Origin of the sequence: Paenibacillus sp. GM2FR (genome assembly GCF_002803325.1) — a bacterium.
GTDB lineage: Bacteria > Bacillota > Bacilli > Paenibacillales > Paenibacillaceae > Paenibacillus_AQ > Paenibacillus_AQ lautus.
The window spans coordinates 288,358-403,700 of record NZ_MKZM01000009.1; the positions used below are offsets into that span (position 1 = coordinate 288,358).

A 115,343-nucleotide genomic window follows, 5' to 3' on the forward strand; every position below is an offset into this window, starting at 1 on the left:
AGTCCCCGGATATTATTGGTCTTGTCGAAGTACAGGATAACAACGGGGAGCAGAACAACGGAACTACCGCGGCTGACCAAAGCTACCAGGCTTTGATAAACGCCATCAAGGCAGCGGGAGGACCCGCGTACAGCTTTACCGACATCGATCCGGTGAATAATAATGACGGGGGAGCGCCTGGAGCGAACATTCGGGTCGGGTTCCTCTACAACGCGGAACGTGTCCAGTTATCGGACAGCGTTCAGGGCAAGAAAGGATCCCCGACGGAATCCGTTGCGTATGATGCGGCGAAGGATCAGTTAACCCTGAATCCGGGACGGATCGATCCGCTGAATGCGGCATTCAACGCGTCGCGTAAGCCTCTGGCCGCGCAGTTCGAATTCCAAGGGGAAAAAGTGATCGTCATTGCGAATCATTTTAACTCGAAATCCGGAGACCAAGGACCTTTCGGCAATACCCAGCCGCCGGTTCTCTCCAGCGAAACGCAGCGCCATCAGATTGCAGCCGTCGTGAACGGATTCGTGAAAAGCGTTGTGTCTGCTAACCCAGATGCGAACGTCGTCGTGCTGGGGGATTTGAATGATTTCCAATTTACCGAAACGGCGAACATTTTGAAAGGCAACGAATTAGATAATCTGATCGAGAAGCTTCCGCCTGCGGAACGATATACGTACACATATGACGGAAACTCGCAGGTGCTGGATCATATTCTGGTCAGTAAGAACCTGACCCGCTCTACGCAAGCCGATGTCGTGCATCTGAACGCCGATTTCCCGGCCTCCAAGGGCCGCGTATCGGATCATGATCCGGTTGTCGCGCAGATCGACCTGAAAGGAGAAGCCGTGAACGGCTTCCCGCTTACGATTTTGCATACCAATGATACGCATGCCAATCTGGACACCGTAAGCTCGCCGGATAACATTGCGCGCCGGGTTACGGCAATCAAGGAAGCCAAAGCGAATGCGGTCAACCCTCTGCTCGTGGATGCAGGGGACGTATTCTCAGGCACGCTGTATTTCAATCAATATTTGGGACTTGCCGATCTGGAGTTCATGAATTTGGTTCAATATGATGCCATGACCTTCGGTAACCATGAGTTCGATAAAGGATCCGAGGTGCTGAACGATTTCATCGAGCATGCGGAATTCCCGTTTGTTTCCTCGAACGTGAATTTTTCGGCCGATGCTTTATTGACCCAGAAATTCAAGAATGAAGCGACCCGGGATGCCAAGGATGCAACCATCTACCCGGCCATCATCATGGAGGTAGACGGGGAGCAGGTTGGCCTCATTGGACTTACAACCGAAGACACGGCCAACATCGCTTCGCCTGGAGACGTAACTTTTGAGAATGCGGTGCAAAAGGCAAAAGACACCGTAGCGATGCTGCAGAAGGAAGGCATCAACAAAATTGTCGTGCTGTCGCATCTCGGATATGACGTGGATGTCAACCTTGCGAAGGAAGTCGAGGGCATCGACATCATCGTGGGCGGTCACAGTCATACCAAGCTGGATCAGGCGGTCGTGGACCGTTCGGACAGCGAACCGAAGCTGATCGTGCAGACAGGTGAAAAAGGTCAATTCTTAGGTCAGCTTGAGGTCGTATTTGACGACGAGGGTGTTCTGCAGGAATGGAACAGCAGCCTCATTTCCGTTGACGAGAAAGATAGCGCCGGCCAATACGTGATACAGCCGGACCAAGAGGCGCTGCAAATTCTGAATACCAAATATAAGCCGGGTGTGGAGCAGTTAAAACAAACGGAGGTTGGCACGACCGAAGTGAAGCTGAACGGCGTCCGCGCCGATGTCCGTACAAAGGAAACGAATCTCGGCAATCTGATTGCCGATGGCATGCTGGATGCGGCGCAAGCCGCCGGCACGAATGCGGTCATCGCCCTGCAGAACGGCGGCGGCATCCGCGAATCCATTGAAGCAGGCAAAATCACGATGGGTGACGTCATGACGGTGCTTCCGTTTAACAATGATCTGGTCACGATCACGTTAACGGGCGCCGAGATTAAGGAAGCCATGGAGAACGGGGTTTCCAAGACGCCTGCTGCGGATGGCCGCTTCCCGCATATCGCGGGTATGAAGTTCTTCTATGATTCGACCAAGCCGGTTGGGTCACGCGTCCTGCGTATCGAGGTGAAAGGCAAGAACGGATACGAACCGATCGACATGAATAAATCGTATGAGGTAGCGACGAACGCATTTACCGCTAAGGGCGGCGACTTCTATGCATCGCTCGAGAAGGCCTACCTGGAAGGGCGAGTGAACTTGCTCTATAAGCCTGACTATGAAGTATTCTCGAACTACGTAAAAAAAGTAGGCACCATCACAGCCAAGACCTCCGCCGTCGAAGGACGGATTACGGACTTAAAAGGAGCGCCGCTTCCGGGAGGACCTAATCCAGGAGGGCCGGGAGAGCCTGGACCGGGGAACCCTGGGAACCCGGGCACGCCTGGTACTCCAGGTCCGACGACACCTCCCGTGAATCCATCGAATCCTGGCACGACACCGCCAGCCGAACCAGGCAAGGTAAAGGTTCCTGTTAAGGTGGAGAACGGTGCGGCGGCAGGCAGCGTGAACGGAGCCGCCATGAAGGAAGCCCTGAAACAGCCTGTTGGCGGAAAAGTTACCGTAGAGGTAACCAGCACGCAGCCAATCTCTTCTTCATCTATTACCATCGAGAATGAAGCGCTGCGGGCATGGATTGACCAGACAAACGCGCAGGTGCTGGTGGTAGCAACGCCTTACGGAAGCTATGAGCTTCCGAAGACGGAGATCGATCTTCAGGCGCTGGCGGCCCAAGCCGGCTCGGACATTAGCGGCCTTCAGTTGGTCATTCAGCTTGCAGTCGATGCGGATGCCCTGAAGTCAGCGGCGTCCAAAGGATATCATGCGCTGCAGGCCGTGAATTACAACGTAACCGTGAAGTCCGGCGATGGCAAGACCATCATGCTGGACGCATTCCAATCGTATGTAAAGCGGTCCCTGAATGTCGACAAATCGCATGCTTTGACGGATATCGCGGTTGTTCGGGTGGACGGAAACGGCATATACACGCCGATTCCATTTAAGGTGAACGGCCAACGTATCGATATCTATAGCCGAACCAACAGCACATACCTGGTGTTGCAGAACCCGGCAACGTTCCAGGACATCGCGTCGCATTGGTCGAAGGGTGAGGTTGAATCGCTTGCGGCCAAAATGATCGTAACCGGGCGCACGGAGCAGACCTTTGTTCCGAACGCTCCAGTCACTCGGGCCGAGTTCGCAGCGCTTGTCGTCCGGGCATTGGGACTTTCTGCAGACGCTGCGTCAGGCAGCTTCCAGGACGTGGCTTCATCCGACTGGTACGCGGGAGCGATCCAGGCAGCCGTCGATGCCGATATCATTACCGGCTACACGGACGGCACGTTTAAGCCGAATCGGACGATCACGCGTGAAGAGATGGCCGTGATGGCCTACAACGCGCTGGAGTATGCCGGATACACCCCCGTCGACGCAGCAAAAGCCCATTTTGCCGATGCGTCCTCGATCGGTGCTTGGTCTCAGGTGGCGGTGTATGAATTGGCGGGTCTTGATATTCTGAACGGGGATCCGAAGCAGCGTTTCAATCCTAAATCAAATGCCACCCGCGGCGAAAGCGCCGCTGTGCTCCATCGTTTGATGCAGGATTTGACGTATGTAAAATAAACAGGTTCTATAGCGGTTGGATGCATTTTGGGTTAGCCTCTTGGTTATAAACGAGAAGGGGGCGTCCAACAGCAAATCTGCTGAAGAACACTCCATTGATCAACAAAGTGGAAAATAGAATTGGCGGTGCTAAGGATGCGATCCTTGCACCGCCATTTCTTGTTTTTTGTTTCGTTGCACCGCTTCCTTCGTAAATGGGGAGGAACGATTCGTACACGGAGCGTCTCCTAACAGAAAGAGGGAGCACGCCAGATCGGAGAGCTTTTGGGACAACTTCTTCTGTATGCCGAAAAACTTAAAAACAAAATGTGACCGATCCGCGTCCATAACTGTGTTAAGGGTAAAAGGAGGTCTAAAGGCGATGCAGATCGATTCGCTCCGGCCGGGCGGAGATATTACGGAAACCTATGAATTATATGGCGATATGCTTTTTAAAATAGCGATGGTGTACCTTGGGAACAAACAGGATGTCGAAGAAGCCATTCAGGAGACGTTCATTAAATTGATATATAAAGCGCCCGACTTCAGGGACCTGGAGCATAAGAAAGCTTGGCTCATCCGGGTGATTACGAACCACTGCAAGAACATGCAAGGGAGCCTGTGGCGCAAGCGGGTAACCAAGATGGAGCATATGAACGATTATTTTGTCGAACCGTTGGAACGGACGCTGATGGATAACGTCATGAGTTTGCCGTTCAAGTATAAGTCGGTCATCCATCTGTTTTATTACGAGGATTATTCCGTTAAGGAAATCGCCGGGATTTTGCAGATTAACGAGTCTGCGGTCAAGATGCGTCTTCAGCGCGGCAGGAAGCTGCTGCGCATGGACTTGGAAGGAGAGGACGATTGATGAATCGGAATGACTACAAATCATTGATAGATCGAATAGAACCTGACAAGGGATTGGAGGAGCGGATTATGAAAGGAATGAAACAAAATCAGCGTCAAACGACAAGAATGAGCCGAATGGGGGTCGCCGGCGTCACCGCGGCCATTATGCTGGGCCTGGTGGTAGTGACTTCGCTGGTATTGAATCTTGAAAACGAGCCAGCGGTCAGCGATATCCCGGTGGTTCAACAAGGGACTGGGGCGAATACCCCGCCAACCGCGAAGGTTGGCCACGATCCGGTAACCATTCCGAAAATCGAGCTTCCGGGCGAGAGCAACGTCAAAGCCGACATGATCGGTTTGGTTGTATACCAGGGCAATATCTACACCCAAACCGGTACGCAAATCACGCCGGAAATCGCCAAGCAGCTGCGGGGCGACAAGCTCGGACGGTCGAAGTCGGGGATTACGGAATGGAGTTCCTCCGATGACTACACGGAGCTTGCTTCGACGATCGGCGAAATGGATATTTTCACGGTTAAGGGATATGACGCCGATTTTAGAATCATGTCCTACATGGAGCATGACGGGGAAGTTTATGCCGAATTGTATGAGCATTTGAACGGGATTACGGTGTCCAAGGGCGAGGATATCATCGGCAAGCTGAATTTAATGGGGAACATGACGTCGGTTAAATGGCAGGATTTTGACAGCTGGAACATGGGCGAGAACAAGCTGCGCGAGCTTTCCGCCGATGCGGAGGTGCAAGCCTTCGTTGAAGCTGTATATGAAGCGAAGCCGATAGCGGCCGAGCCTCTGTTTGAGCAAGGGATCTACGAGACCGGCTCGGGCGAGCAGAAGTTTCTGTATATCCAGCTGCAGGACGGGACAGAGGTACAATTAAGATTGTTTAAGGGCGGCCAATATGTGCGGTATGCCAACGCGCCGGTATTCTTCCAATTGGAAGCCGAGGCGTTTACTACGCTGTGGGAATTGATGGAGGAGTAGAGCGTCTACCTTTTAACACAACGAAAAAGATAATGCAAAAGACTAGAGGCTATCCCTAATCGGATGGCCTCTTTTCGTTGCTGTAGGATCGATAACGGCGATCCCTTTTTTCGTTATCGTATTGGTGGTTCATTGCTATTCGCCTGTCGTTGATGATGGGCGGTTCGCTTTCACGAATGCGCTCGGCGTCATGCCGAAATACCGGGTAAAAGCCCGAGAGAACGTAAATAAATCCGAATAGCCCAGGGATAAAGCAGTCTGCGTGATGCTGGTTCCCTCGGCGGATAACAGGCGGGTCGCTTTCTCCATGATCAACTGCTGCATGTAGCGGGACGGAGAGATGCCGTATCGGCGGGTAAACGCGCGGGTGAAGTGACTGCGATGCACGCCGGCCCAGGCGGCAAGCTCCTCCACGGACAGGTTCTCCGTGCAATGAAGCCCCATATATCCGGGGACGGACTCGAGCCAGTCCGAAGCAGCCGAAGCAGCGGGAAGGTGCTGGTCCCGGTTGGGATCGATGCTGTGGATCAACTGGAATCCCAGCGACATCAGCTGGAGGCTATGGTCCTGCTGGGGCTGCCGGAGCAATCGCTGAATGTCCTTGATGACAGCCAAGGCATCGTCCCTGAAGGCATTTCGTCGATAGGGCCGTTCCGGACATAAATCGACATGGTTCAAAATGGACGGCATCAACTCGCCCATATAGGCCGTCCAGGTGATCATGGTAGACGGCTCGTCGCAGTCCTTGACATACGTATAGACCGAGCCGGGGAAGAGGCAGAAGAGGTCGCCTTCCGAGAGGGAGACGCTGCTGCCGTCCCATCCGAACCGCACCTTGCCGCTGGCAACGAAATGTATACTGTAAAATTCGACGGACCGGGGACCGACTTTTTCGGTGAAAAAGGGGTGGGACCCGGATTTAAATATCCATAATCCCAGTTGTGTCTCAAAGTGAGCCGGGTTGTTAAAGTATTCTTCTCGGGATGGCCGCTGATTCACTGTTAAACTCATGTGTCCTCCTTCCGCCTATAGCGGTCAATTCTTTTGTTACTGCTATGATGCAACATATTGTATAACGATTGCAAGGATGGAGCATTCCGTATTCGTCCGTCAAAAGGTACGATGATGAGGAACAAGTCGAGCATAGTAGAGGTGAATGAAGATATGAAACAACCGAATTTTATCGTGATTTATTGCGATGACTTAGGCTATGGAGATCTTGGATGCTACGGTTCGGACACCGTGAAAACCCCGCATCTGGACGGGTTGGCTGATGAAGGCATTCGTTTTACGAATTGGTATTCGAATTCCCCAGTCTGCTCCCCATCACGAGCCTCTTTATTGACAGGCAAGTACCCGGCCCGAGCGGGTGTCGGCGAGATTCTCGGGGCGAAGCGGGGCTCGCATGGACTGCCTGCAGCCGAGGTGACGTTGGCTAAGGCGCTCAAGCCTGCCGGGTATAGGACGGCGCTGTATGGGAAATGGCATCTGGGCCTGTCCGAGGAAACGAGCCCGAATGCGCATGGGTTTGACGAATTTTTCGGATTCAAGGCAGGCTGCGTCGATTTTTACTCGCATATTTTTTATTGGGGTCAAGCCCATGGCGTCAACCCCCTGCATGATCTGTGGGAGAACGAAACGGAGGTTTGGGAGAACGGCCGGTACATGACCGAGCTGATCACGGAACGATCGGTTGATTTCATTCAGCGGTCGCGGGAGCAGGAGGCTCCGTTCTTCTTGTTTGCGTCGTACAATGCGCCGCACTATCCGATGCATGCCCCGCAGGAATACATGGACCGGTTTGCGCATTTGCCTTGGGATCGGCAGGTCATGGCCGCCATGATTGCCGCGGTGGACGACGGCGTCGGGGAGATCGTGAAGGCGCTGAAGGAAGCCGGCTGTTACGAGGATACGGTCATTTTCTTCTCCAGCGATAACGGACCGTCCTCCGAGAGCCGAAACTGGCTGGACGGAACGGAGGACGTGTATTACGGGGGAAGCGCGGGGATCTTCCGGGGGCATAAAGCAAGCCTGTTCGAAGGCGGAATCCGCGAGCCTGCCATATTGAGCTGGCCGAACGGATGGGAAGGCGGGCAAGTGCGCGATGAGGTGACGGCCATGATGGACATCGCACTGACCTTTTTGGATCTGGCCGGCGTCGATCCGGCGGCAGGACCGCTTCAAGGCGTTACGCTGGACGGAAGCAGCCTGAAGGAGATGCTGCTAATGCGCAAGCCGTCGCCGCATAAGCAATTGTTCTGGGAGTATCAAGGCCAGCTGGCTGTCCGGGAAGGGGATTGGAAGCTGGTGCTGAACGGGAAACTCGATTTTGACCGCGTAGTTCCGGACCAGGTTCACCTGTCCGATCTGTCCAAGGATCCCGGGGAGCGTTCCAACCTGGCGGACCGTTACCCCGAGATCGTGGAGCGGCTTGGCCGGGATGTGCGCGCGTGGTATGAGGAAGTGCAAAGTCACGGATCCTGAGCGTGAATAGAGCATACCATCTAACCCTCAGCGATAAATGCAAAAAAGCCCCGGCAACCGGGGCTTTTTATTATGCTTTTGTGATTGTTATGAGCTGTTAAAGGGCAGCCGGAACTCTTAAAAAGGATTCAGCACATGGTAGAACACGTTCGGCGAAGCCATGCGGTAATAATGGCTGCACCAGCCGACACCCTTGTGATTGTCGCGGTTGGTCGTGCTGAATACCAGCCGTTCCTGCTCCAGCTCCTCGATCCGTGCCGTCCGACCCTCCACGTATTCCAGAATGCGGAACGATGCAGTGTCCAGTCGGGTGATGACGCCGCCATAGCGGATGTCGATGACCTCCCAGCCAAAGGGCTTGAACATCCGGTGCCACTGCGTGCGGTGGGCAATGCGCAGCTCTTGCACGGCTTTGGAGATGGCAGGGAGCACGTTCTTGGCCATATGCCTTAAGGTATCGGCGTCCTTGGCATCATAAGCTTGCTTCAGCAGAATGCCGATTTCGCTCTTGCGTTTGAGGACGGCGCTGAGCTTCTCCGGCATCTCGAACAGATAGTCCAGCTCGGCGCCGCTATCGCGCTTCGCGCGCAGGTTTTGCTCCAGCTCGGCATAGTGGTTCGAGAGGTCCAGGCCTTCGATCTGTTTGTCGAACATCCCGAGGAGCACGTCCTGATACAGCAAAAATTTCGACGGGTTGCTCTGCTTGGCGTTGCTCGGCTCCTGGCCGGGAATCTCGTCCAGATCCTTCAGCAGGAGGAACGCCTCCATGTCGATGCCCGTACAGAATTTCACCCGTTTCGCCAACTGAGCCGGGGAAGGCTCCTGTTCCGAGTAGGCATGCTCAGCATAAAGCTGCAGACCGAGCAGCGCCGCGAACGGATTTCCTTCGTTGCCGTCGTCGCCCCACATCGTGGCGTATACCTCGCGGATTCCTTCCTGCTTGCACACTTGAAGCGCAACATTCGAAGCGTTCAGGGACAACCCGTAGTTGACGCCGAAGGTGTTAAAGATCCAGACGGCTCCGGCAAACACGAGGTTGCAGCCCAGCGGACGGTGATTGGCGATCAGCTTCTCATAGTCCTCCGGCTCCATGTGGGTATAGTCCCAGTACACCATGTCCACATCCTTCGGGATGCGGCGGGCCATATCCTCCGGAATCGAGGTGTCTTTGTCGTAATACGCCGCATCGCCGCCTCCGCCGGCAGCGAGCTTCAGGAACATGTCGCTCCACATCATCGGCTTCAGGCCGCGCTTGCGGACGGCAGCGAGGACTTTGTCCAGATGGGCGATCATAATGTCGAAACGGCTCACATAACCGTTGTGATCCAAATATTTGCCTCGTCCGAGCTCCTCCGCTTCGTCCATCCCGATATGAATCTTGTTGCTGCGGAACGGAGCGCTGGCGGCCTCGATCATCCGTTCAATCAGGGAATCGGTCTGCTCGCTGCCGACGAGCAGGGCCCCCTTCGTATCGCGGTAATGCTTGATGGGCTCCCACTTCAGAAACTCCTCCAGGTGCGCCAAGGTTTGGATGCTTGGGAAAGCCTCGATGCCGAATTGATCGGCATAATCGTCCATCTCTTTCAGCTCCGCCTGCGTGTAGCGACCGCGCATATAACCGAAATACGGCTCGCCTTCGATCTGGTAGGTGTCCTCCATGTACAGCATCACGCTGTTCATGCCCATCAGGGCCATTTTATTCAGCATGAGCTTGAAGCTGTCCACGGTCAGCACGGCGTTGCGGGACAGGTCGAACATCGGGCCGATTTGGTCAAATTGCTGGCGTTCATGAAGGTGGAACGAATCGTTTTGGCGGCTATGTTGAACCAGCAAGCCGAGTCCCCGGAAAAATTGATGTTTTCGTCCGAAACGAATATAGGCGTGGTCCCGGTCCCTGCCGACCTCCAGATCGCCATCGGACAAGGCTACCTTAACGGGGATGCCGTTATCCCCAAGCTCGACGCCAAGCTCATCCAGCAGCAGCTCAATGCCTGGCATGACATCCGTAACAGCGCCCTCGAAACGAAATTTCATATGAAATCCCCCTGCATCCATGATTTTACGAACATTAAACATTATATCATTATAATGTTTAATGTTATGGGAATCGCCGCTGGAAATCAATCCTTAGTTTGGCGAAGGCGGAGGTATTCAATGTCGGCAAGCCTCAAAAGTAACGCAGGTTCGCTGTGCGAGCGATTCTTTTACGTATGCATAAAAAAGAACTTAAATTAGGATTGACACTGCCGATAACCCGGTGTATTTTATATACAAATCGTTTTTGCAAAAACGTTTTGCATCATGAGAACATCGGTCATTGTGTCATTCGGTGATTCTTTCTTCAACGAGATAGCGCCGTAATCGGCTAAGATTTGACAGCGTTTACATATGTGATTTGAACTCCGCATCAATAGTTTACAGCTCTGCATTTTTAGTCTAATCAAATGTTCCCCTATAATTTTGGATAAGGATGATCAGGATGGCAGCAACCATAAAAGACGTCGCCCGGGAGGCTGGCGTAGCGGTTTGTACCGTTTCGTTCGCGGTCAATGGCTCCGCGCATGTGGCGGAGGCGACCAAGAAGCGGATATTCGATGCAATCGAGAAGCTGAACTACAGACCGAACCAGTCCGCGCGCGGATTGGTTACGAAGAAAACGAACAACATCGGCTTGGTGGTCGAGGATACGGTGGATGGTTTGGAGAATACCATTCTCCTTGACGTCGTCAAGGGGCTTGGGGAGGCAACGGGAGACAACAATTACGATTTGCTGCTGTCTTTTCAGAAGCCGAGTACGAATAAATTGGCGGATCACCTGCTGGACGTTTACCGCAAGCAATCGGCGGATGGGTTGATCCTGATGGGCGCGGCCATTAACCAGCCGTATGGGGAGCTGATCAAGAACCGGTTTCCTTTCGTCCTGCTCGGGAGGCCGACGATGCCCGGCGTGTGTCACAGCGTCAATGCGGATAATGAGCAAGGCGCCTATGAAGCCGTTAAATATCTGATCGGCAAAGGTCATCGCCGGATTGCGCTCATCACCCCATGTTCGCTGGAAGTGGATGCCTCGCTGGACCGGTATAACGGCTACCGCCAGGCCATGGAGGAATTAGGCGACGGGTTCGACGAGCGGTTGGTGGAGATCGGTTCCTTCGAAGAAGACAGCGGTTATACGGAAACGGAGAAGCTGCTGAACCGAGTCGATCGTCCTACCGCCATTATCGCCGGACGCGACGTCATAGCGTCCCGCGTCGTCGAGAAGGCTCAGGAGCTGGGTTACAAGGTGCCGGAGGACCTGGCGGTGATCGGATTCGATAACACGGCCGTTTCCCAGTTGGCCCGGCCATCCATTACATCGATTGAGCTGCCGATGCGGCAGATGGGCCTGGAAGCAGCGAAGCTGTTAATGCAGCTGATTGACGGCGAAATTCGTTTTGACGATATTCAGACGATCGTTTTGCCGTGTACCGTCATTGAAAGAGAATCGACCTGAAAACGGATATTTTCGTTGGACGATTCTTTTTTTTGAAGGGTGCAAAAACGTTTTTGCACCCTGTTAACCTTGAAGGGAGTGATGCGGGTCCAATTCAGACATCTAAGACTTCACATAAATGTAAGCGAATTCATTAAACGCTTAGGGGAGTGAACGTCATGATCCATATTAGAAGAATCGTAAGCCTCATTTTGATTTCCTCACTAATCATCATCATCGCAGCGGGCTGTACCAGCAGCGGCCCCAATACCGCTAACCCGTCGCCATCCGAACAGCCTACCCCAACGGATACCAAAACACCAGCCGAACCAGCCGGAGAAGATACGGAGAAACCTAAAAGCGGCACGATCCAAATATCCTTGCGCGGTGCCTCAGCCGAGGTTTGGGGCAAGGTAGCCGACGCTTACATGGCTAAGCATCCGGACGTGAAGGTCGTCGTGGATATCAAGCCGGCCGAGGGCTACCGCGAATGGCTGCAGGCTCAGTTTGCCGCCGGAGAGCCGGAGGCCGATTTTGTGAACACGAATGAAAACAGCGACCTGAACGAAGACCAGAAATTCGTGGACTTCAAGCCTTGGCTGGAGACGGAGAACCCTTACACCGGGGAGATCTGGAAGGAAAGCTTCAACCTGGACGGCATGGGCGTCAATCTGGATGACCCTAACCTGCAAACTTTGCAAGCGCTTAACTTTGAATCGGTTCAAATCCTCTGGATGTACAACAAAGAGATGTTCGAGAAAGCGGGGATTACCGATACCCCTAAAACGTTCGATGAGCTCATCGCGACCTACGACAAACTGAAGGCGGCGGGTTATATCCCGTTCACGATCGGCGGCAACGCGCTCTCCCTGTGGAGCGGTCAGGCGGGCTGGCTCATGCGCATTTATCCGGACCAGTACTTCCGCGATTACGTGGAGCTGATCAAATCAAAGCCGGAAGATTATACGTACATGCCAAACATCGACGATAACTGGAAGTTCGACCTGAGCGACCCGTACAACGATTCCCGTTCCAAAGTATCGACGAACGAGCTGCGGATGTACCAAGCGATCAAAAACAAAGTCGGCCCGTATAAAGTCGAGGGCAATCCGGCCTGGCGCGAAGTCATGACGAATCTGAAAACCTTGTTCACATATGCGCCGGACGGTTTTATGGGCATGTCCGAGGAGCAGGCCTACAAGCTCTTCCTGACAGGCAAGGCCGCAACCATGGTCGCGCTTCCGTCCTCCTATTGGCAGCTTCCGAAGGATTTTGCCGATGCCGAAAAAACGGGAGAGAGCGGCGGCGTGAAATCCTTCGACTTCGGATTCTTTAACATGCCTTCCATGGAAGGGGAGCTGGTCCAGGCTCCGGCAAGAACGATTCACATCTATACCGGCTTCTACGGCTTCGTGAAGAAGAACGCGGAGCAGACCGCCCTGAACGTGGATTTCATGATGTATTTGACCAGCCCGGAAGGATATAAGGTGTACCTGGAAGCCGTCCAGAATTCCAAGGACGCCTCCTTGAACGGGGCACCGCTGCTTAATGACATCGAGCTGCCGGAGGAAATGAAGAAGACGTTCGAATCGTTTGACGCGATCGGGAATACGGAAGGGCTGAACAGCCCGGGCAACGTGCTGGCCCGCGGTCTCCATGACTATCAGCCGTCCGTGCAGAGCTACATCGGCCTAATTTCCAAATACTTCAACGATGAAATCGACGTGGATCAGCTGCTGAAGCAGTACCAGGCGGATATTGACGCCAAATTCGAAGCCATGCTCAAGGAACGCAAAAAAGAACTCTCCGATATCGAGAATCCGGAGCGTCAGCCGCCTGTCAGACAGTAGCATTAGGAGGCTGTAAAAGGCTGTAAAAGGCTGTAAAAGGCTGTAAAAGGCTGTAAAAGGCTGTAAGGCGCAGGACTTCGCCTTCATCGGTGGAGTCCTGCGGGTTCACTTGGCATGGAAGGGAGTGTGAACACGAAGGTGATGAGAACAATATATTCCTGCCTGCTGGCTTCGCTGCTGCTATTTCTATTTGCCCAGCCGATCCATGCCTCTGAGCCGATCTGGACGATGGAGCAGGGTCTTACGATCAAAGCCTTGTCCATATCGGAAGACGGCGAGCTGGTGGCAGTCGGTACGCAGAATGCGAGTGCCATTCTTCTTCAGCGTGACGGCACCCAGCGATTCGAATTCATGGCAAACAACGTCGTGACCGGTGTCGCCCTTCTGAATGACGGCCGCATGCTCGTCTCTTCCGATGACCGGCATCTCTATATGCTGAGCGCTGACGGCAAGGAGCTGTGGAAGCGGGATTTCAAGAAAATGATCAAGAATCTGTCGGCAACGCCCGACGGCAAGCTGACTATCGTGACGCTGCATAACGAAAGTTTGGTGCATGTGCTGGATGAACAAGGACAGACTCTGGGTGAAATTCCGATCGGCATCGCGGTGAAGAGCGCCGCGGTATCCCCGAACGGGCAATGGCTGGCAGCCGGGGCCGCGAACCAGTACGCCTATTTGTTCAATCCTGCCGGCGAGCTGCAATTCCAGACGCCGCTGGAGGGCGACATTCTTCATGCTTCCGTTGCGGATAACGGAACGATGGTGGTCGGAACGTCCAGCAATAAAGCGGTCCTCTATTCGGCGGAGGGCAGCAGGCTTGGCGAATTGTTGACCAAGGATAAAGTGACCTCCGTTCATGTCACCCATGACGGGGAGTTTATCGCGGTAGCGGATTACTCGGGCAATTATTACGTGGCCAATCAAGGCGGCGAATTGTTATGGAGCACGAAGGAGGCCGGGGCCGGCCAGCAAATCCGGTTCAGCAAAGACGGCACGCGGCTCTTCGCAGGCTCGGACAAAGGAGCCGTCTTCCAATATGAAGTCGGCGCCGTACTGGAGCAAGGCAAGCAGGCGGCGATGGTTAAAACCGTGGTGCAGGTGGCGGCCGTGATCGTATTCGTTCTGTTGACGGCACTGTTATTTTTCTGGTTATGGCGCAAAAAGCCTTACATTCTTCACCGGTTGTGGAAGAGCAAACTGGCGTATGCCATGCTGCTTCCCAGCTTTACGCTCCTTATCATATTCCTGTATATCCCGGCGTTCTCCGGCTTGATTCATTCCTTGTACGACTGGAATCCCGGGGCAAGAAGCGAGTTTATCGGGCTGGACAATTTCAGGCGCATGGCGAATGATCCGTACGTCACCAAAGGCGTGGGCAATCTGCTCATCCTCATCGTCACCGGATTGTTCAAGGCCCTTATTCCGCCGCTGATCGTGGCGGAGCTGATCTATCATCTGAGAAGCAAAAGGTCCCAGTATGTATTCCGCACGTTTTTCGTTATTTCCATGGTCATTCCATCCGTCGGCATGCTGCTGGTCTGGCAGGACATGTACGATCCGAACATCGGCCTGGTGAACCAGCTGCTGCGCATGATCGGACTCGGCTCGCTAAGCCACCCTTGGCTGGGAGACCCGAATACGGCGCTGTGGGCCATCATTATGATGGGCTTCCCGTTTGTCGGCATCCTGCAGCTGCTGGTGATGTACTCGGGGCTGATCGCTATTCCGGAAGAAGTGATCGAAGCGGCGAGAATCGACGGCGCCAAACCTTTTCGCATTATCCGGGCGATTCACCTGCCGCTGCTGGCAGGGCAATTCAAGCTGCTGATCGTGCTCGCGCTGATCGGCATCATTCAGGACTTCGGCTCCATCCTGATCGTGACCGGCGGGGGGCCTGCCGACTCGACCTATGTGCCGGCGCTGCAGATGTATTTTGCCGCAACGAAATTCAATGACCTGGGATATGCGTCGGCGCTTGGCGTCAGCATGTTCGCCATCATTATGGTGATTACGGTCATCAATATGAAATTCATCAAAACCAATACGGATTAGGAGGGGAACGGCATGAATGCAAAGGCAAGACTCGTTCGGCAGTCGGCGCTCTATGTGCTGCTTATCGTTTTTGTTGCGTTGACCCTCGCCCCCATCGCCTTCACCCTGATTTCGTCCTTCAAAAATAACGCGCAGATTCTGGGAGGCATCTGGACGATGCCGATCCCGGCGCAGACCGTGAATTATGCGGAAGCCTTCGCAGCGATCTGGCGGTATACCTTGAATACGGTGCTCTATGCGGCGGTGGGCGGCACGCTTGTCGTGGCCCTGTCCGCCGTTGCAGGCTATACCTTTGCCAAGAAAGACTTTCTCGGCAAGGAGGTGCTGTTCATGCTGATGCTGGCCATCATGATGATACCGGGCGTCATGACGCTGATCCCTTCTTACGTGCTGTATGCGAATCTGGGGCTGGTGAATACGCCGTGGGTCATCATTATCAGCGCGGCCGCGGGTGGCCAGATTTTCGGCACATTTCTGTGCAGGAGCTTCATGGCGGGCATTTCCAACGAGCTGTTTGATGCCGCCAAAATCGACGGTGCGGGAGAGTTCGTGGTGTTCACGAGAATGGTGCTGCCTCTGTCCGTTCCCGTTCTCATGACCTTGATGATCATGCAGTCGGTCGGGATCTATAACGATTACATCTGGCCGCTTTTGACCATTAAATCGAACAGCATCCAGATGATTGGCGTCGGGCTTACGCAATTCACGAACCAGTTCGGCATCTCCAACATGGGCGTGGAATTCGCGGCGTACATCATATCGGCGATTCCGCTGGTGCTGCTGTTCAGCTTCGGGATGAAGTATTACATCCAGGGCGTTACGCAAGGGGCTTTAAAAATATAAAACGACGGACCAAATGGAGAGAGATGGATGAATATACACAGACAAGCGGAGAAGATACCCAGCTGGATCTGGCATCGGGAACGTGAGGGCCGGCGGCATGTCGTACTGGAAAAATCCTTTGTTCTGCATGCCGCGGTGGAGCAGCTTGAGATGAGAATCGCCTGTACGGGAGAAGCCGAGATCAGGCTGAACGATGCCGTGATCGGCCATTTCCCGGAGCATGCCAGGCATACGTCCGCATTTTATGCGGTAGAGGGGCTCCCCGGTGGTTTGGAGCCTGGAGCCTATACGCTCCGAATCGAGCTCCGAAATACGGAGCCGATGCCGATGCATCCCATCAATATGCATCTGTTTGACCGTTCGGTGGGATGTATCGCCTACTTGAGCGGAAGCGAAGGCTTATGGCTGGCAACGGATGATACCTGGGAGACCGGGGACGGCCCGGCGGAGGTGGTATGCGTTTGGGGCGAGGAGCCTTTTGGAGACCTGGATCATGCCCCTCCTTGGTTTATTGCCGGAGGATACGGCGATATCGTGGTCGAGCCTGTTCAAGGCATAAGAGTCATTTCCGCAGCCGGAGTGGACGCGGTCAGCGGCATAGATGGTGTAATTCAGATGAAAGGAACGGCCGGAGGGCGAATCGTCCTGGACGAAGTGGAGTCCCGGAATGAACGGCATATTTTTTATCATCTTCTGAAGCAGGGGGAATGGAAGGAACGCAGGACTCAGCAGAAAGAACTGGATTTGAGCCGGATGCCGGAGCTGCTGCTGGAATTGCCCCATGAGCTCAATGTGCGGATGCAGGTGAGCAACCACGGCGATTCCGAGATCGGTTTGCTGTGGAATGGCGCTGAATCCTTGCAGGAGCTGCGGCATTATGACGGATGCATGACCGAGTGGTTGGCGATTCCGCCGGGGAGCCTGTCGGCAACGAATCCCCAGGGCATGCGGTACGTGCAAATTTACGTAAGCGGGGACGATGGAAGGGCATTTCATATCGAGCTCCGATTGGAGGCCGCCGGTGCTGAGCTTAACCAGGCGGGACAATTGCAGACGGATCACGACCTTCTGCAGCGAATCTATGACGTGTCGGTGCATACCAGCCGGGTCTGCCATCAAATCGGATTGTGGGACGGCATCAAGCGGGACCGCCTCAATTGGGCTTACGATATTTATCTGGCCGCCAAAACCGAATACTCGCTCTGGGACGATTATTCGGTATTGAAGCGGTCGCTCCGGGAGCTGGGGCGGACCCCTTACGGCTATTGGATGAACAATCTCCCTTCCTATACGCTGTGGTGGCTCAGCAGCATATGGGATTACTTCTTCGAGACGGGAGACCGCGATTTCGTATGGGAAATCCGGGAGGATCTGCAGCGGCATATCGCTTGGGTGAAGGCGAATGCGGAACCGTCCAGCGGGATTTTTATGCCGGATGCCAGAGAGGAACATTCCTTCATCGAATGGTCGCCCATGGGGACGTCTGAATCGTGGGCGTGCCTGAACGCGATTTACGGCATGACCAAGAGTCAAATGAAACAGCTGGCGGATTACATGCCGGAGCTCGGGCTCCATTGGGATGAACCGCAGGCAGAGCTTAAGGAGGAGCAGTTCATTGGACCATCGTACGCGCTGCTCACCTCGGTCATCGGCATTAAGAGCGGGTATGTGGAAGAAGATAGCGCACGCAGATTTCTCCTCGACTATCGGCTGAGGGACCCGCTCACGCCATTGTCCGCCTACTGGCTGGCGGAATGCTACTCGGAGTACGGCATGCACGAACGGGCGTGGGATGTTATCGCTACGGTCTGGGGAACGATGCTGGATGCAGGGGCAACCACCTTCTGGGAGGGGATCAGGCTGACGCCGAGCAGCGATATCCACCATGCCCTGACCACGTATACCGCGTACGATTCCTACCGGATGAGCCTGTGCCACAGCTGGTCGAGCACGCCGGTGGTCTGGATTGCCAGGTATGTCCTTGGGATTCGCGCACTTGAACCCGGTTATGCCCGCATCGCTTTCGAGCCTCATGCCATCGAGGGGCTAACGGCTGCACGGGGCGTGATTCCAAGTCCCAAGGGCTTGATTAAGGTGGAATGGAAGCTGGAGGATGGGCGCATGATCAAATCAGCTCGCATTGGAGAAGCCGAGCTGGCAAGGAGGGCATGATGAAAGAACACTGGCAGGCGAGCTGGATATGGGGGGATTTACCGCCCGATTCGGCCAACGTATATCTGGAAGCGAGAAGGAGCTTTGACTTGCAGGAAGCGCCGATGGCGGGCCGATTGTACGTGTCGGCCAACCAAGAGTACTTGCTCTATGTCAATGGAGCCGTGGTCGGAAGGGGCCCAACACCTGCCGATCAGCAGTGGAAATATTACGACGAGATCGATGTGACCCCGCTGTTGTCGGTGGGTAGGAATGTGCTGGCCATCGTCGCCTACAATTTCGGTTCGACCGATATCGTGACAGGCCAGATGCAAGGGCCGGGGGGCTTGATTGCCGAGCTTGATATCGAGCGCGGAAACGGAGTGTTCTGCGTGGCCGCCACGGATGCGGAATGGAAGGTCCGGCGATCGCCAAGATGGATGGCCCAGGTGTCGCGTCAGCATCAATGGAACGGATTCCGCGAAATTTATCTCGCTGATCAGGAGGACGGATGGGAGGAATCCGCTTATGACGATTCCTCCTGGAGCGGGGCGGTGGTTATCGCCAAAGCATTGGATCCGGATTCGCCATGGCCGCGACTGCTTCCGCGGGAGATTCCTCCGCTGCACAGGGAGTGGGTCAGTCCGGCAGCGATCGTGCGAACTGACGCCAATTTCGGCGTCAGCCTGGGGGAGACCGGCATGCTTCGGAATCGTGGGGGCAGCTCGGAAGCGTTCGGTTCGCTGGAGCATACCTCTCCGGGTCATGAAGCGTTTGGCTTGCAAGAGGACTCGGCGGAAACAGAAAGAGATCCAGGTCGGTTAGCGGCAGGTACAACGAGCTGGACGCTTGATGCCAGTATGCCCGGCTCGCTGCCGGGTGTTGTATATGACTTTGCCAGCGAAATCGTGGGGTATCCCGAGCTGGAGCTGGACGCACCCGAGGGCGGCGTGATCCAGCTGTCGTACGGCGAATCGCTGGAGCTGCAATTGTACGATACCTTCATCCTGCGCAAAGGGCGAAATCGGCTGAAGCCCTTTGGCCGCCGGGCTTTCCGTTTCCTTCAGGTTACGGCACAGGCGACGCCGGCCGCGCTGACGATATCGCGCTTCGGCGTCGAATCCGTCCATTATCCGTTTGACGAATCCGGCTTTTTCCGCTGCAGCGATGATCGTCTGAACCGGATCTGGGAGGTCGGGGCATATACGACGCTGGTGAACAGCCAGGACCATCTGGAGGATTGTCCGCTGCGCGAGAAGGCGCTGTGGGTAGCCGATGCCGTGGTGATGGGCAAAGTCATCTACCACGCGTTCGGAGATGATCGGCTGCTGCGCAAATGTCTCCTGCAAGGGGCGCGGATTCAGAATGACGACGGCTCCATACCCGGTACCGGGCCGGAACGAAACTCGTTCCTGCTGCCCGATTTCTGCGCGCATTGGTTGTTCGGCGTGCATGCCCACTGGCTGTATACGAAGGACCGCGATTTCCTGGAAGAAATCTGGCCGGCCATTACACGGTTGATGGCGTGGTTCGCGCTGCAGGAGGATCGGGATGGCCTGTTTGCCGGCGCCGACCGGCCTGGCTGGTGGTGCTTTATCGACTGGGCCGATTACATCGACCGGCGCGACCGGGTGACGGCCGTCTCCTGCTTCTATCACAAGGCGCTCGGGTTGGCGGCGGAGCTGGCGCAAGCGATTGGGCGCGGCGAGATGGCAGGGCAGTGGAAAGACCAGGCGGTCCGGCTTCGCGCTGCCATAAGGGAGCAGATGCAGCCCCCTGGCGAGATCGTATTTGCGGATTGCATCGGACCGGACGGATTATCGAAGCAGATCACGGCTCAGACCAACTTTGCGGCGATATGGTCCGGCCTGATGGACCCGGCGGAAGAGGATCGCTTCCTCGACGAATGGTACGACGGCGGAAAGCTGCCGCCGTTAAAAGGCGCATTTTTCTATCATGTGGTTCTGGAGACGCTGATGAGCAAAGGGCGCGTAGAACGTGCTTTGGAGATCATTAGAAGCTATTGGGGTGGCATGCTGGACCGGGGAGCAACGACCTGGTGGGAGACGTTTGATCCTTCAACGCCGGCCTGTACCGTGCCGAGCGCTTATCAAGGCAATACGCCGACCTATTTGATTGATCATATTCCCGTGAGCTTTAGCCACGGCTGGGGCGCATCGCCGAGTTATATATTGACGCAATCCGTGTTGGGCCTTGATTTAAGCAGACTCGGCGATGGGGAGGTGTATCTTGACCCGCATGCCGGTGATCTCGATTGGGCGGAAGGCGCTGTGCCGACGCGCTTTGGAATGATGGAAGCAAGCTGGAAGAGGGAAGAGGGAGAGAAGGGAGGAGGAAACCTGAAATACGAGCTGACGATTCCGAAGGGGATTACCGTGAAAGCAATCGACGGGACGGAGCTTGTGCTGAAAATCAGAGATTAAGGCATCCGGCTTGGTGCTGAGCGAATATTCGGTTTGGAAAGGGGGTGAATGGCGTCGAACTGCGGCAAACGTATCATCAGAATCCATTTTGAGGAGGAACAAGCTTGATGAAGTTGAAGAGGCTTAAGACGCTGCTGGTGTATTCCGTCCTGCTGGCCCTCACCCTGCAAGCGTATCCCGCCGGGATCGTGTTTGCGGGCACGTATGATCCGGATTTAAAGGCATCTCCCCATGTGCTGAACGTGACGGGTTACACGCCTTCGATTGTCATTGACGATTTTAACGAGCCCGATGCGGTAAACCAGCCGGGAAAATGGACCAGCGGAGCCGGGGCGGAGAAAGTCACCTACGCCGACCGTTATGCCAACGGCCCGAATTCTCCATATGAGGGGAGCCATGTGCTCGAGGTATGGTCGGATGAAGTCAAAGCCTATGAATGGAGAACGGTATCCAGGGCTTTTGATCAGCCGCTCGACTTGTCGGGCGTGAACTATCTGACGTTTGCGGCCAATTGCTACGGGTGGCAGACGGAGGACTACCTGATCAAGGTTACCCTGTTCAGCGGCGAAGATTCCTATGAGAGCATTGCCCAAATCAATCCGAACAGCTGGAGCAAAGTTGCGGTGTCCGTCAAGGACTGGGCCCAGCGGGACCACGTCACCAAGATCGAATTCGCGTTCATGCTCAACTTCGATCACGGCGGACTGAAGCCGGGCGATCCGGGATACGAATTCTGGGGCGGCAATTACCAGATCGATTATCTCAGCGGATCGAACGCCATCGGCATGGATTTTAACGCGGACGGGGAAACGGAAGGGTTTACCGCCCAGGGTGCAGATGTGGACGCAGCCGGCGGAGAGCTCCGATTGACACTGACGGGTGCTGATCCCGTACTGCAATCTCCGGTGATCATCCAGGATATCGATCATTACAATACATTAAGCGTCAAATGGAGGAACGAGTCGCCATTCAGCAAAGTGAAAGTCGAATGGATTACGGAGGAAAGCCCCGATTGGGATGAAACGAAGTCGGAGGTGTTCGACATCGAAGCGGATAACAGCCAGTCCGTTGAACAGGAATTTAATCTGTCGCTGCATCCGGAGTGGAGCGGCAGCCTGAAGCAGTTCCGGTTGACGTTCCTGAGCGGCAGAGGGGCAAGCACGGGAGAAATCGGCATCGATCAGATCCGGTTCAAACAGCTGGCGCCGATCGAGGTTTTTCCCGGTGAGCTTACGAAACATGAGATCGCGGCTTCCCGAGATCGGATCGTGATCGAGGGAGCATTAAAGCCAGGGGAAGCGGAGAATTTTGAAGGCGGAGTACTTCAGTTATTTGAGCTGCAGCCTTATGAATCGGAAAGGGATCTGGCGAACAGAGAACCGATTGCCGAGCAAGGGATTCAAGATCAATTTATGTTTGAGCCGGATCTGGGAGGAGAAGAGGGACGCAACCGGCTGCAGTCCAAATTCGCGGTCGCGGCCAGGCTTCCGGACGGATCGTTGGAGCTCGTGGACCACGCCAAATACGTAAGCAATCCCGAGATACTTGCGCCGAATACGTATCCGTTCCCAGTGGCGAAGAGCAAGAAGGGGCTGCAGGTGCAGATGGTCGGCGATGCGGAGGACCTCGGCATCAGCCATGCCGCGTTGAACGTGGATTACAATAATGCCCTGTACATGAACGGGAGCGTCAATCCGGCCAATACGTTCGAATATTCTTACGAAGGGGAGACCTTCTATTTCAAGAAGGATTGGATCGAGGAGCGGGATAATTCCATCAAGAGTTTGTCCGATAACGGAGTGACGGTATCCCTGATCCTCCTCATGTATAAGGGGGGAATGGACGATACCACGCCTAACCGGTATTTGCTCCATCCGGATGCCACGGAAGGCATCGTCTATGCATTTAACACGACGGATGAGCTAGGGACGAAGTATTATAAAGCTATCACCGCTTTCCTGGCGGAGCGCTACTCCCGCGAGGACGAGAAATACGGCAGAGCCGTCAATTACATCGTTGGCAACGAGGTGGACGCCGGGGAGACCTGGTACAATATGGGCAACGATAAAACGGTCAGGGAATTCGTTCAGGACTATGCCCGGACCGTAAGAATAACGAATACCGTCGTAAAAAGCTTTTACAGCAACGCCAGAGTGTATATTTCGCTGACGCATAACTGGGATCAGCAGCTGCCGTCCACGCAGATCGGCTCGTTCGACGGCCGATCGATCATCGATACGCTTCAGGCGGAGATCGACGCAGAGGGAGATATTCCATGGCATATCGCTTATCATCCTTATCCGGAAAATCTGTTCGATCCGAGAGCTTGGGTTGCGCCGCAGTCCCTCGAGCAGTTTGATACGCCGAAAATCACGTTTAAAAACCTGCACGTCCTCGTTGATTACATGAAGCAGCCGAAGTTCATATACGGCGATGAGGCGCGCCGGATTATCCTGTCGGAGCAGGGCTTCCACAGCGGCGACAATTCGCCGGAAGGCCAGCAGCTGCAGGCGGCAGCCTATGCGTATGCTTATTACATTACGGACTTCCTGGACGGCATCGACTCCTTCATTCTGCACCGGCATGTGGACCATGCCGAAGAGTACGGCTTGAATCTCGGATTGTGGACGCATGATCCGGATACGAGCAGGGGCGCCAGCATCCCTGCGGAGCACAAGCTGGTGTATGATGTCTTTAAGTATATCGATACGGAACGTTCGCTGGAGGTGACGGAATTCGCGAAGCCGATCATTGGCATCGCCGACTGGCAGGATATCGCGCCATCCTTCGATGCCGGCATGCTTGCTCGGCGGGAGATACCGGATACGGCGCCAGCGGCTGTCCTTTCGCCGGAGCAGCTGGAGGGCGCGGAAATGCTGTTTGATTTTGAGAACGGCGATGAGGGCTGGACCCATGCAGAGTATGTATCCGGCGTCGAAACCGATGCTTCCATCATCTGGAGCGGCAGTCAAACGCTCAAGGCCACGGTGATGACCAGAGAGCAGCTGGGCGACAGCAAAGGCATCGCCAAGCGGTTCGACGAGCCGCTGAATGCCGAGGGCAAACCCTACCTGTTCTTTGGCATCAATCCTTCGAGCGGACCTGCGGCCGAATCCTATACCGTTCGGGTAAAGGTGTACAGCGATCAGCATGTGCTGGAAGCAGAGGGGAATGTTCCGCCGAAACAGTGGAGCAACCTGGCGGTTAACCTTGGGGATTGGGCCTTTAAGGACCGGATCACCAAAATTAAAATCGGGCTTGTGCCGGCAAGCCGGGTGCATTGGCAAGGAGGATATTTCCATGTGGACGGCATCGGTTTGGCCGACGGCATGGAGGCGGAAGAGCTTACCGCCGCTTTGACGCCGGAGCAGCCGGATGGCAACGACGGCTGGTACCGAAGCCCGGTAACCGTGAAGCTCGGGGCAGCGAATGGCTTGCCGGACGGCTACGGCATTCAGTTTCGCGTGAATGACGGAGAATGGCAGACGTACGGTTCCGAAATGATCATGGATACGGACGGGATTCATGGGCTGGACTATCGGACGATGAGTCCAGCCGGGGAACCGGGTTCCATCAAGTCGTTGACCTTGAAGATCGATCAAACCGCGCCCGTGGCGACCGTAATGGCGGACCCGGTCAAGTTGTGGCCGCCTAACCAGAGGCTGGTCCAGGTCACGGCTTCCGTCGACGCCAGCGATTCGGGCTCGGATATCGGTTCCGTCGTGCTGTCCTCCATTACAAGTAATGAGGAGCTGCAAGCGGAGGATATTCAGGGTGCGGAGCTGGGCACGATGGATACCTCATTCAGCTTGCGCGCGGCAAGATCGGGTGCAGGCTCCGGCAGGATCTACACGATCACGTATACGGTCACGGATCAAGCCGGCAATGAAACCGCAGCCGTGACCCAGGTGAACGTGCCGCATGATCAATCGAATCCATGATGGATGGATTCTAACGCCTGATAGACAGTCTGGAAGGGGAGAAGCAGCGTGCTTACGATACAAAAACCGCTTGTGCATGGTCTGGAGAATCCATTGGGGCTGGATGTGTCTTCTCCCCGTTTTTCCTGGCTGCTGGAGAGCGATCAGCGCGGAGAGGCGTGCGCGGCTTACAGGGTGAGGGTGTCCCTTTCCGCGGAGGGGCTCTCTAAGAGGGACGAAGATTTGGTGTGGGACAGCGGCAGGCGGAGTGGCCAAAGCCTGAGTCTTCTATATGACGGTCCGCCGCTGCAGAGCAATACGCGTTACTGGTGGCGGGTTACGGTCTGGGACCGTCAGGGAAAGGAAAGCGAAAGCGCACTGGCATATTGGGATACGGGCTTGTTTCCCGGCGATTGGAGTGCTGAATGGATATGGCGGTCCGAGGAGATGAAGCCTAATGATTTTGCTTATTTCCGCAAATCCCTTGATCTCCGGGGAGCCGTTGCGCGGGCCAAAATCTTCGTATCCGCCCACCATGTATTCCAATTATTCGTCAATGGACAACGGGTTGGAGGCTATGGTTCTCCCGCCCCGACGGGGGTGCCTCGCCGCAAATATTATTTGGCATATGATGTGGCCCCCCTCTTGTCGAGCGGTGCCAATTGCATCGGCGTTGCGGCTCATTATTTGGGCGGAAGCGGCCAGAACTATGTGAACGGCGTCCCGGGCATGCTGCTCCAGCTGCACGTAGAGCATGAGGACGGGACGGAGCAGCTGGTTGTATCGGATCTGACATGGCAGGCCTTAAGGCAGATTCCGCATCGCACCGGGACTTCATACCAGCAGAACCGCCGTTTATCGGCCATAGAGGACTATGACGCGGCTCTTCTGGAACCGAACTGGCTGCAGCCCGATGTTGGAGATGAACACTGTACTTCGGTCGTTCTTGCTCATCCATCCGTACAGCAATGGTCACTCCATTGGCAGCAGCTCCCCGAGGCGGAAGAGCTGGAGTCTATCATTCCATCCGTGGCAGCGGAGCCGTTGGTCGTTAACGGGAAAGAGGGGCTCATTCAGGTATTCGACGCTGGCAAAATCATATCGGGCTGGCCGCAATTGGCCTTGCCCGGTATAGCAGGCGTCACAATACGGCTCCGGTATGCCGAAACGCTCGATGGCAGCGGGCGGGTTGTTCATCAAGTATGCAACGAGACTTCGCATCATTATTACGACCTGTATACGATGCATGGGCGCGGAGGAATCGAGTATTGGCAGCCCGATTTCAGCTTTAAAGCCTTTCGTTATGTGGAGGTTACCGGCTATCCGCAACCGATTGAGGAAAGCCAACTGCGAATTTGCTCAGCGGGTACAGTTATGGCGCGGACGGGGCATTTTCGGTGTTCGTCCGACTTCTTGAACAAGCTGTACGACGTTTGCCTGCAGACGCAGCGCAACAATGTGCTGGGCCAGGTGGTCGACTGCCCGCATCGGGAACAGGCCCAGTATCTCGCGGATACCGATCTGCAAGCGGAGACGCTCCTCTATAACTTCGATGCCTATCCGGTACTGGATAAGACGCTGCAGGATTTTGCAGACGGTCAATTGGAAGACGGCTCCTTCCCTTTTGTGTTCCCTTCGAACTACGAGCATCCTGATTTTTTTATTCAAATTCCGGAATGGGACCTGCATTATGCGACCTTGCTGTGGAAGCTATATCAGTTTAGCGGGGATACGGAGCTGCTCTCTCGCTATTATGAGCCGCTCCGGGCCATGATCGATGGCTATCTATCGTTGATATCGCCGGCTACAGGCCTGATTCCGGTCGGCCGCGGATGGCATATTAGCGATTGGCCTTATCCGACGGTTGAGCATGAAGGCGAACATCTGACCGTGCAGCAGATCAAGGCATGGCAGGCACTGCGCATCCTGTCGGAAGCCGCTGCCTTGCTGAATCGAGCAGAAGACAGTGCGGCGTACGCAGTCCATGCGCAGAAGCTGCAAGTCAGCATCCTGAATGAGCTGTACGATGGTTCCGGCAAGCTGCTGCATGACAGCTCGGGATCGACTGCAACCCATCAAGGGGTTAATGCGTTGGCATTATATGCGGGGCTGCTGCCGACAAAAGACCGGGAGGCTGCATTGCAGGCCGTGGCAGGCAAGCCGTGGGAGAGCAAGACGGTCTTGTCGCTCCCGCTGCTCCGTCTTTTGTTCGAGGAAGGACTGCAGGATCAGGCCTACCATTTGCTGAGTAAAACGGATTATCCGGGGTGGGGCTACATGATTGCACAAGGAGCCGAGACCATGTGGGAAGGCTGGGATGATATCGAGTCCCATTGCCATGCATGGAACGGTTATCCCGCCCGCTTGCTTCAGGAGTATGTCTGCGGGATTCAGAGCGGAGCTCCCGGATTCGCGACGGCACGAATTCGCCCCTTTTTCGCGCCGGATCTGGACTTCGCCGAGGCTTCCGTTTCCACCGTAAGAGGCAATATCGCCGTACGCTGGGAGCGGGTCGGCGGGACCGGTATTCGGATGCGGCTTGAGCTGCCCTGCACAATGAGCGCTACCGCTGCATTGGCATCACCGAGTTCCCGCCCCATAACCGGTCTCCTGATCGATGGTGTTGAGATATGGGGAGGAGCAGCTTCAAGCTGCATGCCGGACGGCATCGTCCGCTGTGGACTGGACCATAGCATGCTTGAACTTGAGCTGCTGTCCGGACGTTATGAGTTAACGGTTCGCTATTAGTAGGCAGCGTTGTGCTTGCGGCCGACCAGCTTCAGCAATTCCAGGCCCTATTTACAGGCAACGGCCATACCATACATGTAAACCTTAGTAGGGGAATCCGTCATCTGGACGACGGATTCCCTTTATTTGTTAGAGCTAGATGCTGCTGGAGAAAACCCGCCTGAGCCGCAAAATTCATGATGAAAACAGGTCAAAATGTGGTTGACGAGAAGGAGCCTCAATACTACAATAAATGATGCAAACGTTTCCAATGTAATCGCTTTCATCTAAAATGTTTCATTCTATATTTCGAACATATTCTCTAACTCTTGTCAGTAATTGTCGTACTTTACTTGATGGAAGCTCAAACCTGTTTATGCAAGCGTTTGCGCAGTGATTGGCATCAACATCGTATCAGCTGTACCTAATCCAAGAACAGAAGGAGGTTATTTGTTTCATGAGAATGACGGTTTCAAGCAAACGAATGTGGTCCATCATCATGATTGTTTCGCTGATTTTCTCCATGCTCGGCATTCCGCCATCAACGGCCGATGCCAATAGCGCGCCAAGCCAGGTTACGCTGGTGGGGACTCTGCAATCCGAATTAGGCCATAGCGGGGATTGGGATCCGGCTGCCGCAGCGACAACCATGAACGATATGGGGAACGGAGAATACAGGTTCACCGGCAGCTTGCCCGCGGGATCGTACGAATACAAGATCGCGATCGACGGCAAGTGGGACGAGAATTACGGCTCCGCCCATTATTCCAATCCCAGCGGAGCAAACAAGGATGGCAACATCCTCATAACGCTCGCTCAAGATTCCCAGGTTACCTTTTATTACAATCATGGGACGCACCGGATCGCGGATTCTACATACTACGCTCCGATCGAGGCGGATAAGCTTCCCCGAGTGATCGGCAGCTTCCAATCGGGCATCGGCGAAGCAGCTGACTGGTCGCCTGCGGATGCGAGATTAATCATGCAGGATTCCGATTATGACAACGTATACACGGTGACAGCCGATGTGTACGAAGGGGATCATGAGTACCAAATCGCTTTGGGGAGCGATGCGGCAAGTCCGGTTCACCCCGCTAATCGGGAGGCGCTTCAGCTGCCGCAGGACGTGAAGGTTACGTTCAGCTACGATGCGGCCAATCACGGCGTTGCCGCTCATTTCGCGGTACCCGCTGATCCGGGAACGCCGGTGCCGGCTAACCATCTGCGCGTCCATTACGACCGGGCAGACGCGAATTACGGGAGCGTCGGACTGTGGATATTCGATGACGTCGCATCTCCGTCCGCCAATTGGCCGGCAGGCGCAACGCCATTCCCTGGCGGGCAGCAGGACGCCTACGGGGCCTTCGTCGACATTCCGCTCAAGGACGGCGCGCAAAAAGTCGGCATCGTCGTTGTCGATCGCATCAGCGGCAATAAAGACGGCGGCGACAAGAAATTCACCTTAGCCTCGCCGGACATGAACGAAGTATGGCTCAAGGAAGGCTCCGATACGGTATACAGCTTTGAGCCTGTTGACCTGCCGGCGGATACCGTGCGCATCCACTATCAACGGCAGGATCAGAACTATGATCCGTACGGTTTATGGTTATGGGGAGACGATGTCGCTGCGCCTTCGAAAGACTGGCCGACGGGGGCTACCATGTTCCCTTCAGGCCAAACCGACCGATATGGCGCTTATGTGGACATTCCAATGAAGCCGGGAGCCCAGAAGATGAACTTCCTCGTGCTGGATCCGGCCAAAGGAGACGCCGGCAAAGACGGGGGCGACAAGGGCTTCTCTCTGGTGGATCGATACCAGCATCTATTCATTCAAGAAGGAGACAACACCGTCTACACATCCCCATATGGGGATGTGCCTACCGGGTTGGTCTCGGCTGAAGTATTGGCTCCAGGAAAGCTCCAGCTCGGATTTACGATGACCGATGGTTTGGAAGCGGATACGCTGAAGAATGAGCTGCAGATCAAGGATAAGGACGGCCATCCGGTTGCCATTCAAAACGTGAAGATTACCGGAAACACGACCATCGAAGTGTCGGCATCATTTCAGCTGGATCAGATACCGCTAAGCGTAACTTACGCCGGAAAAACCGTATCCGCCTCCACCGGCTGGAGAATGCTGGATGAGATGTACGCTTACGACGGCGATGACCTCGGGGCGACTTATCAGGCTGGAGGAGCCGAGCTAAAGTTGTGGGCACCGACGGCGACCGAAGTCACCGCAAAGGTGTACAGCAAGGATGATGCCACGCAGTTTATCGGCAATGCCGCTCTCCAAAAGGGTGATAAAGGGGTATGGTCGGTTCGGTTGAAGCCGGGAGACCTCGGCATCCAAGATTTTAGAGGATATTTTTATCAATACGAAGTGACCAATAACGGCGTGACGAAAACCGTCCTGGATCCTTATGCCAAATCCATGGCGCAATTCAGAGTGAACACAAAGGGCGAAGTTGGACCGGACGGCGATACCGTCGGCAAAGCCGCGATCGTCGATTTGAGTCAAACGGATCCCGCCGGCTTGGATTTTGCGGACATTCCGGGCTACGAGCAGCGGGAAGACGCCATCATCTGGGAGATTCACGTCCGGGATTTCACGTCGGATCCGACGATTGAGAATGACCTGCATAACGCGACTTGGGGATCCTACGATGCGTTCAAAGAGAAGCTCGAATACATCAAGTCCCTGGGCGTCACCCATGTTCAGCTGCTGCCCGTGATGGCTTGGTATTACGGCGACGAAGCGGCCATGAAGAACAGGGAGCTGGATTATTCGGCCAAAGACAATGAGTACAACTGGGGGTATGACCCGCACAGCTATTTCTCCCCTGACGGTGCTTACTCCGAGGATCCAACGAATCCCGAGCTTCGCATCAAAGAATTGAAGGCGATGATCAACGCCATTCACGAGGCCGAAATGGGCGTCGTATTGGACGTGGTCTATACCCATATGGCCAAGGCAGATTTCTTGAATGATATCGTACCGAACTATTATGCTTTCCAGGATGCCAACGGCAATTTCATCGGCGGCTTCGGCAACAATCTGGCGACCAATCACAAGATGGCCGAGAAGCTGATGGTGGACTCCGTGAAATACTGGTTTGACGAATACAAAATCGACGGCATGCGCTGGGACATGATGGGCGACGCCACGTATGAAGCCGTGCAGAATGCCTATGATGCCGCGGCAGCGATCAACCCGAAAGCGCTGTTTATCGGCGAGGGCTGGGTCACGTTCGGCGGTCATCTGTCGGATCCCTCCCTGGCAGGCAAGGGCGCGGACCAGAATTGGATGGATAAAACGAACGACGTCGGCGTTTTCTCCGACGAGTTCCGCAACGAGCTGAAATCCGGCTTCGGCAATGAAGGCGAGCCACGATTCATTACGGGCGGCGCCCGCGACATCCAAACCATTTTCAACAATATCAAGGCGCAGCCGGGCAACACGAAGGAAGACGATCCGGGTGACATGGTTCAATACATTGAAGCCCATGACAATCTGCCGCTGTACGACATCATTGCGCAGTCCATCAAGAAGGACCCGTCGATCGCAGCGAATGATCTGGAGATTCACAAGCGCGTTCGCCTGGGCAACCTGCTCACCTTGACCTCGCAAGGAACGGCGTTCCTCCATGCAGGACAGGAGTACGGGCGGACCAAGCAATGGCTGGGCCCAGGGGTTCCCGAGCAGAAATACCATGAATTAGAGGACGAGGCAGGAAACCGTTTCGGTTATTTCATCCATGATTCCTACGATTCCTCCGACGCCATCAACATGTTCGATTGGGAGAAAGCGACGGATGAAGCCAAGTATCCGGAGAATAACAAGACGCGGGAATATACGGCCGGACTGATCGAGTTAAGAAAATCGTCCGACGCTTTCCGTCTCGGCGATCAGTCGATGGTGAATTCGAATGTGACGCTGCTGCAGGTTCCCGAAGTAAAGGCGCAGGATCTGGTCATTGCTTATAAGAATAAAGCGACGGACGGAACCGGCCATTATTATGTGTTCGTTAATGCGGATAACCAGTCGAGAACGTTGACGCTAAACGAAGATCTGAGCTCCGGCACGGTGGTGGTCGATAACGATGAAGCCGGCACGACCGGCGTCAAAGCGAAGTCCGGCTTCACGTTAACCTCCGGCTCGATCACGCTAGAGCCTCTGACGGCCGTTGTGATTAAAACGAACGCCGCGGCAGCCGTACTCCGCGATATATCGGTGGATCAAGATAGTTACTCATTGCAGACCGGTAAGACGCATCAGACCGCGGTATATGCTGAGTACGAGGACGGCAGCAAACGAGCCGTAACGAAACAAGCAACCTATGCATCCAGCAACCCGCAGGTGGCTTCGGTAACGGCCGCAGGCGTGGTGAAGGGAGTCTCGGAAGGAACGGCGGTCATAACCGTTTCCTATCGGGGGTTCCAGAAAGAGATTACCGTAACCGTCACAGCCGATGTAGTGGACAATAAACGGTATGTGCAGCTTAACTACATTCGGCCGGATCAGGATTATGCGGATTGGAATTTGTGGGTTTGGAATACGGGGGCAACGAACGGTGAGATTAGGTTTGAAAAGATAGAGAATGGCGCGGCTACCGTACAGATTGAGGTGGCACCCGAAACAACAGGCGTCGGTTTCGTTCTGCGCAAAGGAACGAATTGGGATACGGCCAAGCAGGATATCCCGGATGACCGGATCATTCCGCTTCAGCCAGGCGAGGCCTTCACGAAAGTGAATGTGACCAGCATGGTGCATGAGCTGGAGATTTTGCCGAGCATTACGGGGCCGACGCTTGAAGACGGTAACATTACGTTCCATTATCGGGACGATCAATTGTTCCGGGACGGCCGGATGGATAGCATCTCTGACGTGAAAGTGAAGATTAACGGGAAGCCGGAAACGATGGTCTACGTTCCTGACAAGGAATGGTTCAGTTATACGCTTAAGGGCGTTGCTCCCGGAACGTACGAATACACGTTCATCGTCAATCATAACGGAACCGCGAAGGAAGTCACCGATCCGAAAAACACGGTGAACGGAAAGTCGCAGGTGGTTTACCGCGATCCGACCGTGACCATCGGGGCGAAGGTAACCCCTGGTTCCTTCTCTTATGATGAAAATGCGGTGCTAAAATTGAATGTAACCTCTTCGGAGCCCGTTGCTTACAAGGAAGCGTTCGTCGACCTGACGGAGCTGGGAGGTCCGGCCCAAGCGAAGGTTGATACAGAGCTGCTGGAGCACAGCATTGCCGTAAAGGATACGGTCACGGCCGGCAGCAAGAAAGTAGGAATCACGCTAGTCGACCAATATGGCAATAGGCATACCGGCGAAGCCGCGGTAACGGTGAAGCCAAGAATCACAGGCGGCAAACTCGATTTCGATTGGGACGAGGCGCGCATTTATTTTGTGCTGACCGACCGTTTCATGGATGGGGATGCTTCCAACAATGCGAATGTTGACAAGGATCACCCGGAAGCCTACCATGGCGGGGATTTCAGAGGATTGATCGATAAACTCAATTACATCGAGGATCTGGGCGTAAATACGCTGTGGATCACGCCGATTGTGGATAACATCGATTTCAATCAAGGCGCAGGCTTCGGCGGCAAGCAATATGCGTATCACGGCTATTGGGCCAAAGATTATACGAAGATCGATGAGCATCTGGGCGATCTGGATACCTTTAAGGAGCTGATCGATAAGGCGCATGACCGGGGCATCAAAATTATGGTGGACGTCGTAGTCAACCATACGGGATATGGCCTGAAGCCGGGAGACAGTGCGCCCGGTATCACGCAGGAAGATAAGGACCGGTTTAAAGATATGCTTCGTACAGACGGTCTGTCTGCCGATACCGATCCGATCAAAGGCGAATTAGCGGGGCTGCCTGATTTCATAACGGAGAATCCGGCTGTTCGCCAGCAGATCATCGATTGGCAAGCAAGCTGGCTGGAGCGTGCCAAAACCGACCGCGGAGACACGATCGACTACTTCCGCGTAGATACGGTGAAGCACGTGGATGAAACGACATGGAAGGCGTTCAAAAATGCGCTGACCCATCTCGATCCGAGCTTCAAAATGATTGGCGAATATTTCGGAGCTACGGTTGACAGCGATGGCGGAACGCTTCAGAGCGGCCAGATGGACAGCTTGCTGGACTTCGGCTTCAAAGGAAAGGCCAAGGAATTCGTGAACGGCAGCGTGGAATCGGTTGAGGCCTACCTGGCTGACCGCGAATCGAAGCTGGATAACACCCGAATGATGGGGCAATTCCTAAGCAGTCATGACGAGGATGGCTTCCTGTCCCACTACGTGGATGGCGACAAGGCAAAGCTGATGGCGGCCGCAGCGCTGCAAATTACATCCAAAGGCCAGCCGGTCATCTATTATGGCGAAGAGCTTGGGCGCTCCGGCAAGAATGCCGGGGATATGGGCAAAGGCGAATTTAGCGAGAACCGCGGCGATATGCCGTGGGACCAGCTGGAGGCCGAGAAGAAGCTGCTCACGCATTATCAGAAGCTCTTGAACATTCGAGCGGCAAACTCGAAAGTGTTTTCAAAAGGAACGCGCACATCCATTGCGGCTTCGAATGCGGATGGTTATCTCGCATTCGACAAGCAGTATAACGGAGAACATATCGTTACCGCGATTCACGTGAAGAACGAACCGAAACAAGTCGTCCTGTCTGTGCCGTTTAAGGCGGGCAGCAAGGCGAAGGACTTGTACGGCGGCAGCGTGTATAACGTAACGGCCGATCAGAAAGTGACGCTAACGCTCCCTGCCATGTCGGATGGCGGTACCGTCATTCTGGCTGCAGTGCCAGCTGATGGCGGCGGCAACGGCAGCAACCCCGGCAGTGGAAACGGAAGCGGAGGAGCAGGCGGCAATCCGCCTATCGATCCGGGAACGAAGCCAAATCAGGGTCAGCGGATCGTTAACGAAGAATCACTGCGCGGCGGGCAGGAGAAAGTGACGATTCAGCTCGGTGCCGAGGATATCGAGGTTCTCCTGCCGCTGACGGCAGGGGACATCCTGGGGACGAAGCCGCTGGAGTTGAAGCAGGACGGCGTGATGGTACAGCTTCCGTCCGCGCTGCTCAAAGCGCTGCGCCAGCTCGTACCGGCCGAGCAGGCTAAGGATGCGGTCATCTCGTTTAAGCTGAAGGAGGTTGGTTCGCAGACAGCTGCCTCTCTCGTAGCCAAAGCAGCTGCTGCCGAGAAGGCTAAGCTGAAGCGGGGCAGCAAGATGTACGAATTAGATCTTAACGTCCATACGAAAGACGGCAAGGCATATAAGCTGGAGCATTTCGTAGCACCCGCAACGATTGCTTTTCCTGTCGACAGCGCCATTCACGGCGAGCTGGCCGGCATCTACCACCTTTCGGAATCGGGACCATTGAAATATGCCGGCGGCAAGCCGGTAAACGGGCAGCTGACGGCTGAAGTCAGTCAATTCAGCTACTATGCCGTGCTGGAATATGACAAATCGTTTGCCGACCTTGCCGGCCATTGGGCGGAGCAAGCGGTAAAAGAGCTGGCAGCCCAGCATATTGTGAATGGCACCGGCGATACGAAATTCAGTCCGCAACAGCCGCTGACACGCGCGGAGTTCGCCGCGATGCTCGTTCGTGCCCTGGGCCTTGAAAGCACGCAAGGCACGGCCTTCACGGATGTGGACGGCGAAACATGGTATGCTTCGGCGGTTGCGGCGGCTTACCAGCACGGGCTGGTGAACGGCAGAGGCAAGGACACGTTCGCACCGAACGCGGCCATCACCCGCGAGGAGCTGGCTGTGATGCTTTATCGTGCTTACCAGACCAAGGGAGACGCTTCTTCTTTGGAGGAAGCACCGGAACTGAAAGATAAGCGGCAAATTTCTTCATGGGCACTCCAAGAGGTGAATGAAGCCTTGGCTCTTGGCTTGATGAAGGGGCATGCCAACGGCACGTTTACGCCTCAAACCAAGACCACCCGTGCGGAAAGCGCGCAAGCCATGCTGAATCTGTTGGACCGACTGCAGTAATTCCGACATTCCGCCGATTCGTGCAACGCTGGAATGGGGTTAGAGAGCCGGTTCGGGCCGGAATGACATGGGATCGAGTCGCAATAGAGCAATCTCTCGGAAACGCAAGGAGCCTGGACATGGATACATGACCAGGCTCCTTTTTCGTACATGAATGTAAATGATACATAGCGGGGGGCCTATTGAACTTTGGCGTAGTTCACGTTTCACTAGCTAGATGACGGCTGAGGGGGATTGGAGCCGGATGATCTCCTTCATGAGCTTTTTCAGCATGACGGATGCTTTGACCTTAATCGGCAGGCTGTCCGAGACATGAAGCTGGTAAGCGCCTTGCATAATGGCATCCTTGAGCTCGGCAGCGGATTCGCAAGGCATATGCAGCTCATTATAGACGCTTCCGAATTGGAGGCATTGATGCGTATCGCTTCCCGCCGTAACAGGTTTGCCGAGATCGGCAGCGAAACGTTGAACCTGATCTTGATTGGCTTCGCTGCCGTATTGGTACATATCCTTGGCATTGAGATCAAAAGCGTCCAGGCGGCTCAACTGGCTGCGCGTGAGATGGTGGAGCGGCGTGCTCTCCCGGAATGGATGGGCTCCGATCTTGAGCAGCGGGAAGGCTTCGGCCAATTCCATCAGATCATCGAAAGGGATAAAGGCGCCCTTCTCCGTATACCCGTCCAGGCGATGGCGGGTTTCCAGAATGAACTCCTTCCGGCCGATCAGCAGAATGTGGCCGGTTTCCCGGATGTCCACTTCCATCCCCGGAAAGATCTTCAATCCGCCTGCATCGTAGTATTCGCCATTATAGGGAAACATGCTGTCAAGCTGGCGGTACACCTCGTCAAAATGGCGCGTGTTAAAATGCTCGGTCAAAGCGAGCGCATCAAGTCCGTTGTCCAACGCTTCCCGGATCATCTCCTCATAATAATGTTTAGAGAAATCGGACGCTTTGGACAATTTGGCATGGGTATGGAGATCAATTTTCATATTCGAACACTCCTTGTCAAAGTCAGTAGTTTAGCCGAACCAGAACAACAATGCGGTATACGCTGCCGTTCCGGTCAGGAACACCACATCCCTCGCCGACAGGGTCAGGTGGGACAGCTTCAGCTTCTTGGCAGCCGGATTCTTCATGCCGTAGGAGAACCCGCGGGTCTCCAGCGCTTCTACCGTCGTGCGGGAACGTTTGGCGGTGGCCAGCATCAAAGGAAAAAAGGATAGCATCAGCAGCTTCATGTAATAAGCCGCGAGCCGCCAGTAGAGAAAACCGGGATGTTCCGGCGCTTTTCCCCGAAGCCGGTAAGAAAGCAGCACATGGCGAAATTCTTCGAACAATACGGGGAGAATCCGATAGCCGTACGACAAGCTGAACGAGAAGGCGGCAGGCATGCCGAGCGCAAGCAGGCCGTCGCTGATTTTCTCGGGATCCATGCCGGAGAACACCGTAATGCTTGCAAGCGATACAACCGAGAGCTTCAAGGTGAGTTTCAGCAGCGGAAGCGCCGAGCTGACGTCCCCGCCGAAAAAGAGGGACACCACAAACAGCCAGCCGACCTGGCCGATCAGGCCCAGGCATAGTACGACGATAATAAACGGCGTAACCCGGGACAGAATGGTGGTGACCACCATCATGAGAAACAATCCGGCCAGCACGGTCATGCTGGAAATAAACCAGGGCGCTATGGCAAAGAACAGGTACCAGATCAGCATGCATCGGGGATCGAGCCGGGAAAGGGCGGCATGGCCGCTCCCGTAGGCGGTATTCATCAACTCGAGCTGAATCCGTTCAATTGAAATCTTGTTAAACCAGTTGCGGACTACCTGCATGACGGTGAATCTCCTTTCCGCGCAGAATGCCGTACATATGCCGGGCAAAATCGTCCGGCGAGCTGGTCGCGGGCACGACGCCCAGCCTTATAGATAAATCCATCATCTGGGTCGGTGCGAGCCCCGCCCGGGAAATAAGCTCCGAATCGGCGAAAATCTCGGAGACGGTGCCGTCGCCGGCCACAACGCCTTGATTTAAGACGATCACTCTGGTTGCCCATTCGTGAACCAGCTGCATATCATGGGTGGCGATGACAACGGTACGGACATGGTCCTCCAGTTCCTGCAGCGTAACCAGTAGCTCCTCGCGAGTGGACATGTCCAGATTGGCCGTCGGCTCATCCAGCAGAATCAGCCGGGGCATCATAGCGGCCCCTATGGCCAGGGATACGCGGCGCTGCTGACCGCCGCTGAGGAGGCGGGCATCCCGTTCCTGGAGAGGCTGAAGCCGGAAATGGGTCAGCATGCGCTGAACCCTTTCCTCAGCTTCCGGGTGACGGCGGCTCTTCAAGCCGTACGCGACTTCTTGATATACATTGTCTTCAATGAACATATCCTCGGGATTCTGGAAGACGTAAGCCACGCGAGCGGATATTTGCTCCATCGATATATCCTTTGTTTTCCGGCCCATGATTGAGACAGAGCCGCCGGAAGGCTTGGCGATGCAGGCAATCAGCTTCAGAAGCGACGATTTGCCCGCGCCGTTGTTGCCGACAAGCGCGATGCGTTCGCCTTCATGCAGGCAAAGATCAATGCCTCGAAGAACCTCGTGCTCCGTTTTATGAATCGTTCGGTAGCGAAGTACGGCATGGTGGAACTCCACCAGTGCACTATGCTTTCCTTTCCGTTCTGATTCATCGCCCTGCAGGATGCGGCGCTGGTCGGAATCCGGGTTTTTCACGGTGGTGTCAGCGGGGGAAGCATCGTCTGCTCTAGCGTCGGTTGGTGGATGATCAAGCAGCGCTGGGCTATCCGCGAGGCTGTGCAGAAGCTCTCCAAAATAGACTTCTGCTTCCTCGGCGGTAATAGGGTAAGGCTGCTTCAGCTGATATCCGGACAATCCCATAGAATGAGAGCCGGAGCCGACCGTTATCGAGTGTCCATCCTGCGGATGGCCGGGGGCCAAACCGCCATTCAGCAGAATCGCAGACAGCTGTACCGCTGCTTTGGTCACCTGGGGCGGCTGGATGCCAAGCCGCTCCAGATCATCAAGGCTGTTCAGCGCTTCGATGACCGGGCGCTGCCACAGCACCTTCCCCTGCTCCATCAGGCACACTTCCTCGCAGTAGCCGGCAATAAACTCCGCATGATGCTCAATCACGATAATGGTCTTTCCATGGACCTGATTCAATTGGCGCAGCACATCATACACTTGCCTGGCGTGCTGGGGATCGAGCTGGGATACCGGCTCATCCACCACGAGAATGTCCGGTTCCAGCGAGAGGGCGCCCGCCAAAGCGAGCAGATGCTTTTGCCCCCCGCTCAGCTCCCATATATAGCGGTCCTTCAGATGGGTTAATCCGCACATATCGAGTGCCCTGGCGCCCATGGCCCGGTAGTCCGGGAGCCCGTAATTGAGCGGAGCGAAATGGGCTTCATCCATGACGGTGGGGCGGACAAGCTGGTTATCAAAATCCTGATAGACATACCCCACCATGCGCGATAGCTCAGAGACCGTCCGATTCTCGGCGGAAACCCCGCAGATTTCGACGGTACCCGTGAAATCGCCTGAATAATAGTGGGGAATCAATCCGTTGAACAGCTTGCAGAGCGTGGATTTGCCGCAGCCGTTTCCTCCGATGATCGCTGTAAAGCTTCCGCGGCGAATGTGCAGGGAAGCTTCCTTCAGCACAGGCTGCTCCGAACCGGGATAGGCAAAGGTGACGTCTGCGATTCGGATGGCCGGGTGGTCATGAACGAACGGTTTAGGCATAAGGCGGATTCTCCGGCATTTTCTCTTCCTGAAGGCCGCGGTTTCTTCTGGCCCGCATGAAAGCCAGTACTGCAACGGCCACGATGGCGGCTGCAGCAATGCTGATCCAGATCGCGCCGATGCCGAACCGGTCTGCAAATCCGCTGTCCCACTCCCGGAGGTTCCAGTCCGTTTCCGAAAGGGATTCCGCCCCGAAGGCAATCAGTGCCAAAACGATTCCAGCCAGGATCAGCTTGGGCGAGACGATGCCGGCGGCTTCGTATTGGGTAAGCTTCTGGCGGGGTTTGATGCCGAGCAGCGGCTCGATTTTTCCATACAACCTTGGAACCAGATATAATGTAGGCAGAAGAGCGAACAGGATGCCGGAGAACAGCACATCGTTCAGGAAACCGATGCCTTCGACAAGGACCACGCTTTGTGCAAGCCCGGGCACGGCTTCGAATTCCTCGACGCCGATCCAAACCTTGCCAATATCCACCAGAGAGCTGCACAGCTGGTGGATGATGACGCCCGACATGGCGGCGATGCCGACCTGAGCGCGGCTGAGGGGATTTTTGACCAAGCGGCCGGCGACGTACATGGCGAAGGAGAAGGTAAGAAACTTCTCCAGCTCTCCGAGACCGCCGAATTGCCCGAGCATCAGTTCACCGAAGATGACTTCGCCGAGCGCAGCCCCCACTGCAGCATAAAACGGATGAAACAGCATGCAGAGGGTTAGGGGAATGAACGCGAAGTATTCGACCGAAAGCTCGATCGGACCCAGGCGAAACGCGGGAATGAGCTCGGTGAACATGTTGGACAGGCCGTACAGCGACATGGACAGCACGAAAATCATCATTTTCTGCGAAGAGGTCAGGGTATAGACCCGTGAATTGCTTGCCATTAGAGAGAAGCCTCCTTGGGAATGGGATTTGCTATCAGTATAGGAGGCGATTATTAAAATGAACGGAGTACTATGTCAACGCATTGTAATATTTTTTACACAAATATAACCATGAAATAAAATTTACATAACAATCACAGCGTATGATGAACTCATGCCCAATCACGATGATTTCATTGCAGAAGGAGTGCAGCATCATTGAAAAATTGGTTTCCCGATAAATCCGGGCTGTCGCCGAGCCAGCTCAAAATCGCCGATTTTATCGAACGTTATCCCGAGGAGATGCTGTTCATGACCGAGCAGGAAATCGCCGACAGGCTTGGCACCAGCATTGCGACCGTTTCCCGGTTTTGGCGCGCCGTCGGGCACGACAATGCCAAGGCGTTCAAGCTGAAGCTGCGGGAATCCTCGGATACGACGCCTGCCGTAAAGCTGGAAAAAACGATATCCCGCCTGGACGCGTCCAGTCTGCCCGCGAAAATGCTGGAGCAGGCGAAGCATCATCTGCAAGACACGATGGAGAAGAACCGCCCGGACGAGCTGGAGGAGGCAGCCCGTCTAATGGCCTCGGCAAGACGCATGTATATTTATGCCCCAGGTCCATCCCTGTCACTGGGCGAGCTGCTTTCGTACCGTTTAACCCGATTCGGCATGTCGGTGCGGATCATGGCCGGCAGCGGTCATGAACTGCTGGAATCGCTCGCACATGTGGAGCGAGAAGATGTCGTGCTGATCTTCAGCTTCACCCGGATGCTCCCGGAAACGGAGGTCATCCTGGACTGCGTAAGCCGCGTCGGAAATGCGGCGATCATGATCACGGACCGGGAGGACTTCCGGTATGGAACGCCGGCGCAGAGCTCCTTTTTTGTCAGTCGGGGGGATATGGGCGAGTTTCATTCCATGGTGACGCCCTTGCTGATGATCGAGCAGCTCATCCTGAGCATCGGCATGCTGAATAAAGAGAAGGTGCTCGGCAAGCTGGATTACTTGGGCGAGCTGCGGACCCGATATGCGGATAAGCTGCCAAGAGGCAAAGCTTGAAGGCGCTTATCGTCCCCGCTGGCAGCCCATCCATAATAGAAGTCGTTCAGGCACGCCCTGAAGGACTTTTTTTGTGCCTTTTGTCGCAGAACCATTGGATTATTTATGTAATTTTGATATAGTTACCTCACCTCTATGAACTTGCTCGCCTCGGCTTGGTCCCTCTGTTTTGCTGCAGTTCTCTGCGTATTCGCCATGGCTTTCTTAGACACGGGACGGTCATGCCCGCATCATGTTATCCATGTGAAAATCCGATAAAGAAATGAATGGATGGCATATCGGCAGGGCTGCCTGGAGAGGAAAATGCATCTAACTTCGAATTGAGACGTAGTATGTGTTATATCCTTCAATTGCCTATGTTTTTACGGATGTTTTATAAGATAGGTCGAATCAGTCATCGCTCTATAGGAGCAGGGGAGGTGTTAATTCTTGAATGGCTCGAAATCCGTGAAGCTGCTCCTGCTTATGGCGGTTATCGCGATCGTGAATATTGTCCTGGTTTCGCCCGGGCTGCTCGGCTTCCAAGTCGGCGGCGATAACGCCTTCCAGTCTGCACTGGTCATCACCGTATGGGTTGTCAGTGTTCTTGCACTCTTTTATGGCAGTTATGTTTTGTTGTTCAAGTCTCCGGCTGCAAAACCGATCCAAACGATTCAGACCCGTGAGGATTACATAGACGCGCTTCATCATTATCGCAATGTGAAAGTGCTGAAGCATGATATCGCCCTTGCCCTGGACCAATTGGAGCGAATCGAGAAAAAGAGGAATGCGCTGCTGGGCGTTCTAAGTCAGCGTTTTGAGCAAACGGAACTCAGTTACAAGAAATTCATGGGGGTCATCGATGAAGTTGAGAAGCTGTTCTATCTCAATATCCGAGGGATACTGAACAAGCTTGGCGTCTTCGCCGCATCCGATTTCGCCCGCATGGCCGATCAGCCGAAGGCATCCCAGCTGTCCAGCAAGGTGGCGCAGAAAAAAACGGCGTTATACCAAGAGTACTTGGCTTACGTGACCGGTTATCTGGAAGCGAATGAGGAAATCATGCTCAAGCTTGATAAGCTGCTGCTGGAGATTTCTTTGCTCGGCAGCACCGATTACCGGGATGTGGAGGAGATGCCGTGCATGAAGGAAATCGATGCGTTAATCAAGCAAACCAAATTATACAAGCAATAAGAGAGGGAGATGATTATGCGAAGCAAGGGTAGTGCCTTTGTCGTATTCGTGGCCATTGCAGTGGTCGTGTTTGTTCTAGTGTATGCGGGGATCACGTTAACCTCCAATCTGGGCAAAAGCCAAGCCGAGGTCGATTCGGAAGGCGCGGCTAAGAAAATCAACAAAATCTACAAGGATATCGTGGTCACGACCGCCGACCCCATAAAAGGCCAAGTCGATCTGGACCCGGTGGCCGTAGCCGACTCCCTGCCCGATATATCCAAGTTTCCGATCTCGGTCGAGAATACGACGGACTTGTACGTGGAGATCTTCTCCTCGCCCGAGAAGGCGGGACCGGGCATTGACGGATGGCTGAACGAAGTGGCAGAGGAATTCAACAGCTCCAAGCCGATGGTGAACGGCAAGCCGGTATCCGTGAAGATCCGTAATATCGCTTCGGGAACCGCAACCGATTACATAACATCCGGGAAGTACGTGCCGGACGCTTTTACGCCTTCCAATGAGCTGTGGGGGGAGATGGTCAAGGAATACGGCGTCAAAGCCGAGCTCGTATCCAAGCGCCTGACGGGGAACGTCACCGGCGTCGTCACCCGAAAGGCCAAATACGACGAGCTGGTGGAGAAGTACGGCTCCTTGAACGTCAAAACGCTGACGGATGCGATTGCGAATAATGAATTGGCGATGGGTTACACGGATCCTTTTGCCAGCTCGACGGGGCTTAACTTTCTGATCACGGCCCTTGAAACGTTTGACAGCTCCGATCTGCTTAGCGAAAAAGCGGTGCAGGGCTTCGAGAAATTCCAGGCGAACGTCCCTTTCACGGCTTCGACCACGATCCAGATGCGCGATGCGGCGAAGTCTGGCATGCTGGATGCTTTTGTCCTGGAGTATCAGACCTATGTCAACGCGGCGGATATGAAGAGCGGTTACGTCTTTACCCCATTTGGCGTAAGGCACGACAGCCCCTTGTATGCGCTCGGGAAATTGCCGAAGGAGAAGCTCGACGTCATCAAGAAATTTGCAGATTTTGTAGAGCAGGATAAATATCAGCAATTAGCCGATAAAAAGGGCTTCAACGGTCTAAATGATTACCAATCCGAGCTTGAGGTCGTCGACAGCAGCCTGCTGCCGTCCGCGCAGAAGCTGTGGAAAGAGAAAAAAGACGGCAACAAGCCGGTTGCGGCTGTGTTTGTAGCGGACGTGTCGGGAAGCATGGATGGCGAGCCGTTAAACCGTCTCAAGGAATCGCTGTTAACGGGACAGAAGTATTTGGGCCGGGATAACAGCATCGGCTTTGTATCGTATTCCACGGACGTTACGATCAACCTTCCGATCGGCAAGTACGATTTGAATCAGCAGTCGATGTTTGTCGGAGCGATCAACAGCCTTGAAGCCAGCGGGAATACTGCGACCTTTGACGGCATCGTGGTGGCGATGAAGATGCTCCAAGACGAGATGGCGGCGAATCCTGACGTGAAGCCCCTGATTTTTGTGCTGAGTGACGGAGAGACGAACGTCGGGCATTCCCTCGACGATATTCGAGAACTGATCCAAGCCTACAAAATCCCGGTATACACGATTGGCTATAATGCCGACATCCAGGCGCTCCAGAGCATTTCCAGCATCAATGAAGCTGCGAGCATCAACGCGGATACCGACGATGTCGTCTACAAAATCGGCCAGCTGCTGAATGTGCAGATGTAGCAATTTTTCATACGATGTGAATCTGGTTAACACAGAAATTTGGAGGAGGGGTTATATTGTCATTTACGATGGAAGTCATTAGTCCCGAAGAGATTAAGACGGCGATTGAAGAGCAGGTGAAGCCTGAGCCGGAAGAAGTCACGCAGCTGAAGGAGCTGGCGGCTAACAATGTGCAGGCCATCATGGAGCTCGATATCGAATCGCTCGAGAAGCGAAGACAAGTGCTGCAATCCATTGAAAGCTTTGGGTTCAGCTCGATGAGATCCTCCTCGGAGAAGAATGCGCTCCTGCAGGTTCAGGTGGGGAGATTATCGAAAACCGGGGACGAAGGCGGTCAAGTGGCCAAAGGGTTAACGGAGCTGCAGCTGCAGCTGAAGGATCTGGACCCAAGCGTCGTGGATTTTGCAAAGAGTGGGCTGCTGGGCATGGTGTTTAACCCGCTGCGCCGATATTTTGCCAAGTTTCAAAAGGCCGATGCCGTCATTTCGGATATCATTATTTCCCTGGATAAAGGAAAAACCGTATTAAAGAACGACAACACCACGCTGGAGATTGAACAGCAAACCCTCCGCGAGCTCACCAAAAAGCTGCAAAAGGAAATTCAGCTGGGCATGCTCATGGACGCAGAGATCGAGTCTCAGGTCGAGGCGGCTAAAATACGGCAGGAGTCGGAGGATAAAATCCGGTTTATCACCGAGGAGGTGCTGTTTCCGCTGCGCCAGCGCGTGATGGACCTGCAGCAGATGCTGGTCGTGAACCAGCAGGGAATCATGGCCATTGAAGTGGTCATTCGGAACAACAAAGAATTAATTCGCGGCGTGGATCGAGCGAGAAACGTAACGGTAACGGCGCTGAAAATCTCGGTCACGGTGGCTAGTGCCCTGTACAACCAGAAGATTGTCTTGAAGAAAATCGAGCTGCTGAACGAAACCACGAACAACCTGATCAGCGCTACCTCCAAAATGCTGAAGGATCAAGGTGCGGCGATCCACAAGCAGTCGCTGGAAACGAGCATCTCCGTCGATACCTTGAAGCAAGCGTTCACGGATGTGCTGTCGGCGCTCGATTCCATCAGCACATACAAGCAGGAGGCTCTCCCGCGGATGCGTGAGACGATCCATCAGTTCAGTGAGCTGGCGGTCACGGGTGAGCAGCAGATCCAGCGCTTGGAGCGGGGGCAGAAGCTGGGCTTATAGGGGAAGCCAGGGATATCATCAAAAAAAGAGTGTGCAGTCGTGATGCTGCGCACTCTTTTTACTTAGTCCGAGCCTAGGCTCGCAAATAGTTGAGCAGAATGTGCTTGAGAATCGCCAGCTGCTTCTCCGGCGCGAGGTCCGGCTCGACCACTAGGATGTTTTTCTGGAGGGACAGCTTTCTGGCAAAAATGCCGAATGTATTCACGATGGTGGTCAGCGTCTCGGAAATCGGAAGATCGGCTTGAACCGATCCGTCTTCAATGCCTTGTTCCACAATCGTTGAGAATACCTGGGATATGTCCCGGTAGACGGCGTTAAACAGCTCGATGTCCTCCAGAGGCTCCGTGAACTGGGCGGCATAACTCTCGAAGTTCTCAAGCAGCTTGACGTTCGAGCTCGTCTGCTGCTCCAGCAGGGAAATGAAGTGGTCGAACAGCAGCTCCAGCTTCTCCATGCAGGAAATCGGCCGTTCCGCGATGGAACGGAAGGTTTCGAGAACGGCCTCCAGCTTTTTCGTAGCAACGGCAACGACGAGTTTCTCCTTACGCGGAAAAAACCGGAAAATGGTGGCTATGCCCATGTTGGCCTCGGTGGCGACATCCTGCATGGTGGCTGTTTCAATGCCTTTATGTGTAAATACGTACTCTGCTGCTTCGATGATGAGTTGCGTTCGGGCATTTCGGGTTTCGGGATTCATAATCGAGCCTTCTTTCAAACATGACGATTTTATTTTATCCGTATTATATCCTCCCACCCTTTTGACGACAACAAAAGTGTATACATCGGCGGAAACAGCGGCCCGCACAAGGACCGCTTATAAATCGATAACCGTTGTAACGTAAAAACAGGAGAAGAGCCGTAGTTTTCCTCCCTTATTATAGTGGTTAAATGCAGGAGCCGGCTATCCAATGCAGAAATCAATGATCAGTGAAACGTTTGATCATCCGTATTGAAGGGAGGCGCTGCAATTGGAACAACGGAACGAACTTATGGCCGTCGCTGCAAGCAAGTTCGGACTCTTGGAGAAGGATAAGGTACAGACGCATGTTTCCGAACACAGCCTTATCCGTTCTTATCAACTTGGTGCCAAGATCGTTTATGTGCGCATAACGGATGAGTCCCACAAACCGTATGTGAAAATTGAGGGCGAGGTGCAGTGGGTCGAGTTTCTCGGAAGTAAGGGAGTCTGCGTTTCGAGGCCGCTCCATTCGGCGGCCGGAAACCTTGCGGAGCGAATCCGGATGGAGGACCGTGAATATACGGCAGTTTGTTACGAGGAGGCCAAGGGGCGTCCGGTCGGAGAGAACGATGCCGATGAGCGCTTATACAGGCGAATGGGCCAATTCATGGGCTGCATGCATCGCATCACCAAAGGGTATACCCATCTGGATCCCGTTACAAAACGGCCTGATTGGTCGGATGAGGCGGAGAAAGTTCGGCATATCGATTTGCCGCTAACCGAGAAAGGGATCACCCGTCGTTATGAGGCATTGCTCCATTATATATCGGAGCTTCCGATTGCTGTGGACGCTTATGGGCTGATCCATGCGGATTTTCATTACGGCAATTTTTTTGTCTATGAGGATTCGTTATGCTTGATTGATTTTGATGCCAGCCGATATTCATGGTTCATCGATGATATTGCGGTCGCCGCGTTTTTCTCGGGTTTAACCGAAGGGACGGATGTGGAGCCGGGTCCGTTTCTGACCCCGTTTCTGGAGGGATACCGTCTGGAGCATCATCTGGAGGAACAGTGGTTTCGAGAAATCCCGTATTTCATGAAGCTGCGAGAAATGGGGCGTTATATGAAGCTATTCCATGCCTGTGGAGGGAAGCTCGATAAACTCCATCCGTGGGGGCAATGGTATATGAGGGGACGCAAGGAAAAGATTTTGCGAAGTTTCCCAGCAATTGAATAAACGGAAAGCCTTGGTTCATGTCGAAACCAGGGCTTTTTTTAGTTAACGAAGGGGTCTGCCGCAGCGTATTCAGCCGAAGAAGAAGGTCGCCTAAACCAAGGATGAAATCATGAATTACTCGAAATAGGAAATTAATTCAAGCACGATCAATTATTGCATTGACAGCAAATAGCGAATCTATTAGTATGTGCATAACTTATTAAACCTACCAGATAACTTAGATTTTAGGGGTGCGTTCGTTTCACAAGTTTTTGACAGAGCATGATGCATACATTTCATATGCATATGTCTACTACATGGGGGGATTACAATGAAAGCCAGAAAGTTAGGTTTACTCTTATCGTCAATCGTGCTGATGATGTTGATCGCGGCATGCGGCAATGGTTCCGACCAGGCGGCAGAGAGCGCAGCCGAAGACAAAGGAAGTGAGAAGCAAGCCGAACAACAAGAGTACAAAGACGAGCTGAACATTGCACTTACGGCACAGCCGCCTACGTTGGATACGGCCTTGACGGTATCGGCGGTCGCGCTGGATACGGCAGGCAACATCTTCGAACAGCTCTACACGCTGAATGCAAACTATGAGCCCGTACCGGCTCTGGCAGAGTCGGTCGAACGAAGTGAGGATGGTTTAACGTATACGTTCGCCCTTCGCCAAGGCGTGAAGTTTCACAACGGGAAAGAGATGACGTCCGAGGATGTTGTAGCCTCGATGAACCGCTGGCTGGTGACTTCGTCCCGTGCGAAGGTGCTGCTGACGAATGCTAAATTTGAGGCCGTCGATACGTATACCGTGAAGCTGACTGTAGAGGCGCCTACATCCGACGTGTTGATTCTTATTGCATCGCAAGCGCAGTTCCCTTCCATCATGCCGAAAGAGATTGTAGACGCAGCGCCGGCTGACGGAATCAAGGAGTACATCGGTACAGGACCTTATAAATTCCAGGAATGGAAGCAGGATCAGTACATACACTTGGTGCGTAATGAAGATTATCATCAGGTGGCGGATACGGAGCCAAGCGGATTTGACGGGCGAAAAGAAGCTCCTACCCAGAATCTGTACTTTCATTTTGTCACCGACCACTCCACGCGCATTGCTGGCGTGAAGACCGGACAGTACGATGTGGCGGACAGCATTCCGATCGAAAGCTATGATGAGCTTGCCGCCGACAACAATATCAATTTGCTCTCGTTCCCTGGCGGTGCCCTGACGGCATTTTTCAATACCAGCGAAGGATTGTTAAAGGACGTTAAGATTCGACAGGCCATTCTCGCCGCGTTTAATAATGAGGAGATCATGTTGGCGAGCTTCGCCAAGCCGGATTTATACTCCCTGGCACCGGGTTACCTGAATACGAACCAGGTCCAATGGTCAACCGATGCCGGAGCGGAGTATTACAACCAGTCCAACCCGGAGAAGGCCAAGCAGCTGCTGCAAGAGGCCGGTTATAACGGCGAAGAAATCACGCTGCTGACGACCAAGGACTACAATGAGATGTACACCGCGACATTGGTCATTCAGGAGCAGCTTCGTCAGATCGGCATGAACGTAAAAGTGGAGAACTTCGATTTCCCGACATTCCTGGAAACGAAGAACGACCGCTCCAAGTGGGACATATTTGTTGCCAGTACGGGTTACCAGATTACGCCGCCGCAGCTGCTGGCCGTCAATCCGGATTGGGCCGGTCTTGATAATGACACGGTCAAGCAGGCACTGATTGATATTCGCGGCGCAGCTACGCCGGAAGCCGCCAAGCAGGAATGGGAGAAGCTGCAGGGCTTCCTGTACGAATTTGCTTCCTCCACCGTGATCGGCCATTATAATGGCGTCGTCGCCACAACGAAGAAGCTTGAAGGCTTCGAGTTGTTCGAAGCACCGGTGGTTTGGAATGCCAAAGTAGCGAAGTAAGCGTATATGGAGGGTGTTACAAGTTACCGGAGTAACTTCGATAACACCTTCCTTTTTTGAAATTGGATTCATAGACCATGTACAAATGAGGGGTTTGCCGTGCTGGCTTATATTACGAAAAGACTTTTGTCGTTGATTCCTGTACTGGCCGTTGTCACCATCGCTATTTTTCTGATCATCCACATTACGCCAGGGGATCCGGCGGCGGCCATATTGGGCATGGAGGCGTCACAGGAGGAAATACAGCAGCTGAATCAGGACCTGGGATTGGACCGCCCCATACTCGAACAATATACGAGCTGGGTAGCCAACGTGTTCAAGGGGGATCTTGGGGATTCGATCTTCATGAATCAGCCGGTCAGCGAAGCGATTGCGGAGCATGTAACCCCCACGCTATCGCTGGCCATTCTGGCACAGGTTATCGCAATTATACTGGCGATTCCCTTCGGGATTATCGCTGCTTACAAGCGAGGGTCCATCGCAGATTATACGCTGATGGGGATATCCTTGCTGGGCATGGCTTTACCAAGTTTTTTGCTGGGATTGTTCCTTATGCTGTTTGTTGGCGTCAAGCTGCAGTGGCTGCCAGTGGCTGGATATGAACCGCTGAGCAGCGGGCTCTGGGAACATATGAAGTATCTGATTCTTCCCGGCATTTCCCTCGGGACCATACAGGCAGCCCTGATTACGCGGATGACCCGTTCGTCCATGCTGGAAGTGCTGAATTTGAATTTCATCAAGACAGCCAGATCCAAAGGCTTGCATGAAATGAAGGTGCTGTTCAAACATGCGTTTCGGAGCGCGTTTCTGCCCATTCTGACCGTCATTGGACAAACGTTTGGCACGTTGGTGACAGGGGCTGTAGTCGTGGAGGCGATATTCAATATTCCCGGATTGGGTCAATTGATCTTGAATTCCATTGCCAGAAGGGACTTCGCGGTGATCCAAGGCGTGGTGCTTGTCGTTACGCTTATGTACGTCACCATCAACTTAATCATCGACTTGCTTTATGGAGCGGTTGATCCGCGTGTTCGTTTGGAACGCAAATAAAAGAGGTGTGATTGGATTGGCAACTGTTCAGGAAAAAGAATACGTCGCTCAAGTCAGTAAAAAGCTGAAAAAAGAGCAGCGTGCACTAGGATATCGCCGACTGAGGTCGAACTATGGGCTTTTGATCGGAGCGACCATCTTTGTTTTGTTGGTGATTCTGGCGCTGATCGGACCGCTCTTCACCAACTACGGTCCGTATGACATGAAGGTTGTGGAACGTTTAATGCCGCCAGGGGCCGAGCATTGGCTGGGTACCGACGAATTCGGACGGGATTTGTTAACCAGGCTTCTCTACGGCGCCAGGGTATCGATTAGCGTAGGACTGGCGGTTGCGCTGCTGTCCTCCGCTCTGGGGCTCGTGATCGGCGTCTATGCCACGTACTACAAAACATTGGATCATATTCTCATGCGCATCTGTGACGGATTGATTGCGATTCCGGGCATCTTGTTAGCTATTGCCTTGATGGCTGCGCTCGGCGCATCCGCCATCAATGTCATCACGGCGCTAACTATCGTGTTCACGCCGAATATCGCCCGGGTCGTTCGCTCGGCCGCGCTGGTGGTACGCGAGCAAACCTACATCGAAGCGATGCATGTCCAGGGGGCAAGCTCCACGCGCATCATATGGCAGCACATCGTGCCCAATACGCTATCTCCGCTATTGGTGCAGGCTACCTTCGTATTTGCCGAAGCCATTATTTCCGAGGCCGCGCTAAGCTTTCTCGGAGCGGGCATTCCTGCGCCTGAAGCCAGCTGGGGGAATATTCTGCAGGCGAGCAAGCTTGTTATTTACAAGGCATGGTGGATGGTTGTATTTCCAGGAGCAACGCTTGTTCTGTCTGTCCTGAGCTTAAATTTGCTGGGCGACGGGCTGCGTGATTTGCTGGATCCCCGCGTGAAGCAAAAGTTGAGAAAGTCATGAATATAAAGCTGGAGGTACTTTCATGAATAACGAGCCTCTATTGGAAGTGAACAATCTAAAAACGCATTTTCATACCGAGCGGGGGAAAGTGACGGCCGTCAACGGAGTCAGTTTTTCCATGAATAAAGGCGACATCATCGGCATTGTCGGGGAATCCGGCAGCGGAAAAAGCGTAATGTCCCAATCGATCATGAGGCTGCTGGACCATACGGATGCGATCGAGTACGAGGGAGAGATTCTGTTTGAGAAGCAGAACCTGCTGTCTCTCCCGCATTCTAAATTGCGGGCGGTCCGGGGCGACAAAATCTCCATGGTTTTTCAGGACCCGCTTACCTCCCTAAGTCCCGTATATACGATTGGCAATCAAATCGGTGAAGCTATACGCCTCCATCAGAAGAAGTCCAAGAAAGAGGCCCGTCAGCAAGCCATTGAGATTCTGCGGATGACGGGTATTCCATCTCCGGAAGTGAGAGTGGATGAATATCCTCATCAACTGTCGGGAGGAATGCAGCAGCGTGCCATGATTGCCATGGCGCTTTCCTGTGAGCCCAACCTTTTGATAGCGGATGAACCGACAACCGCGCTCGACGTAACGATTCAAGCGCAGATTCTGGAGCTCATTGCAGACTTGAACCGCAAAATGGGCATGGGCGTGCTGTTCATAACGCATGATCTGGGTGTCGTATCGGAAATTTGTACGGGTGTGAAGGTGATGTACTTAGGACAAATCGTGGAGGAAGCCCCTACGGAGCGCTTGTTTCACACGCCGCTGCATCCCTATACGCAGGGACTGATTCAATCGATCCCCAAGCTGGAAGGGGACAGGAGGGATCCGCTTCATGTCATTGAGGGAACGGTGCCCTCACTCACGGATATTCCTCAGGGCTGCGGCTTTTCTACACGATGTCCCTATGCCGATGAGTTATGCCGTACCTCGGAGCCGCCGATGCGAATGGCCCTTACAGACCATCGAGTGAAGTGCTGGCATTACGAGGCTATATCCGAGCAGGAAGGGAGGGAGACAACCGTTGGAACAAGCATCTGAACATTCGATTTTAAAAGTAAGCTCCCTTCACAAGCAGTTTCCGGTGTACGGATCTTTCGGTAAGTTATGGGGCGCCAAGGGATATGTGAAAGCCGTAACGGATGTTTCCTTTCAATTAAGAGAGGGAGAAACGTACGGTCTTGTTGGAGAATCTGGTTCCGGTAAAACCACCACGGGGCGTACCATCTTAGGATTAACCCCGGCAAGCCAAGGTCAGGTACTATACCGGGACCGGGATTTGGCTGCGATGTCGAGGGAGGAAATGCGGAACTTTCGCAGGGACGTACAGCTTGTTTTTCAAGATCCGTTCTCATCACTCAACCCGAGGAAGAGAATCGGCCGGATTCTGGAGGAACCCCTGATTATTCATAAAATGGGTGACAAGGCAGAGCGTCAGGAAAAAGTCTTTCACATCTTGAAAACCGTGGGCCTGCAGCCGGAGCATTATTTCCGTTTTCCCCATGAATTCTCAGGTGGTCAACGCCAGCGTTTAGGCTTGGCGCGCGCGCTAATTATGAATCCGAAGATTATCGTATGCGACGAGCCGGTCTCGGCACTGGATGTCTCCATTCAGTCGCAGATTTTGAATATGCTCAAGCATCTGCAGCGGGAATTGAAATTAACGCTATTATTTATTACGCATGATATCAGCGTGGTTCGTTATATTTCCGATCGGATCGGCATTATGTATCTCGGAAAAATAATGGAGGAGGCTTTGACGGACGATTTGTTCCATGAGCCATTGCATCCCTATACGAAGGCACTGTTCTCGGCGGTACCTGACTTTACCCGCAGCCGATTAAAGGAACGGATCATGTTGCGGGGGGAAATCCCGTCCCCCTTATCGCCGCCAAGCGGTTGTGTTTTTCATACGCGCTGTCCCTATGCAACGGATGTATGCAAGGCAGAAGTTCCGGCTTTAAGAGAAGTTCGGCTGAGCCAGAAGGTAGCTTGTCATTTGGTTGATGAGAGCCGTTCATCCTGAAACGAAGACTAAAAGAAAAGAGGCTAGAACATGACAACGTTAAAAATCATAGAGGGCCAGGATCAAATATTCAATGAAGCTGGGTTTCAGATCGCAGGAAACCATGGCCCGAATCTGGAGGGCGGCCTGTCTCCGAGAGAGCTGCTGGAAGCGTCCCTGGCGCTGTGCGTATCCATCTCGCTCCAGAAAATAATGGCTTACGACGGCGTGGATTACGATAAGTCTTCCATTCGTATCGAAGTGTCATCGGTAAAGGCAGAGGATAAAAGCAATAAGTTCTCGCATTTCAACGTCCATGTCACACTGCCGCCAACCCTGGAGGCAGCGTACAAGGAGAAGCTGAAATCTGTTGTAGAACGCGCCTGCACGATCGGCAATACGCTGAAGAGCGAGGCCGTTGTTGAACTGATCGAAGTGAATGGACCCGTCGAAACGAGCAGCAATGCGTAATGGATAAGCTTCTGTGTTAATCTTTCAAGCCAATCCCACAACAGCCTTAGTCCAGGATTCATAAGCGGACTAAGGCTGTTGTGTTCTTCAGGGACCGTGAATGCACTATTATGTGTACATGCTGCATCTATTTTCACCGTATGCCGTATGGCGTTTAGTTACGCCTTTGGCATCGGGGAATACCTTCCGGTCTCCATCATCAGATTCGAGGGTGATGTAGTAATACGTTCGGGATGAATTGCCCAGAATGCATCATGCACCAGAATCCGCATAATGCAATCCCAGCTGATAAGCTCGTTCGAGCAAACTCTCCATATGCTCCGGTCTGCCTTCTAACGTATCATAGAAGAATTCCACACGGGAATTTTTGATTCCGGAGTAGTCGGCCATCCCGATATTGAGGGAAAGGGATAACATCTGATCATAGCCCCGCTTGGCAAAATGGTCTTCCGAAGCTCCCGCGAGCGCCAGCCATAACACCTGTTGGTGATGAAGCTTTGATCCGCCGCCGTAAGCAAAGCCATGATTCCAGACACGATCGATATACCCTTTCAGCATGGCCGGGATTCCGTACCACCACACCGGGAAGATATAGGCCAGCGCGTCGTACTCCTTCATTCGTGCGATTTCGGCCTCAACCTCAGGAGAATACCGTTTGTTAGGATCAGACCAATCGGGTTCGTCTGCCTCCCACAGGACTGGATTGAAACCGATGCGGTGAAGATCCAGAATTCCCGCTTCATGCCCGGAGTCCCGAAGCCCCTGTATAAACTTTTCGGTAACTGCAAAAGTAAAGGAATTTTCGCGTGGATGCGTAACAACCGTTAATACCTTCATGAAGGTTCACCGTCTCTTTCTTCTCTTCGAATTTGAATGCCGAATTGTTCAATACGTTTCATTGCAGTTTCAAGAGGAACCAACGTTTCCGGTAGATAGAAGCCTCCGGAAGCAGGAGGTGAGCCGTCCCAGCCCAGAATTCGCTCAATGGAAAGGAGAATCCCGAGGGCCGTAAAATGCGCCTGTCCTTTCGGATCGGTCAACGCGATTCTCCGTTTCGTGGAACGGCCGTCAAGAAGAACACCTTCAAGATCAATGTAGAGGTCTTGGGAGGCCTTGCCTCCAGCCCGTGTTCCTATAGAGTCATGAATGGCGAAGTCGAATCGAATATTAGGCGCTCTCGTAACAGCAGCGAGGCTTGGAACATCCAACAGGCTCATGGGATGACCTTCTACCCGGGAACCGTTTGAAAGAATTATGCTTCTCGGATACTTCGCTGCTTCAACCCATTTCCATATCCCGTTTTCCCGGAGGAGAGCACGGCTGATAAACCCTTCGGTTTCCTCGAGCGTCATAGGCCCCATCGGATCGCGTTCATCATAGTGACCAGTCAAACCGATCGATTGGATGCTTCGGAAAGACTTCGCCTCCTGATACGCAACCAAGGTCAGGATCCCCGCTTGCGAATGCCCCAAAGGCACAATCGGCGCTTGAGGGGGATGGTTTTGCATGGCGAATAGAATCGGCGTCAGTTCGTCGGCAAGCTTCGTAATCCCGATATGTGCAGTTCCTTTTGCAAGGGCCTCTTGAATGAGGAGGTCGGCCGGATCCTGAATGGTAGAAACGATAAGGTCGACTGGATCCAGCTCCGCTGGAGACCGACCCTGGCGGATATCTAAAAAAGCGGTACGGGCGTTCCCCAGCTCTTGCACTAATAAGCTCCCCTTCTCGGGATGCCTTCCGGCGAGTATAATCTCGGCATCTTGATTGATCTTTCGGATATGCCGGGCAACGGCACTTCCGATTACGCCATAACCTCCGGCAATGTAAATACGCTGCATGCCATTTCACCTCCAATTTCCATACTGAAGTACTGGTATAAGGGGATTATGTAACATATAATGACGGAAAGGAAGTACGCACTTAATTGTTCTATAGGTACCTAAAAGTATCATTAGTACCCCAAAGTGCCTGTTATCAGTCCGATGCCACTTCCGTTCGAAAAGGAGAGAAGTTCTTATGAATGGGGAGCGACAATACAATATTCCGTCTGAGGCGACCATGGATGTCATCGGCGGCAAGTGGAAGGTCATTGTGCTGTGCCACTTAAGTTATGGCCCCAAGCGAACGAGTGAAATAAAGAAGCAGATGCCGGATATTACGCAGAAAATGTTAACGCAGACGCTGCGGGAGCTGGAGGAGGATGGGATTATCACGCGAACGGTCTTTAATCAAGTGCCGCCTAAGGTCGTCTACGAGCTGAGTGAATTGGGCGTTTCACTACAACCGATCCTTGATCAAATCTGTGAATGGGGCGAGAAGTACTTGAATGGAAAATCGAAGGTCATTACACCTTGAGGACAGACAAAATAAAAGCTGCTGACCTAATAAGGGTCCGTAGCTTTTTATTTTTAAAATTGTCGCTCCATATTTTCCATAGGATAGAGGAATAGCCCCGAACTCCGTAGAATAATTAGTTCTTTAGACTCATTAAAATCCGGGCGCATTCGCACCTTTCTTTGTTTGTCGAGAAATTGAATAGTTACTATAGATATAATATGGAGAAGTGCAGGACTAGGGTGGCCGTGAAAATAAGGATTGCCTTTTCCTGGCATGCACAGGGGCGAGTCACCGTGAATTAATAGAAACGTTATCCGCTAGGAAACGTATGATCTTCATAGGACTTAAGAATTACTCACAAAAGGGGTGTGCACAGCTCAGATGGACGGCAATTATAACTATTATATTGTTGGGCTTTCAATTGCGATTGCGATACTTGCTTCATACTCGGCTTTAAATATTACATCCAAAATTTCGGAGGCGAACGGCAAATCCAAGTTTTTTTGGCTATTCGGCGGCGCTATGGTCATGGGAAGCGGCGTTTGGTCCATGCATTTTGTCGGCATGCTGGCCATGCACATGAATATGAATGTGAGGTACGATGTCTTTCTGACCATCATGTCGATGTTAGCCAGCGTGGTTTCCTCCTTCATCGCGTTTTATATTACGATGCCCAAAAATATTAACTGGTCCAAAATCGCCATTGGCGGTTTCATTATGGGAAGCGGCATTGTCATCATGCATTACATGGGAATGGAAGCCATGGTCATACATGCTGAGATCAGTTATGATCCCGGCCTTTGGGTACTGTCCGCCATCATAGCATTGGTAGCTTCCTATGCGGCTTTATTATTGTTTCTCCGCTTTCGGAATCATCCCAAGTCCAGCTTTCTCAAGTGGGGCTCGGCGGTTGTCATGGGATTTGCCGTATGCGGGATGCATTATACCGGCATGAAAGCTGCACGGTTTGAGGCTCATGCCGGTATGATCACGCAGCAGCCGCAGTCTGTCGATTTTCTGCTTCTGTATGGTGTGACGGTCACGATTTTTGTCATCCTGCTGATTTCCTGGGGGGCGATGTTCTTTGACCGGCATGTGCTGGAAAAGCTGGCCTATCAGGATACCATCACGGGATTGCCTAACCGCAATGAAATGAACCGATTCTTTGAGACGAATGCCGAGACGGAGAAAATTACGATCCTGTTTCTGGATTTGGACCAATTTAAGGCGATCAACGATACGCTGGGTCATAATGTTGGGGATATGCTGGTCCAGGAAGTGGGTAAGCGACTGCGTCAATTCATTGGAAGCGGCCAGCAGGTATTCCGGATCGGCGGGGACGAATTTCTGATTATTTTAAAGCGAAGCGACCCCAATTATGCCCAGCGCTTAGCAGACGATATACTCCAAAAAATAAAAAACGTCTACCATATCGACGGTAACGAGCTGTATGTGACGGCAAGCATCGGAATCAGCATCGGTTCTGTCCATAGCTCTGACCGTACGACGCTGCTGAAGAATGCGGACACCGCCATGTATAAAGCGAAGGGGCTGGGCAAGAATCAGCAATGCCTCTATGACGAGGAGATGGGTCTTCAAGAGGTTCGTAAAATGGAATTGGAGAAGGACCTGCAGCGAGCGCTTGAATTGAAGGAATTCTTCATTGCATATCAGCCGAAATGGAATGTGCAGAGCGATCGCTTGGTCGGATTTGAGGCGCTGCTCCGCTGGAAGCATCCCCGATTAGGCGTGGTATCCCCGCTTGAATTCATACCGATTGCGGAAGAGACGGGGCTGATTATACCGATGACCCGATGGACGCTTGAGGAAGCATGCAAACAGTGCAAGGTGTGGCAGGAGAGAGGAATCGTCCAGCCCGTCTCGGTGAATTTATCGATTCGTTTATTTCATGGCGACAATCTGCTGGAGCTTATTCAAAACGTGCTGGACAAGGCGAATCTGGAACCTCGCTTGTTAGAGCTGGAGATAGCAGAGTCCATGGTGCTGCACGATGTGAATGATATTATCCGCCAGCTTGGGAATATCAGGTCCTTGGGGGTCAAGGTCTCCATGGATGATTTCGGAACCGGTTATTCCTCGATTGGGCTCCTCGACCGGATTCCGATTGATGCTTTAAAGCTGGACCGCCAGTTCACCAATGATTTGGACACGCCCAGCAAACGCGCCATCGTCAACGCCATCGTTCTTATGGCAGAGAATTTGAATTTGGATGTCATTGCGGAAGGTGTAGAGAACAAGGAGCATATCGACTTTTTGACCGGACTTGGCTGCCATGTCATGCAGGGTTATTATTACGGAAAGCCGATGGATATCAATGAGATTAAGGTCTGGATGTACGACCAAGAACACAAGAACGAAGAGATCGTGACCCTTCGATGAAAAGTAGAAGGAATAGATACAGATCATACGAATAACGGGCACCCTGAGGTGTCCGTTATGTTGTGATTGGAGACATATAATAACCGCCTGGGCCCCTCAAGTCTCTGCAATTAAACAAAATAGGCAATTTTCGCACGAGGGAAATATTCTTGGATCCCCTTCTCGAACAACTGCTGGAATTCCTCGACGGTTTCGGCCTTATAGACATATTTAAACTTTCCGTACCTTCCCCATTTTAACTGCCGATCTTCCTCGTCCATATTCAGTTTGGTTTTGGGGTAACGCTTTAATATGGTGTTTTTGGCCGTTTTGGTAAAGCGGTGTTGAATGAGCTCGAACGTCAGATCCTCTACCTCCACATGGCTTAATCGCTCATGAAGCTTCTCTAACAAATGCCAGTATCCCTCTTGCCATCCGTCATATTTGACGATCGGGGCAATGACGAAACCTAACGGATATCCGGCTTCGGCAATTTTGCCCGCGGCTTCAATCCGTTCTTCGAAGGAAGAGGTGCCCGGCTCGAAATAACGGATGACATAATCGGAATTGATGGAGAAGCGGACCCTGGTATGGCCGCCGTGATCGATATTCAGAAGGGAATCGATGTTGGCGAACTTCGTCACGAATCGCAGTCGGCCATATTCCTGCTTGGCCATAAATTCAATGTAATAGGCAAGTGCTCCGGTCAAATGCTCAAGCGATACGGGATCCCCCGTGCAAGCAGCTTCGAAACGCGTAATCTCCGGGGCCCGATCCGCGATATAGGCCTTTGCTTTATCCAGGATTTGATCCAGGTTCACGTAAATCCGCACATAGGGTTTCGAGCTCATCGTCGTTTGCAGGTAGCAGTAATGACAATGTCCCGCACATCCTGTGGTTAGCGGGATGGCATATTCCGCTGACGGCTTGGAGGTATCGAAGTCCAATGTTTTCCTGATCCCGACAACCAGCGTTCTCTTGGCGTTGCGGTATTTTTCAGTTTCCGATTCTCCTGGAATGCCGGTCACCCTATTATGAGAGGTCGTCATTTTAATGGGGGTACCTAATTCTTCAAACCATGCATACAGCTTCTTTCCAAGCGGATACTCCAACGCGTCCGGCTCAAAAAAGACCAGTTCCGGGTCAAAACGCTCCAAATAATCTCCCTCCCCGCTAAATAAAGAATATGATGTATAGGATTGGCAACCGTCGTGATGATCATGCATAGTTCAAGTTATCCAAAGGGGAAACGGATAAGCAGGGTTAAACATGATTATGAAAGCCCTTTCCGGATTCTATGATATACTACGACATAACAGGCATACCATTTATAACAACCTATATTTTCCTGTATGATTTCCCATACTTTTCATATGCAAAGGAGATTTCATGATGTTTAATGTTCTTGTTGTTGACGATGAGTCCGTTCAAAGAGAAGGCATTAAGGATTTGATCTCTCAGTACCGCTTCCCCTTTCAAGTATTGGAGGCCGAGAACGGAATGAGCGCGGAGCGGATTCTGGTGGAAAATGCGATTGATATCCTCATCACCGACGTTAGAATGCCTCTGATGGACGGACTTGCGCTAAGCAAACAAGCCCGAAAGATGCAGCAGGATCTAAAGATTGTCATTTGCAGTGGTTATGACGAATTTGAATATGCCCGCAGCGCCATCCGGCTGGGCGTGGTCAATTACTTGCTGAAGCCGCTGGTCAGGGAGGAGTTTCTGGAGGTGATGGAGGACATTACCCAGATCAGCCCTTATGGAGGGGACTACCAGCAGGAGTCGTTGGAATCCAAGGTCATCCTTCAGGTCAAGGATTATGTGAAGGATCATTACCAGCGGGACATTTCGTTGTCGGATGCAGCCCATGATGTATATCTGTCCCCGGGGTATTTAAGTATTTTGTTCAAGAAAGAGACCGGCGAGAACTTCTCGAAGTATTTGACCGATTACCGCTTGCGGCGGGCAAGCCATCTGCTCCAGAATTCCAATATGAAGGTCAATGATATCGCTGTAGCGGTTGGCATCGATAACCATTCCTACTTTGCCAAGCTGTTCAAAAGCAAGTTCGGCGTGAGTCCGATACAGTATAGAGAGTGCGGGGTGCTCCATGATCGGGTGGATCAAGAACAAGTTCAATGATATCAGGTTCCGCAACAAGCTGCTGCTGTCCCACTTGGTGATTGCACTCATTCCCATTCTTCTGCTCGGGCTGCTCTCCTTCATTCAGTCCTATCGCATTCAGATGAAGGAACTGCGGAGCGAGGCCGAAGCCAGCCTGGAGCAGGTGGCGAACATTATGGATTACAAGATTAACCGGTATAATACGCTGAGCGAGTTCATGGTGCTGAATCGGGATTTATCCCAAATTTTCATTAAGGATTACGAAGAGAACTATTTTAACATGTACCTGGATTTCCGGGACATCCTGGAGCCGTTGATCTCGAACATCCGGCTGATGGACGAGGATATTGAGGCCATTACCTTTTATACATCCGGTGAGCTGCTGGGGATTCGCGACAATATTTTGCCGATCGGGGATCTTAAGAGCAAGTCTTGGTATGACGGATTTCGGGGCAGGCGCTGGATTGTGGACGGGGAGAAGCTTTATCTCGTTCAGGAGCTGATCAGCAATCCGAAGGATAGCAATTTCATGGTCATTTCCATTCAGCATGACAGCATCTTTGCAGACCTGGACAAGCTGTCGGAGCATGTGGCGGTTCATATCGAGGATGCTGAGCAGCGGGTGATATTCAAGGAAAGCAAGGCGCCGGATGCATCTGCCGGTTTGGAGGATGGGGAGCCGAGCGGGCTGAGCCTAAGCCGATCACTCGCTAACAATGGCTGGACGGTTCACTACCATTTGCTGAACACGAATGCGTACGCCAATGCGCTCGGTATTTTTCAAATTACATTGTTTGTCATGATCCTCAGCTTGATCATTACCTTCCTGCTCATTTATGTGATCTCCAACAATTTCACGCGCAGAATTATCCATATCAAGAACAAAGTAGACAAGGTGGAGCAGAACAATCTGGATGTCATTATCCAAAGCTCGTCCAGGGATGAATTCGGTGAGCTGACCAACGGCATCGGCAAAATGCTGAAACGGATCAACAGCCTTATCTCCCAGGTGTATCAAGCCGAAATCGCCAAGAGGGAAAGCGAATATAACAAGCTGATCAATCAGATTAATCCGCACTTCCTATACAACACCCTCTCCATTATCCGGTGGAGGGCCGAGAAGAAGGCGGATATCGAAACGAGTTATATGGTATCGGCATTGGCCCGGTTCTATAGAACGACCCTGAATCAGGGGAGGCATATGGCAACGATCAAGGATGAGGTGCAGCACATCAAGGCTTACCTGGATTTGCAGCTTATTATGAATGATGGGCGGTTTGACGTCGATTATCATATTGATGAGAGAGTGTTGCATACCGAGGTCATCCATTTTATTCTGCAGCCGATTGTGGAGAATGCCATCAAACACGGATTTGTGGAGGCCAGAGGGGCAGATCACCAGATCCACATTGGGGTCAGCCAGGTCGAAGGGGGAATTAAACTAATCGTCAGCGATAACGGGGTGGGCATGACTCCCGTGCAGGCGGCGAGGCTGCTGGCCGGAGAGAGCGGGGGCTGCGGTGTTCGGAACGTGAATGACCGGATCAAGCTGTATTACGGACAGGATTACGGACTCGATATTCATAGTGAGTCAGGCAGCGGAACGGAAGTATCGATGGTCATTCCGGCTTCCTGAACAGCGAGCGTTATTCCGTCCATAGCATTGGTCATGAAAGCGGTGTGCTGAGGCAGCCGCTTTTTTTGTAGTTTGAAGTGGAGAACAAGAAGGTCATGAAAAAAGTGATACATATCCAAAAAATGTTGCATATACGCCAATTTTGAAACCGCATACAATTTGATTATCAACCAAAACAAGAAAAAAGGGGATGACAGGATGAACAAACGCAGAAAGATGGCTTCTCTGCTGCTCGGCTGCATGATGCTGGTCGTATTCAGCGGCTGCGGCGGGGGCAAGAGTGATAACGCGCAGCCGGAAATTTCAGAGCAGGATTATGAGCCTTACGGAAAATATGAGACACCGGTGGAATTTACGATCGGCCGGAATACCAATCATGTGAACAACCTGCCACCAGGCGATACAATTGAGGACAATTTGGCTACCCGATACGTGGAGGACCGGGTGAATGTGAAAGCCAAGGTGGCTTGGGAGACGGACGATATGGATCAGAAGCTCTCGTTATCGATGACAACGGGCGATCTGCCGGACGTTATGCTGGTCAGCCGCGATATTTTCAACCAGCTGGTGGATAATGACCTGATTGCCGATATGACGGAGGTGTACGAGAAGACCGCATCCGACGGGGTCAAGAATATCTACGCTTCCTATGGCGACTTGCTGCTGAACCAGGTGAAGGTCGACGGTAAAATCATGGGCCTTCCGATGACGAATATCGGCAACCAGCACCAGCTGCTGTGGGTTCGGAAGGACTGGGTGGATAAAGTCGGCGCGAAGATGCCGGAATCCGTCGAGGACGTATGGAACCTCGCCAGAACATTCGTGGAAAAGGACGCCTCGGGAACAGGCAAGACGGTCGGAATGGTGATGGATTCCAACGCCATGAACTTTACGCCGGTATTCGCTGCGCATGGCGCCTTTCCGATGAACTGGATCGAGAAGGACGGCCAGGTCGTATATGGATCGGTTCAGCCCGAGATGAAGCAGGCGCTGACGGAGCTGAGCGCCATGTACAAGGAAGGTTTGATAGATAAACAGTTCGCCGTCCGGTCGAATGAAGAGAAGGAAGCGCTTGTGATCAACGGTCAGGTAGGCATGCTGTTTAATCCATGGTGGATCGGCTACACCAACTACAAGGACTCGATCAAGCAGGATCCCGATGCTGTCTGGGTTGCCGTATCGGCACCGGTAGACGAGAACGGCAAATTCAAAACGATCCGTCAGGATCCGGTGGGCGGCGGTATCGTCGTGGTGAAGAAGGATTTTGCCCATCCCGAAGCGATCATGAAGTCGGTCAATCTGACTACGGATTTCCTGTACTCCTTGACGGATGATGCAATCAACTACAAGAAAGAGCATCCGGACGAGATGCTGACCGATGCCAGTCGTTGGAACAATGATCCGACGCAAATTCCGATGCAAGTGGATTATGACGACGTGTTGAAGCGTTATTACGACGATCTGATGAAGGCGGATCAATCCGGGGATGCTTCGGCCGTTCAGGAGGACAGGGTGGTATCCTTCAAGGCATATCAGGAGTTTAAGGAGAAAGGCAATGCCGTCGATGTGAACACCTATGGCGAATACCTCTCCCGTATCGAGGGTCAACGCGAAGCGAACAATCCGAATCTGGAAGTGATTCCTGCAGGCTTCTACGGAACCACCGAGACGATGAAGCTGAAGTGGGCCAACCTCCAAAAGCTCGAAGAAGAGACGATATTGAAAATCATCATGGGCCAAGCCCCCGTTGATGAATTCGATAAGTTTGTGGACACCTGGAAGCGTACCGGCGGCGATGAGATTACGGAAGAGGTCAACCAGATGAGCAGCAGATAAGAAAAGCAGGAGCCTTGGCGCGGAGGGCTATTGGTGGTCATCCGCGCGGGCTTTTCATTCGATAATGCCTGTCCTGACAGGGACATGATGGAGGTGGAGCGGACGATGGCGCAAGTGGAAACAACTGTCAATTCAGAGCGGGAAGTTCGATACCGGAGGAAAAAGAAACGAAGAACCTTTGACGAAATGACCTATCATGCGATGCTGCTGCCCGGCATGGTGATGCTGTTCATTTTCTCGATTGTGCCGATGTTCGGGGTGGTCATGGCTTTTCAAAAGTTCATCCCCGCAAAGGGGATATTCGGCTCCGCATGGGCAGGACTCGACAATTTCACGTATATGTTTCAACTGCCGGATGCCAAACAGATTTTCGTGAATACGCTGGTCATCGCGGTCGGGAAGATTGTTCTCGGATTGATTGTACCGATCGTGTTCGCCCTGCTGCTTAATGAGGTGCGTCTGAAGCTCTTCAAAAGCACGATTCAAACCATCGTGTATTTGCCGCATTTTATGTCATGGGTGGTCTTGGGTACGATGCTGACCATGATCTTTTCCTTTGACGGCATGATTAACAATTTCCTTGAGTTTCTGGGGCTGGAGCGGATCATGTTTCTGGCAAGCAACGACTGGTTCAGGCCGCTGCTCATCGTGACGGATACCTGGAAGGAATTCGGATACGGGACGATCGTGTATTTGGCTGCGTTGACGGCGATTAACCCGGCTTTGTATGAATCGGCCGCAATGGACGGCGCAAGCCGCTGGAAGCAGACGCTGAATATCACGCTGCCGGGCATGTTTCCGACGATCATCCTGCTGGGCACGCTAAGTCTCGGCAATGTGCTGAATGCGGGATTTGACCAGGTGTTCAACCTGTATAATCCGCTGGTATATGAGACGGGTGATATTATCGATACGTTTGTGTACCGCATGGGTCTGATCAATATGCAGTATTCGTTCGCAACGGCGATCGGACTGATGAAATCGGTCATCAGCTTTATTCTGATTGTTATATCCTACAGGCTGGCCTCGAGGTATGCGGGGTACAGGATTTTCTAGGAGGGTTAGCATGATTCAATCCAAAACGCTGGGCTCAAGGCTATCCCGCCTGATGATTATGCTCGCGCTCGTTCTGATTACATTTGTGTCGCTGGCTCCCATCGTCAATACGATTATGGTGTCTGTCAGCAGCAGCACGGCTGTTAATGCTGGCAAGGTCTACTTTTTTCCGGTGGAGCTGAACTTCTCATCCTACGGGCAGATATTGAATGACACGAAGTTTTGGAAGGCGTTTCTCATATCCGTGGAACGGGTGCTGCTTGGGGGCGCGATCAACATGATTTTGACCATCCTCATGGCCTATCCGTTGTCGCGGAGCGTCACGCAGTTCCGATCGAGAAACCAATATATGTGGATTATCGTGTTTACGATGCTCTTCAGCGGCGGGATCGTTCCCTGGTATATGGTGATCAGCAAGCTGGGGTTGATCAACAGCATCTGGGCACTGGTTCTGCCGGGTGCGGTTCCTGTCTTCAACGTGATTCTCCTGATGAACTTCTTCAAGGGCATTCCGAAGGAGCTGGAGGAGGCCGCATTCATTGATGGTGCCGGTCCGCTGAAAATCCTGCTCAAGATCTTTATCCCGATCTCCATGCCCAGTCTGGCGACCATTACCCTGTTTGTCATCGTCGGTCACTGGAACAACTTCTTTGACGGAATCATCCTGATCAATGACAGCGAAAAAATACCGCTTCAAACCTATCTGCAGCAGCTCAGTTTGACGCGCGACCAGATGCAGAATCTCTCGGTCGAACAGCTGCAGCAGTTCAATAAAATTTCCAACACGACCTTGAACTCGGCCAAAATTCTGGTTTCCATGATTCCAATTCTGCTCATTTATCCGTTTCTGCAGCGTTACTTAATCCACGGAATCGTTCTGGGGGCTGTGAAGGAATAGAACAGCTCAGCCGGTCAGCCTGATTGGCGTGCTCTGTTTGAGCGGGTACATCCAGCATCGGCAAAATGAATTAGGTAGTCGACAGAGACAGCGCCCTTAGCATGAGTCTTTCTGGCGAAAGACCATCCTTCGGCGCTGTTTTGTCATGGTTGAGACTGTTCAGATTGCATTTAATTTGTAAGTGGTATCCGTTCAACATGGACAATTTAAATATATCATGTTATATTGTTATATAAATTAGCAGGTTTTGGAGTACCGTTGGAGGGATATCAATTTGAAAGATGCAGCTTCCACGAAGCCGATGTATGAACAAATTTTTAATGAGATGAAGCGAAAGATCTCAACCCATATTTTTCGGATAGGCGATAAAGTCCCTTCGGAGAAGGAACTCGCGGATGAATACGGAGTTAGTCGAATCACAAGCAAAAAAGCATTGGACCTGCTGGCGGCCGAAGGCGTGATTGTACGCAAGCCGGGCAAGGGATCGTTCGTAGCCGATCCGGATGAGCCTGTGGTGCACAGGGAACCATTCTCCTCCGAGAGTGCAGATGCTGCAGGGGCCAGCCGGGAGAAGATGATCGGTCTTGTCATTACGGACTTTTCTTCAAGCTACGGCACACGACTGGTCTACAGCATGGAGCAGTATTCGAGGGAGAATGACTGCTTTCTGGTGCTGCGCAGAACGTTTGGAGACCAGGATAATGAGGAATTATCCATTCAGAAGCTGCGTAATCTCGGCGTGAACGGACTCATTGTATTTCCCGCTCAGGGGGAATATTTCAATGCTGAAATATTAAAGATGGTCATTGCCCGTTTCCCGCTTGTCCTGATTGATCGCAAGCTGAAGGGAGTCGCAGCGGCTTCCATTAGTACAGATAATCTTGAGGCAGCCGTGCAGGCGGTGGAGCATTTATTCGATTTGGGTCACCGTCATATTTCCCTGCTGTCTCCTCCACCGAGAGATACGACAGCGGTTGAAGAACGGATTGAAGGGTTCGTGCAGGCTCATGCCGCCCGGGGCATCGCGTTTGATAAGGAAATCTGGATTAGCGATGTGACGGCCACTTTGCCCAATGCCTTCCATGAGAGCAATATTGAACGTGAAATCCAGCGGATCGTGCAGCATCTGCAGGATCACCCTTCGATTACTGCCTTTTTTGCGATCGAATATAACATTGCTTTGCTGGCCAAGGTTGCGGCCGAGCGCCTCGGTCTGCGGGTGCCGGAGGATGTATCCATCATATGCTTCGACAGTCCGCAGCTAAATATCGGCGAGGGTTATTTGTTTACCCATATGCGGCAGAACGAGGAAGAGATGGGGAGGCTGGCGATCGAGACGGTACTGGGCATCATGAATCACGATGATGTAGCCGTTGAGAAGCGATTGCCGGCGGAATTGGTGGTTGGTGCATCTACCGGGCCTGTAAAGAAATAACCAGTAACCTTCTCTAAACTTCTGTGTGCGGTGACGCGCGGCAACATATGCATGGATAGCAAGATCGAACGTAATCCACCTGATACCGCCATATCGCCTGATTGAAATTTGATTTCGAAGACGATGCGTAGCTGAATACTGAATCTGAACCGGATGCAGGAATACGGCAGTTTTATCCTTTTTCCACTATAGATGGAACAAGTACAAGCCATGCGCTCACGGATAATGTGAGCGCATGTTTTTTGTTCCTTTTTCTAAATGAATGCGGATTAGATATTATGCGGAGACCGCAGAATTCGGACATAACATGTGTTTTATATATTGATATATTAACTGGATGACTGTAGATTATGCGATCAACTTAAATAAACACAAATTATTTTATTATGCAAAAATATCCATACAAATCTCAACCCTTTGTCTAAATCCCTTGTCATTATTTCTCGGGAAATAGCATCTGCTAGCGAATTATCCGAAATAAATAGTAGTTTCAGCCAAATCATTCCACTAAAATAGGAATGTTGGAACAACATTCTAGGGGGATATCAAATCAGATGAGTGTAGTACAGCTACGACACGTGCAGAAGACATCCGGCAGTACCGTATTAATTCCGCATATCGACCTTGAAGTGACAGCAGGTCAATGCGTTGTTATTCAATGTAATCATGAATTAGGACATCAATTATTACTCGCCATGATCGGGCAGACGTCGATATCCGAGGGTTCCGTATGGATTCACGGAGAGGCGCTGACACCCCATAATACACGCGACATTAGAAGGAAAATAGGGATTCAACTTTTGTCCGATACAGCTTATGAGCGACTGAAGGTCAGCGAATTTCTTCAATTTTACGCTCGTCTCTACGAGGCGGAGCCGGATACGGACCTGTTATTGCAGCGGCTAGGACTTGCAGAGAAGCGGGATAGCCGAGTGTCGCGGCTGACTTCATCAGAAGTGCGCCGATTGTCCATCGCACGCGCACTCGTACATAATCCGCAGGTTCTATTCATGGAAGATCCGGAGCAGAACGTCGATCTTGAGACAAGTTATATCATTCGTAATCTAATACCGGCTCTGATGGAGGAAGGCACAGCGATCATTATCACGACAATGGTTCTGGAACAAGCCATATCCATGACCAATGATGTGTACTTATATAGCCATACCGGATTTAAGAAGCTGGAGACGGCGGAAGAAGAACAGAATCTCCTTAACCCAAATGATAGAAATAGAGATAGAGAGCCAGTTATTTCAATGGTAGGGAAGCAGGTAAGTACACCCACTGAAGCTGATTCCGTTACTAAAAACTTCATATCCGCTGAGGTTTTTGCGAGGACTCTATCAGAAGAAAAAGAGAACCAAGTCACGTTGATTGCGCCTAATACAACAGCAGAGATGGAGTCCGGTATGGAAACAAAGCGGGAAGAAGCCGAGATAAGCGCTTCACCTGATAAATCGTTGTCTACCGAAACCGGCGCCAGTGTCAGGGCGGTAGATCTAGACTTACAACCGGAGCCAGCGGGAAACCAGGTTCCTGTTTTTGTCCAGCCCATGCGTTTTGAGAAGATTCCGGCCAAGGTGGGAGACAAGCTCATTCTGTTTGATCCGACGGAGATTGATTATATCGAGAGTCATGAGGGTGTCGCGAATCTCCATGTTCTCCAAGGGACCTATGCCTGTTCCATGTCGTTGAGCGATCTGGAAGGGAGACTCAAGGGTTTTGGTTTTTATCGTTGTCACCGCTCGTACCTGGTAAATCTGCAGAAGGTCCGCGAAGTCATCACATGGACACGGAACAGCTACAGCTTAATCCTGGACGACCAAACCAAGAGCTCTATTCCGCTATCCAAGAATAAATATGATGAATTAAAGAAGATCATTGGCATTTGATTGCGGTTTGTTCATCCGAATTGCTGCTCCGTTCAAGGCAGAAATCGCAGGTTTCAATGGCAGATATACTCCTTTCATCCCTTATATAATGCGGCTTTTCTGGCGTTACCTTAACATGAAGTGTGTAAGGCGATAACGAAAACCCGAAGGGATGGATCAAGCATGCAACCAATCATTGAAGTCAATCAGCTGCTGAAGGCATTCGGAAACAAGAGTGCGTTACAGCATATCCAATTTCATATTAATCAGGGCGAAATATTCGGATTCTTGGGTCCAAGCGGATCGGGCAAAACAACGACGGTAAAAATTTTGACTTCCCAACTGCTTCCAACCTCCGGCACCGTTAAAGTATTCGGTCAACCTATCAATAAAATGAATGATGCCAACCATAAGCGCCGGATCGGGATATTGACCGATAACAGCGCTTTATATGAAAGACTCACCATCCAAGACAATCTGGAACTGTTCTGCAAGTTGTACGATGTGGAATTGAAGCGGATTGCCGAAGTTCTGGAAGAGGTCAATCTAGCCAATGACCGTAAAACGATGGTGAAGAAACTCTCAAAAGGGATGAAGCAACGAGTGATGCTGGCACGCGCCATTCTTCACAAGCCGGACCTCTTGTTCCTGGACGAGCCTACGTCGGCGTTAGACCCGGCCAATGCCCTGCATATTCATGAGGGATTGCGGAAATTGAATCGGGAAGGGACCACCATTTTTCTGACGACCCACAATATGATGGAAGCGGAGAGTCTGTGTGATCGTGTAGCCTTTATCCATGATGGCGTGATCAAAGCGATTGATACCCCGCAGCAGCTGCGTCTGGCGCATGCCGATCAATCGATGACGGTTCTGGTGGAGGGTGAGGGCAAGCTGGTGCTGCAGCAGAGCGAAGAGAGTGCGCAGCGCATTGGCCAATGGATGCAAGAAGGCAAGCTATTATCGATCCATTCGAATGAACCTACGTTAGGCGATATTTTTGTACAAATGACAGGGAGGGAATTGCAATGACATTTTCCATGAAGAGACTGCAAGCCATTATAAATAAAGAGTGGAAAGATAGTATCCGTAACCCGCAAATTCTATTGATGATGGGAATGCCGATCCTGTTTGCCTTCCTGTTCAGTAGGATGGGGGCCAACGGTACAACAGGCGATGACATGATGATATTGAGCTTCCCGATTCTGCTTGCCCTGTCGATGACAGGTGCGTTCGTGCTGGCGATGATGGTCGCGGAAGAGAAGGAGAAGCAAACCCTGCGCGTATTGATGCTCTCGCCTGCAAGTACAACCGAGATTCTGATGGGTAAAAGCTTTCTTACTTTCGTATTAACAGTGATCGCTGTGATCGCTTCGGTGGCCGTCTCGGAAGTGCCGGAGGTGAGCTGGGGAATTCCGTCCCTGCTGATTCTCATCTCGCTTATCATGTTCATTGCGCTGGGTTTAATCATCGGTTTGATGTCGCGTACCGTACAAGAGTCCTCCATCATCGGTGTGCCGGTTCTGATTATCTTCGTTATGGCCCCGATGTTCGCTCCCATGTTAGACAGCGAATTCATGATGAGCTTCGTAAACTATTTGCCTACGCAGAAGTTTATCGATATTATGGGCGGCGTCAGCGCGGGTGTCACTATGGGAGAAATCACAAGTGATTTATTGATCTGCGTGGCATGGATGGTCGTTTCCATCGTTGCAGCAGTTGCGGTGTACAGCCGTAAGCGATTTGATAAGTAGCACATCAAGAGCATGAGTAAGCAACAACAAGCCGTATGGGACCTACGCTCCCTGCGGCTTTGGTAATCTAGAAAGAGGATTAACAATCGAATCTATTCTTCTACTTCAATATCGCTCAAATGAATAGCTCTTGTATGCTTTGTAGGATTCCAATTTACGTTCTTCATTGTAATGAGTGACCAAAGGAACAGTGGTACATAAGTTAGATTGAAGAAGTACAGGTATACATAGCTCCGGAAGATGCTTACTTTATTTTTCGAATCGAGAAACTGTGCGTATCCTACGTAAATGAATTGGAATAACAAGCATATTATCCAAACTTGCCAAGGAATCAAATGATGAGCGTCTAATAAGTCGGTAGCAATGGACATGAATATAAAGAGACCTGTTATAGCACTTAAAACAATCTTGCCAGGATTAATAAGGTACATAAAACCATCAAAAGCTTTGAAGTCTAGCTTGCTAATGAATCTCCAAATTAACCTGTGAGCGTATTTAAAGCAAACATCCCAATGCCCTCTTGCCCATCGGAGACGTTGAATGCAGGAAGATTTGAAACTTTCCGGCTTCTCATCGTACACGCGCGCAAAGTGACACCATTTAGCTGGTACACCTTCAAGCAAACACTGCATAGTAAATTCAAGGTCTTCCGTTAAGGAACGAGCGGTCCAACCGATGTTTTTGAATAGAGTCGTATCTACGCAGAACCCAGTTCCACCGATCGCGTTTCCTAAGCCTAATCTGGACTTAGCAAGCTGCCAAGAGCGGTTCATGAAAATGTAGCTTACGGAGTAACCTATGGTCACCCAGTTGTCATTTGGATTCTTAGAATCCAGGTAACATTGTATTAATTTATCACCGTTCAACAAGTGGTTATTCATTTCCTTTAAATAGTTCAACGAGACTAGGTTGTCGGCATCGAAGAAGGCGATGCCGTCAAAATCATCGATTAACCTATCTCCATACTGTTCAATTGCGTATTTGATTCCATAAGGTTTCCCCTGTTGTTCTCCTGGCAGGTATGTATGTTCAATAACTGTAGCACCAAGTTTTCTAGCGATTTCACTTGTTTTATCCTTACATCCATCAGCAATAACGCACACTTCATAGAGCTCCTTCGGGTAGTCCATGTTATGAAGATTCTCTACAAGGTGTCCAATAACCGCTTCTTCGTTGTGCGCAGGAATCATGAGAAGAAATCTTTTCAAAGGCTCATATTCTTTCAGTCTCTTTGGTTTTCCAAAGCCGAAGAGACTGATGAGCATCCAATATGCCCAGAAGAACAGTAGGAGGTATTGAATAAGGGTTAATCCAAGACTAAATACATACTCAAAACTCATTACTTGCTCCACCCTTTTTACTGAAATTTTTCTAGATGCTGATCCGGGAGCGCAGAAACGTCGGACAAGGTTAAAGGCTATTACATAGTATATATAGGTCTTATCCACGTCAAGTAGACATTGAGAATATGAATGGGCAAGGGTATAGAAAAAGGCAACCCCATTCGCCCCCATGTGACGATGAGATTGCCTTGGCTGCCAATTAATCGAACTTGATCACGCCGGTGGTATGAAGCAGCACCAAAAATACGAGTACTGGCGCGATATAACGGAGCATGAACAGCCATACCCGGAACCAGCCGGCTTTCAGGCCAGCGGCATCTGCCGCCTTCTTCCAGAAGTATCCTGCAAAGATGGTGGTGATCAGACCACCGACCGGAAGCAGAATGTTGGATGTGATGAAATCCAGCCAATCGAAGAAGTTTTTACCGCCTATATCGGTAAGCCCAGGTACGATGCCGAATGACAACGCGGAGGGTAGACCAATCAGCATAACCAGTGCGCTAATGACAACTACGGATTTGGTACGTCCCCAATGCCAGCGGTCCATGACATACGAGGTTGGAACCTCCAGCAATGAGACGGAGGAGGTTAATGCGGCGATGGCTAGTAGAATGAAGAACAATCCCCCGAAAAAAGCACCCAGCGGCATGGCCGAGAAGGCCGCCGGCAAGGCAATGAAGACAAGAGAAGGTCCTGCATTTGGCTCAATCCCGAAGGAAGCGGTTGTCGGGAAAATAATGAGCCCGGCAATAAACGCATAAATCAGGTCGCCAGCGCCGATGGCAAGAGTAGCCGGACCCAGAGATTGCCGTTTATCGACATAAGCCCCGTAGGTCAACAGAATCCCCATCCCCAGCGAGAGGGAGAAGAAGGCATGTCCCAGCGCGACCAGCGCCGCTTCCGGGCTCAGCTTCGAGAAGTCAGGATTCAAGAAGAAGGATACGCCAGCGCCGGCTCCTGGCAAGGTTACCGCACGGATCATTAACACGATTAACAGTATGATCAGTCCCGGAATCAGAACCTTGTTGAATTTTTCAATCCCTCCGGAAATACCTTTAGCTACTACCCATCCTGTGATTGCAATAGCGACAATTTGCCATATAATCGGCATGTAGCCTTCCGTAAACGTCGTAAATTGACCACCGAAATCAGTATTGTTGTACAGATTGCCGCTAAACGACATGACGGCATAATGAAGCGTCCAGCCTGCCACAATGACATAGAAGGTCAGAATGAGAAACGGCGCAATAACCTGGAGCAATCCAAGATGCCCGAAGACTTTCGGTCCGCCCGCTTTAACGAAGGAAGTCGCGGCACTCCCGCGGCCGGCTCGTCCGATCGCAAGCTCCGCCAGCAGGACGGGCAAACCGATCACGATGAGACAGATGATGAAGAGCAGGAAGAAAGCTGCACCGCCGTGTTCTCCCGTAATGTACGGGAACTTCCACATGTTTCCGAGGCCGACAGAGCTCCCGATCGCGGCCAGAATGAATCCAGCAGAGGAAAAACGATCACTTTTCCCCGGTGAAGCTGGGTTGTTGAGCTGAGATTTCATAGATGTTCCCCCAGTTGATTAAAGTTAAGTTCCTCTATTATATTTCATGTTCTGCCAGAAAGGCATAAGTAATTTTTCCTAAGGGATAAGGACCTGCATGTTTATTATGCTGCGAATACAAAGTTTTCAATACTAACATTAACCACGATTTGTAAATAAATAAACCTTAAACATCAAGTTTAAGGAAATGAAGAGACTTTGGGTAGGGAAAAAATCACAAATGCACCTAATGGTAATGAAAGTTGGCAGGGGTTGACAAATATCTTAGATTATTATATCTTTAAATTAAGATAAATGACAAATCAAAATCATATGGAAAGAGGGATATCATGATCAGAAGCTTAACCCGGATTAATGAATTGGCTAAAAAACAGCGGGAGGGCGTGCTCACTGCTGCGGAGAAATCCGAGCAGCAAGTTTTGCGCACGGAATATCTGCGTGAAATCCGCGGCCAAGTGCTAAGCACTTTCTCGGGATTAAGCATCGTGGATCCCGACGGAAACGACGTGACACCTGAGAAACTTCGCAATGAGCAGAAGAAGCTGAGAGAAAATTGAGTAGGCATCCGAGTTTCGAATGACAGAATACGGATGTTGATTTTAGAAGTAACCAAAGGATGCGCTCTTTTAAGTGCCATAGCATTTCCATGTATCAAATATAACTAAGCGTTCGTCTCCCGTGAGTTCACTGAACTTGCGGGAGTTTTTTATGTACTCCGTTATATACATACAGCATTTTGTAACCTTTTGGAAGTTCTGGCTATCTAATTATTGAATCCAACAATCATAAATCCATTATGAGTTAAGATGAAGCTTGAAGGGAGGTAGGTTATTCCTTGGAAGTGCAGCAGGAGCAAGAATTAGAGGTTAAACTCGCCAAGAAGGGAAACCATGAAGCGTTTATCAAACTTATAAGGCCATTGGAACTGCAAATGTACAACATAGCGAAAGCCATTCTCCGACAAGATGAGGATTGTGCAGATGCCATGCAGGAATCCATATTGAAAGCATACAAGTCACTCCCGAGTTTAAGACACGCGCCTTTCTTTAAAACATGGTTGTTTCGCATCCTGATCAATGAGTGCAACATGATCCTCCGTAAAAAAAGCCATGTGGTCCCTTTGCTCAACCTAGATCAAGCCGAACATGTTACACCCAGCCTTGATGTCAATATCGATTTGCGAGATGCAGTATACCGGTTGGAGGAAGTGTCCCGCACCATCATTATTTTGCATTACTTTCGTGATTTGCCTTTACGGCAGATTGCAGAAATGCTCGATTTGAATGAAGGTGCGGTTAAGACGCGTCTCCACAGGGCCAGGATCACGCTATCGGAATGGCTGGCTAATCACAGGGAAAGGAAGGTTAACGTATGAAATATGACCTTAATCATGAACTTGAACAGGCTAAGGATGAAATAGAGGAGGCTCAGGAGTTGCCGGAGGCAATCCGCATGCGTCTTAATAGTACCTATCAAATTTTAGAAAACAATCCTCCCGTTCAGAAGAAGCGGCGTTTGACGGGTCTATTGATGGGTGTTGTGGCGTCGGTACTTTTGATTATCGGATCGGGCTTCATCTCCCCGGTAATGGCCGAGGCATTGAAAAATATACCGATTATAGGAAGCATCTTCTTAAATGACGGGGATGAGGGTCTAAAAACAGCTAGTCGGCAGGGGATGACGATGGATATTGATCAGAGTGTGACGCTGGATGAAACAACGCTGAGGATCTCGGAGTTAATGTATGACGGAGGCCGTTTATCCATGGTATTGACCCGGGAGACAGAGAATGGTGAGAATAAAGCCTTTGGAAGCTGGTGGGACGAGATGAGCAAGAACAATGAGATTAATACGATTCGTTTCTATGCAGACGGCAAAGAGCTGAATTTAGGCTATGGGATGTCTATGGCAATAGGGGAGGAGAAGAATTCAGTTATCTTAACCTTGTCCCCGGATGGCTTACCTGATGAATTTGATTTAGGTGTTGAAGTGTGGCATATAGAGAAGCAACAGCCGTTTACATTCAACATCCCGGTCAAAAACAGTGCGGTGGATAGGGTGAGTATAAAGTCAGAAGAACCCAAAATCCATGATAATATCCATATGAGCATTAGCAGCTTAAAAATCACCCCGGCTACCATGCAATTAATCGTAAGTATTTCCGGCAAGCCAGGACAGGACCTTAAGGAGTTGGATCAATCCGTTCCGGATAAATATAAAACGGGCGGGTTTATTAACATTGATTATGAGGTGGTGAATGAAAAAGGAGAACTGGCTCAACTACTCGGTGGAAGCGGTGGCGGAACCGACGGCGTTCTTAAAACTAGGTACATGTATGAGCCGTTTCCAACCAAGCCGAAGTCGATTACCATTAGACCCTATGTGCAGAATTCAGGAGATAAAATATATATACCGGAACTTGAATTCCATTTGCTTGTAGAAGAATAAGCACGTCATATTGGCAAGCTTGCATGAAAAAAGAGCGAGTTGTGGATGGTGGCAGCATGACTGTCCAATCCTACTCGCTCTTTTGCGATATCATAGTCAAATGCAAGCTCCTCTATCCAAACCGCTCCGTCTTGTACCACTTGGACTCCCTGCCCGTGATTTTATCCACGATCAAAGAGTAGAATGCCTTAACGGAAATGACGAGGAACAGCTGGGCGTAGGTGAAGTAAGAAACGCAGGATAGAATGAAGTTGCGTGTGTTGCTTTGGCCGATGTCCGTTGCAAGTGCCAGGTTAATTTGCAGGACGTAGATGTAATACATTAAGGCCCAGGCAATAATGAGATACATATAGACATCGCCCTCGAACCTGAAGGGAGAGACGACGGCCGGATTAAACAGCGCGATGATCTGATACACGATATTGGTCACAAATATAATATCCGAGATGATAATGGCAATCATAAACCAGAAGTAACTGGCCGCGTAATACAGCACATGCAGCTTAATCCGCCAGCTTGTCCGGTCAAACAGATGATGAATATTATCCGTGACAACGCTGTAGTTGCCCTTGGCCCAGCGTTCGCGCTGTTTCATGTATACCTTCAGATCCTCGGGCTCCTGCTGATAAGCTTCGGCTTGCGGAGCCAGCGCAATAAGCTGGCCTCTCGTCAGGATCTCGAACGAAATCGCGGTATCTTCCGTGATCGCTTGTTCATCCCATCCGCCGATGTCCTGAATGAGCGCGGTTTTCACGATAAAGTTCGTGCCAGGAATGGTACCCAGCTTAAACAGCTGCCATAACCCGGTATGATGCACGCGCTGAATGGTCACCAGCTCCAGATTGATGCAGCGGGACAGAAAATTCTGTCCGCGGTTCCGAGCCTTGTTGCGGCCGAAGACTGCCCCGTAGCGTTCAGGCTGCTCCATTGCCTTCTGCGTCAGGAACAACAGCGCGTTTTTCTCAGGTGCGGCATCCGCGTCGTAGACACAGATCCATTCGCCTGTTGCCAGCTTGAGCGCGTCGTTCAGGGCGCCTGATTTACCGCCGGTTCCGGTTCTCTCCAGAATAAGAAAGTCGCGGTCGCGGTAACGTTCATTGGCTTTCAGCCCCCTTAAGCGATCGGCCGTATGATCCTTGCAATTGTCGGCGATGACAATCACCTGTATTTTGTGATGCGGGTAATTCATCTGCAGAATGTGCTCTACCGTTGCCTGGATGACCAATTCCTCATTATGCGCGGGCACCATGACCGTCACGGTTGGAAAATCCTCCAGATTGCTCGGATTCACCAGCTTCTGCCGGTTTTGTTTATGAATGAACACGATGGCCCCTGCCATGATAATGATCGATTCCAGCACGGCAATCCATATACTGATGATGGAAATGACCAGGAAAAAGTCAGTCACTGAACCTCCCCCGATCATATTTTCGTTTGACTTTCGAACGGAAGCTTAAGGTGGCCATCGTCAGAATTATGATGGCTATGGAGAACACGATGCTGACCCCGATGCACAGAGGGATAAACCAGCTGGTATACGACATCGGCCGCAAGCCTCCTTTTGATGGATGATTGTAACTTAACTTGGTTAAATATATTCCCCGATGAGGTCGGTTTCGGTATTCCGTTCTAATGCTGAGATGACGTCATCGATATTTTCGTATCGGCTAAATTGCTCCTTCTGGAACACGAGGCCGCCGGCGCGGACCACAAGCTTGAGGGACATGCCTTTTTTGTCACGGAAGGGGACGTTCATCATGGCGACTTTGATGCGCTCCATAAGGCTTTTGAGATATTCCGGCTTGGTGAGCGGGCACAGAATGATAAAGCGTCCTTCTCCAATGGAGAATTTATAGTCCTCATAACGAATCTGCTTCTGTATCGTGCTCGACAGTTCCATAATTAGCTTGGCAAAGCGGTGGGAGCCGACAGACTCCCTGGTCAGAGGGAGAAAATCGAGCTTAAACATCATGATGCAGAAGCTGTACTGATCCGAATAGCGATTGGCCAGATTGGCTTGTTTCACCAGCGTATCTGCGAAAGCATCCTTGCTGCCAAGGGAGGTGTCGATGTCGATATCCGGGTTGGTTTTCCTCAATTGCTCGAGCCGTCGGATGAACCTTCGGCTTCGCACCAGTGCCAGCTTGATGAAGATGGCAATGGCGGTATTGGCCGGAAGCAGCAGAATCCAGGATAGCGTGAGCGCATTGACCGGGGCCAGGGTGGACAACCATACGAAATAAGTGACCAGATACACAAAAACCGCAACCGTCGAAACGCCTACCGGAAGAAAGAAACCGATCAATAAGGCGGCCAGTGTACCGACGCTGAACAGGAACTCCGTGAAAGTAAAACTTTGGTTTACATAGATGTTCCAGAATATGAACAACTGCTGGACCATGGCGAGAGCAATCAGCAGAAAATAACCGAGTTCGACGCGACGTAAAGGGGTGGATTTTTTCATGTTTTACCTACTTTCTAAACGCTTCAACCTTTAATCGCTGTAGTTAGGCCATTCCATATGTTATTTAAAAATTACCCAAATGTCGATAGATTTATCGAACGTTGACATAATCTACATATTGGATAACGAATTAAATGTCCATTGACCCTGGAATTCTCTTTTCAACTGACCCTTCCGGGGATCAGGGGATATGGGGTAGAGTAGAGAATAACGTCTTCATGAGGTCGAGGTCACAGGCGGTAACGCCCATTTGTCTTATTAGTGGTGTAGCTTTCATGCCGAAAATAAACAGAATAAGAAGGTGTGCCTGATGTTATTGGATCAAATCTATACCGAATACAAGCCGATGATGTTCGGCCTGGCCTACCGGATGCTGGGGAGTGCGGCGGATGCGGAGGATATCGTGCAGGATGTTTTTTCCGAATTCGTGCAGATGGATCGGGGAGAAGTACGGAACGAGAAGGCGTATTTGGCTAAAATGACAACGAACCGCTGCATCAACCTGTTGAAATCGTCCAGACGCCAGCGCGAAACGTATACCGGTCCCTGGCTGCCGGAGCCCATGCCGGACTATGACATGCTGATGCGGTCCGATCCTGCGGAACGCCGCGAAACGATTGGTTATGCCTACCTGGTGCTGCTTCAACGGTTAACGCCGCTGGAACGTGCCATTTATATCGCCAAGGATACGCTGGGGCTTGAATATCCGATCATAGCGGAGATGCTTGGAAAGACGGAGATCAGCTGCCGCAAGACCTTCAGCCGTGCCAAGCAGAAAATGGGGCAGGCCACGGAGAGGCCTAAGGGAGAAAACGACCGGACGGAAACACAGGAACGCTTCGTTGAAGCATTCCTGCGCGCGTCGGATATGGGGAATTTTAAGCCGCTGCTGTCTTTTCTGAAGGAAGAGGTTACGCTGCTATCGGATGGGGGCGGCAAAGCGAAGGCAGCCATCAATCCGATATTGGGCATTGAACGGGTACGCGCATTCTTCGAGGGGTTATCTGCCAAAGGCTCGTTTCGGGAAGGGTTTGAGCCTGTCTCCGTAAACGGAGAGCCTGGCTTGTTGCTGAAGCGGGACGGTAGGGTCTCCATGGTGCTGACGGTAGAATGGGAACCCGATCTATCCCGCATCCGTCAGATTTTTCTTGTGGTGAATCCGGATAAATTACAGCTGTTTAATCAAAGCAGCCCGGGAACAGCCCTGTAGCGACGCCGATCCGGTTCCAGGCATTGATCGTCGTGATCGCCATGACCAAATCGACGAATTGCTTCTCGTCAAAATGCTTGCGGACGCGTTCGTATACCTCTGCAGGAACGCCGGCCTCGGACAGCTTGGTCACGCACTCCGTCAATTCGATGACGGCCCGTTCTTCGTCGGAGTATATCGGGACTTCCCGCCACATCGGCAGAAGGAGGAGGCGGTCCACGCATTCGCCCATGGAGAGCAGATCCTTGGAATGCATATCCACGCAGAAGGAGCAGCCGTTGATCTGGGATGCCCTGAGCTTTATGATCTCGTACAGCTTGTGATCGAGTCCGCTTTTTTGGGCCGCTTGCTCCAGGGCAAGCAGCGTTTTGAAGGCTTCGGGATTGGCCGACCGGTAATTCATTCGCAGTTCCATGTTCAGTTCCCCTTTACGGTATGATGGTTGATGTTCACCCATATGACATTCTGCCGGGCTGAATTGTGACATGTCTAATCGAATAAAGAAAGAAACCCTTAAAAGGTGGAGAACGAAAAACCGAAAAAGGAACGGCGTTTCTTGGCAGAAGCGCCGCCCCGGGTAACGTTCATGTTCATCCAGAGGGTTTCTTTGTCGTTTATAACGCTTTATATGTTATTTTCCGGTCTTAACCGGAACGCGCAGGACATCGTCTCGCTTATGGGTTGTATAATGCCAAACGTAAATGTCGAGTTCGGTCTTGTCGAAATTCTCATACACGTCCATATGTTTATTATTGTCGTCGCCGAGCATGCCGAGCATGGCTGGCATTCCATAGCTCCGGTCTTTGCCGTCAAGATAATAGGTTTGGTTGACGCCGCCGAACGACGGGTCGGAGCTCAAGGATTCCACATAGAGGTTATTGTCCTTCATGTAATAGGTCCATGTGATCGGATAACCTGCAATGCTGGACGTTAAGCTTTGATGTTCAGCCGAAATGCCGGTCAAGCGGATCGGATTATTGTCTCCGGCATATTCATCGACGCGGTGCTTGGCGATCAGAGACACCGGTTGGTTCGCCAGGGAGGCCGCATGAAGTCCGGTCATTTCAAAGCGCAGCTCCGTCTTGCCGGATTGGCCGGGAACATGCCAGTTGCCTCCGCTTAATAGCGTCCCCCCTACATCCAGTTGGTAGTCCATATAAGGAACACGAGTATATTTCTCTTCATGGGTCAGGATCAGCCGGATTTGGGTTGGCGTAACGATCATTTCATGGATCTTCGTTCCGCCAGGCACCTGATCTACAGGGATATTCAGTGCTTCCTTAAATGTTCCATTGTCCATTTGTTTCTTGGACAAGGCCGTATTTAAGCTCCAAGTACCCTCTGCGGTTTCAAGCGTGCGATCGTAAGCAAGCTGGAAACCAGTGCCTTCTGCACGCAAAAGGTTTGACTTGAATATTTGCTGACTTAAATATTCTCCGGAGGCTCCCGGGGTTCCAAAGACGGAAGGCCGGGTTTCCTTGATGATCTCTTTATTGTCATTGAAGGCTTCCACTCGCACCCAGCTTCTGCTCTTCATCTCAGGATCCGTAAACGTAATGGCCGATCGGAGCAGTACCTCGCCTTCGGCTTGCTCGAAAGACTGCAGGGTCACGCTGTCAATGCCATCCTTCTGAATGGGGAATGCCTGCGTATTCGGGTTTTGTGGGTCGTAGTTGATCGACTGTTTTCCCTCACCGGTAAAATGGATATTCTCTATCATAAACTCGACATCCGCCATCTGGCCGTCAGCGACCCAATCGGTCTCAAAATACCCCTGGAATACGCCTAGCTCCTCATTCCACTGATGGGAATAACGGCCCTCGATGGAATGGCCCTCCTTATCTTTAAGTCCAATATGATCAAAGGCTACTTGTTCGCTAGCTCGTGTTGAGCCTGGATCTAGACTGTAGAGCAGGAACGTCCGGTTCTCATCGATAAACGCCGTGTGCACCGTTAAGGTGATGCCGTCCCTCGTAACGGATTGCTCAATCGTTTGGCCAAGCCCCTGCTCCAATGCGGACTGGATACCAGCCCTGTAAGATAGAAGGTTGGACCAATCATAATTCAATGCTGCATAGACCGGCGTTGCCATCAAGGCGACGGATATCCCCGTGATGATCGCAATCCGTTTTCGTCTGTGCGGACGAAGCGGAACCGATTCACCCCCGGCAACCTTCAATTCGTTCTGCTGGATGCTGCTCCACATGCGGTCAAAATCAGGATACGGCACGTTATTCGCTGTTTTCATCTGGTCCTTCAGATTGTTCTCAAAACGTTCCAAATTGTTTCTCTCCCTTCAGCCAAAAGCCGTTATTCTGTTCGAGCTTTTTTCGCATGATTTTCAATGCTTTGTGAAGCCTTGATTTAACCGTCCCGACGGGAATTTTCAGCGTTTCGGCGATTTCCGCCATCGACAGCTCACCGATATAGCGGAGTGTGACAACGGCCATCAGCTTGTCCGGAAGCTGCCGCAGCAGTTTCTCCCATTCCGCCGCCGCTGCTTTTTCCATGACGATGGTGTCTACGGATTTAACCGATGCCGAGGTCTGCTCGTGAAGCCACTCGACCTGGCTTTGCTTGTCACGCTGGGTCTGATTTCTTCTAAGCAGGTTCAAGCAATGATTCATCGCGATGCGCATGATCCAGGCACGTGTATGCTCAACGCTTCTCCAATCCTGACGAAATACGGTGACAAATACGTCGTGGCAGAGATCTTCCGCATCTTGCGCGTTCCGCAGCATGTAGTAGCAGGTACGGTACACATCCTTGTTGTAAGAATCGAATAACTCGCGTTCCGTCAATCCAAGGCACTCCTTTCTTTGCGTTATGTCTAATAAACAAATAACCCTTGGAAAGGGTTCATCTTTTTTTGCTGCCGTCATGCAGCGAAGGTCTGAGTTCGTCTCCGTAACGGTTAATTGATTTCATTCTAACAAAAAAGAACATCTGCCCACCGTATAAAACGAAGGGCAGATGTTTCTATGGATATCTGTAGGGTTAGAAGCCGCAGACAGGCTCAATTGGAGCCTAACGATTAGGCACTTGCTTATAGAGGGTTATCGCTTTGGCTTAAGCTATGCGGAACCAGCTGATTTGCAATTCGCCTTTCAGGATGAGGTACACGTCAGCCCGTCCTGTTAATCCCGTCAGTTCGGCTTGGACTGTCGTCCAGGCTTGGCGCCCTCCAGTGGGCAGAACCTTGCAGTATCCGGCTGTGGGGCCATCCGGGCTGCCGGTCGTAATGATGATTTCGCCGCCCTTAATATGCCCGCTCACCCTGGCCTCGAACGTTGCCGGGGAATCGCCGAGATCCGTGTCATGGAAAGCGATCCATCCCGTTTCGCCGGTTAAACGAATGCTTTCGCCGCCTTCACGGCATTCATCCAGGAAAACATCCTGGTAGTCGTCATAATTCACCGCTCGAACAGGCTCGCGCAGCGTGCGTGGAGGGATCGTCTCACCTTCGACTTGAAGGACTGCGGTGACCGGCAGCTGGCCGGAGGACGATCCAGCCATGAGTGTATAGGTCCCCTTTTCAACGCAGTAGCGATCCCGGGTGACATCCCAGAACGCGAGATCCTCCGCTTTGAGTTCGAAGCTTACCGTTTCCGAAGCTCCTGGGGACAGATGGATGCGACGGAAGCCTTTCAACGTTTTGAGAGGACGGATGACGCGGGAGGAATCAGCCTTCACATACAGCTGAACCACCTCATCCCCGGCTAGTTGGCTCTCGTTCCTTACGGCAACGGTGACGATGACGCTGCCATCGGCGGTGATTTCCGGTTGGCTCAGCGATAGACTGCTGTATTGGAAGCGGGAATAGCTGAGACCATGACCGAACGGGTACAGCACATCCCCGTCGAAATATTGATAGGTCCTTTTCCCTTTGATGATGTCGTAATCCATGAGGTCCGGAAGCTGTTCGGTTGACTTATACCACGTCATGTTTAAGCGGCCGCCCGGATTGTAATCTCCGTACAGAACGTCGGCCACCGCATGGCCCAGCTCCTGCCCGGCGTGAGACGTAAAGAGGATGGAGGGCACATGCTCCTGTTCCCAGTTCACGGCGAACGGATATCCGCCTACGATGACAACCACCGTATTGGGATTAGCTTCGTAAACCGCCTGAATTAAGGCTTTCTGAGCAGGCGGAAGGGTGATGTCGGGACGGTCGATCGTCTCTTTCCCGTTTATGAACGGACTGTTTCCCACGAAGACCATGGCGGTTTGGGCCGATGCTACCGCAGCAACGGCTTCAGCGATGCCGTCCTGAACCGTTTCGATGGCAACTGGCGTTCCCACATCCTCGCTGCCGCCTACCACAAGCCGTCCGTACTCATCAAGTAGGATCGGTTTGCCCTCCCAGTTCTTCATCATAAAGCTTCCATCCGGTAACGCCTCGAAGCTGAAAGCCTCTTTAACGAACCAGCCGCGAGCCTCGTCAGCCGTTGCGTGCAGTCCCGTCTCGGTTTCGGTTACGAATTTGCCGCAGCCAACAAGACGGAGCGTCACGGAGCCCCAGCCCCAGTCGTTCCGCTCGAACACCGCTGCTCTGGACGGCTCTGCCGTGCTTGCAAACAGCCCGCCATCCTCTTCCGAAGATAAGGCGATATATTGGCCGCTAACAGCAGAACGAAGGCGTACCTGGTCTAATCCCGTATGAAAATGGACGCTGCGTTCCCCCATTTTCTCCTGCACGCCCTGAAGCGGCGTTATCCGGTATGGAGGCGTTCCGCTGTACCAATCCGTAAATGCTTCGTTAGCCAGGGGACCGATGACAGCAGCGGACTTCAACTGATCACGCTGAAGGGGCAGCAATCCATCGTTTTTCAGGAGCACGATCGATTCCCGGGCGGCACGCAGCGATAATTCGGCATGCTCGGGCGCGCAGAGCTTCGTTTCCGGCACATGGCTGTACGGATTCCGTTCTTCCGGATCGAATTCGCCGAGACGGAACCGGACACGGAAGGAATTGCGGAGGGCGTGATCGAGATCCTGCTCTTCCAATAATCCTTGCTCCAATGCGTCACGGAGAGCGCGGAAGGAGATGTCCTGGTCGTCGGTGATGCTGTCGATTCCGGCTTTAACGGAGCCGGCCACGGCCTCTGCGTAGGAAGAGACATAATGATGGTCCATGACGGTGCCAAGCACGTCACCCGCGTCCCCTACCACGAATCCGTCCATGCCCCATTCCTGTTTGACGATGTCGTTCACTTCATGGTTCAGGTTGCACGGCGTGCCGTTGATGCCGTTATATGCGGTCATCATAGAACCGGCTTTACCTTTCCGGAACGGTGCCTCGAAAGCTTTCAGATAATACTCGCGTTTGTTTCTCGGATCGATGCTTACCGAGGCGCTGCCGCGGTCAACTTCGTTGTTATTGCCGTAGAAGTGCTTCAGGGTAGCTACCGTTTTGTAGTAGAAGGGATGGTCTCCCTGCATACCCTTCACAAGCCCGGTGGAGAGTTCCCCGGTCAGGTGCGGGTCTTCCCCGTAGGCTTCTTCCGTGCGTCCCCAGCGAGGGTCGCGTTCCAGATCCACCGTGGGCGCCCAGATGGTCAGTCCGTTGATGGCACGGTCGCGCTGGTAATAGACACGGGCTTCCTCTGCGATGACCGATCCGATCTCCCGCATCAGCTCGGGATTCCAGGTACACGCAAGCCCGGTATTTTGCGGGAACACGGTCGCTTCGCCAAGCCATGCCACGCCGTGAGCACCTTCGGTGCCATGCTTATATTTTTGCACGCCGAGGCGGGGGATTTCCGCCTGGTATTGGCACATTAATTCGATTTTTTCGTCCAAGGTCAATCGGGATACAAGATCGTTAACCCGTTCTTCCAGCGGAAGATCGGGATTCTGGAATGGATATTTCATGGAGCAAAACCTCATTTCTATGCATAGTTGGAATGGAAACGCTCTCAGTTATTCATGCGGTAAGTTCATGCTTCTCATAAAACGGTTAATCCAACTCCATCATAGCGTTCAAAGCGGAGCCGTAATACACCGAGAATTAGCTCAATTTTCATGTGAAAATTTCGAATTCGAAGACCAAAATGAAGAGCTTAATCAATGGATGAGCATTTTAGACTCCGTGTCGTATACGAGATCGCCCAGATCGTTTTTTGGCAAAAACATAAGAAATGATGGGGGGCCTACGTTTGCATTCATTATTTTTTACCGTGATCGTGATGGAGAAATCAATGATTATTTTTTGGATATAAATCAAAAAGGTTATGTTCTAAGAGGAGGGAAGAAAATATATAAAATGGTTGATCGGGAAGCGGAGGTTTTTGATCAGCTATCCACATGGCTTTTTGAAAAAGCTGTTAGAATGCCTGTAACTTAGAAGCTGTAAGAAATGAACCACTAAAATGAACGCAGGAAATATGAATATGAAACCTCTCCGATGAAAGGAATGCTTAAGCGCCTTTCGTTTCTTCGTGAGAGGTTTCTTCTCTTTTGTCCGTTACATTCGGCAAATCTCTTTGGGGCAGTCCTCGCAGTGGCAAATATTCCGCAAATAGTCGGGATCAATGAGAACGATGCGTCCCCGTTCGGTAGAAATCACGCCAAGATCCTTAAGCTCATTCAATATCCGGTTAACGCTTTCACGGGTGGAACCAATCATCTCCGCCATTTCCAAATTCGTAATCCGCTTGCCAATGATGGCGCGCGCATCCTTGTTTGTCCCGCTCGTGCCGTACATATTGTACAGTCGCAGCAGCAGTGAGCACAGGGCCCCGGATTTACCATGCAGCAGCAGATCGCGTAATTTACTCTGCGTGGTGCGCTGCATGAGTGCCATCCAGCCCATATATTCCATGGCAAAGTCCCCGTTGGTGCGGATGACTTTATCCAGTTCGGTCTGCGGCACAATTCCGACTTCACTATCCTCCAAGGCTTTGGCTTCGAATTGGTGAACGGCTCGTCCGAACGGATCGGGTTCACCGAACAGATCGCCGGGGATGTGAAGCGATAAGGTGGCAGACATCCCGCCTTCCAGCAGCTTGGATACCTTCAAGCTTCCGCGGTTTACAAAGTACAGCCGGTCCGCAGGATCGTTCTCCTGGTATAGATAATCGCCGGCAAACAAACGGACAGGCTCGGCCATTTCCCGGATCAGAGCGAGATGCGGTTGTGAATAGACGGAGGAAGTGCCCGCTGGAAACAGCCCTCCATCCCACGCATCGGACCTTGCAGTTCGATTCTGTTTCATACGATCTTCTCCTTCCATAAGGTTATTCGGCAAGTTGATAATCGCCATTGGTCAGCTTAAATGCATGGGTCAGACCTGAGGTGAGATGGATTTGATGGTCGGTGGTGACGAAAATAGCTTCGGCATCGTCGCGGCTCTCGACGAACTGCCGACCTTCCGTTAGTCCAAGCGAGAAGACGGAAGTCGACATGGCGTCGGCGTCCATGGACGTGTCGGTCACAATGGTTACGCTGAGCAGGTCGTTATCGACCGGATAACCGGTGAAGGGGCTCAGAATATGGTGATACACTTTTCCGTCTGCTTCGAAGAAGCGCTCGTACACGCCGGAGGTTACGATCGTCTTATTGACGACCTCCAGTGTTCCCAGATGCTGCCCGCGCTTTTCCCCCGGGTCCTGGATGCCGATTTTCCACGGTGAACCGTCCGGTTTCGAGCCCATGGCAAGGATGTTGCCCCCAAGGTCGATGATGGCCGAATGGAAATCCTGCTGCTGCAAATAATCCGCGATGACGTCCGCTGCATACCCTTTCGCGATGGCACCCAGATCCAGCGACATTCCTTCTTTCTTCAGCAGAATGGCATGGGATGCAGGATTTAAAAAAACATCCTTGTAGTTCATTCGCTTCATGACTGCATCCAGTTCATCCTCTTCCGGCACAGCGGGGTGTTCACCGCCAATGCCCCAGAGGTCGACAAGCGGGCCTACGGTCGGTTCGAAATGTCCGCCGGAAGCCGCCGCGTAATCGATGGCGGTTTGGACAACCTTGAAGGTTTCCTCGGATACGCTCACTTCGGACTTACCCGCCGCTTGATTGACCCGATCAATCTCGCTGTCCGCCAGCTGCCGGTTCATGCGTTGGTCGATCCGATCCAGCAGTGCGCCTACCTCATCGAAATGCTGGGACGTCATCCGTTCATCGTAAACGCGGAGACTTACAATGGTATCGAATATAAAGTAACGTTCGGTTGCCGGTTCGCTGCTGGCGGCTACCTTCTGATCTGCTGTGGTTGTGCAGCCAATCGATCCCGTCATCAACAGGGTGAGCATGATCAACAGGCTGCTGTAGGAAAGAAGCTTCCTATACATGACAGTGCCTCCTCTTTTCAGTTCTGATGCTGTTCTCAATCGAGTTCCGATGATCTCAGCGTATCAGACCCTTACCTTGCTGAATGTGAGAAAAATCATTTCTGGCACTTGGTGCAGCCCTGATAATGAAGATAAGCAAAGCGAAGTGGAGAGATGCTGATGAAACGCGGAGATATTGGAATAGCGCTCGTGCTGATAGCGGTTGTCGCCTGGTTTGGAATATCCAAGTTTATGGGAGAAGACGGAGCGGCGAAGGGAACCTATGCCATGATCGAGGTGAATGGAAAGCATTATGATACGGTGGCGCTTACGGAAGAGCCCCGAGATATAGAAATCCGGACAGAGCGGGGATATAACCTCTTGAGGGTCTCCCGCGAGGGTATCGAGATGGTGGAGTCGGATTGTCCGGATCAGCTCTGCGTTGGGTTCGGTCACGTTCACGATGATCATGATACCATCGTATGTTTGCCCAATCGGGTGTTTGTAGAAGTGACCGGAGATCAAGTTGAAGGAAGTGAGCCGGATGCCGTTGTCTCCTGATCCCTATGCACTCCGCAAGCTGGTCGTGATCGCCATCTGCGCCTCCTTATCGGTGGTCCTTGGCATTGTGGAGGCCTTGATTCCATTCGCGGTCACGATACCCGGTGCCAAGCTGGGACTTGGCAATATTTTGGTGCTGACCTGTCTAGTCTGCCTAGGGGGCAGGGATGCCCTGTGGCTTATTGTTTTAAAGACATTGCTGACTGCCTTTATACTCGGAAGCTTCTCGACCTTCCTGTTCAGTATGTTCGGCGCGCTGGCAAGTTATTTGGTGATGTATGTCATGCTTAGGCTCGGGGGCCATAATTTCAGCTTAACCGGCGTGAGCATTGCAGGCGGCATCGCTCATAATATTGGCCAATTAACGGCAGCCTCGCTGGTATTGGGAACAACCAAAATTTATTATTACCTGCCATTTCTGCTCGGGGCGGGTGTCGTGACGGGCATCTTTGTAGGATGGGCTGCAAAACATCTGATCGAATCCCTGCGACGTATCGATCCGTTTGGCATGTTTCACACGGAAACCTAAGGAGGAGGCGTTAGGCATGGGCACAATGGATAAGTCAGAGCATGCAGTAAAGCTCAAGCACGTATATTACGGACAGGGCTGCACGAACGTGCTCAAGGACGTTTCGCTGACGATTCCCCATGGGCAGTGGGTATGCATCGCCGGAAGGAACGGGGCAGGCAAGTCTACGCTGATTCGGCTGTTGAACGGTCTGCTCCTCATGAGCCGGGGACGCATTCTTATCGATGGGCTGGAACTGAACGGCCGTACGCTGGGGGAGATTCGCCGTCATATCGGCATGGTGTTTGCCAACCCTGACGATCAGTTTGTCGGCCTCACCGTAGAGGATGATATCGCGTTTGGCCTGGAAAATCTGTGCCTGAGCCGGGAAGAGATGCTGCAGCGGATTCGGACCTATGCGGAGCGGCTGGATATGGTCCATCTGCTCCATCGCCATCCGGCTACTTTATCCGGCGGTCAGAAGCAGCGCGCTGCCATTGCCGCCGTACTGGCGATGGAGCCTTCTATCATTGTCTTGGACGAGGCAGCTTCCATGCTGGATGAGAAGGCTAAGAATGAGCTGCTGGGTTTCATGCGAACTATGCATAACGAAGGCCGATACACGATCATCTCCATCACCCATGACGTAGAGGAGATGGCCGAAGCCGACCGGATGATCGTGCTGGATGGCGGCATGGTGACGGCGGACGGAAGCCCAAGGGAGCTGCTGCTGCAGGAAGAGCTGCTCCAGCGTTGCAGGCTAAAGGTTCCGTTTGCCCTCCAGCTATGCAGGGAACTGAAAGCGCGGGGGATTGATATCGGCGAGCTGGTTAGGGAGAAGGAGGTGCTGGAGGCGTTATGGTCATATCATTCGAAGAGGTCTCTTACCGCTACCGGGACCGGGGGATGAGCCCTATTCTTGGACTCGACGGTCTTCATCTGGAGCTGGAGGAAGGTAGAATGATTGCTGTTCTCGGTGCGCCGGGTTCGGGGAAATCTACGCTTCTCCAGCATCTGAACGGATTGATACGGGCTGATGAGGGCTTGATTCGTATATTGGATTTCCGTCTTGAATCGGGTGACAGCAAGAAAGTCCCTGCCGGTCTGCGGCAACGCGTCGGTCTGGTGTTCCAATACCCGGAGCAGCAGCTGTTCGAAGAGACGGTGGAGAGAGATTTGCTGTTCGGGCCGCTTAATTTCGGGCGGAGTCCAGCCGAAGCTGCCGAGGCGGTCCGCAGAGCGGCTTCCTTCGTCGGATTGGACGAGGAGCTGCTGACACAGAGTCCCTTTAAGTTAAGCTCGGGCCAGATGCGAAAAGCGGCGGTCGCAGCCGTATTGGCGGCGGACCCCGACATTTTGGCCTTGGATGAGCCTACGGCTTCCCTCGATCCTGCGAGTCGCGAGGATTTGATGGAGCGGCTGCATGGATTAACGAGGACCCAAGGCAAGACGGTTCTCATCGTCACCCACCGGTTGGAGGAAATTGTGGCCTATGCGGACGAGTTCGTTGTAATTAAAGATGGCCAAGTCGTATTTCAAGGAACGGCCAAGGAACTGGTACACCGACAGGAGGTGCTGGAACAGGCGGGACTGATGGCCCCGTCGTCCGTGCGGATGGCGGGCAAGCTGGCAGCACAGCTTGGAGTACAGCCTCCGGAGATGCCGCCGGATGCGGCGGCGCTGGCGGATTGGTACGCAGGGCAGCTTGAAATGTAGGGCAGGGCGAAGCAGAGGCGAGAGGAGGAAGCATGGATGAAACGAAAAATCATCCTGGGCCGATATATGGAAGGTGATTCATGGATTCACCGTCTGGATCCGCGTGCCAAGACGGCGGTCATGCCGCTTTTTATGGTGGCCGTGTTCCTGGTAGACGGATATATGGGGGTCCTTGCGCTGCTGCTGTTCACTGCGGCGGTGATCCGGGCTACGGGTATCCCGTACCGTTATTTCATCCGAGCCATGAAGCCGCTGATGTTCCTGCTGTTGTTCATCCTGGTATTTCACCTTCTTTATGATGCGGGAGGCGGGAAACTGCTGGATGTGGGCGCGTTCAAGGTGTATGCCGGCGGATTGGAAAAAGGCATCGTGTCCGCCTCACGGATGGGACTCTTCATCATGTTGGCGGCGGTGCTGACCTTCACGACCCAGCCGGAGCAGCTGGCCCAGGGGCTCGGCAGCCTCCTGCGGCCCCTGACCTACACCGGTGTGCCGACCGATCGGCTGGTGCTGATGCTCGGGATTGCCCTCCGGTTCATTCCGACCATCTTCGAGGAAGCCGAGCGGCTGTGGAAGGCTCAGCAGTCCAGGGGACTGGACCTGTCGTCGCGGTCGCTCAAGGAAAAGGCACGGCTGATCATTGCCCTGCTGGTGCCCGTAACGACAGGCGCATTCCGGCGAGCCATCGGGCTTGCCGATTCCATGGAAGCCAGAGGCTACCGGCTGGGTGCGCCGCGAAGCAGGTTCAGGGCCTTTGTATGGAAGCGGGCGGACACGCTGTTTGTCGCATTGTTCCTGCTGCCTGTGGCCGCGGCCGCGCTGCTGTGATTGGGGCTTGATGAAAATGAAAACCGCAGTCCTTAAGGACTGCGGTTATTTTACTCGAAATTGAAAAAACACCGTTCCATATAGGAACAGTGTTATCTGTCATACATATTAATTCGACGGCATCGGCGTATTCGTCGGCTCGATCCCCTGGTAGGCCTGGTCCACGGATTGCCGGATTTCCTTCATGTTAAGACCTTGCTGTCTGCCGCTCAGGTACATGTTCGTGACGTCCAGGCAGGTTTGACAGAACTTCGCGTGCGTGGTTGGCGTGAGCCGGCCATCGTCCTCTTGAGCATAGTAGCAATTGAGGTTGCTGCTGTGGCCTGCATCACCGCATCCGCAGAAGCAGGGCATAAAGGCCAAATGGCTGGCGTGGAGGATGGCTGCATTATATTCCTTCACGCTGGACATATGCGGAAGAGGCGCATCGGAATTCAGCAGGTAGTCGCTTTTTCCGTCGGATCGGCCTGCAAGGTTTTCCGCATACAGGATGTCGCTGCTATATGCACCGCTTACCACTTGAACTCCATTCACGCCTTCGAAGGTTTGCAGTGTAAGCGCGATGGCTTGTTCCGCCCGGTTTCCCTCCTCTGAATCGGTAAAAGCACGAAATGAGGGGGACAACTCAACCACGGTCACGCCATGCTCGGTCCGGATTTCAACGAAGGTTACGCCGTCAGGGATGGCGCTTTCAAGTTCAGGCGGTAATAGATCTCCAAGCTGGGTCAGCATGGACATGGCACTAACCTTGGGATAGCGGACGGATGAATCTGTCTGCACGTACTGGGATACTGGCGTAAATAAACCGGAATGCGGGTCATAGGCATGGAGGGTTACGCTGGGCATCGTGCTGGGGATAGCGGAAAGAATCGTCCCCTTGGGCGGACGTGCACCGTTTGCAGCGAGATCTTCCAGTTCGCGCAGGATCTTGTCGCTTGATATATCTTCGGTCAGTCTCCCGAGTTCTTCATCCTGAGCGTTCAGGAACAGGATGGTCGGGTGCTCTGTAATGCCGTACCGGTTAACGGCTTCCGTATCCTCCGAAATGCTGAAATACTGGTAACGGTAGGCTTGCGAGGCAGCTTCCATCTGTTCCATCACACCCAGCGCTTTGGAACAGCCGCCGCAGCCCTTGAGCGCAAAGATGGCGATGGAGCTCACTTGCGTGTCACCGGTACCCTGCTTTCCGAGAGGGGATGTTTTGAACAGCATGAAGCCCCCTGCAGCAAGCAGGATCAGGAAGATCGTCAGCGCCATTCTCCACCGCCAGATTCGTGTGCGGTTCATGTTCTATAACATCCTTTCATATCGAACAGGGATGCATCCATGATGGATGTATCCCTGTTCATTTGGAGTATATGGATTCATGTCTTTAGGGCAGAAAATAATGGAGCAGGGCCTGCAAGTCATGCTGGGCGGGATGATCGGCAAAGTCGCCGATCATCCGCTGAGCCTGTTCCGCATAAGACCGTGCAAGCTCTTCGCTTTGCATAATGGCCCCGCTTGCGGCGATGTGGAGGATGACCTCATCCATGTCAGCCGCCGCAGAATGGGGACCGAGCTGCCTGATTCCAGGTGCAAGAGTTGGATCGTTGAGGGCGTAAAGCACCGGCAGCGTAATGTTGCCGTTTCGCAGGTCTGCGCCGGCCGGCTTGCCGATGGCCTCCTTGGGCTTCGTGAAATCGAGCAGGTCATCCCGGATTTGAAATGCCATGCCGAGCGACTCCCCGAATTGAAAGAGCCGTTCAGCGGTTCGTGCGTCTGCTTTGGCTGCTTCCGCGCCCGCTTTCAGGCAGTGGGCCATCAGCAGGGCGGTTTTGCAGCGCGTTTTCTCCAAATACTGCTCCAGTGTTTGATCATAATTAAAGCGGTGGTGCAGCTGATCGTATTCTCCCATGCAGAGTTCGGTGACCAGAGCCGCAAGCTCGGCTAACCGGTAGGCATCCTCTTCGGAGACATCTTCGCTGATCCTGCCTGACTCGTCATTGGGATTACCCGCGGCCCATTCGATGGCGCGGGCAATCATGTAGTTGCCGATGTGCACGGCCGTCTGGACATCCGTTGTTTCATGCAGGGTTGGCATGCCTCGCCGCATATCGGATTGATCGATGATGTCATCGTGTACCAGCGAGGCCATGTGTAAATATTCAAGCAGAACGGCCGTTTTCATGACGGCCGGCTCATGCCCGCTTTCCCCGAAACGGCTGCCGAGCACGACCATGAGCGGGCGCAGCCGCTTGCCGCCGGCGTTAATGAGATCCATGACGCTGCTCAGCACAACGGAGGGAGGAGTGAGGTCACGGTCTGAGGTGACCACCTCCCGGAGCAAGCGATCAAAGGAAGCGAGATCCACTCCAATTTGGTTATGAAGGTTCATCTGTATCAGCGCTCCTTTCCCCAGATAACTCCTTACGCGCTCCGTTGCTCCAGATAGCTGCGGATTTCACGCTTCAGCTCTTTAAGCAGGATTTCGGGTGAAACGTTCTTCATTAGTTTCAGTTGCATGCGCTTATGGAGGGGGAGAAGCCGGGACAGCAGCTTCCATTCCTTCCGTTTGGCGGCAATCCGGTACATGAGCCCGGTCAAATAATCGCCGTCCAGCAGCATGCGCGTCAATCTCTCGTTGTCCTGTGCCTGCAGCTTGCCGTGCTTGCTTAGCGCGGAATGAATCAGGATGCTGCATGCCAGCACCGTCATTTTACGGGAATAGGCCAGTTCATAAGCGTTGATCATATCGGCAATGTCTCTCACCGGCCTGTTATCCATCTCCATCCAATCGATATCCGTTCCGGAATCGATATGCGACCGAAGCAGGTCGATCGTATCCTGTAATAGCTTCATATCCATCGTTATTGACTCCTTCCGGAAGGCTCGTGTTGATTAAGAGTGTGAATCCCGCAGAACGGCCTATGAACCGAATCGGCAGCATGATAAGATAAGCCGATTGTCGCGAATGGTGGAAGATTAGTCCGTATACACGTACCATCGCCTTACGATCGGTATTCGTTTCCATACCTTCTTCAGCCAAGGATATACATAGTAGTCCAGTCCGAACGTGCTGCCCGATCCACCGATTAAGGCGATCCCAGCTGCCAGATACCACAGCATTTCGTTAGGTGCCATCCCCGATACCCAAACCATCGCGCCCATAGCAACGCTGGCTACGGCTGCAGGTGCCGTGAACAATCCGACGATCAGCAGGATGCCGACGATCAGCTCAGCCAGGACCATCGAGGTCTGAAACACATAGGCGAGCGAAGTATAGCCGCCGTCGCCGGTGTAGAACATCAGGTCCATCGACCAATCGACAATGGATTTCATGAAACCCGGAACCGGCAGGGCGGATACCGCTTCTGCGGTATAAGCGGAGGCGGCGGAGACCGCGTCAGCCGCTCCAGCTCCGGCTGCTCCGGCAGCATCGGCGCCGGCAGCAGACGCTGCGCTTACGCCATCGGCTGCTTTGGCAGGAATAAGGAACACCTTATTCGGATCCTCGATAATCTTATGGATCTTATCCCATCCCTGAGAGAGCCACATCCATCCGGCAAAAATCCGCAGCGGAACGAGCCAGAAATTCGGAGAGCGTTTGGCAAAATGTCCGCCCACGAAGCTGCGATTGTTCCGAACATGGAAGAATTCATGCAGCAAGTAGTGATATACCTTGTTGAAGCCGCAAACCTGGAACAGATAGAGCATATTGATCATATGTTTGACCAGCATAGCCATAAAGCCGCTGAGCCTGAACATGTGGCCAGGCACACCCACGTTAGCTACCCCGTAGCGGCTGCCGATGCAGACCATCGTCCCGTGGAACGTCGGTTTGTAGGATTTCATCGGTTTGTTCAATAGTTCAGCCACAATGTTATGCGCGATGACCGGGGCTGCGAGTTCCGCATTTTCCACCATTTGAGGTACGGGTGCAGCCGCTCCCTCAGGAATGTAGAAAATATTGTCCCCGACGACATAAACGTTCGGATGGGCAGGAACTTGAAGCTTGTCGTTGGTCAGAATACGCTTGCGGCCTTTTTGCTCGACATCCATATTGCCGACCACATCGGAACCCTCAACTCCTGCGGTCCAGATAACCGTACGGGATTTGATGTCGCTGCCGCCAACGGTAACGCCGTCCGATTTCACTTCCGTAATCTTGGAGCCTGTGATGATATTGACGTCCATTTTGCGCAGCCGTTTCTCAGCTTTGCGGATTAACGGTTCGGGCAGGATCGGCAGGATCTTGTCGACCATGTCGGCGACATGAAGTGTAACCTCGCTTGGATCGACGTAGAACTCTTTGCATAATTGTCGAGTGAATTCGGCCAGCTCGCCGATCATTTCGACCCCGGTGAATCCACCGCCGACCACGACAAAGGTCAGCATTTCTTTGCGGACCTGCGGGTCGCGCTCCAGCACGGCTTTTCGGAACATGTTCAGGGTGTGTTCCTTCAGGCGGACCGCATCATCATACGACCATAAGGTAAAGGCGTGTTGATCTGCGCCCGGTATGCCGAAGAAGGTTGGCTTGCTGCCTGTTCCGATGACCAGATAATCATAGTTATAGGTTTGTTTCTCTCCACGGAGTGTTTGACCGTCAAAGTCAATGCCGCCGATTTCATCCAGCACCACGTCTACATTGCGGAATCCGGAGAACACTTTTTTCAGGTCGATTTTGATGGAATCCTCCTCGACCCGGTTCGCGGCCACTTCATGCAGCTCGGTCAGCAGCGTATGATACGGCTTGCGGTCGATGAGTGTTATCCGCAAATCCTTCTGTTTGCGCAGTCGTTTAGCCAGCTTCTTGGCGGTAAGTATACCGCCATATCCGCCGCCCAGCACGATAATCTGTTTCATGCGAATCTCCCCTCAAGGAATAGTTGTCTTCTATCTATCGCTCTTGTGGCTTATTTGGCGCCTTCGAGTGCTTTTGTTGCCAGCTCTACCAATCCGTTGACGTGGATGGACACACCGGAGATTGCATCGGTTTTGCCGTCTTCCGCCGTTACGATTGCTTGCGGATCTTGCTTTTCAATCAAATACTGCTCGGCTTGGTAAGCCTGTTCATGCCATTCGGATTGAGCTCCGCCGTTCTTCATGCCGTATTCACCGGATTTGGAACGGGTGACTTTGTCGGTGCCGCCGTCTTTATGAACGCCGTTCCAGCTGACCGCGGCGATCTTGCCATTAATAACGGTAACGTCGACGGTTTCCTTCCAACCGGACTTGGCATCGAAGTCAGCTGCCTCTGCGTGATAACTGCCGTCTTTGTATGGTCCTGCTTCAACAGGTCCCGCCGCCAGCGCTTTTGCTGCCAGTTCCGTAAAACCGTTGACATGGATTGATACCCCGGACACGGCATCCGTGCGGCCTTCATCGTTCAAGGTCAAGCCTTCAATCGACTGCTGAGCCACCAGATATTCCTCCATTTTGGCTGCCTGCTCATGCCATTCCGCTTGAGCGCCGCCTTTTTCCTTCATGCCGTAGAAGCCTTTTTCGGAAAACATCTTCTTGTCCAAGCCGCCGTCCTTATGAAGTCCGTTCCAGTTGGCGCTGACGATCTTGCCGCCTTCGACTTTAATCGCTACAAGTTCCTTCCAGCCGGAGTCTTCGGCAAAATCGCCTTCGGCGTAATATAAGCCGTCCTGCAGGGTTCCTTCTTGTGAAGGCTGTTCTGTATTACTTGCGTTATCCGTGTTTTGGCTCTCTGCCGGTTTGTCCGTGGTGACAGGCTCTTTGTCTCCGTTGCCTCCGCAGCCTACGAGCAGCGCAAACATCAACATGACGGAGAGGGATAGAGAGAGTGTCCTTTTCATTCTGGTTTCCTCCTATGATTTTGTGAATTACTTCACAAATATTGTTCTTGAGTTCATTTTATTCTTAAAAAGAATAGTTATCGGTGAAAAAAATCACAAAGAGTCTCGGTGCTTCATGTTCGGCATGATCCTGTTGATTGTGTATGCAGGTTCATAGGTTAGATAATGCCTCGAATGTCATCCAGCGAATGGATGCCTTCGCTTTCCATCAATTCAATCAATTCATCGGCCAGGGTATCGCCGGCCCGCAGGTTGACGAAGTTGTAGGTTCCGATCTGTACGGCAGCGGCGCCAGCCATAATGAATTCGAGGATGTCCTCGGCGCTGCTGATGCCGCCGATTCCAACGACCGGGATGGATACGGACCGTGCCACCTGATGGACCATGCGGAGCGCGATCGGCTTAATTGCCGGACCGGACAGCCCCGCGTAGGCTCTGTCAAAAACGCTTCGCCGTTCTCGAATATCAATCGCCATCGCTTGGATCGTATTGATGAGCGAAAGACCATCAGCGCCTTCGGCTTCACACATGCGTGCCATTTCCTTCAAATCCCTTGCACCGGGAGAGAGCTTGACGAGCAGAGGCAGCGTGGTCGCTTTCCGGACTGCGCGAACCACCTCTTGAGCCTGCTCATTCTCAACGCCGAAGGCCAGCCCGCCTTCCTTGATGTTGGGGCAGGAGATGTTGAGCTCAATCATGTCGACGGCTCGTTTGCCGGATGACCGTAACTTGAGACTGGCTTCGGTAAGCAGCTCGGCGCCCTCCGTATATTCCCGTATGGTGCCGCCGCCAAGATTGACGATGACCGCCGTCCCGTGCGAGGTCATCTCGGATAATTCACGTTCCAGAAAAGCGGGGATGCCCGGATTCTCAAGGCCAATGCTGTTCATGATGCCGGATGGCGTTTCATAAAGCCTTGTTCCTGAATTTCCAATTCGTGGAGTCAGGGTCAGTCCCTTGGAGATAATGCCTCCAAGCTTGCGAAGCGGATACAGATCCGCATACGGTTTGCCGAATCCAAACGTGCCCGATGCCGCCAAAATCGGGTTCGCCAGCGGTACGCCCGCCAGTTCACAATCGATGGAGATCATTCCAGTTCACCTCCTTCGCCGGAAATACGGGGCCATCGGTGCATACCTTGCGGCTAGAGCCAGCGGAGGTTAACGTGCAGCTGTTGCATGCCCCGATGCCGCAGCCCATTCGCTTCTCGATGGAGACGTGGAGCTTGGCGCTGGTACCTTCCGCTTTTTGGGCCAGACTGTGCATCATGGCAACCGGTCCGCATGCGAATATCGTATCATAGCGGCTCGGGTCCACTGCATCGACAATGGTGCCGCCGGATTTGACGGTGACATTGCGGCCTAACTCGTGGAATCCGGTGACTCCGAAAGGGACGCTGGTGTATCCCAGATATACGCTGGCCTCGGGTATTTCCTTAGCTGCCAGCAGCAGCGGGGCTACTCCAATGCCGCCTCCTACCAGTGCCGTCCGGCCTTGGGGCTCGGGGAATCCTTGCCCGAAAGGTCCTTCCAGCTGAATCTTGTCACCCGCTTGAAGCGCCGATAGCAGCCATGTGCCTGTTCCATGCACGCGATATAAGAAGGAAACGGAGTCCTCCGTCTGGTTATGAACGCTGATCGGTCGTGACAGCACGGGATAGGTATCCCAGCAGCGAAGCATGAAGAACTGTCCCATTCGTGCCGAATAGCTGCCTTGAACGGTAAGTCGATATATGCGATGGGCCAATCTGACATTTTGAATAACAAGGGCCACGTTCTCATTCTCCTCCCTTGGCGTACTTTTTCCGCCCGCTATGTTCCTTGCTACAGTATCACAGACGGATAACGCTACCTGTGACATTTCTCATATTCGGGCGTTATCCGGGATTGATACCTTTTGTATACATACACGAGACTGAAAAGGGTGGGGGATCATACGTGAGAACACTGGTGATCGTTGCACATCCGGGTCTGCATGAGGGATCACGGATCAATCGCGAACTAACCGAAACGGCGAGACATAATCATGAGGTGACGATTCATGACCTCTATCAACGGTATCCGGATGGAGGCATCGATATCGAGGCCGAACAGCAATTGCTGCTCCAGCATGACCGCATCGTGTTTCAATTCCCTTTCTGGTGGTACAGCTCACCGCCCCTGCTGAAGCATTGGTTCGACGAAGTGCTGACCTTCGGATGGGCGTATGGGCCGGGCGGTGACAAGCTCCAGGGAAAAGAGTGGGGCGTAGCCGTTACAACCGGCGGAGTCGCGGAAGCCTATGGCAGTGCAGGATACAACCGCTACACGGTGGAAGAGCTGACACGGCCCTATGAAGTGACGGCGAGCCTGGTAGGCGCGATCTACTTGCCGGTATTTACCGTTCATAATGCCATGCAGTTGACGGATGAAGAGCTGCAGCGTCATGCGGAGGATTTTGCGTTGCACGTTACAGGAGCGGTGAGATCCAGGTAAGGGTTACTATTGAAAGCGTGCAGCTGCAGTGATGGTTCGATTTAATATTCATGAATTCGGCCGGATTCCATGAGTTGTTCCACGCGAAAGTATGTAGGATTCAAGTGTGTGTATCCATTCGGAGAAGGAAGAACTGAATAGCTGCTAAATTAGCCTGACGGAATTAGCCTGGCAGCAGAAGCTGCCGGGCTTTTCGGTGTACTGGCGAATTTCCGCGGATTCCGGCATATTTCGAACGATCAGGGGAGATTCCTGGGACTGCTGTGCTTAGGGTATGCTGCTGTTCTCATAAAAAAGGTAGGTGCGAAGAGCGCCACGATTTATTGATTAGAATGTAGATGCGGGAATTGCCAAATGACTCGAAAACATTCGTTGCATTGTGGAGACGCTTATTTTATACTCATATACATAGATTTACGATACATAGATTATCTAGGTATTGGAGTGATAGGGCGAATGGGCATTAACAAGGAGCTGCTGAAAGGCAGTACCGTCATTTTATTGCTTACCGTATTAAACAAGCGGGAAATGTACGGGTACGAGTTGATCAAGGAGATCGAGCAAAGTTCGGACGGGGTGTTCCTGATGAAGGAAGGGACGTTATACCCGATTCTGCACACGCTGGAGGCGGAGGGTTGGCTGGATTCTTCCTGGAGCCAGCATGATGGACGCAAACGGAAATATTACCGGATTACCGAGCGCGGCAGGGAACAGCTCCATGAGAAGACCAAGGAGTGGGTCAAATTCCGTACGGCGGTGGATACGGTCATCGGGGAGGGAAGCTAGTGCGACCGGTTGAAGAATACAAGGTTGTCCAAGACTTCCTGGCCCGGGTGTGCAAGCAGGTACGCGCAAGAGCCATGCATCCGGAAATCCGCGAAGAGCTGCTCGGCCATATCGAGGAGCGGACGGAGCTTCTAATGTTGGAGGGCAATGCGGAGGAGCCTGCGGTGCAGGAAGCAGTGAAACAAATGGGGGATCCGGGGGATATCGGCAAAAGTCTGCATATGGCTCATCGCCCTCAGTTGGACTGGAAGCTGCTTGTCCTGCTGGCCTTGCTCTCGATGATTGGGTTGTTCGGGGCACTGAGCGTGGATTATTCGGGTACGGAAGTCGTATCGGACTTTTTTGTGAGAAAAGCCGCGTTCTTCGGTATAGGACTGATCCTACTCGTCGGTCTGTATTTTCTGGATTACCGAAAGCTTAAGAGGTGCTCGGGGGTGTTGTTTTTTATCACGTTATGCCTTATGGCATTTACGTTGATTCGGGGTGTTGACGTCAATGGACTAACGATATTCCTGGATTTCGGCCCAATTATGATCCCAATGCTCGGTGTAGCATCTGTTTTTCTTCTCCTTATCGCCTTGTCAGGCATGAAGCCTGCGAGTCAGTGGGGGCTATGGGAAAGTGTATTCCACATCCTATATCGAGGTGTGCTGCCGATCATACTATACAGCTTGAGCGGTTCCATGGTGTATTTGTTCATCTATTTGTTAGGGTTCCTGGTACTGACCTGGACGACGAAAAGGAATATTAAACAATTTGCGGTACTAACGCTGCTGCCGTTTTTTGGATTAGCCTATATCTTGTTTACAAAAAGGGTATACCTCATGTGGAGACTTGAGGGGCTCGCAGACCGTGAGGGGGGCGGTGGTTATTTCATGCGGGTCATCGCGGATGCCGTTTCTTCTGCCGGTTGGTTCGGTCAAGGTTTTGCTGCGCCGAATCCGGGGATCCCGTACGTTTATAGCGACTCCATATACCCCTATCTGATATATTGCTTCGGCTGGTTGTTTGGCATTGTGGTTGGAATGGTTGTTCTTTTGTTCCTCGCCAGAGTGTGGAGTATATCCAATGTACTTCACGATTCCTACGGGAAAAATATCGTGACGGGTGTCATCGTGGTAATGGGGCTGCGCCTGCTCATGCCGATCCTTATGGGACTGGGAGAGGTACCTGTTATCAGCCTGGACTTTCCTTTTATTTCGTATGGCGGCGTCAACAACATGCTGGATTTTGCCATCGTCGGCCTGCTCCTCTCCATTTACAGACGCAAAAACATGATCCCACGCGGGGTGGGAGAAGCGGCCCCGATGAAGGTGGCTTAGTTAAATGGTCTATCTAGGCAGCCTCTATTTTAATCGGACAGACTTATCGTACAACACCTGCTGTTTTTAACTTACATGATACTAGATAACTCTCTTCGGATTGGTTAAGGAGGAACGGGATTCAATATAACACGGATGTTCATCCGAGGTACGATTGAACGCCAGACCCATCGTGAGGAGAGTTATCTTTTTTATCGTAAAGGACTGTAAAAAGATTCATGTTTTAACTAATAACCCCTATCTATATTCGAGGAATGCCATCAAACTTATGGCAATTCAAACGATAACTTACATTCTGGTCAAGGAGGAACCACATGCGGCAAATGGAGGAGAATATGGTTGTCCGGCAATTTTTGGACCGGGTGTGCAAGCAAGTGCGCACGAAGCAAATGCATCTTGAGATTCGAGAGGAGCTGCTAGGTCATATTGAGGATCGGGTCGAACTGTTGATGCTGGAGGGACATCCTGAAGAGTTCGCTGTACAGGAAGCAGTGAAACAAATGGGGGATCCGGGGGATATCGGCAAAAGTCTGCATATGGCTCATCGGCCTCAGTTGGACTGGAAGCTGCTCGTTATGCTGGCCCTGTTCTTAATCATTGGACTGGTTGGCATGGTGAGTGTTTATTACGCGGATGAAAGGTATTCCGTTAGCCTAGTCGAGAGGAAGTTGTTTTGCTTCGGAATCGGAGTATTATTCCTGATAGGTTTTTACTTTCTGGATTATCGAAAGCTAAAGAAATACTCGGCCCCTGTGTTTTTCCTTATTGTTATTCTAATGGTCATTTCATTGGTATATGGACAACTGCACGATAGGAGAACTGACTATATCAACATAGGTCCCATTGGAGTCAATATGATCACTTTCTCCTTGATACCGCTTCTGCTCGCTTTGGCAGGGATGAAGCCTGCCAGCCAATGGGGACGGTGGGAGGCGGTATTGAACATCCTCTATCGAGGAGTACTGCCTGTGGTCCTCTATAGCATAAGCAGCTCTATTATCTACACGTACATCTATGTGATTGGGTTCCTGATTTTGACATGGAGAACAAGTAAAAGCTTGAAACAATTCGCTATGATCGCGGCGCTGCCTCTTGTCGGAGTAGCTATTTTTCTCAGCACCCAGACAGATCATTTACTGCTCCGGTGGAGAGAATTTATGAACCCTTCTGCCAAAGAAATGTGGTATATGGGAAATAACGCGGATGCCATCCAAGCAGCAGGCTGGTTTGGGCAAGGTTTTGGTCAAGCTACACCGAGGATCCCATATGTCCTTTATGATAACGTGTTTCCATACCTCATCTATTGCTTCGGCTGGTTGTTTGGGATAGTAGTTGGCGTGCTGATTCTGCTGTTCCTCGTTAGACTATGGAATATTTCTACGGTTCACAAGGATCCTTATGCGAAGCATATCGCTGCAGTACTCATCGTTGTTTTTGGTTTTCGGCTGCTTTGGCCGCTGCTCATGGGGCTGGGTATTCTTCCAAAGGTTACATTGGAACCACCCTTCTTCTCTTATAGCGGGATGAACCAAATCCTGGACATGGCAGCAGTCGGCCTACTCCTCTCCATCTACAGACGCAAAAACATGGTCCCAAGCGAGGTGGGAGAAGCGGCCCCGATGAAAGTGGCTTAGTGGAAGCTGAAGATCATCCTTCGATTTCGACTAGCAGGCTAAAGTTTTGCAAAAGAAAAAGCGAGACCTTGGGCTCTCGCTTTTTTCTCTTTTATAGAGAGGTACCGTTATCCGTTCGGCGGCGTATAAGCTACACCTTCTCCAGTGCACCGGCTGCGATTTCTTCGATGTAGTGGCACGCCGCCTGATGACCTCCGCGCTCATCGACTTCTCGAAGCAACGGAGCCTCGGATCGACAGCGATCCGTGGCATACATGCAGCGGGTATGAAACCGGCAGCCGGAAGGCGGGTTGATCGGGGACGGAACATCCCCCTTGAGAATGATGCGTTCCTTTTTACGCTCGGGATCCAGCGTCGGGATGGCCGACAGCAGAGCGCGGGTGTAAGGATGCTGCGGGCGCCGGAAGAGGGAGTGCTTATCCGCGATTTCCACAATCGTTCCCAGATACATCACGATAATCCGATCCGAAATATGCCGAACGACCCCGAGATCATGGGAGATAAACAGATAGGTCAGCTTAAATTCCTTCTGGAGCGACTTCATCAGATTGAGCACCTGTGCCTGGATAGACACGTCAAGCGCAGAGACCGCTTCATCACTGATGATTAGCTTGGGATTCACGGACAAGGCGCGGGCAATCCCGATCCGCTGCCGTTGCCCGCCGCTGAATTCATGCGGGTACCGATTAGCTTGATAGGCGGCCAGGCCGACCGTTTCCAGAAGCTCGATGGCCCGTCCTCGCCGATCCTTTTTGGGAACGACATTCTGAATGTCCATCGCTTCTTCCAGGACTTGCAGCGCTGTTTTTCTAGGATTCAGCGAAGCATAAGGGTCCTGAAAAATCATCTGCAGATCTTTGCGCTTTCGGGTCATCTGCGTTTTGTTCAGGGAGAGCAGATCGGTCCCTTCGAACAAAACCTCGCCGGCCGTTGGTTCCTCCAGCCTCAGGATGGCCCGGCCCGTGGTTGATTTGCCGCAGCCGGATTCGCCCACGATACTGACAGTTTCCCCCTTATCTACGGAGAACGAAATATCATCCACGGCTTTTACGACGTTGACGGTACGGCCCAGGATGCCCCCCTTGATTGGAAAATACTGCTTGAGATTCTTTACCGTTAACAGCTCTTTGCTCATGGCAGAACGTTCACCTCGCTTTCCGTCTCCCATTGATCGGTGTATTTCCAGCACCGGACTTGCTGGTTATCATCCAGCACCTGAAGCTCCGGCAGTTTGTCATAGCACAGCTTGGCTGCATGGGGACAGCGGGGGGCGAAGCGGCAGCCTTCTTGCGGATCATAGGGGCTTGGAACAGAGCCTTTAATCGGCTCCAGTGTTTCTTTATCGATATCATGCCGCGGTAGCGAGTTCATCAGGCCGATGGTGTAGGGGTGCTTCGGATGCTTGAAGAGGGTCCGTACATCGGTATACTCCACCACTTTTCCGCAGTACATAACCGCTACGTCATCGCAGGTTTCCGCGACGATGCCCAGGTCATGGGTGATAAAAATAATCGACATCTGCAGCTTTCGCTGCAGCTCCTTCATCAGCTCCAGAATTTGAGCCTGAATGGTCACGTCAAGCGCCGTGGTCGGCTCATCTGCAATGAGCAGATCCGGATTGCACGCCAGCGCCATAGCAATCATGACACGTTGGCGCATACCCCCGGACAACTGGAAGGGGTATTGCCGGACCCTTTTTTCCGGGGAGGGGATGCCGACCAGTTTCAACATCTCAACGGCTTTGTCCATCGCTTGTTTTTTGCTCAGATTCTCATGGATTTGGTAGGCCTCCGCGATCTGATCGCCGACGGTGAAGACCGGGTTGAGCGATGTCATCGGCTCCTGGAAGATCATCGAGATCTGATTGCCCCTTATTTTGCGCATCTGCCGGTCGGATTGTTCGAGCAGATTCACACCGTTATACAGGATCTGGCCACCGACGATTCGTCCCGGATGAAAGATCAGCCGCAGGATGGACAGAGACAATATGCTTTTTCCTGAACCGGATTCGCCCACGATCCCGAGCGTCCTCCCCTTGTGCACGGTTAGGCTGATATCATCCACCGCTTTCACTTCGCCCATTTCGGTGAAAAAAGAGGTTTGCAGGTTCTTGATCGTGAGCAAACTTGAAACGTGCTGTTCCATCTTGTCTAAGCTCCCTTCGCTTTTAATTGGTCTTGCGTGCGTCCGTATGGACTCCCAAATGGATCGATTTTCGGTAAATAGTGGAACGTATATGTCCGCATTGGCTCACAATCAGCTCGATTTCAGCAAGTAGCAGATTCTGTGTCCGCATGGACACAAAATTAGCTCAATTGGTTGGATTGGTGATATTCGAGGACTGTGATTCCGCTATTTCTTGATTTTCTGCTCTTTAGCGGAGGTATGAGGACATGAGATCCGCTATGGCAAGATATTGAGGGTTAAATTCGTGATTCTGGGTTGATTAGCGGATCCTGTGTCCGGCTGGTCTCCCAAATGGATCGATTTCCGGTAAATAACGGATCGTGTGTCCGCATTGGCTCACAATCAGCTCGATTTCAGCAAAGTAGCAGGTCTGTGCTGATTTGCTAGCGGATCGTATGTCCGCATGGACTGAAAATTAGCTCAATTGGTCTGGATTAGCGATACTTGTTGATATTTGAGGACAGTAGTTCCGCTATTCCTTTGTTATCTGCCTTTTAGTGAAGTTATGAGGACATGAGATCCGCTATCGCAAGATGTTGCGTGCTAAATTCGCGATTTAGGGTACATTAACGGATCCTGTGTCCGGCTGGTCTCCCAAATGGATCGATTTGCGGTAAATAGCGCATCGTGTGTCCGCATTGGCTCACAATCAGCTCGATTTCAGCAAAGTAGCAGGTCTGTGCTGATTTGCTAGCGGATCGTATGTCCGCATGGACTCAAAATTAGCTCAATTGGTCTGGATTAGCGATACTTGTTGATATTTAAGGACAGTAGTTCCGCTATTCCTTTGTTATCTGCCTTTTAGTGAAGTTATGAGGACATGAGATCCGCTATCGCAAGATGTTGCGTGCTAAATTCGCGATTTAGGGTACATTAACGGATCCTGTGTCCGGATGGCCTCCCAAATGGATCGGTTATCGGTAAATAACGGATCCTGTGTCCGGATGTACTCCCAAATGGATCGGTTTTCGGTAAAAAACGGATTGTGTGTCCACATGGCCTCCCAAATGGATCGATTCTCAGCAAATAACGGATCATGTGTCCGCGTGGACTCCCAAACAGCTGGATTGGTCTGGATTAGCGATATTTGATGATATTAGAGGGTTGTAGTTCCGCTATTACCTTGTTTTCTGCCTGTTAGTGAAGTTATGAGGACATGAGATCCACTATCGCAGCAAGTTATATAGTTGAAAATCGCCAATCAATCGAAATCAATGCGCTTGTTGAAGTAACGGTAGGAGATGTCCACGAGCAGGTTCACGAGCACGAACATGATTGAGAGCACAAGCACGGTTGCCTGTACGACCGGGAAGTCCCTTGCCCGGATCGAGTCGATGACGTATCGTCCCATGCCGTTCACGGCGAATACGGACTCGGTCAGCACCGCCCCGCCCAGCAGGCCGCCAAATTCTAGACCGATGACGGTAATGACCGGGATCATGGCATTTTTCAAGGCATGCCGATAGATAATGACGCGTTCCCGGACGCCCTTCGCCTGGGCAGTTCGAATGTAGTCCTGACCGATGACCTCCAGCATGCTGGATCGGGTCATTCGGGCAATAATCGCGGCGCCGCCTGTCCCGAGCGTGATCACGGGAAGGACGGTTTGCGACCACGTGCCCCAGCCGGAGGGACGGAACCAGCCCAAATCCACGGCAAAATATTGGATCAGCATAAGCCCCAGCCAGAAGTTCGGCATCGACAGTCCGAACAGGGCGATGAACATGACGCCGATATCGGCAGGCGAGCTTTTTTTGACGGCGGAGATGATGCCGGCCAGAATGCCGAGAAATACAGCCAGGATCGTAGAGTACACGGCAAGCTCGACGGTGATCCAGAACCGGCTTTTGAATATTTCATCGGCGATGGGACGGCTGCTGCGGATCGAATCTCCCAAATCCCCCTGCAGCAAGCCGCTGACGTAGTTCCAATACTGAAGCGGCAGCGGATCGTTCAATCCCAGGTTCTCGCGGATCTTCTCCACCTGCTCCTTGGGTGCCCCTTCCCCGATAATGACCTGCGCTGCATCTCCCGGAATGAGGTGCATCAGCAGAAAGACGACGATGGTAACGCCAATGACAACAGGTATCGTCTGAATCAGCCTTCGAATGGAATAGATGAGCATGGCCCGGCAGCTCCCTTCATTATTTTTTCATTTTCGGGTCAAGGACATCCCGCAAGCCGTCACCCAGCAGATTAAATGCGATGACAACAAACACGATCGACAAGCCGGGGAACAGGGCAACATGGGGGTGCTCCATAATATAGTTGCGCCCATCATTCAGCATGGCTCCCCACTCCGGCGTCGGCGGCTGCGCGCCAAGACCGAGGAAGGACAGGCCGCTGGCGGTCAGGATGGCAACAGCTATCCGCAGCGTAGCCTGCACGATGATAGGGGATGTGATATTCGGCAGAATATGCCCGAAGATGATTCGACCGTCGCTCGCGCCCAGCGAACGCATGGCATCAATATATTCGAGCTTGCGCACGGCCAGCGTCGAGCCGCGCACGACTCTGGCAAAGGTGGGAATCGAGAAGATGCTGACAGCGATGATCACGTTGAACAGATTTTTTCCAAGAACGCTGACAACCGCCAATGCCAGCAGAATGCCGGGAAACGCCAGCATAACATCGGTAATTCTCATAATGAGCGCATCCCATTTACCCCCGTAATAGCCGGATATGATTCCGAGCACGACACCAAAGGCTGCTCCGATAATGACCGAAATAAAACCGACCGAGAGCGTAAGACGCATGCCATGGATAATCCTTGTGAAAATATCTCGCCCGTTGTGGTCCGTACCAAACCAATGGTCAGCGGACGGCTTCAGCAGTTTCGTAGAATAATCCACTTTGGTCGGATCATACTGGGTGAGCAGGGGGCCAATGATCGCGACAAGAATCATCAGCAGGAGAAAATAACCCCCGAATAAGGCCGCTTTGTTCTTCTTCAGACGGTGATAGAAAGATTTCCATTGTACGAGGCGAGTTCCACTAGGGAGCGATTCTTGTGTTCTGGCATCAGCGGTCATGTTAGGCAAGTGAAATCATCCTTTCTCCAAGTATGGATGTCAGAATTGGTATCGTAGAAACGTGAGGTAAATCTGGCTTCTACTGGTATAAATATCAAATAGTAAAATATATGTTAACTGTGCATGAAATATTTTCCTATTTTGATTGAGAAAGGGGAGTTTGTTTCACATGACAGGTAATAGAAGATTAAAGTGGCTTGTCTGCATTTTGGTCATACTTGCCGTAATGATGTCTGCGTGCAGTAGTCCAAGCAAGAGCAGTAACCCCGAAACGCCGCCAAACGGCAGCAATACGCCAACTCCTGATCCGGGGGCCAAAGATCCTCCCGAAGGAACAACCGACACCGGTGCGAATGAGCTTGTGATTGCCTGGCTTTCTGATCCGCCATCCATGGACCCTCATATGTCGACGGACCAGCAAACGAGCGTAATGACAACGCATATTTATAACACGTTGGTGATTCATGATAAGGATCTGAATATTCAGCCAGGGCTCGCCGAGAGCTGGAAAGCGGTCGATGAATTGACTTGGGAGTTCAAGCTGAGACAGGGCGTGAAGTTTACGGACGGCTCTCCATTCAATGCAGAGGTGGTCAAAGCCAACATTGATCGTATGCAGGATCCGGAGGTTGCTTCTCCTCGCGCATCGCTTGTCGGCATGATCAAAGAGGTTAAAGTCGTTGACGAATACACGGTGCAGCTCGTGACCGAATATGCCTTCTCGCCGCTGCTTGCCCATCTGGCCCATTCTGCGGTGAGCATGGTTAGTGCGGAAGCCATCAAGCTGGATTACGAGAAACTGAAGGCAGGCGAGAAGGCAGGCGCATATCTGGCGCAGAACCCTGTAGGTACGGGCGTATTCAAATTAGAGAGCTGGAACCCCGGACAGGAAGTGAAGCTGGTGGCGAATGCCGATTATTGGGGAGATAAAGCGAAGGTTGAACGGGTCACGTTTAAGGTCGTAAGCGAAGAGGGAACGCGGATCGCGGAGCTGGAAACCGGCTATGCGCATATTATCGATCCGGTGTCGCCGAGCAGCATCAGCCGCATTGAGAGCACGGACGGCATGTCCCTGAACCGTCAGGCATCGCTGAGTCTGTCGTATATCGGGTTTAACAATAACAAAGAGCCGTTCAACGATGTACGGGTTCGGCAAGCCTTATCGATGGCCATCAATAAGGATGAGATCATCTCGGGTATCTACGAAGGCACGGGCATCCCTGCCGTCGGTCCACTGGCACCGGACGTGAACGGCTATGATGCTACCGTCAAGCCGATCGAACATAACATCGACCAAGCGAAAGAGCTGTTGAAGGAGGCCGGCTATGAGGGGGGCTTCTCAACGACCATCTGGACCAATGACAATCCGGAACGGATTAAGATCGCCGAGTACGTACAATCCAAGTTGAAGGAATTGAATGTTGAAGTCAAAATCGAAGTGGTGGAGTGGGGAGCATATCTGGCCCAAACCGCAGAAGGCAAACATGATATGTTTGTTCTCGGATGGTCCACGGTAACGGCCGATGCCGACTATGGCATGTATGAATTATTCCATTCCAAAAATGTAGGGGAGCCGGGCAACCGTACCTTCACGAAGGATCCGGAACTGGATAAACTGCTGGATGCCGGGCGTAAAGAGAACGATCCGGAACAACGCAAGCTCATCTATAAGCAGGCGCAGGAGAAGCTGGTTGAGTTAGCGCCGATGCTGTATATCCATCATCAGGAGTATTTAAACGGAGTCAGCAGCAAGGTGGAGGGCTTCTGGCGGCATCCGAACGGTATCATGCAGCTGCATCAAGTGTCCATTCAGCCATAAGGATGTCCTGAAAGCTTTATAGCTTTGTATCGTCGTATCTTATAGAGTCGTTTAAGCCAAAGAGGCCCTATGTTGGGGTCTCTTTTTTGATGTTGTTAGCGTGCCGGGACAAATGAATAGGACGCCCCATGGATCATAAGCAGCGTTCGTTGAGCATCTGAATAGATTATGCAGCATGTCCGAGTGGATGAAATTGATGTCGCGTTTTTTGCGTCAAATGAATGCTGAAAAGAATATAATATATACGTTGACACGTATATACACTTCGGTGTATATTGAAACCATGAATACTTCAGCTATGCAACTAACCCTGTTCACGATCTCGGAGCCGAACCGTTTCAACATAGTCGAACTCTTAAAGCAAGGGTCGAGATCGGTCAGCGACATCGTAGAGACTCTGGGAATCGGCCAGCCCCAAGTATCCCGCCATCTGCGGATACTGAGCGAGGCCGGGCTGGTGAAAGTCCGTAAGAACGCACAGCAGCGCATTTATAGTCTTGAAGCCCAGCCGTTTCAGGAGTTGGACGTCTGGCTCGATTCGTTCAGTCGACTATGGGAAGAGAGACTCGACAAGTTCGAGGACTATATGAGCGACTTCAACGGAAAGGAGAGTTAAACCAATTTTTTATAACTAGCTCCACAGGAAGATCCGGCTCTGCACGCAGAGCCGATTTCACAGATAGGAGGAATCCACATGGGCAGGAAAACCACCATCACGAAAGACCGGGAGCAGCGGAAGCTGACCGTGGAGCGTGTCGTATCGATACCTCTGAAGCTGTCCTGGCAGGGATGGACGAAGCCGGAACACATCGAACGCTGGTGGGGGCCAAAGAACTGGAATGCCACGGTATATGAGATGGATGTCAGACCGGGCGGCGTATGGCGCTATAGACTGGCTCCCGATGCGGCGGGAGAAGGGGAAGAAGCCTTCTGCAAGGCGACCTACTCCGAAGTGGTGGAGTTATCGAAGCTCGTCTATACGGATACATTTACGGATCAGGACTGGAGCCCCGTGGCAGGCAGTGACATGTTAACCTCGGTTACGTTTGAAGTGGGCGGGGAAGGGACCAGGCTAAGCATCATCACCCATTTTGCTAGCGTAGAGCAGCTGGAGGCTGCTGAAGGCATGGGAATGGTGGAAGGATACGCAGATACGCTGGAACGGTTCGAGGATGAAATCAGCTTGTACATAAATTAAAGGAAGATAAAAGGAGAGATGATCATGAACTACGTTATGTCAAATGACGGCACCCGTATTTTTTATGAAAAGAAAGGGACTGGTCCGGCTGTCATTCTTGTAGCTGCAGCAGCTTCGGATCACAACGATACAACGCGCCTAGGGGGGCTTTTGTCCGAACATTTCACCGTTTACAATTATGATCGCCGGGGACGGGGCAGCAGCACGGATACGGCTCCGTATGCCATTGAACGTGAGGTCGAAGATATCGATGCCCTTATTCAGGAGGCGGGCGGCAGCGCGTATGTATTCGGAAGTTCCTCGGGCGCTGTTCTGGCTCTGGATGCGGCGAGCAAACTCGGAAGCAGTAAAGTTAGAAAACTGTTTTTATATGAGCCGCCGTTTATCATTGACGATAGCCGCGAGCCCGTACCGGCGGAATACGTGCAGCATTTGAATGCGCTGATGGCCGGGAGCAGGCGCAGCGAAGCCGTGGAATATTTCATGACGGCAGCGCTGGGAATCCCCGCGGAATATATAGAATTCATGAAGGCAGATCCTTCTTGGCAGGTCATGGAGGGCATGGCGCATACATTGGCCTATGACGGCATGATCATGGGGAGCACGCAATCCGGCCAACCGCTGCCAGCAGATCGCTGGGATGTTGATGTCCCGGTGATGGTGATGACGGGCGAGAACAGCGGAGCTGTGTTCCATGGGGCCGCGAGCGCTTTGGTCGACTTGCTCCCTCAGTGCGAGCACCGAATGCTGCCTGGTCAGGACCATTCTGCCGTCGTGATGGCGCCGGAAGTGCTGGCTCCCGAGGTATCGGGATTTCTGCAGCCTTCGGCAGACCGAATACCGAGATAAAAGAGCCTGTCGCGCAAAGAACCCGTGACCCTTAGGGCCACGGGTTTTCACGTTCCGGTCGAAGTATTCATTCGGACTTCTGAAACGGCTCAATAAAATGATTAAAGGCGCTGGTGCGAAACAAGTCGCGCCGGAATATAAAATGGACCCTGGAGCTGCGGTAACGTTTGGGGATTTGGAAAGCCTGTAATTTCCCGGCATCCACCCAGTCCTTAACGGAAGAACGCGTTAGCAGCGAGATGCCCAGCCCGGCGGCCACACCGCCCATGATGGCTTCCAACGTGCCAAACTCCATAATGTTCATGGGCCCGACGTTCTCTTCATGAAGCCATTGCTCCAACCGTTTACGGTGGTAGCAGCCCTTGCCGAAGAACAGCAGCGGTTTGGTGAGCAAATCGCGAAGCGCAGCATCCGTGGGTTCCGAGATGAGGACAAGCTCCTCGTCAAAGGCTCGGATTTCGTCAAAGTCCGGGTAATCCAGAGGTCCGCTGATAAATGCCCCGTCCAGTTCATACTCGTTCAGGGCTCGGATCAAGTCAGCCCTGTGGCCTGTAATTAATGACAGTTTCACGTCAGGATATCGTCTATGATAATCCAGCATGATACCGGGAAGATGGACCGCGGCCGTGGTTTCCGATGAGCCGATCCGCAGCGGCCCCGACGGTTCTTCCGAGAATTTAGTCGATTTCATGGCTTCGTCAAGCAAACGCGTAATCTGATCGGCATATTTGAGCAGATTACAGCCGGCCGAAGTTAAGGCAACGCCGCGGCTGAGCCGATAGAACAGAGGCGTGTTCAGCTCGGATTCAAGCTGCCGGATTCTAGCGGTCACGTTTGATTGCACGTAACCAAGGCTGGCTGCAGCCTTGGTTATATTTCCTTCACGGGCAACAGCCTGGAATATCTTCAGATCCCCACTTTCCACCTTAGCAGCCTCCTTATATCCATCATTCACAGTGATGGTTTATATCTTATTTAATTATTTTACATGATATGAAGGTCGGAATAAACTGAGGATACACTTGGTAAGGAGAGGGGAATTCATGGCATGAGCAAACCGCGTATGCTGTTTCTGACGATATTTACGATGCTGGTTGCGGGACTTAACTTCCCGATCGGCAAAATGGCGCTGTCCTTCGGTTCCCCATTCGTGCTGCTGGCGATCCGGTTTGTGGGCGCGGGCCTTCTGCTGCTGCCCTTCATTGTAAGACGGGCCCATCCCAGGAGCAGCGCTGCCTGGCTGAAGCTGGCAACGATCGGTCTGTTTCAATCGGCACTCGTGATGAGCGGCATCTACCTGAGCATGCAGACCATTTCTTCTGGCAGTTCCTCGGTTCTGTCCTCCAGTAACCCGATCTGGTTCATCGTGTTCAGCTTCCTAATCTTCGGTATGAGGTATCGTCTTCTTCAGTGGGCGGGCGTGATCATCGGTTTTATCGGCGTATTCATTACGCAAGGCTTAGAGATGCAGATGCAGAGCGGATTCTGGTTTGCGCTGGGTGCGGGGATGGCCTGGGGCATGGCGACGCTGCTAAGTTCCCGTTGGGGCAAGGAGTTTGACGCTTGGGTCATGGCTGCCTATCAGATGCTGATCGGGGGCATCCTTCTACTCATCGCAAGTCCGCTGCTGGAGCAGCCGCATTTTGTATGGGATTCGTCCCAGATCGTCAAGGAGCTCTTTGTTCTGGGCTGGATGATCCTGATGAGCTCGATTGCTCAGTTCGTTACCTGGTATTATGTGCTGCGCAATAGCGATCCCAATAAAGCGAACGTGTATCTGTTCCTCATTCCCGTGTTTGGCGTATTATCCGGATGGCTTATACTAGGCGAGCAGCTGCATTGGTATACCTTGGCCGGCACAATGTGTATTGGGCTTGGCATTTATCTGGTGAATCGGCCTGGACGAGTGGATACAACAAGAGATCCATTCACGATCAAGGAGCGGTGCGGAACCTTATAAAGGGCAAGAAATCTAATATATTCGGAATTAGCAGGTCACGGCGATGGATTCGCGTGGCCTGCTTTTTGCTGTGACGACCAAAGGTTTTCTGGCCTGAGTGGGTATCATGACAAGCAGCGACAAGAATGATGTTCCAGGGAAAATCTCGCCCCAGCAAAATAAGTAAATTTTATTAAAAATAAATCCATGTTATATTAAATTTACTAACGCCTTTGGAGAGGGGATAGGATTCATGAGTGGTTTGAAGGAAATTGCAAAGCTCGCGGATGTCTCGGTGTCTACAGTGTCCAACGTGCTGAACGGGCGCAAGAACGTGGGGCGGGAGACGAGGGAGCGGGTGCTGAGATTATGCTCGGAGCACGGCTATTTTCCGCATAAGTCAACCAAATCCGATAAAAGCAACACGATTATATTTGTCTTCAGCGACTTTGATCGCGATTATTATTTAAAGATCATCAAGGGGATCAGCCATT

At 52.2% G+C, this 115,343-nt stretch carries 87 protein-coding genes and 2 pseudogenes (2 of these 89 only partly in view); 56 read left to right on the forward strand and 33 right to left on the reverse strand.

Annotated elements, in window-relative coordinates; all coding sequences use genetic code 11:
- From PAEVO_RS22430 to PAEVO_RS22440, 3 genes are all read left to right on the forward strand, one after another.
- Positions 1–3,698, forward strand: partial view of a 5'-nucleotidase C-terminal domain-containing protein gene (locus PAEVO_RS22430; RefSeq protein ID WP_100539749.1) — the 3' portion only. Its footprint begins 2,572 nt before the window's first position; 3,698 of the gene's 6,270 nt are visible here — the last part of the coding sequence; the start codon falls outside the window, past its left edge; it ends in the stop codon at positions 3,696–3,698.
- 361 nt (positions 3,699–4,059) lie between these two features.
- Complete coding sequence (locus tag PAEVO_RS22435) at positions 4,060–4,548, forward strand: RNA polymerase sigma factor (protein ID WP_100539750.1); 489 nt, start codon at positions 4,060–4,062, stop codon at positions 4,546–4,548.
- 68 nt (positions 4,549–4,616) lie between these two features.
- The gene (locus PAEVO_RS22440) at positions 4,617–5,534 is read left to right on the forward strand and encodes a hypothetical protein (RefSeq protein WP_243390900.1); all 918 of its coding nucleotides are present in this window, start codon (positions 4,617–4,619) and stop codon (positions 5,532–5,534) included.
- A gap of 135 nt (positions 5,535–5,669) precedes the next feature.
- On the opposite strand, the gene PAEVO_RS22445 is transcribed toward PAEVO_RS22440, so the two are convergent.
- Positions 5,670–6,545, reverse strand: a complete 876-nt coding sequence (locus PAEVO_RS22445; RefSeq protein WP_100539752.1) for an AraC family transcriptional regulator — start codon at positions 6,543–6,545, stop codon at positions 5,670–5,672.
- A gap of 153 nt (positions 6,546–6,698) precedes the next feature.
- Between PAEVO_RS22445 and PAEVO_RS22450 the strand changes: the two genes are divergently transcribed.
- Complete coding sequence (locus PAEVO_RS22450) at positions 6,699–8,018, forward strand: sulfatase-like hydrolase/transferase (protein WP_165789735.1); 1,320 nt, start codon at positions 6,699–6,701, stop codon at positions 8,016–8,018.
- 117 nt (positions 8,019–8,135) lie between these two features.
- On the opposite strand, the gene PAEVO_RS22455 is transcribed toward PAEVO_RS22450, so the two are convergent.
- Entirely contained in the window at positions 8,136–10,052 is a 1,917-nt protein-coding gene (locus PAEVO_RS22455) for a beta-N-acetylhexosaminidase (protein ID WP_100539754.1), read from the reverse strand.
- Between the two features lie 445 nt (positions 10,053–10,497).
- On the opposite strand from PAEVO_RS22455, the gene PAEVO_RS22460 reads away from it, so the two are divergent.
- The 9 genes from PAEVO_RS22460 (at position 10,498) to PAEVO_RS22500 (ending at position 35,518) form a co-directional block, all read left to right on the forward strand.
- The gene (locus PAEVO_RS22460) at positions 10,498–11,511 is read left to right on the forward strand and encodes a LacI family DNA-binding transcriptional regulator (protein WP_100539755.1); all 1,014 of its coding nucleotides are present in this window, start codon (positions 10,498–10,500) and stop codon (positions 11,509–11,511) included.
- Positions 11,512–11,669: 158 nt separating this feature from the next.
- Positions 11,670–13,340 carry an ABC transporter substrate-binding protein gene (locus tag PAEVO_RS22465; protein ID WP_100539756.1) on the forward strand — a complete coding sequence of 557 codons (1,671 nt, stop codon included), beginning with the start codon at positions 11,670–11,672 and terminating at the stop codon, positions 13,338–13,340.
- Positions 13,341–13,481: 141 nt separating this feature from the next.
- Positions 13,482–15,392, forward strand: coding sequence for an ABC transporter permease subunit (locus tag PAEVO_RS22470; protein ID WP_243390901.1), 1,911 nt, complete (start codon positions 13,482–13,484; stop codon positions 15,390–15,392).
- A gap of 12 nt (positions 15,393–15,404) precedes the next feature.
- Entirely contained in the window at positions 15,405–16,235 is an 831-nt protein-coding gene (locus tag PAEVO_RS22475) for a carbohydrate ABC transporter permease (protein WP_100539758.1), read from the forward strand.
- Between the two features lie 27 nt (positions 16,236–16,262).
- Positions 16,263–18,407: an alpha-L-rhamnosidase C-terminal domain-containing protein gene (locus tag PAEVO_RS22480; RefSeq protein WP_100539759.1), complete on the forward strand. Its 2,145-nt coding sequence runs from the start codon at positions 16,263–16,265 to the stop codon at positions 18,405–18,407.
- Positions 18,407–20,830 (forward strand): alpha-L-rhamnosidase-related protein, encoded by a 2,424-nt coding sequence (locus PAEVO_RS22485; RefSeq protein ID WP_100539760.1) that lies wholly within the window; start codon positions 18,407–18,409, stop codon positions 20,828–20,830. Before PAEVO_RS22480 ends, PAEVO_RS22485 begins: the two co-directional genes overlap by 1 nt.
- Positions 20,831–20,937: 107 nt before the next feature.
- Complete coding sequence (locus PAEVO_RS22490) at positions 20,938–24,771, forward strand: DUF5722 domain-containing protein (RefSeq protein ID WP_100539761.1); 3,834 nt, start codon at positions 20,938–20,940, stop codon at positions 24,769–24,771.
- Between the two features lie 48 nt (positions 24,772–24,819).
- Positions 24,820–27,498 (forward strand): alpha-L-rhamnosidase, encoded by a 2,679-nt coding sequence (locus PAEVO_RS22495; protein WP_100539762.1) that lies wholly within the window; start codon positions 24,820–24,822, stop codon positions 27,496–27,498.
- A 436-nt stretch (positions 27,499–27,934) separates the two neighbouring features.
- A complete protein-coding gene (locus PAEVO_RS22500; RefSeq protein WP_100539763.1) occupies positions 27,935–35,518 on the forward strand; it encodes a pullulanase in 7,584 nt (2,527 codons plus the stop codon).
- Between the two features lie 213 nt (positions 35,519–35,731).
- Here the strand turns inward: PAEVO_RS22500 and PAEVO_RS22505 are convergent, their stop codons facing one another.
- Genes PAEVO_RS22505 through PAEVO_RS22520 form a run of 4 tightly spaced genes read right to left on the reverse strand, consistent with a single transcriptional unit; the run spans position 35,732 to position 40,164 of the window.
- Positions 35,732–36,508 carry a PHP domain-containing protein gene (locus PAEVO_RS22505; protein ID WP_100539764.1) on the reverse strand — a complete coding sequence of 259 codons (777 nt, stop codon included), beginning with the start codon at positions 36,506–36,508 and terminating at the stop codon, positions 35,732–35,734.
- 30 nt (positions 36,509–36,538) lie between these two features.
- Positions 36,539–37,348, reverse strand: coding sequence for an energy-coupling factor transporter transmembrane component T family protein (locus tag PAEVO_RS22510; RefSeq protein WP_009593920.1), 810 nt, complete (start codon positions 37,346–37,348; stop codon positions 36,539–36,541).
- Positions 37,323–39,281: an ABC transporter ATP-binding protein gene (locus PAEVO_RS22515; protein WP_100539765.1), complete on the reverse strand. Its 1,959-nt coding sequence runs from the start codon at positions 39,279–39,281 to the stop codon at positions 37,323–37,325. The genes PAEVO_RS22510 and PAEVO_RS22515 overlap by 26 nt, the downstream gene beginning before the upstream one ends.
- Positions 39,274–40,164: a DUF8171 family membrane protein gene (locus PAEVO_RS22520; protein WP_100539766.1), complete on the reverse strand. Its 891-nt coding sequence runs from the start codon at positions 40,162–40,164 to the stop codon at positions 39,274–39,276. The genes PAEVO_RS22515 and PAEVO_RS22520 overlap by 8 nt, the downstream gene beginning before the upstream one ends.
- Before the next feature lie 198 nt (positions 40,165–40,362).
- Here PAEVO_RS22520 and PAEVO_RS22525 point away from each other — a divergent pair, with 198 nt between their 5' ends.
- From PAEVO_RS22525 to PAEVO_RS22540, 4 genes are all read left to right on the forward strand, one after another.
- Positions 40,363–41,205: a MurR/RpiR family transcriptional regulator gene (locus tag PAEVO_RS22525; protein WP_100539767.1), complete on the forward strand. Its 843-nt coding sequence runs from the start codon at positions 40,363–40,365 to the stop codon at positions 41,203–41,205.
- Between the two features lie 429 nt (positions 41,206–41,634).
- Positions 41,635–42,378 (forward strand): hypothetical protein, encoded by a 744-nt coding sequence (locus PAEVO_RS22530; RefSeq protein WP_100539768.1) that lies wholly within the window; start codon positions 41,635–41,637, stop codon positions 42,376–42,378.
- Between the two features lie 15 nt (positions 42,379–42,393).
- Positions 42,394–44,082 (forward strand): vWA domain-containing protein, encoded by a 1,689-nt coding sequence (locus PAEVO_RS22535; protein WP_100539769.1) that lies wholly within the window; start codon positions 42,394–42,396, stop codon positions 44,080–44,082.
- A gap of 56 nt (positions 44,083–44,138) precedes the next feature.
- Complete coding sequence (locus PAEVO_RS22540) at positions 44,139–45,278, forward strand: toxic anion resistance protein (protein ID WP_100539770.1); 1,140 nt, start codon at positions 44,139–44,141, stop codon at positions 45,276–45,278.
- Between the two features lie 73 nt (positions 45,279–45,351).
- On the opposite strand, the gene PAEVO_RS22545 is transcribed toward PAEVO_RS22540, so the two are convergent.
- Entirely contained in the window at positions 45,352–45,975 is a 624-nt protein-coding gene (locus PAEVO_RS22545; RefSeq protein ID WP_100539771.1) for a TetR/AcrR family transcriptional regulator, read from the reverse strand.
- A gap of 271 nt (positions 45,976–46,246) precedes the next feature.
- On the opposite strand from PAEVO_RS22545, the gene PAEVO_RS22550 reads away from it, so the two are divergent.
- The 7 genes from PAEVO_RS22550 (at position 46,247) to PAEVO_RS22580 (ending at position 53,558) form a co-directional block, all read left to right on the forward strand.
- Positions 46,247–47,197 carry a phosphotransferase enzyme family protein gene (locus PAEVO_RS22550; protein WP_243390902.1) on the forward strand — a complete coding sequence of 317 codons (951 nt, stop codon included), beginning with the start codon at positions 46,247–46,249 and terminating at the stop codon, positions 47,195–47,197.
- 310 nt (positions 47,198–47,507) lie between these two features.
- Positions 47,508–49,106 carry an ABC transporter substrate-binding protein gene (locus tag PAEVO_RS22555; RefSeq protein ID WP_100539772.1) on the forward strand — a complete coding sequence of 533 codons (1,599 nt, stop codon included), beginning with the start codon at positions 47,508–47,510 and terminating at the stop codon, positions 49,104–49,106.
- A gap of 99 nt (positions 49,107–49,205) precedes the next feature.
- A complete protein-coding gene (locus PAEVO_RS22560) occupies positions 49,206–50,156 on the forward strand; it encodes an ABC transporter permease (RefSeq protein ID WP_100539773.1) in 951 nt (316 codons plus the stop codon).
- A 16-nt stretch (positions 50,157–50,172) separates the two neighbouring features.
- On the forward strand, positions 50,173–51,078 hold the full coding sequence (locus PAEVO_RS22565; RefSeq protein WP_100539774.1) for an ABC transporter permease: 906 nt from the start codon (positions 50,173–50,175) through the stop codon (positions 51,076–51,078).
- Between the two features lie 22 nt (positions 51,079–51,100).
- The gene (locus PAEVO_RS22570; protein ID WP_100539775.1) at positions 51,101–52,123 is read left to right on the forward strand and encodes an ABC transporter ATP-binding protein; all 1,023 of its coding nucleotides are present in this window, start codon (positions 51,101–51,103) and stop codon (positions 52,121–52,123) included.
- Positions 52,107–53,108 carry an ABC transporter ATP-binding protein gene (locus PAEVO_RS22575; RefSeq protein ID WP_100539776.1) on the forward strand — a complete coding sequence of 334 codons (1,002 nt, stop codon included), beginning with the start codon at positions 52,107–52,109 and terminating at the stop codon, positions 53,106–53,108. Before PAEVO_RS22570 ends, PAEVO_RS22575 begins: the two co-directional genes overlap by 17 nt.
- Before the next feature lie 30 nt (positions 53,109–53,138).
- Positions 53,139–53,558 (forward strand): OsmC family protein, encoded by a 420-nt coding sequence (locus tag PAEVO_RS22580; RefSeq protein ID WP_100539777.1) that lies wholly within the window; start codon positions 53,139–53,141, stop codon positions 53,556–53,558.
- A gap of 252 nt (positions 53,559–53,810) precedes the next feature.
- Here the strand turns inward: PAEVO_RS22580 and PAEVO_RS22585 are convergent, their stop codons facing one another.
- On the reverse strand, positions 53,811–54,395 hold the full coding sequence (locus PAEVO_RS22585; RefSeq protein ID WP_100539778.1) for an NAD(P)H oxidoreductase: 585 nt from the start codon (positions 54,393–54,395) through the stop codon (positions 53,811–53,813).
- Positions 54,392–55,396, reverse strand: coding sequence for an SDR family oxidoreductase (locus tag PAEVO_RS22590; RefSeq protein WP_100539779.1), 1,005 nt, complete (start codon positions 55,394–55,396; stop codon positions 54,392–54,394). Before PAEVO_RS22590 ends, PAEVO_RS22585 begins: the two co-directional genes overlap by 4 nt.
- Positions 55,397–55,574: 178 nt before the next feature.
- Between PAEVO_RS22590 and PAEVO_RS22595 the strand changes: the two genes are divergently transcribed.
- On the forward strand, positions 55,575–55,913 hold the full coding sequence (locus PAEVO_RS22595) for a winged helix-turn-helix transcriptional regulator (protein ID WP_100539780.1): 339 nt from the start codon (positions 55,575–55,577) through the stop codon (positions 55,911–55,913).
- 363 nt (positions 55,914–56,276) lie between these two features.
- A complete protein-coding gene (locus PAEVO_RS22600; protein ID WP_100539781.1) occupies positions 56,277–58,295 on the forward strand; it encodes a bifunctional diguanylate cyclase/phosphodiesterase in 2,019 nt (672 codons plus the stop codon).
- A 110-nt stretch (positions 58,296–58,405) separates the two neighbouring features.
- Here the strand turns inward: PAEVO_RS22600 and splB are convergent, their stop codons facing one another.
- A complete protein-coding gene (gene splB / locus PAEVO_RS22605; RefSeq protein WP_100539782.1) occupies positions 58,406–59,431 on the reverse strand; it encodes a spore photoproduct lyase in 1,026 nt (341 codons plus the stop codon).
- A 235-nt stretch (positions 59,432–59,666) separates the two neighbouring features.
- Between splB and PAEVO_RS22610 the strand changes: the two genes are divergently transcribed.
- The 10 genes and pseudogenes from PAEVO_RS22610 (at position 59,667) to PAEVO_RS22650 (ending at position 70,887) form a co-directional block, all read left to right on the forward strand.
- Positions 59,667–60,419: a response regulator transcription factor gene (locus PAEVO_RS22610; protein ID WP_243390903.1), complete on the forward strand. Its 753-nt coding sequence runs from the start codon at positions 59,667–59,669 to the stop codon at positions 60,417–60,419.
- Entirely contained in the window at positions 60,388–62,037 is a 1,650-nt protein-coding gene (locus tag PAEVO_RS22615) for a sensor histidine kinase (RefSeq protein ID WP_100539784.1), read from the forward strand. Before PAEVO_RS22610 ends, PAEVO_RS22615 begins: the two co-directional genes overlap by 32 nt.
- A gap of 198 nt (positions 62,038–62,235) precedes the next feature.
- The gene (locus PAEVO_RS22620; RefSeq protein WP_100539785.1) at positions 62,236–63,873 is read left to right on the forward strand and encodes an extracellular solute-binding protein; all 1,638 of its coding nucleotides are present in this window, start codon (positions 62,236–62,238) and stop codon (positions 63,871–63,873) included.
- 186 nt (positions 63,874–64,059) lie between these two features.
- A complete protein-coding gene (locus PAEVO_RS22625) occupies positions 64,060–64,929 on the forward strand; it encodes an ABC transporter permease (protein WP_243390928.1) in 870 nt (289 codons plus the stop codon).
- Between the two features lie 10 nt (positions 64,930–64,939).
- Entirely contained in the window at positions 64,940–65,827 is an 888-nt protein-coding gene (locus PAEVO_RS22630; RefSeq protein ID WP_100539786.1) for a carbohydrate ABC transporter permease, read from the forward strand.
- Positions 65,828–66,101: 274 nt separating this feature from the next.
- Positions 66,102–67,262, forward strand: coding sequence for a GntR family transcriptional regulator (locus tag PAEVO_RS22635; protein ID WP_100539787.1), 1,161 nt, complete (start codon positions 66,102–66,104; stop codon positions 67,260–67,262).
- A 554-nt stretch (positions 67,263–67,816) separates the two neighbouring features.
- Positions 67,817–68,272 (forward strand): annotated as a pseudogene (locus PAEVO_RS34835) (ATP-binding cassette domain-containing protein); the annotation flags it as partial.
- 504 nt (positions 68,273–68,776) lie between these two features.
- A pseudogene (locus tag PAEVO_RS34840) lies at positions 68,777–69,154 on the forward strand (LytTR family DNA-binding domain-containing protein); the annotation flags it as partial.
- Positions 69,155–69,316: 162 nt separating this feature from the next.
- Complete coding sequence (locus PAEVO_RS22645; RefSeq protein WP_100539789.1) at positions 69,317–70,165, forward strand: ABC transporter ATP-binding protein; 849 nt, start codon at positions 69,317–69,319, stop codon at positions 70,163–70,165.
- Positions 70,162–70,887, forward strand: a complete 726-nt coding sequence (locus tag PAEVO_RS22650; protein WP_100539790.1) for an ABC transporter permease — start codon at positions 70,162–70,164, stop codon at positions 70,885–70,887. The genes PAEVO_RS22645 and PAEVO_RS22650 overlap by 4 nt, the downstream gene beginning before the upstream one ends.
- 92 nt (positions 70,888–70,979) lie before the next feature.
- On the opposite strand, the gene PAEVO_RS22655 is transcribed toward PAEVO_RS22650, so the two are convergent.
- Together PAEVO_RS22655 and PAEVO_RS22660 are read right to left on the reverse strand one after the other, a co-directional pair.
- Positions 70,980–72,227, reverse strand: coding sequence for a glycosyltransferase family 2 protein (locus PAEVO_RS22655; protein WP_165789736.1), 1,248 nt, complete (start codon positions 72,225–72,227; stop codon positions 70,980–70,982).
- A gap of 202 nt (positions 72,228–72,429) precedes the next feature.
- Positions 72,430–73,785, reverse strand: a complete 1,356-nt coding sequence (locus tag PAEVO_RS22660; RefSeq protein ID WP_100539792.1) for a sodium-dependent transporter — start codon at positions 73,783–73,785, stop codon at positions 72,430–72,432.
- Positions 73,786–74,114: 329 nt separating this feature from the next.
- Here PAEVO_RS22660 and PAEVO_RS22665 point away from each other — a divergent pair, with 329 nt between their 5' ends.
- From PAEVO_RS22665 to PAEVO_RS22675, 3 genes are all read left to right on the forward strand, one after another.
- Complete coding sequence (locus PAEVO_RS22665) at positions 74,115–74,342, forward strand: DUF896 domain-containing protein (RefSeq protein ID WP_100539793.1); 228 nt, start codon at positions 74,115–74,117, stop codon at positions 74,340–74,342.
- Between the two features lie 284 nt (positions 74,343–74,626).
- A complete protein-coding gene (locus tag PAEVO_RS22670; protein WP_100540242.1) occupies positions 74,627–75,160 on the forward strand; it encodes a sigma-70 family RNA polymerase sigma factor in 534 nt (177 codons plus the stop codon).
- Entirely contained in the window at positions 75,157–76,233 is a 1,077-nt protein-coding gene (locus PAEVO_RS22675) for a DUF4179 domain-containing protein (protein WP_100539794.1), read from the forward strand. The genes PAEVO_RS22670 and PAEVO_RS22675 overlap by 4 nt, the downstream gene beginning before the upstream one ends.
- Positions 76,234–76,345: 112 nt before the next feature.
- Here PAEVO_RS22675 and PAEVO_RS22680 read toward each other — a convergent pair whose 3' ends face one another.
- The 3 genes from PAEVO_RS22680 to PAEVO_RS22685 are packed head-to-tail and all read right to left on the reverse strand — an operon-like array spanning position 76,346 to position 78,697.
- Positions 76,346–77,641 (reverse strand): glycosyltransferase family 2 protein, encoded by a 1,296-nt coding sequence (locus tag PAEVO_RS22680; protein ID WP_100539795.1) that lies wholly within the window; start codon positions 77,639–77,641, stop codon positions 76,346–76,348.
- Positions 77,634–77,777 (reverse strand): hypothetical protein, encoded by a 144-nt coding sequence (locus PAEVO_RS33935; protein ID WP_164817488.1) that lies wholly within the window; start codon positions 77,775–77,777, stop codon positions 77,634–77,636. Before PAEVO_RS33935 ends, PAEVO_RS22680 begins: the two co-directional genes overlap by 8 nt.
- Positions 77,778–77,821: 44 nt before the next feature.
- Positions 77,822–78,697: a GGDEF domain-containing protein gene (locus PAEVO_RS22685; protein ID WP_100539796.1), complete on the reverse strand. Its 876-nt coding sequence runs from the start codon at positions 78,695–78,697 to the stop codon at positions 77,822–77,824.
- A gap of 310 nt (positions 78,698–79,007) precedes the next feature.
- Between PAEVO_RS22685 and PAEVO_RS22690 the strand changes: the two genes are divergently transcribed.
- A complete protein-coding gene (locus PAEVO_RS22690) occupies positions 79,008–79,907 on the forward strand; it encodes a sigma-70 family RNA polymerase sigma factor (protein WP_100539797.1) in 900 nt (299 codons plus the stop codon).
- Here PAEVO_RS22690 and PAEVO_RS22695 read toward each other — a convergent pair.
- The 4 genes from PAEVO_RS22695 to PAEVO_RS22710 all read right to left on the reverse strand — a co-directional run bounded on the left by PAEVO_RS22695 (position 79,876) and on the right by PAEVO_RS22710 (position 85,781).
- Positions 79,876–80,322: a carboxymuconolactone decarboxylase family protein gene (locus PAEVO_RS22695; RefSeq protein WP_100539798.1), complete on the reverse strand. Its 447-nt coding sequence runs from the start codon at positions 80,320–80,322 to the stop codon at positions 79,876–79,878. The two genes, PAEVO_RS22690 and PAEVO_RS22695, sit on opposite strands and share 32 nt — an antisense overlap.
- A 216-nt stretch (positions 80,323–80,538) precedes the next feature.
- The gene (locus PAEVO_RS22700) at positions 80,539–82,188 is read right to left on the reverse strand and encodes a DUF4179 domain-containing protein (RefSeq protein WP_100539799.1); all 1,650 of its coding nucleotides are present in this window, start codon (positions 82,186–82,188) and stop codon (positions 80,539–80,541) included.
- A complete protein-coding gene (locus PAEVO_RS22705; RefSeq protein WP_100539800.1) occupies positions 82,175–82,708 on the reverse strand; it encodes an RNA polymerase sigma factor in 534 nt (177 codons plus the stop codon). The genes PAEVO_RS22700 and PAEVO_RS22705 overlap by 14 nt, the downstream gene beginning before the upstream one ends.
- Positions 82,709–82,976: 268 nt before the next feature.
- The gene (locus tag PAEVO_RS22710; RefSeq protein ID WP_100539801.1) at positions 82,977–85,781 is read right to left on the reverse strand and encodes a glycoside hydrolase family 3 protein; all 2,805 of its coding nucleotides are present in this window, start codon (positions 85,779–85,781) and stop codon (positions 82,977–82,979) included.
- Between PAEVO_RS22710 and PAEVO_RS22715 the strand changes: the two genes are divergently transcribed.
- Positions 85,780–86,253 (forward strand): hypothetical protein, encoded by a 474-nt coding sequence (locus tag PAEVO_RS22715; RefSeq protein ID WP_100539802.1) that lies wholly within the window; start codon positions 85,780–85,782, stop codon positions 86,251–86,253. The two genes, PAEVO_RS22710 and PAEVO_RS22715, sit on opposite strands and share 2 nt — an antisense overlap.
- Positions 86,254–86,373: 120 nt before the next feature.
- Here the strand turns inward: PAEVO_RS22715 and PAEVO_RS22720 are convergent, their stop codons facing one another.
- Both PAEVO_RS22720 and PAEVO_RS22725 read right to left on the reverse strand, forming a co-directional pair.
- The gene (locus tag PAEVO_RS22720) at positions 86,374–87,123 is read right to left on the reverse strand and encodes a Crp/Fnr family transcriptional regulator (RefSeq protein WP_100539803.1); all 750 of its coding nucleotides are present in this window, start codon (positions 87,121–87,123) and stop codon (positions 86,374–86,376) included.
- Between the two features lie 22 nt (positions 87,124–87,145).
- On the reverse strand, positions 87,146–88,210 hold the full coding sequence (locus PAEVO_RS22725; RefSeq protein ID WP_100539804.1) for an FAD:protein FMN transferase: 1,065 nt from the start codon (positions 88,208–88,210) through the stop codon (positions 87,146–87,148).
- Between the two features lie 159 nt (positions 88,211–88,369).
- Between PAEVO_RS22725 and PAEVO_RS22730 the strand changes: the two genes are divergently transcribed.
- From PAEVO_RS22730 to PAEVO_RS22750, 5 genes are read left to right on the forward strand one after another with little or no spacing between them, the layout of a single operon-like run.
- Positions 88,370–88,750, forward strand: a complete 381-nt coding sequence (locus PAEVO_RS22730; RefSeq protein WP_100539805.1) for a NusG domain II-containing protein — start codon at positions 88,370–88,372, stop codon at positions 88,748–88,750.
- A complete protein-coding gene (locus tag PAEVO_RS22735) occupies positions 88,734–89,279 on the forward strand; it encodes a Gx transporter family protein (protein WP_100539806.1) in 546 nt (181 codons plus the stop codon). The genes PAEVO_RS22730 and PAEVO_RS22735 overlap by 17 nt, the downstream gene beginning before the upstream one ends.
- 16 nt (positions 89,280–89,295) lie before the next feature.
- Positions 89,296–90,168, forward strand: coding sequence for an energy-coupling factor transporter ATPase (locus PAEVO_RS22740; protein ID WP_100539807.1), 873 nt, complete (start codon positions 89,296–89,298; stop codon positions 90,166–90,168).
- Entirely contained in the window at positions 90,117–90,974 is an 858-nt protein-coding gene (locus PAEVO_RS22745; RefSeq protein ID WP_100539808.1) for an ATP-binding cassette domain-containing protein, read from the forward strand. The genes PAEVO_RS22740 and PAEVO_RS22745 overlap by 52 nt, the downstream gene beginning before the upstream one ends.
- A gap of 36 nt (positions 90,975–91,010) precedes the next feature.
- Positions 91,011–91,802, forward strand: coding sequence for an energy-coupling factor transporter transmembrane component T family protein (locus PAEVO_RS22750; protein WP_100539809.1), 792 nt, complete (start codon positions 91,011–91,013; stop codon positions 91,800–91,802).
- Positions 91,803–91,910: 108 nt separating this feature from the next.
- On the opposite strand, the gene PAEVO_RS22755 is transcribed toward PAEVO_RS22750, so the two are convergent.
- The 7 genes from PAEVO_RS22755 to PAEVO_RS22785 all read right to left on the reverse strand — a co-directional run bounded on the left by PAEVO_RS22755 (position 91,911) and on the right by PAEVO_RS22785 (position 99,382).
- A complete protein-coding gene (locus PAEVO_RS22755) occupies positions 91,911–93,089 on the reverse strand; it encodes a PCYCGC motif-containing (lipo)protein (RefSeq protein ID WP_100539810.1) in 1,179 nt (392 codons plus the stop codon).
- A gap of 85 nt (positions 93,090–93,174) precedes the next feature.
- Positions 93,175–94,179, reverse strand: coding sequence for a polyprenyl synthetase family protein (locus PAEVO_RS22760; protein WP_100539811.1), 1,005 nt, complete (start codon positions 94,177–94,179; stop codon positions 93,175–93,177).
- Between the two features lie 32 nt (positions 94,180–94,211).
- Positions 94,212–94,649, reverse strand: coding sequence for a hypothetical protein (locus tag PAEVO_RS22765; RefSeq protein WP_100539812.1), 438 nt, complete (start codon positions 94,647–94,649; stop codon positions 94,212–94,214).
- 117 nt (positions 94,650–94,766) lie between these two features.
- Complete coding sequence (locus PAEVO_RS22770; RefSeq protein WP_100539813.1) at positions 94,767–96,650, reverse strand: FAD-dependent oxidoreductase; 1,884 nt, start codon at positions 96,648–96,650, stop codon at positions 94,767–94,769.
- Positions 96,651–96,700: 50 nt separating this feature from the next.
- Complete coding sequence (locus tag PAEVO_RS22775) at positions 96,701–97,609, reverse strand: FMN-binding protein (protein ID WP_100539814.1); 909 nt, start codon at positions 97,607–97,609, stop codon at positions 96,701–96,703.
- A gap of 158 nt (positions 97,610–97,767) precedes the next feature.
- Positions 97,768–98,700, reverse strand: a complete 933-nt coding sequence (locus PAEVO_RS22780) for a dihydroorotate dehydrogenase (protein WP_100539815.1) — start codon at positions 98,698–98,700, stop codon at positions 97,768–97,770.
- Positions 98,681–99,382: a dihydroorotate dehydrogenase electron transfer subunit gene (locus PAEVO_RS22785; protein ID WP_100539816.1), complete on the reverse strand. Its 702-nt coding sequence runs from the start codon at positions 99,380–99,382 to the stop codon at positions 98,681–98,683. The genes PAEVO_RS22780 and PAEVO_RS22785 overlap by 20 nt, the downstream gene beginning before the upstream one ends.
- A 164-nt stretch (positions 99,383–99,546) precedes the next feature.
- Here PAEVO_RS22785 and PAEVO_RS22790 point away from each other — a divergent pair, with 164 nt between their 5' ends.
- From PAEVO_RS22790 to PAEVO_RS22805, 4 genes are all read left to right on the forward strand, one after another.
- Entirely contained in the window at positions 99,547–100,083 is a 537-nt protein-coding gene (locus PAEVO_RS22790; RefSeq protein WP_100539817.1) for an NAD(P)H-dependent oxidoreductase, read from the forward strand.
- Between the two features lie 456 nt (positions 100,084–100,539).
- Complete coding sequence (locus PAEVO_RS22795; RefSeq protein WP_009595865.1) at positions 100,540–100,869, forward strand: PadR family transcriptional regulator; 330 nt, start codon at positions 100,540–100,542, stop codon at positions 100,867–100,869.
- Positions 100,869–102,191 (forward strand): FtsW/RodA/SpoVE family cell cycle protein, encoded by a 1,323-nt coding sequence (locus PAEVO_RS22800; protein ID WP_100539818.1) that lies wholly within the window; start codon positions 100,869–100,871, stop codon positions 102,189–102,191. The genes PAEVO_RS22795 and PAEVO_RS22800 overlap by 1 nt, the downstream gene beginning before the upstream one ends.
- Positions 102,192–102,505: 314 nt before the next feature.
- Positions 102,506–103,825, forward strand: a complete 1,320-nt coding sequence (locus PAEVO_RS22805) for an FtsW/RodA/SpoVE family cell cycle protein (RefSeq protein ID WP_100539819.1) — start codon at positions 102,506–102,508, stop codon at positions 103,823–103,825.
- A gap of 130 nt (positions 103,826–103,955) precedes the next feature.
- On the opposite strand, the gene PAEVO_RS22810 is transcribed toward PAEVO_RS22805, so the two are convergent.
- From PAEVO_RS22810 to nikC, 4 genes are all read right to left on the reverse strand, one after another.
- The gene (locus tag PAEVO_RS22810) at positions 103,956–104,960 is read right to left on the reverse strand and encodes an ABC transporter ATP-binding protein (RefSeq protein WP_100539820.1); all 1,005 of its coding nucleotides are present in this window, start codon (positions 104,958–104,960) and stop codon (positions 103,956–103,958) included.
- Positions 104,957–105,970, reverse strand: a complete 1,014-nt coding sequence (locus PAEVO_RS22815) for an ABC transporter ATP-binding protein (protein WP_100539821.1) — start codon at positions 105,968–105,970, stop codon at positions 104,957–104,959. Before PAEVO_RS22815 ends, PAEVO_RS22810 begins: the two co-directional genes overlap by 4 nt.
- Before the next feature lie 1,243 nt (positions 105,971–107,213).
- Complete coding sequence (locus tag PAEVO_RS22820) at positions 107,214–108,137, reverse strand: ABC transporter permease (RefSeq protein ID WP_012818632.1); 924 nt, start codon at positions 108,135–108,137, stop codon at positions 107,214–107,216.
- A gap of 19 nt (positions 108,138–108,156) precedes the next feature.
- The gene (gene nikC / locus PAEVO_RS22825) at positions 108,157–109,053 is read right to left on the reverse strand and encodes a nickel transporter permease (protein ID WP_100539822.1); all 897 of its coding nucleotides are present in this window, start codon (positions 109,051–109,053) and stop codon (positions 108,157–108,159) included.
- A gap of 160 nt (positions 109,054–109,213) precedes the next feature.
- Here nikC and PAEVO_RS22830 point away from each other — a divergent pair, with 160 nt between their 5' ends.
- The 4 genes from PAEVO_RS22830 (at position 109,214) to PAEVO_RS22845 (ending at position 112,910) form a co-directional block, all read left to right on the forward strand.
- Entirely contained in the window at positions 109,214–110,863 is a 1,650-nt protein-coding gene (locus tag PAEVO_RS22830) for a glutathione ABC transporter substrate-binding protein (protein ID WP_100539823.1), read from the forward strand.
- 298 nt (positions 110,864–111,161) lie between these two features.
- Positions 111,162–111,479: an ArsR/SmtB family transcription factor gene (locus PAEVO_RS22835; protein ID WP_036674202.1), complete on the forward strand. Its 318-nt coding sequence runs from the start codon at positions 111,162–111,164 to the stop codon at positions 111,477–111,479.
- A gap of 78 nt (positions 111,480–111,557) precedes the next feature.
- Entirely contained in the window at positions 111,558–112,061 is a 504-nt protein-coding gene (locus PAEVO_RS22840; RefSeq protein WP_100539824.1) for an SRPBCC family protein, read from the forward strand.
- A gap of 24 nt (positions 112,062–112,085) precedes the next feature.
- Positions 112,086–112,910: an alpha/beta fold hydrolase gene (locus PAEVO_RS22845; protein WP_100539825.1), complete on the forward strand. Its 825-nt coding sequence runs from the start codon at positions 112,086–112,088 to the stop codon at positions 112,908–112,910.
- Positions 112,911–112,977: 67 nt separating this feature from the next.
- On the opposite strand, the gene PAEVO_RS22850 is transcribed toward PAEVO_RS22845, so the two are convergent.
- Positions 112,978–113,835 carry a LysR family transcriptional regulator gene (locus tag PAEVO_RS22850; RefSeq protein ID WP_100539826.1) on the reverse strand — a complete coding sequence of 286 codons (858 nt, stop codon included), beginning with the start codon at positions 113,833–113,835 and terminating at the stop codon, positions 112,978–112,980.
- A gap of 123 nt (positions 113,836–113,958) precedes the next feature.
- Between PAEVO_RS22850 and PAEVO_RS22855 the strand changes: the two genes are divergently transcribed.
- Together PAEVO_RS22855 and PAEVO_RS22860 are read left to right on the forward strand one after the other, a co-directional pair.
- On the forward strand, positions 113,959–114,870 hold the full coding sequence (locus PAEVO_RS22855) for a DMT family transporter (protein ID WP_100539827.1): 912 nt from the start codon (positions 113,959–113,961) through the stop codon (positions 114,868–114,870).
- 232 nt (positions 114,871–115,102) lie between these two features.
- A protein-coding gene (locus PAEVO_RS22860) for a LacI family DNA-binding transcriptional regulator (RefSeq protein WP_100539828.1) crosses the window boundary here: on the forward strand, positions 115,103–115,343 show its 5' end (the start). It continues 719 nt past the right edge of the window; only the first 241 of its 960 coding nucleotides appear in the window; the start codon lies at positions 115,103–115,105; its stop codon lies beyond the right edge, outside the window.

Excerpts from the sequence above, each read along its gene's own strand:
- PAEVO_RS22435 (WP_100539750.1), top strand. The coding sequence starts at position 4,060 with ATGCAGATCGATTCGCTCCGGCCGGGCGGAGATATTACGGAAACCTAT.
- PAEVO_RS22440 (WP_243390900.1), top strand. The coding sequence starts at position 4,617 with ATGAAAGGAATGAAACAAAATCAGCGTCAAACGACAAGAATGAGCCGA.
- PAEVO_RS22445 (WP_100539752.1), bottom strand. The coding sequence starts at position 6,545 with ATGAGTTTAACAGTGAATCAGCGGCCATCCCGAGAAGAATACTTTAAC.
- PAEVO_RS22450 (WP_165789735.1), top strand. The coding sequence starts at position 6,699 with ATGAAACAACCGAATTTTATCGTGATTTATTGCGATGACTTAGGCTAT.
- PAEVO_RS22455 (WP_100539754.1), bottom strand. The coding sequence starts at position 10,052 with ATGAAATTTCGTTTCGAGGGCGCTGTTACGGATGTCATGCCAGGCATT.
- PAEVO_RS22460 (WP_100539755.1), top strand. The coding sequence starts at position 10,498 with ATGGCAGCAACCATAAAAGACGTCGCCCGGGAGGCTGGCGTAGCGGTT.
- PAEVO_RS22465 (WP_100539756.1), top strand. The coding sequence starts at position 11,670 with ATGATCCATATTAGAAGAATCGTAAGCCTCATTTTGATTTCCTCACTA.
- PAEVO_RS22470 (WP_243390901.1), top strand. The coding sequence starts at position 13,482 with ATGAGAACAATATATTCCTGCCTGCTGGCTTCGCTGCTGCTATTTCTA.
- PAEVO_RS22475 (WP_100539758.1), top strand. The coding sequence starts at position 15,405 with ATGAATGCAAAGGCAAGACTCGTTCGGCAGTCGGCGCTCTATGTGCTG.
- PAEVO_RS22480 (WP_100539759.1), top strand. The coding sequence starts at position 16,263 with ATGAATATACACAGACAAGCGGAGAAGATACCCAGCTGGATCTGGCAT.
- PAEVO_RS22485 (WP_100539760.1), top strand. The coding sequence starts at position 18,407 with ATGAAAGAACACTGGCAGGCGAGCTGGATATGGGGGGATTTACCGCCC.
- PAEVO_RS22490 (WP_100539761.1), top strand. The coding sequence starts at position 20,938 with ATGAAGTTGAAGAGGCTTAAGACGCTGCTGGTGTATTCCGTCCTGCTG.
- PAEVO_RS22500 (WP_100539763.1), top strand. The coding sequence starts at position 27,935 with ATGAGAATGACGGTTTCAAGCAAACGAATGTGGTCCATCATCATGATT.
- PAEVO_RS22505 (WP_100539764.1), bottom strand. The coding sequence starts at position 36,508 with ATGAAAATTGATCTCCATACCCATGCCAAATTGTCCAAAGCGTCCGAT.
- PAEVO_RS22510 (WP_009593920.1), bottom strand. The coding sequence starts at position 37,348 with ATGCAGGTAGTCCGCAACTGGTTTAACAAGATTTCAATTGAACGGATT.
- PAEVO_RS22515 (WP_100539765.1), bottom strand. The coding sequence starts at position 39,281 with ATGCCTAAACCGTTCGTTCATGACCACCCGGCCATCCGAATCGCAGAC.
- PAEVO_RS22520 (WP_100539766.1), bottom strand. The coding sequence starts at position 40,164 with ATGGCAAGCAATTCACGGGTCTATACCCTGACCTCTTCGCAGAAAATG.
- PAEVO_RS22535 (WP_100539769.1), top strand. The coding sequence starts at position 42,394 with ATGCGAAGCAAGGGTAGTGCCTTTGTCGTATTCGTGGCCATTGCAGTG.
- PAEVO_RS22545 (WP_100539771.1), bottom strand. The coding sequence starts at position 45,975 with ATGAATCCCGAAACCCGAAATGCCCGAACGCAACTCATCATCGAAGCA.
- PAEVO_RS22555 (WP_100539772.1), top strand. The coding sequence starts at position 47,508 with ATGAAAGCCAGAAAGTTAGGTTTACTCTTATCGTCAATCGTGCTGATG.
- PAEVO_RS22570 (WP_100539775.1), top strand. The coding sequence starts at position 51,101 with ATGAATAACGAGCCTCTATTGGAAGTGAACAATCTAAAAACGCATTTT.
- PAEVO_RS22580 (WP_100539777.1), top strand. The coding sequence starts at position 53,139 with ATGACAACGTTAAAAATCATAGAGGGCCAGGATCAAATATTCAATGAA.
- PAEVO_RS22585 (WP_100539778.1), bottom strand. The coding sequence starts at position 54,395 with ATGAAGGTATTAACGGTTGTTACGCATCCACGCGAAAATTCCTTTACT.
- PAEVO_RS22590 (WP_100539779.1), bottom strand. The coding sequence starts at position 55,396 with ATGCAGCGTATTTACATTGCCGGAGGTTATGGCGTAATCGGAAGTGCC.
- PAEVO_RS22595 (WP_100539780.1), top strand. The coding sequence starts at position 55,575 with ATGAATGGGGAGCGACAATACAATATTCCGTCTGAGGCGACCATGGAT.
- PAEVO_RS22600 (WP_100539781.1), top strand. The coding sequence starts at position 56,277 with ATGGACGGCAATTATAACTATTATATTGTTGGGCTTTCAATTGCGATT.
- PAEVO_RS22610 (WP_243390903.1), top strand. The coding sequence starts at position 59,667 with ATGTTTAATGTTCTTGTTGTTGACGATGAGTCCGTTCAAAGAGAAGGC.
- PAEVO_RS22615 (WP_100539784.1), top strand. The coding sequence starts at position 60,388 with ATGATCGGGTGGATCAAGAACAAGTTCAATGATATCAGGTTCCGCAAC.
- PAEVO_RS22620 (WP_100539785.1), top strand. The coding sequence starts at position 62,236 with ATGAACAAACGCAGAAAGATGGCTTCTCTGCTGCTCGGCTGCATGATG.
- PAEVO_RS22625 (WP_243390928.1), top strand. The coding sequence starts at position 64,060 with ATGACCTATCATGCGATGCTGCTGCCCGGCATGGTGATGCTGTTCATT.
- PAEVO_RS22630 (WP_100539786.1), top strand. The coding sequence starts at position 64,940 with ATGATTCAATCCAAAACGCTGGGCTCAAGGCTATCCCGCCTGATGATT.
- PAEVO_RS22645 (WP_100539789.1), top strand. The coding sequence starts at position 69,317 with ATGCAACCAATCATTGAAGTCAATCAGCTGCTGAAGGCATTCGGAAAC.
- PAEVO_RS22650 (WP_100539790.1), top strand. The coding sequence starts at position 70,162 with ATGACATTTTCCATGAAGAGACTGCAAGCCATTATAAATAAAGAGTGG.
- PAEVO_RS22655 (WP_165789736.1), bottom strand. The coding sequence starts at position 72,227 with ATGAGTTTTGAGTATGTATTTAGTCTTGGATTAACCCTTATTCAATAC.
- PAEVO_RS22660 (WP_100539792.1), bottom strand. The coding sequence starts at position 73,785 with ATGAAATCTCAGCTCAACAACCCAGCTTCACCGGGGAAAAGTGATCGT.
- PAEVO_RS22665 (WP_100539793.1), top strand. The coding sequence starts at position 74,115 with ATGATCAGAAGCTTAACCCGGATTAATGAATTGGCTAAAAAACAGCGG.
- PAEVO_RS22675 (WP_100539794.1), top strand. The coding sequence starts at position 75,157 with ATGAAATATGACCTTAATCATGAACTTGAACAGGCTAAGGATGAAATA.
- PAEVO_RS33935 (WP_164817488.1), bottom strand. The coding sequence starts at position 77,777 with ATGTCGTATACCAGCTGGTTTATCCCTCTGTGCATCGGGGTCAGCATC.
- PAEVO_RS22685 (WP_100539796.1), bottom strand. The coding sequence starts at position 78,697 with ATGAAAAAATCCACCCCTTTACGTCGCGTCGAACTCGGTTATTTTCTG.
- PAEVO_RS22690 (WP_100539797.1), top strand. The coding sequence starts at position 79,008 with ATGTTATTGGATCAAATCTATACCGAATACAAGCCGATGATGTTCGGC.
- PAEVO_RS22695 (WP_100539798.1), bottom strand. The coding sequence starts at position 80,322 with ATGGAACTGCGAATGAATTACCGGTCGGCCAATCCCGAAGCCTTCAAA.
- PAEVO_RS22715 (WP_100539802.1), top strand. The coding sequence starts at position 85,780 with ATGGAGCAAAACCTCATTTCTATGCATAGTTGGAATGGAAACGCTCTC.
- PAEVO_RS22710 (WP_100539801.1), bottom strand. The coding sequence starts at position 85,781 with ATGAAATATCCATTCCAGAATCCCGATCTTCCGCTGGAAGAACGGGTT.
- PAEVO_RS22720 (WP_100539803.1), bottom strand. The coding sequence starts at position 87,123 with ATGAAACAGAATCGAACTGCAAGGTCCGATGCGTGGGATGGAGGGCTG.
- PAEVO_RS22725 (WP_100539804.1), bottom strand. The coding sequence starts at position 88,210 with ATGTATAGGAAGCTTCTTTCCTACAGCAGCCTGTTGATCATGCTCACC.
- PAEVO_RS22730 (WP_100539805.1), top strand. The coding sequence starts at position 88,370 with ATGAAACGCGGAGATATTGGAATAGCGCTCGTGCTGATAGCGGTTGTC.
- PAEVO_RS22735 (WP_100539806.1), top strand. The coding sequence starts at position 88,734 with ATGCCGTTGTCTCCTGATCCCTATGCACTCCGCAAGCTGGTCGTGATC.
- PAEVO_RS22740 (WP_100539807.1), top strand. The coding sequence starts at position 89,296 with ATGGGCACAATGGATAAGTCAGAGCATGCAGTAAAGCTCAAGCACGTA.
- PAEVO_RS22745 (WP_100539808.1), top strand. The coding sequence starts at position 90,117 with ATGGTCATATCATTCGAAGAGGTCTCTTACCGCTACCGGGACCGGGGG.
- PAEVO_RS22750 (WP_100539809.1), top strand. The coding sequence starts at position 91,011 with ATGAAACGAAAAATCATCCTGGGCCGATATATGGAAGGTGATTCATGG.
- PAEVO_RS22755 (WP_100539810.1), bottom strand. The coding sequence starts at position 93,089 with ATGAACCGCACACGAATCTGGCGGTGGAGAATGGCGCTGACGATCTTC.
- PAEVO_RS22760 (WP_100539811.1), bottom strand. The coding sequence starts at position 94,179 with ATGAACCTTCATAACCAAATTGGAGTGGATCTCGCTTCCTTTGATCGC.
- PAEVO_RS22765 (WP_100539812.1), bottom strand. The coding sequence starts at position 94,649 with ATGGATATGAAGCTATTACAGGATACGATCGACCTGCTTCGGTCGCAT.
- PAEVO_RS22770 (WP_100539813.1), bottom strand. The coding sequence starts at position 96,650 with ATGAAACAGATTATCGTGCTGGGCGGCGGATATGGCGGTATACTTACC.
- PAEVO_RS22775 (WP_100539814.1), bottom strand. The coding sequence starts at position 97,609 with ATGAAAAGGACACTCTCTCTATCCCTCTCCGTCATGTTGATGTTTGCG.
- PAEVO_RS22780 (WP_100539815.1), bottom strand. The coding sequence starts at position 98,700 with ATGATCTCCATCGATTGTGAACTGGCGGGCGTACCGCTGGCGAACCCG.
- PAEVO_RS22795 (WP_009595865.1), top strand. The coding sequence starts at position 100,540 with ATGGGCATTAACAAGGAGCTGCTGAAAGGCAGTACCGTCATTTTATTG.
- PAEVO_RS22805 (WP_100539819.1), top strand. The coding sequence starts at position 102,506 with ATGCGGCAAATGGAGGAGAATATGGTTGTCCGGCAATTTTTGGACCGG.
- PAEVO_RS22810 (WP_100539820.1), bottom strand. The coding sequence starts at position 104,960 with ATGAGCAAAGAGCTGTTAACGGTAAAGAATCTCAAGCAGTATTTTCCA.
- PAEVO_RS22815 (WP_100539821.1), bottom strand. The coding sequence starts at position 105,970 with ATGGAACAGCACGTTTCAAGTTTGCTCACGATCAAGAACCTGCAAACC.
- PAEVO_RS22820 (WP_012818632.1), bottom strand. The coding sequence starts at position 108,137 with ATGCTCATCTATTCCATTCGAAGGCTGATTCAGACGATACCTGTTGTC.
- PAEVO_RS22830 (WP_100539823.1), top strand. The coding sequence starts at position 109,214 with ATGACAGGTAATAGAAGATTAAAGTGGCTTGTCTGCATTTTGGTCATA.
- PAEVO_RS22835 (WP_036674202.1), top strand. The coding sequence starts at position 111,162 with ATGCAACTAACCCTGTTCACGATCTCGGAGCCGAACCGTTTCAACATA.
- PAEVO_RS22840 (WP_100539824.1), top strand. The coding sequence starts at position 111,558 with ATGGGCAGGAAAACCACCATCACGAAAGACCGGGAGCAGCGGAAGCTG.
- PAEVO_RS22845 (WP_100539825.1), top strand. The coding sequence starts at position 112,086 with ATGAACTACGTTATGTCAAATGACGGCACCCGTATTTTTTATGAAAAG.
- PAEVO_RS22855 (WP_100539827.1), top strand. The coding sequence starts at position 113,959 with ATGAGCAAACCGCGTATGCTGTTTCTGACGATATTTACGATGCTGGTT.